This is a genomic window from Streptomyces sp. NPDC051214 (genome assembly GCF_040682375.1).
Taxonomy (GTDB): Bacteria; Actinomycetota; Actinomycetes; order Streptomycetales; family Streptomycetaceae; genus Streptomyces.
Genome location: NZ_JBFBAT010000001.1, coordinates 1 through 113,731, shown reverse-complemented (window position 1 = coordinate 113,731; position 113,731 = coordinate 1). Strand labels below are relative to the sequence as shown.

99 protein-coding genes and 3 pseudogenes (1 of these 102 cut by a window edge) are annotated in these 113,731 nt (G+C 70.3%); 60 read left to right on the top strand and 42 right to left on the bottom strand.

The annotated features are described in order from the left end of the window. From AB0M70_RS00510 to AB0M70_RS00495, 4 genes are all read right to left on the bottom strand, one after another. Positions 1-314 carry the beginning of an STM4015 family protein gene (locus AB0M70_RS00510; RefSeq protein ID WP_365814788.1) on the bottom strand. Its footprint begins 625 nt before the window's first position, so the window shows 314 of its 939 coding nt (coding positions 1-314); it begins with the start codon at positions 312-314; its stop codon lies beyond the left edge, outside the window. 44 nt (positions 315-358) lie between these two features. Beyond that, positions 359-1,540 (bottom strand): serine hydrolase domain-containing protein, encoded by a 1,182-nt coding sequence (locus tag AB0M70_RS00505; RefSeq protein WP_365814786.1) that lies wholly within the window; start codon positions 1,538-1,540, stop codon positions 359-361. A 136-nt stretch (positions 1,541-1,676) separates the two neighbouring features. After that, positions 1,677-2,192 carry a lytic polysaccharide monooxygenase auxiliary activity family 9 protein gene (locus tag AB0M70_RS00500; RefSeq protein WP_365814784.1) on the bottom strand — a complete coding sequence of 172 codons (516 nt, stop codon included), beginning with the start codon at positions 2,190-2,192 and terminating at the stop codon, positions 1,677-1,679. Positions 2,193-2,400: 208 nt separating this feature from the next. Beyond that, positions 2,401-2,748 (bottom strand): DoxX family protein, encoded by a 348-nt coding sequence (locus AB0M70_RS00495; RefSeq protein ID WP_365814782.1) that lies wholly within the window; start codon positions 2,746-2,748, stop codon positions 2,401-2,403. A 256-nt stretch (positions 2,749-3,004) separates the two neighbouring features. Between AB0M70_RS00495 and AB0M70_RS00490 the strand changes: the two genes are divergently transcribed. Then, positions 3,005-3,928: an NADP-dependent oxidoreductase gene (locus AB0M70_RS00490; protein WP_365814780.1), complete on the top strand. Its 924-nt coding sequence runs from the start codon at positions 3,005-3,007 to the stop codon at positions 3,926-3,928. A gap of 97 nt (positions 3,929-4,025) precedes the next feature. Continuing rightward, positions 4,026-4,964 (top strand): AraC family transcriptional regulator, encoded by a 939-nt coding sequence (locus AB0M70_RS00485; RefSeq protein ID WP_365814778.1) that lies wholly within the window; start codon positions 4,026-4,028, stop codon positions 4,962-4,964. A gap of 49 nt (positions 4,965-5,013) precedes the next feature. Here AB0M70_RS00485 and AB0M70_RS00480 read toward each other — a convergent pair whose 3' ends face one another. Together AB0M70_RS00480 and AB0M70_RS00475 are read right to left on the bottom strand one after the other, a co-directional pair. After that, positions 5,014-5,490 (bottom strand): carboxymuconolactone decarboxylase family protein, encoded by a 477-nt coding sequence (locus AB0M70_RS00480; RefSeq protein WP_365814775.1) that lies wholly within the window; start codon positions 5,488-5,490, stop codon positions 5,014-5,016. Positions 5,491-5,574: 84 nt separating this feature from the next. Continuing rightward, positions 5,575-6,327 carry a sulfite exporter TauE/SafE family protein gene (locus tag AB0M70_RS00475; protein WP_365814773.1) on the bottom strand — a complete coding sequence of 251 codons (753 nt, stop codon included), beginning with the start codon at positions 6,325-6,327 and terminating at the stop codon, positions 5,575-5,577. Between the two features lie 230 nt (positions 6,328-6,557). Here AB0M70_RS00475 and AB0M70_RS00470 point away from each other — a divergent pair, with 230 nt between their 5' ends. Both AB0M70_RS00470 and AB0M70_RS00465 read left to right on the top strand, forming a co-directional pair. Continuing rightward, on the top strand, positions 6,558-7,502 hold the full coding sequence (locus AB0M70_RS00470) for a LysR family transcriptional regulator (protein ID WP_365814771.1): 945 nt from the start codon (positions 6,558-6,560) through the stop codon (positions 7,500-7,502). 63 nt (positions 7,503-7,565) lie between these two features. Next, the gene (locus tag AB0M70_RS00465) at positions 7,566-8,528 is read left to right on the top strand and encodes an ankyrin repeat domain-containing protein (protein ID WP_365814769.1); all 963 of its coding nucleotides are present in this window, start codon (positions 7,566-7,568) and stop codon (positions 8,526-8,528) included. A 24-nt stretch (positions 8,529-8,552) separates the two neighbouring features. Here the strand turns inward: AB0M70_RS00465 and AB0M70_RS00460 are convergent, their stop codons facing one another. Continuing rightward, on the bottom strand, positions 8,553-9,662 hold the full coding sequence (locus tag AB0M70_RS00460) for a substrate-binding domain-containing protein (RefSeq protein ID WP_365814767.1): 1,110 nt from the start codon (positions 9,660-9,662) through the stop codon (positions 8,553-8,555). A gap of 649 nt (positions 9,663-10,311) precedes the next feature. Between AB0M70_RS00460 and AB0M70_RS00455 the strand changes: the two genes are divergently transcribed. The 6 genes from AB0M70_RS00455 to AB0M70_RS00430 all read left to right on the top strand — a co-directional run bounded on the left by AB0M70_RS00455 (position 10,312) and on the right by AB0M70_RS00430 (position 15,823). Further along, a complete protein-coding gene (locus AB0M70_RS00455) occupies positions 10,312-10,515 on the top strand; it encodes a cold-shock protein (RefSeq protein WP_100598391.1) in 204 nt (67 codons plus the stop codon). A 165-nt stretch (positions 10,516-10,680) separates the two neighbouring features. Continuing rightward, positions 10,681-12,210, top strand: coding sequence for a DEAD/DEAH box helicase (locus tag AB0M70_RS00450; RefSeq protein WP_365814763.1), 1,530 nt, complete (start codon positions 10,681-10,683; stop codon positions 12,208-12,210). A 93-nt stretch (positions 12,211-12,303) separates the two neighbouring features. Then, positions 12,304-12,882 carry a TetR/AcrR family transcriptional regulator gene (locus tag AB0M70_RS00445; RefSeq protein ID WP_365814761.1) on the top strand — a complete coding sequence of 193 codons (579 nt, stop codon included), beginning with the start codon at positions 12,304-12,306 and terminating at the stop codon, positions 12,880-12,882. Positions 12,883-13,015: 133 nt separating this feature from the next. Next, the gene (locus AB0M70_RS00440; RefSeq protein ID WP_365814759.1) at positions 13,016-13,798 is read left to right on the top strand and encodes an oxidoreductase; all 783 of its coding nucleotides are present in this window, start codon (positions 13,016-13,018) and stop codon (positions 13,796-13,798) included. A 98-nt stretch (positions 13,799-13,896) separates the two neighbouring features. Next, complete coding sequence (locus AB0M70_RS00435; RefSeq protein ID WP_365814757.1) at positions 13,897-14,469, top strand: WHG domain-containing protein; 573 nt, start codon at positions 13,897-13,899, stop codon at positions 14,467-14,469. Positions 14,470-14,626: 157 nt separating this feature from the next. After that, positions 14,627-15,823 (top strand): GDSL-type esterase/lipase family protein, encoded by a 1,197-nt coding sequence (locus tag AB0M70_RS00430; RefSeq protein ID WP_365814755.1) that lies wholly within the window; start codon positions 14,627-14,629, stop codon positions 15,821-15,823. A 45-nt stretch (positions 15,824-15,868) separates the two neighbouring features. Here AB0M70_RS00430 and AB0M70_RS00425 read toward each other — a convergent pair whose 3' ends face one another. Next, positions 15,869-16,645 (bottom strand): ankyrin repeat domain-containing protein, encoded by a 777-nt coding sequence (locus AB0M70_RS00425; protein ID WP_365814753.1) that lies wholly within the window; start codon positions 16,643-16,645, stop codon positions 15,869-15,871. A 492-nt stretch (positions 16,646-17,137) separates the two neighbouring features. On the opposite strand from AB0M70_RS00425, the gene AB0M70_RS00420 reads away from it, so the two are divergent. Both AB0M70_RS00420 and AB0M70_RS00415 read left to right on the top strand, forming a co-directional pair. Beyond that, positions 17,138-17,335: a hypothetical protein gene (locus AB0M70_RS00420; RefSeq protein ID WP_365814751.1), complete on the top strand. Its 198-nt coding sequence runs from the start codon at positions 17,138-17,140 to the stop codon at positions 17,333-17,335. 784 nt (positions 17,336-18,119) lie between these two features. Further along, positions 18,120-18,281 (top strand): annotated as a pseudogene (locus tag AB0M70_RS00415) (MerR family transcriptional regulator); the annotation flags it as partial. 3 nt (positions 18,282-18,284) lie between these two features. Here AB0M70_RS00415 and AB0M70_RS00410 read toward each other — a convergent pair. Further along, positions 18,285-19,112 (bottom strand): sigma factor-like helix-turn-helix DNA-binding protein, encoded by an 828-nt coding sequence (locus AB0M70_RS00410; RefSeq protein WP_365814749.1) that lies wholly within the window; start codon positions 19,110-19,112, stop codon positions 18,285-18,287. A gap of 415 nt (positions 19,113-19,527) precedes the next feature. Between AB0M70_RS00410 and AB0M70_RS00405 the strand changes: the two genes are divergently transcribed. Both AB0M70_RS00405 and AB0M70_RS00400 read left to right on the top strand, forming a co-directional pair. Beyond that, the gene (locus tag AB0M70_RS00405) at positions 19,528-21,606 is read left to right on the top strand and encodes a SpoIIE family protein phosphatase (protein WP_365814746.1); all 2,079 of its coding nucleotides are present in this window, start codon (positions 19,528-19,530) and stop codon (positions 21,604-21,606) included. A gap of 353 nt (positions 21,607-21,959) precedes the next feature. Then, complete coding sequence (locus tag AB0M70_RS00400) at positions 21,960-22,799, top strand: endonuclease/exonuclease/phosphatase family protein (RefSeq protein WP_365816217.1); 840 nt, start codon at positions 21,960-21,962, stop codon at positions 22,797-22,799. On the opposite strand, the gene AB0M70_RS00395 is transcribed toward AB0M70_RS00400, so the two are convergent. From AB0M70_RS00395 to AB0M70_RS00380, 4 genes are all read right to left on the bottom strand, one after another. Continuing rightward, positions 22,747-23,805 carry a DMT family transporter gene (locus AB0M70_RS00395; RefSeq protein WP_365814744.1) on the bottom strand — a complete coding sequence of 353 codons (1,059 nt, stop codon included), beginning with the start codon at positions 23,803-23,805 and terminating at the stop codon, positions 22,747-22,749. The genes AB0M70_RS00400 and AB0M70_RS00395 overlap by 53 nt on opposite strands. Before the next feature lie 116 nt (positions 23,806-23,921). After that, positions 23,922-26,417: an excinuclease ABC subunit UvrA gene (gene uvrA / locus AB0M70_RS00390; protein ID WP_365814742.1), complete on the bottom strand. Its 2,496-nt coding sequence runs from the start codon at positions 26,415-26,417 to the stop codon at positions 23,922-23,924. Positions 26,418-26,497: 80 nt separating this feature from the next. Further along, entirely contained in the window at positions 26,498-26,992 is a 495-nt protein-coding gene (locus AB0M70_RS00385; RefSeq protein ID WP_365814740.1) for a hemerythrin domain-containing protein, read from the bottom strand. A 170-nt stretch (positions 26,993-27,162) separates the two neighbouring features. Beyond that, a complete protein-coding gene (locus AB0M70_RS00380; protein ID WP_365814738.1) occupies positions 27,163-27,651 on the bottom strand; it encodes an ATP-binding protein in 489 nt (162 codons plus the stop codon). A gap of 350 nt (positions 27,652-28,001) precedes the next feature. On the opposite strand from AB0M70_RS00380, the gene AB0M70_RS00375 reads away from it, so the two are divergent. Genes AB0M70_RS00375 through AB0M70_RS00365 form a run of 3 tightly spaced genes read left to right on the top strand, consistent with a single transcriptional unit; the run spans position 28,002 to position 30,462 of the window. Beyond that, positions 28,002-28,808: an alpha/beta hydrolase gene (locus AB0M70_RS00375; RefSeq protein ID WP_365814736.1), complete on the top strand. Its 807-nt coding sequence runs from the start codon at positions 28,002-28,004 to the stop codon at positions 28,806-28,808. A 2-nt stretch (positions 28,809-28,810) separates the two neighbouring features. Further along, complete coding sequence (locus AB0M70_RS00370; RefSeq protein WP_365814734.1) at positions 28,811-30,094, top strand: SpoIIE family protein phosphatase; 1,284 nt, start codon at positions 28,811-28,813, stop codon at positions 30,092-30,094. Continuing rightward, a complete protein-coding gene (locus tag AB0M70_RS00365; protein WP_365814732.1) occupies positions 30,091-30,462 on the top strand; it encodes an STAS domain-containing protein in 372 nt (123 codons plus the stop codon). Before AB0M70_RS00370 ends, AB0M70_RS00365 begins: the two co-directional genes overlap by 4 nt. On the opposite strand, the gene AB0M70_RS00360 is transcribed toward AB0M70_RS00365, so the two are convergent. Both AB0M70_RS00360 and AB0M70_RS00355 read right to left on the bottom strand, forming a co-directional pair. After that, on the bottom strand, positions 30,456-30,923 hold the full coding sequence (locus AB0M70_RS00360; protein ID WP_365814730.1) for a peroxiredoxin: 468 nt from the start codon (positions 30,921-30,923) through the stop codon (positions 30,456-30,458). The genes AB0M70_RS00365 and AB0M70_RS00360 overlap by 7 nt on opposite strands. Before the next feature lie 267 nt (positions 30,924-31,190). Then, a complete protein-coding gene (locus tag AB0M70_RS00355; RefSeq protein ID WP_365814728.1) occupies positions 31,191-32,033 on the bottom strand; it encodes a SigB/SigF/SigG family RNA polymerase sigma factor in 843 nt (280 codons plus the stop codon). Between the two features lie 349 nt (positions 32,034-32,382). Here AB0M70_RS00355 and fdh point away from each other — a divergent pair, with 349 nt between their 5' ends. From fdh to nrfD, 3 genes are read left to right on the top strand one after another with little or no spacing between them, the layout of a single operon-like run. Continuing rightward, entirely contained in the window at positions 32,383-35,631 is a 3,249-nt protein-coding gene (fdh, locus tag AB0M70_RS00350; RefSeq protein ID WP_365814726.1) for a formate dehydrogenase, read from the top strand. Beyond that, positions 35,628-36,545 carry a 4Fe-4S dicluster domain-containing protein gene (locus AB0M70_RS00345; RefSeq protein WP_365814724.1) on the top strand — a complete coding sequence of 306 codons (918 nt, stop codon included), beginning with the start codon at positions 35,628-35,630 and terminating at the stop codon, positions 36,543-36,545. The genes fdh and AB0M70_RS00345 overlap by 4 nt, the downstream gene beginning before the upstream one ends. Beyond that, complete coding sequence (nrfD, locus tag AB0M70_RS00340) at positions 36,542-37,486, top strand: NrfD/PsrC family molybdoenzyme membrane anchor subunit (protein WP_365814722.1); 945 nt, start codon at positions 36,542-36,544, stop codon at positions 37,484-37,486. Before AB0M70_RS00345 ends, nrfD begins: the two co-directional genes overlap by 4 nt. A 38-nt stretch (positions 37,487-37,524) precedes the next feature. On the opposite strand, the gene AB0M70_RS00335 is transcribed toward nrfD, so the two are convergent. Then, positions 37,525-37,764, bottom strand: a complete 240-nt coding sequence (locus tag AB0M70_RS00335; protein WP_365814720.1) for a DUF5133 domain-containing protein — start codon at positions 37,762-37,764, stop codon at positions 37,525-37,527. A 246-nt stretch (positions 37,765-38,010) separates the two neighbouring features. Continuing rightward, on the bottom strand, positions 38,011-38,871 hold the full coding sequence (locus tag AB0M70_RS00330; protein ID WP_365816215.1) for an RNA polymerase sigma factor SigF: 861 nt from the start codon (positions 38,869-38,871) through the stop codon (positions 38,011-38,013). 355 nt (positions 38,872-39,226) lie between these two features. Here AB0M70_RS00330 and AB0M70_RS00325 point away from each other — a divergent pair, with 355 nt between their 5' ends. Continuing rightward, on the top strand, positions 39,227-40,393 hold the full coding sequence (locus AB0M70_RS00325; protein ID WP_365814718.1) for a PP2C family protein-serine/threonine phosphatase: 1,167 nt from the start codon (positions 39,227-39,229) through the stop codon (positions 40,391-40,393). A 40-nt stretch (positions 40,394-40,433) separates the two neighbouring features. On the opposite strand, the gene AB0M70_RS00320 is transcribed toward AB0M70_RS00325, so the two are convergent. After that, positions 40,434-40,931 carry a MarR family transcriptional regulator gene (locus AB0M70_RS00320; protein ID WP_365814716.1) on the bottom strand — a complete coding sequence of 166 codons (498 nt, stop codon included), beginning with the start codon at positions 40,929-40,931 and terminating at the stop codon, positions 40,434-40,436. 227 nt (positions 40,932-41,158) lie between these two features. Next, on the bottom strand, positions 41,159-42,466 hold the full coding sequence (locus AB0M70_RS00315; RefSeq protein WP_365814714.1) for a histidine kinase: 1,308 nt from the start codon (positions 42,464-42,466) through the stop codon (positions 41,159-41,161). Positions 42,467-42,771: 305 nt separating this feature from the next. Between AB0M70_RS00315 and AB0M70_RS00310 the strand changes: the two genes are divergently transcribed. Continuing rightward, the gene (locus AB0M70_RS00310; protein ID WP_365814712.1) at positions 42,772-43,173 is read left to right on the top strand and encodes a hypothetical protein; all 402 of its coding nucleotides are present in this window, start codon (positions 42,772-42,774) and stop codon (positions 43,171-43,173) included. 6 nt (positions 43,174-43,179) lie between these two features. Here the strand turns inward: AB0M70_RS00310 and AB0M70_RS00305 are convergent, their stop codons facing one another. Together AB0M70_RS00305 and AB0M70_RS00300 are read right to left on the bottom strand one after the other, a co-directional pair. Continuing rightward, complete coding sequence (locus AB0M70_RS00305) at positions 43,180-44,796, bottom strand: VWA domain-containing protein (RefSeq protein WP_365814710.1); 1,617 nt, start codon at positions 44,794-44,796, stop codon at positions 43,180-43,182. Between the two features lie 16 nt (positions 44,797-44,812). Continuing rightward, complete coding sequence (locus AB0M70_RS00300; RefSeq protein WP_365814708.1) at positions 44,813-46,012, bottom strand: AAA family ATPase; 1,200 nt, start codon at positions 46,010-46,012, stop codon at positions 44,813-44,815. 216 nt (positions 46,013-46,228) lie between these two features. On the opposite strand from AB0M70_RS00300, the gene AB0M70_RS00295 reads away from it, so the two are divergent. The 3 genes from AB0M70_RS00295 to AB0M70_RS00285 are packed head-to-tail and all read left to right on the top strand — an operon-like array spanning position 46,229 to position 49,556. Next, the gene (locus AB0M70_RS00295; RefSeq protein ID WP_365814706.1) at positions 46,229-48,640 is read left to right on the top strand and encodes a phosphoketolase family protein; all 2,412 of its coding nucleotides are present in this window, start codon (positions 46,229-46,231) and stop codon (positions 48,638-48,640) included. Positions 48,641-48,665: 25 nt separating this feature from the next. After that, positions 48,666-48,884, top strand: a complete 219-nt coding sequence (locus AB0M70_RS00290) for a hypothetical protein (RefSeq protein ID WP_365814704.1) — start codon at positions 48,666-48,668, stop codon at positions 48,882-48,884. A 54-nt stretch (positions 48,885-48,938) separates the two neighbouring features. After that, a complete protein-coding gene (locus AB0M70_RS00285) occupies positions 48,939-49,556 on the top strand; it encodes a TOPRIM nucleotidyl transferase/hydrolase domain-containing protein (protein ID WP_365814702.1) in 618 nt (205 codons plus the stop codon). Positions 49,557-49,562: 6 nt separating this feature from the next. Here the strand turns inward: AB0M70_RS00285 and AB0M70_RS00280 are convergent, their stop codons facing one another. Further along, a complete protein-coding gene (locus AB0M70_RS00280) occupies positions 49,563-49,805 on the bottom strand; it encodes a DUF6411 family protein (RefSeq protein WP_363206976.1) in 243 nt (80 codons plus the stop codon). Between the two features lie 170 nt (positions 49,806-49,975). Here AB0M70_RS00280 and AB0M70_RS00275 point away from each other — a divergent pair, with 170 nt between their 5' ends. Then, positions 49,976-51,199 (top strand): phospholipase D-like domain-containing protein, encoded by a 1,224-nt coding sequence (locus AB0M70_RS00275; RefSeq protein ID WP_365814700.1) that lies wholly within the window; start codon positions 49,976-49,978, stop codon positions 51,197-51,199. Between the two features lie 70 nt (positions 51,200-51,269). Here AB0M70_RS00275 and AB0M70_RS00270 read toward each other — a convergent pair whose 3' ends face one another. Both AB0M70_RS00270 and AB0M70_RS00265 read right to left on the bottom strand, forming a co-directional pair. Continuing rightward, on the bottom strand, positions 51,270-51,878 hold the full coding sequence (locus AB0M70_RS00270; RefSeq protein ID WP_365814698.1) for a hypothetical protein: 609 nt from the start codon (positions 51,876-51,878) through the stop codon (positions 51,270-51,272). A gap of 92 nt (positions 51,879-51,970) precedes the next feature. Further along, the gene (locus AB0M70_RS00265; protein ID WP_365814696.1) at positions 51,971-53,047 is read right to left on the bottom strand and encodes a methyltransferase; all 1,077 of its coding nucleotides are present in this window, start codon (positions 53,045-53,047) and stop codon (positions 51,971-51,973) included. Positions 53,048-53,247: 200 nt separating this feature from the next. On the opposite strand from AB0M70_RS00265, the gene AB0M70_RS00260 reads away from it, so the two are divergent. The 5 genes from AB0M70_RS00260 (at position 53,248) to AB0M70_RS00240 (ending at position 58,792) form a co-directional block, all read left to right on the top strand. Beyond that, on the top strand, positions 53,248-54,240 hold the full coding sequence (locus AB0M70_RS00260; protein WP_365814694.1) for a DJ-1/PfpI family protein: 993 nt from the start codon (positions 53,248-53,250) through the stop codon (positions 54,238-54,240). Positions 54,241-54,322: 82 nt separating this feature from the next. Then, positions 54,323-54,952, top strand: coding sequence for a cysteine hydrolase family protein (locus tag AB0M70_RS00255; RefSeq protein WP_365814692.1), 630 nt, complete (start codon positions 54,323-54,325; stop codon positions 54,950-54,952). 350 nt (positions 54,953-55,302) lie between these two features. Next, positions 55,303-55,713 (top strand): VOC family protein, encoded by a 411-nt coding sequence (locus AB0M70_RS00250; protein WP_365814690.1) that lies wholly within the window; start codon positions 55,303-55,305, stop codon positions 55,711-55,713. A 180-nt stretch (positions 55,714-55,893) separates the two neighbouring features. Beyond that, complete coding sequence (locus AB0M70_RS00245) at positions 55,894-58,296, top strand: excinuclease ABC subunit UvrA (RefSeq protein WP_365814688.1); 2,403 nt, start codon at positions 55,894-55,896, stop codon at positions 58,294-58,296. Between the two features lie 286 nt (positions 58,297-58,582). Further along, positions 58,583-58,792, top strand: coding sequence for a hypothetical protein (locus tag AB0M70_RS00240; protein WP_365814686.1), 210 nt, complete (start codon positions 58,583-58,585; stop codon positions 58,790-58,792). Between the two features lie 54 nt (positions 58,793-58,846). On the opposite strand, the gene AB0M70_RS00235 is transcribed toward AB0M70_RS00240, so the two are convergent. Further along, positions 58,847-59,137 carry a hypothetical protein gene (locus AB0M70_RS00235; protein WP_365814684.1) on the bottom strand — a complete coding sequence of 97 codons (291 nt, stop codon included), beginning with the start codon at positions 59,135-59,137 and terminating at the stop codon, positions 58,847-58,849. 288 nt (positions 59,138-59,425) lie between these two features. Between AB0M70_RS00235 and AB0M70_RS00230 the strand changes: the two genes are divergently transcribed. The 5 genes from AB0M70_RS00230 to AB0M70_RS00210 all read left to right on the top strand — a co-directional run bounded on the left by AB0M70_RS00230 (position 59,426) and on the right by AB0M70_RS00210 (position 68,172). Beyond that, complete coding sequence (locus tag AB0M70_RS00230) at positions 59,426-60,955, top strand: alpha/beta hydrolase (protein WP_365814682.1); 1,530 nt, start codon at positions 59,426-59,428, stop codon at positions 60,953-60,955. A gap of 264 nt (positions 60,956-61,219) precedes the next feature. Next, positions 61,220-62,383 (top strand): ATP-grasp domain-containing protein, encoded by a 1,164-nt coding sequence (locus AB0M70_RS00225; RefSeq protein ID WP_365814680.1) that lies wholly within the window; start codon positions 61,220-61,222, stop codon positions 62,381-62,383. Between the two features lie 101 nt (positions 62,384-62,484). Beyond that, positions 62,485-65,223: a non-ribosomal peptide synthetase gene (locus tag AB0M70_RS00220; RefSeq protein ID WP_365814678.1), complete on the top strand. Its 2,739-nt coding sequence runs from the start codon at positions 62,485-62,487 to the stop codon at positions 65,221-65,223. A gap of 14 nt (positions 65,224-65,237) precedes the next feature. Continuing rightward, positions 65,238-66,200, top strand: a complete 963-nt coding sequence (locus AB0M70_RS00215) for an NAD(P)-dependent oxidoreductase (protein WP_365814676.1) — start codon at positions 65,238-65,240, stop codon at positions 66,198-66,200. A gap of 1 nt (position 66,201) precedes the next feature. Beyond that, positions 66,202-68,172: an aminotransferase class I/II-fold pyridoxal phosphate-dependent enzyme gene (locus AB0M70_RS00210; RefSeq protein ID WP_365814674.1), complete on the top strand. Its 1,971-nt coding sequence runs from the start codon at positions 66,202-66,204 to the stop codon at positions 68,170-68,172. Positions 68,173-68,178: 6 nt separating this feature from the next. Here AB0M70_RS00210 and AB0M70_RS00205 read toward each other — a convergent pair whose 3' ends face one another. Continuing rightward, positions 68,179-68,628 carry a hypothetical protein gene (locus AB0M70_RS00205; RefSeq protein ID WP_365814672.1) on the bottom strand — a complete coding sequence of 150 codons (450 nt, stop codon included), beginning with the start codon at positions 68,626-68,628 and terminating at the stop codon, positions 68,179-68,181. A gap of 92 nt (positions 68,629-68,720) precedes the next feature. Between AB0M70_RS00205 and AB0M70_RS00200 the strand changes: the two genes are divergently transcribed. The 3 genes and pseudogenes from AB0M70_RS00200 (at position 68,721) to AB0M70_RS00190 (ending at position 73,069) form a co-directional block, all read left to right on the top strand. Next, positions 68,721-70,502, top strand: a complete 1,782-nt coding sequence (locus AB0M70_RS00200; RefSeq protein WP_365814671.1) for a carbamoyltransferase C-terminal domain-containing protein — start codon at positions 68,721-68,723, stop codon at positions 70,500-70,502. Between the two features lie 164 nt (positions 70,503-70,666). Beyond that, positions 70,667-72,145, top strand: a complete 1,479-nt coding sequence (locus AB0M70_RS00195; RefSeq protein ID WP_365814669.1) for an esterase — start codon at positions 70,667-70,669, stop codon at positions 72,143-72,145. Positions 72,146-72,255: 110 nt separating this feature from the next. Continuing rightward, positions 72,256-73,069: pseudogene (locus AB0M70_RS00190) on the top strand (SDR family oxidoreductase). Between the two features lie 30 nt (positions 73,070-73,099). Here the strand turns inward: AB0M70_RS00190 and AB0M70_RS00185 are convergent. Then, on the bottom strand, positions 73,100-74,224 hold the full coding sequence (locus AB0M70_RS00185) for a hypothetical protein (RefSeq protein ID WP_365814667.1): 1,125 nt from the start codon (positions 74,222-74,224) through the stop codon (positions 73,100-73,102). A gap of 201 nt (positions 74,225-74,425) precedes the next feature. Here AB0M70_RS00185 and AB0M70_RS00180 point away from each other — a divergent pair, with 201 nt between their 5' ends. Beyond that, positions 74,426-74,611 (top strand): hypothetical protein, encoded by a 186-nt coding sequence (locus tag AB0M70_RS00180; RefSeq protein ID WP_365814666.1) that lies wholly within the window; start codon positions 74,426-74,428, stop codon positions 74,609-74,611. Next, the gene (locus AB0M70_RS00175; protein WP_365814664.1) at positions 74,608-75,447 is read left to right on the top strand and encodes an aldo/keto reductase; all 840 of its coding nucleotides are present in this window, start codon (positions 74,608-74,610) and stop codon (positions 75,445-75,447) included. Before AB0M70_RS00180 ends, AB0M70_RS00175 begins: the two co-directional genes overlap by 4 nt. Positions 75,448-75,468: 21 nt before the next feature. Here the strand turns inward: AB0M70_RS00175 and AB0M70_RS00170 are convergent, their stop codons facing one another. Next, on the bottom strand, positions 75,469-76,008 hold the full coding sequence (locus AB0M70_RS00170) for a GNAT family N-acetyltransferase (RefSeq protein ID WP_365816213.1): 540 nt from the start codon (positions 76,006-76,008) through the stop codon (positions 75,469-75,471). A 77-nt stretch (positions 76,009-76,085) separates the two neighbouring features. Beyond that, complete coding sequence (locus AB0M70_RS00165; protein WP_365814662.1) at positions 76,086-77,405, bottom strand: aminotransferase class I/II-fold pyridoxal phosphate-dependent enzyme; 1,320 nt, start codon at positions 77,403-77,405, stop codon at positions 76,086-76,088. A 142-nt stretch (positions 77,406-77,547) separates the two neighbouring features. Here AB0M70_RS00165 and AB0M70_RS00160 point away from each other — a divergent pair, with 142 nt between their 5' ends. Continuing rightward, positions 77,548-78,750, top strand: a complete 1,203-nt coding sequence (locus AB0M70_RS00160; RefSeq protein ID WP_365814660.1) for an MFS transporter — start codon at positions 77,548-77,550, stop codon at positions 78,748-78,750. A 115-nt stretch (positions 78,751-78,865) separates the two neighbouring features. Here AB0M70_RS00160 and AB0M70_RS00155 read toward each other — a convergent pair whose 3' ends face one another. The 4 genes from AB0M70_RS00155 to AB0M70_RS00140 all read right to left on the bottom strand — a co-directional run bounded on the left by AB0M70_RS00155 (position 78,866) and on the right by AB0M70_RS00140 (position 83,180). After that, complete coding sequence (locus AB0M70_RS00155) at positions 78,866-79,933, bottom strand: YncE family protein (protein ID WP_365814658.1); 1,068 nt, start codon at positions 79,931-79,933, stop codon at positions 78,866-78,868. Between the two features lie 246 nt (positions 79,934-80,179). After that, the gene (locus AB0M70_RS00150; protein WP_365814656.1) at positions 80,180-81,124 is read right to left on the bottom strand and encodes an aldo/keto reductase; all 945 of its coding nucleotides are present in this window, start codon (positions 81,122-81,124) and stop codon (positions 80,180-80,182) included. Between the two features lie 45 nt (positions 81,125-81,169). Further along, on the bottom strand, positions 81,170-82,111 hold the full coding sequence (locus tag AB0M70_RS00145) for an adenosine kinase (RefSeq protein ID WP_365814654.1): 942 nt from the start codon (positions 82,109-82,111) through the stop codon (positions 81,170-81,172). A gap of 40 nt (positions 82,112-82,151) precedes the next feature. Beyond that, positions 82,152-83,180, bottom strand: coding sequence for a LacI family DNA-binding transcriptional regulator (locus AB0M70_RS00140; RefSeq protein ID WP_365814652.1), 1,029 nt, complete (start codon positions 83,178-83,180; stop codon positions 82,152-82,154). A gap of 335 nt (positions 83,181-83,515) precedes the next feature. Between AB0M70_RS00140 and AB0M70_RS00135 the strand changes: the two genes are divergently transcribed. The 7 genes and pseudogenes from AB0M70_RS00135 (at position 83,516) to pulA (ending at position 94,198) form a co-directional block, all read left to right on the top strand. After that, entirely contained in the window at positions 83,516-84,787 is a 1,272-nt protein-coding gene (locus AB0M70_RS00135) for an extracellular solute-binding protein (RefSeq protein WP_365814650.1), read from the top strand. After that, entirely contained in the window at positions 84,788-85,807 is a 1,020-nt protein-coding gene (locus AB0M70_RS00130; protein WP_365814648.1) for a sugar ABC transporter permease, read from the top strand. 5 nt (positions 85,808-85,812) lie between these two features. After that, positions 85,813-86,709, top strand: a complete 897-nt coding sequence (locus AB0M70_RS00125; RefSeq protein WP_365816211.1) for a carbohydrate ABC transporter permease — start codon at positions 85,813-85,815, stop codon at positions 86,707-86,709. A 61-nt stretch (positions 86,710-86,770) separates the two neighbouring features. Then, the gene (locus tag AB0M70_RS00120) at positions 86,771-88,420 is read left to right on the top strand and encodes a glycoside hydrolase family 13 protein (RefSeq protein ID WP_365814646.1); all 1,650 of its coding nucleotides are present in this window, start codon (positions 86,771-86,773) and stop codon (positions 88,418-88,420) included. Next, complete coding sequence (locus tag AB0M70_RS00115; RefSeq protein ID WP_365814644.1) at positions 88,417-89,484, top strand: LacI family DNA-binding transcriptional regulator; 1,068 nt, start codon at positions 88,417-88,419, stop codon at positions 89,482-89,484. Before AB0M70_RS00120 ends, AB0M70_RS00115 begins: the two co-directional genes overlap by 4 nt. A gap of 395 nt (positions 89,485-89,879) precedes the next feature. Then, a pseudogene (locus AB0M70_RS00110) lies at positions 89,880-91,301 on the top strand (alpha-amylase family protein); the annotation flags it as partial. Positions 91,302-91,492: 191 nt separating this feature from the next. Beyond that, entirely contained in the window at positions 91,493-94,198 is a 2,706-nt protein-coding gene (pulA, locus tag AB0M70_RS00105) for a pullulanase-type alpha-1,6-glucosidase (RefSeq protein ID WP_365814642.1), read from the top strand. A gap of 37 nt (positions 94,199-94,235) precedes the next feature. Here pulA and AB0M70_RS00100 read toward each other — a convergent pair whose 3' ends face one another. Continuing rightward, the gene (locus AB0M70_RS00100; RefSeq protein WP_365814640.1) at positions 94,236-95,159 is read right to left on the bottom strand and encodes an MBL fold metallo-hydrolase; all 924 of its coding nucleotides are present in this window, start codon (positions 95,157-95,159) and stop codon (positions 94,236-94,238) included. 187 nt (positions 95,160-95,346) lie between these two features. Here AB0M70_RS00100 and AB0M70_RS00095 point away from each other — a divergent pair, with 187 nt between their 5' ends. The 6 genes from AB0M70_RS00095 to AB0M70_RS00070 all read left to right on the top strand — a co-directional run bounded on the left by AB0M70_RS00095 (position 95,347) and on the right by AB0M70_RS00070 (position 99,785). Continuing rightward, the gene (locus tag AB0M70_RS00095; RefSeq protein WP_365816209.1) at positions 95,347-95,556 is read left to right on the top strand and encodes a hypothetical protein; all 210 of its coding nucleotides are present in this window, start codon (positions 95,347-95,349) and stop codon (positions 95,554-95,556) included. After that, positions 95,543-96,943, top strand: a complete 1,401-nt coding sequence (locus AB0M70_RS00090) for an amidase (protein ID WP_365814638.1) — start codon at positions 95,543-95,545, stop codon at positions 96,941-96,943. The genes AB0M70_RS00095 and AB0M70_RS00090 overlap by 14 nt, the downstream gene beginning before the upstream one ends. A gap of 54 nt (positions 96,944-96,997) precedes the next feature. Then, positions 96,998-97,558, top strand: a complete 561-nt coding sequence (locus tag AB0M70_RS00085; protein ID WP_365814636.1) for a TetR/AcrR family transcriptional regulator — start codon at positions 96,998-97,000, stop codon at positions 97,556-97,558. A gap of 225 nt (positions 97,559-97,783) precedes the next feature. Then, positions 97,784-98,665: an MEDS domain-containing protein gene (locus tag AB0M70_RS00080; protein ID WP_365814634.1), complete on the top strand. Its 882-nt coding sequence runs from the start codon at positions 97,784-97,786 to the stop codon at positions 98,663-98,665. Then, positions 98,665-99,096, top strand: coding sequence for an ATP-binding protein (locus AB0M70_RS00075; RefSeq protein ID WP_365814632.1), 432 nt, complete (start codon positions 98,665-98,667; stop codon positions 99,094-99,096). Before AB0M70_RS00080 ends, AB0M70_RS00075 begins: the two co-directional genes overlap by 1 nt. A gap of 173 nt (positions 99,097-99,269) precedes the next feature. Then, positions 99,270-99,785: a GNAT family N-acetyltransferase gene (locus AB0M70_RS00070; RefSeq protein ID WP_365814630.1), complete on the top strand. Its 516-nt coding sequence runs from the start codon at positions 99,270-99,272 to the stop codon at positions 99,783-99,785. 3 nt (positions 99,786-99,788) lie between these two features. On the opposite strand, the gene AB0M70_RS00065 is transcribed toward AB0M70_RS00070, so the two are convergent. Further along, positions 99,789-100,460: a class I SAM-dependent methyltransferase gene (locus AB0M70_RS00065; RefSeq protein ID WP_365814628.1), complete on the bottom strand. Its 672-nt coding sequence runs from the start codon at positions 100,458-100,460 to the stop codon at positions 99,789-99,791. Positions 100,461-100,549: 89 nt separating this feature from the next. Here AB0M70_RS00065 and AB0M70_RS00060 point away from each other — a divergent pair, with 89 nt between their 5' ends. Then, entirely contained in the window at positions 100,550-101,170 is a 621-nt protein-coding gene (locus tag AB0M70_RS00060) for a helix-turn-helix domain-containing protein (RefSeq protein ID WP_365814626.1), read from the top strand. A 19-nt stretch (positions 101,171-101,189) separates the two neighbouring features. On the opposite strand, the gene AB0M70_RS00055 is transcribed toward AB0M70_RS00060, so the two are convergent. After that, entirely contained in the window at positions 101,190-103,247 is a 2,058-nt protein-coding gene (locus AB0M70_RS00055) for a phosphocholine-specific phospholipase C (RefSeq protein WP_365814624.1), read from the bottom strand. A 101-nt stretch (positions 103,248-103,348) separates the two neighbouring features. Between AB0M70_RS00055 and AB0M70_RS00050 the strand changes: the two genes are divergently transcribed. Together AB0M70_RS00050 and AB0M70_RS00045 are read left to right on the top strand one after the other, a co-directional pair. Then, entirely contained in the window at positions 103,349-104,518 is a 1,170-nt protein-coding gene (locus tag AB0M70_RS00050; RefSeq protein ID WP_365814622.1) for a damage-control phosphatase ARMT1 family protein, read from the top strand. A 302-nt stretch (positions 104,519-104,820) separates the two neighbouring features. Then, positions 104,821-106,509 (top strand): ATP-binding cassette domain-containing protein, encoded by a 1,689-nt coding sequence (locus tag AB0M70_RS00045; RefSeq protein WP_365814620.1) that lies wholly within the window; start codon positions 104,821-104,823, stop codon positions 106,507-106,509. 31 nt (positions 106,510-106,540) lie between these two features. Here the strand turns inward: AB0M70_RS00045 and AB0M70_RS00040 are convergent, their stop codons facing one another. The 4 genes from AB0M70_RS00040 to AB0M70_RS00025 form a co-directional block, all read right to left on the bottom strand. After that, on the bottom strand, positions 106,541-106,963 hold the full coding sequence (locus AB0M70_RS00040) for an RDD family protein (protein ID WP_365814618.1): 423 nt from the start codon (positions 106,961-106,963) through the stop codon (positions 106,541-106,543). Between the two features lie 227 nt (positions 106,964-107,190). Next, positions 107,191-107,751 (bottom strand): DoxX family protein, encoded by a 561-nt coding sequence (locus AB0M70_RS00035; protein ID WP_365814616.1) that lies wholly within the window; start codon positions 107,749-107,751, stop codon positions 107,191-107,193. An 82-nt stretch (positions 107,752-107,833) separates the two neighbouring features. Then, a complete protein-coding gene (locus tag AB0M70_RS00030; protein ID WP_365814614.1) occupies positions 107,834-108,250 on the bottom strand; it encodes a hypothetical protein in 417 nt (138 codons plus the stop codon). A 123-nt stretch (positions 108,251-108,373) separates the two neighbouring features. After that, positions 108,374-109,930, bottom strand: coding sequence for an alpha/beta hydrolase (locus AB0M70_RS00025; RefSeq protein ID WP_365814612.1), 1,557 nt, complete (start codon positions 109,928-109,930; stop codon positions 108,374-108,376). 289 nt (positions 109,931-110,219) lie between these two features. On the opposite strand from AB0M70_RS00025, the gene AB0M70_RS00020 reads away from it, so the two are divergent. Beyond that, positions 110,220-111,488, top strand: a complete 1,269-nt coding sequence (locus tag AB0M70_RS00020) for an aminotransferase class I/II-fold pyridoxal phosphate-dependent enzyme (RefSeq protein WP_365814610.1) — start codon at positions 110,220-110,222, stop codon at positions 111,486-111,488. A 121-nt stretch (positions 111,489-111,609) separates the two neighbouring features. Beyond that, complete coding sequence (locus tag AB0M70_RS00015; protein WP_365814607.1) at positions 111,610-112,551, top strand: hypothetical protein; 942 nt, start codon at positions 111,610-111,612, stop codon at positions 112,549-112,551. Between the two features lie 4 nt (positions 112,552-112,555). On the opposite strand, the gene AB0M70_RS00010 is transcribed toward AB0M70_RS00015, so the two are convergent. Both AB0M70_RS00010 and AB0M70_RS00005 read right to left on the bottom strand, forming a co-directional pair. Then, positions 112,556-113,119, bottom strand: a complete 564-nt coding sequence (locus tag AB0M70_RS00010) for a GNAT family N-acetyltransferase (RefSeq protein ID WP_365814605.1) — start codon at positions 113,117-113,119, stop codon at positions 112,556-112,558. A gap of 72 nt (positions 113,120-113,191) precedes the next feature. Then, on the bottom strand, positions 113,192-113,605 hold the full coding sequence (locus AB0M70_RS00005; RefSeq protein WP_365814603.1) for a cupin domain-containing protein: 414 nt from the start codon (positions 113,603-113,605) through the stop codon (positions 113,192-113,194). Positions 113,606-113,731 lie beyond the last annotated feature (126 nt).

Here is a 113,731-nt window from a genome sequence, read left to right as displayed (position 1 = left end):
CCCAGGAACAGGGCCCGCAGCGCCGGCATCCGCTCACTCGCGCCGACCAGCGCGGCGATCACCTCGCCCGGTCCGTGCTCGTCGGCGTCGCTCCACGCGCCCACGATGATCGCCCGCACCCGTGCGATGTCGACGGCCTCGGTGAACCGTGCGCAGGCGGCCTCCCACGGCTCTTCGCTGTCGTACGCGTCGACGGCGATGCGCCAGGCCACGGAGTCGGCCGGTGGCAGTTCGGCCGGCAACTCCTCGTCGAACCGCGGGAATTCCCGGATGGGCAGGCCGTGCCAGTGCCGCTGGTTGTCTCCGATGGTCATGTCCACCCGCCCCCAAAGCCGTCGGCCGGTGCGCTCGATTTCTATCAAACGCCAGTGACAGCCGCGTACCGCCAAAAGTCCCGCATCAGCTCCGGGAAGCTGGGGCCGCCCATCTGCAGTTGGCTGAACATGAGCGTGACCGTACCGGTGGACGGGATGATGTGGGCCGCCGTGCCCGTGCCGCCGACCCAGCCGTAGCGACCCGGCACGCTCCACGGTTCGACGGGCTCGATGTCCACGGAACCGCCGAAGCCCCAGCCCATCCCTTCCAGGAAGAGTCCGGCGGACTCCCGCTCGGCCGTCGTCAGTTGATTGGTCGTCATCTGGCGGACCGAATCCCGCGTGAGGAGCTGACGCCCGCCCGCCGACCCCTCGGCGAGCAGCATTCGCCCGAAGGCGAGCCAGTCGTCGACGGTCGAGACCAGGCCGCCCGCGCCGGACGGGAACGGAGGCAGGCTGCTCCACTGGCCGTCGGGGGCGTCGAGCAGTTCGAGGCCGCTGCGGGGGTCGCGTTCGGGCCCGGCCTCGGACCCGGCCGCGTAGTAGCTGGTGAACCGGTCGAGCTTGCCAGGCGGCACCGCGAACGCGGTGTCCGTCATCCCCAGCGGCTCGAACAGCCGCTCCGCCAGGAACTCGGGGAGCGGCATCCCGGTGACCCGGGAGATCAGCACGCCCTGAAGATCGGAGCTGAGGTTGTAGAGCCAGCCGTCGCCGGGCTGGTGCAGGAGTGGGATACGGGACAGCGCGGCCATCCACGCGTCCGGCGCGGGGACGGCCTGCGGCTGCGGAGGCCCTTGCTTCAGCTCGCTGAAGAGCGGGGCGAGCGCGGGCAGCGAGAAGTCGGACGGGAAGCCGTATCCCGTACGGGAGGCGAGCAGGTGGAAGACCGTGATGGGCCGGACCGCCGGGACCACGTCGTCCACCGGTGAGTCCGGAGCGCGGACGACGCTCGGCGACGCCAGCTCGGGGAGCCATTCGCGGACGGGAGCGTCCAGTGCGATCCGGCCCTCCTCGACCAGCATCATGACGGCCGCGGCAACGATGGGTTTGGTCAGCGACGCGACGCGGAAGATCGAGTCCCTGGCCATCGGGGCGGTGCCCTCGACGTCGACGGACCCGACGGCCGCGACCTCCTCGCCCCGGTCACCGCGGGCCACCAGGCCCACCGCTCCCACCACGGAGCTGTTGCTGACGTGCGTCTCCAGAGTCTTGCGCAGATCGGCCATGCGTCCACCCTCTCAGGCGGGGCCTGATCCGCGGCGTCACCGCGCGAGAACCCGGCCTGCCGGGCCTCGGCGTGAGAACGCCGACGGCCCGGCAGACCGGGGCGGGTGGTGTGGGGGAGCCACCCGCGTGGGGGGATCAGCCCCTGATGTTCACGTCGATGCAGGCGTAGAAGGCGTTGGTGGTGTCGGCGATGTTCCACACCGCCAGCACCTTCTGCTTGCCGCTGAGCCCGCCGAAGTCGACCTTGTGCGTGACGGTCTCGCCCGGCTGGGCGCCCCCGTCGTCGACCTCGGCGATCTTGTTGCCGCCGACGAAGTACTGCCAGGTGCTGGTGCTATGACGTGCCGTCAGCTGCCAGCTGAACTCCTGGGACGAGCCGACGTCGGTGGCCTTCCAGCCCTTGCTGTCGTCGTCCAGTTCGGCGAACCGCGCGTTGCCGCCGCTGCACGTCGTCTGCCCCTTGGGGCCTTCGACGCTCTGCGGTTCATGGGTGATGTCTCCACAGGACACGGTGCCTGCCGCGCACTGTGCCTGACGGCTCGGGGGCGAGGAGACGTAGCCGTGCGCACTGGCCGGAGTGACGGAGGCCAGGACGAGCACGGGCGCGAATCCCGCGCCCAGAGCGGCTGCCAGCTTCTGCTTCTTGTTCATCTCTGTTCCCTCTGAGCGGGGGGGGGAGGAGGGGCGAGAGACAACCGGGCGCCTCGGTCGACTCATTGGCCTAGACCATAGTGGTTGTCAGGGCTCAGTCAACCCTTCAAGTACTCCTGGAGCGCTCCCGAAGTGCTCCAGGAGTACTCCAGGAGTACTCCTGGGGTGTTTTTGAAGTGCTCCTCGTGGTGCGGGAGTTGTTGACGGATCAGGCGGCGAAGCCCAGCGCCAGGGCGCCGACCACCGGCGCCGCGTACAACAGGGGGAAGGGGATGTGCGCGTACCAGCGGGCCCTGACCACGGTGACGACTGCGCCGGCGAAGTACAGCGCGAGGCCGATCCCCGCCGCGACGCCAATGGCCGGCACGAGCAGTCCGACCAGCAGGCCTGCCGCCCCCGCGGCCTTGGCGGCGCCGAGCCAGGGCAGCCACGAGAAGGGGACGCCGTAGTCGGCCATGGGCTCCACGACCCACTTGGCGCGAAGGAAGACCGAGACGGCCGAGAAACCCACCATGACGGCGGCAAGGACGGTGACGACAACGAAGGCGGTGGACATCAGAAGTGCTCCCATCGGGCGGTGCCCGGCCGGACTTGCCCCGGCCTGGCGACTTGAGTGCGTCACTGCTCTGACGGACCGCGACGCGGGAATGTGACCGGCGAACGGCGCTCGCCGTGTGACGTGGAACACGCATGGTCGAAGGTGCGACAAGGGAAGACGCTGAGACATGTAGCCGAGACAGGAAGCCATTCTGCGGCTCATTCGATCTCCCTAGGGTTGGGGCATCAACCGCACCGAACCCAGGAGATCCACCATGCGCGCAGTCATCCAGAAGTCCATCGGCGGCCCCGAGGTCCTCGAAGTCGTCGAGACCGAACGGCCGAAGCCGGCGGCCGGCGAAGTCCTCGTCAAGGTCCACGCCAGTGCCGTCAACCCCGTGGACATCGCCGTCAGGACCGGCGCCCTTCCGCTGCTCGGCGAGCCGCCGTTCGGCGTGGGATGGGACATCTCCGGCGTGGTCGAAGAGGCGGGCCCCGGTGCCGGGTTCGCGGTGGGCGACGAGGTGTACGGCATGCCGCACTTCCCCCGCGCCGCCACCGCGTACGCCGATTACGTCACCGCTCCGGCCGGTCAGCTGGCCCGCAAGCCCGCCTCGCTCGACCACGTGCACACCGCCGCCGTGCCTCTCGCGGCGCTTACCGCCTGGCAGGGCCTGGTGCGCGCGGCGGACGTCAAGGAAGGGGACCGGGTCCTGATCCAGCGGGCCGCCGGCGGCGTCGGCCATTTCGCGGTACAGATCGCGAAGGCGCGGGGCGCCCACGTGATCGCGATAGCCAGCGAGGGACGGCACGACTTCGTGCGCGGCCTCGGCGCCGACGAGATCATCGACTACCGGACGACCGACTTCACCGAGGTCGTCAAGGATGTGGACGTCCTCCTCGACTCGACGGCCCAGGGCGACCTCTCGCTCGGCGTGGTCCGCCCCGGCGGCGTACTCATCAGCATCCTGGAGCACGGCGACACGGAGCTCGCCGCACGCGTCGAAGCCGCCGGGCGGCGCTTCGCCGGGGTCCTGGTCGAACCGGACGCCGCCGGGCTCGAAGCGCTCACCGCACTGATCGACACGGGCCGGGTCCGTCCCTATGTAGAGGAGACGTTCCCGCTGGAGGAGGCCGGCAAGGCACACGAACTGGTCGCCGCGGGACACGTACAGGGCAAGATTGTCCTGACGGTCTGAACAGAGCGGTCCGCAGGTGCGGTCCACATGGTCGGTCCGCAGGGGCGGTCCGCCAGGGGCCGGCCGCGACGGGCGGCATCAGGAAGGGCGAGGCCGGATGGACATCCTCACCGAGGCACTGGCCTCGATGCGCACGGGGCACCCGGCGTCCGTGCGGACCAACGGCCGCGCCCCCTGGGGCCTGCGCCTGCCCCCGGTGGCGGGCGCCGGCTTCCATGTGGTGCTGTACTGGACGTGCTGGCTGGTCCCCCTGCCCGAGGCGTCCCCGCACCTGGAGCCGGTCCAGCTGAACCCCGGGGACGTGATCTTCCTGCGGGACGGGCGGGGCCACATCCTCGCCGACGACCCCTCCAGCCCGGCGGAGGAGTACAAGGCCGCGCAGTATCACGGGGGTTCGCCCATCGGCTCGGTCACGCTCGGCGGTGAGGGAGCCGCGACCAGCCTGCTCTGCGGCAACTACCACCTGGACCAGGGGCGTCCGCACCCCCTGGTGCGCCAGCTGCCCGAGGTGATCATCCTGCCGACGCGGCACGGCCGCCATCCGGAGCTCAGCGCCGCCGTCCAGCTCCTCGGCTCCGAGCTGGAGAACCCGCGGATCGGCTCCGACGGCATCGTGCCCACCCTGATCGACTCGCTGCTCCTCTACATCCTGCGGGCCTGGCTCGACGATCAGCCCGCGACCGCCACGCAGGGCTGGGCGGCGGCCCTGGGCGACTCGGCGGTGGCGCCCGCCCTGTCGGCCATGCACGACGATCCCGCGGCCTCGTGGACGGTCGAGTCCCTCGCGGCGCGCGCCGGTCTGTCCCGCGCCGCGTTCGCCCGGCGGTTCGCCGCGCTGGTCGGCGAACCGCCGATGGCCTATCTGACCCGCTGGCGCATGACGACCGCCGCCCGCATGCTGCGGGAGTCCGACGCCCCGCTGACGACGGTCGCGGCCCGCACCGGATACGGCTCGGAGTTCGCCTTCGCCAAGGCCTTCAAGCGGGAGTACGGCCTGGCGCCGGGCGGATACCGGCGCCAGAACAGGGCGGCGTAGGCGGCGATCGGTCCAGCACGACCGATCAACCGCTGACCACGCAGCCCGCTCAGCCGAATTGGCCGGGCCGGTAGCCCCCGGCGGGCTGCCGGACGATGAGGTTGAAGCGGTTGGCCGCGTTGATGAGGGCGATGAGCGACACCAGGGCGGCCAGTTGCTCCTCGTCGTAGTGCTTGGCGGCGTTCGCCCACACCTCGTCCGGGACCCCGCCCGCCGTGTCGGCGATACGGGTGCCCTCCTCGGTCAGTTCCAGGGCGGCGCGCTCGGCCTCGGTGAACACCGTGGCCTCCCGCCAGGCGGCGACCAGGTTGATGCGCACCTGGGTCTCCCCGGCGTGCGCGGCGTCCTTGCTGTGCATGTCGGTGCAGAATCCGCAGCCGTTGATCTGGCTCGCCCGGAGCATCACCAGGTCCTGGGTCGCGGACGGCAGCGCAGACTCCGAGAAGATGGCTTTGCTCGCCGTTCCGAGGTGCTTCAGGGCCTTGCTCGCGAGGGGGCTGTCGAAGAGGTTCAAGCGGGCTTCCATGGTGAACTCCTTGCCGTGACGGGCGGTTTCACCTCCTACACGTGGCAGCCCGGCCCCTTTCGACGGTAGCGGTTGTGACGGTGCTCACACGGCGACGGCGACGGCAGCCGTCACCCCGACGGCCACGATGAGCCCGCGCAGCACGGCGGGCGAAAGGCGTCGGCCCACGCGCGCACCGATCAGGCCGCCCAGGGTCGAGCCGACGGCGATCACACCGGCCACCGTCCAGTCGACACTCGTCACCGCGATGAAGATGACCGCGGCGACGCCGTTCACGAGGGACGCGAGGACGTTCTTCACGGCGTTCAGGCGCTGCAGGTCATCACGGAGGAAGGACCCGAACAGGCCCATGAGCAGGACCCCTTGGGCCGCCCCGAAGTACCCGCCGTAGACGCCGGTGAGCATGACACCGGCCCACATCGGGGCGCCGCCGTCCTTGCGGCCGCTACCGCCACGGGCGGCGAGCCACTTCTGGAGGCGGGGCTGCAACAGCACAAGGCCGCAGGCGATCAGGATCAGGACCGGCACCGCGGAGCGGAACGTGTCGGCGGACAGCTTGAGGAGCAGGACCGCGCCCGTGACCCCGCCCAGGAGCGATGCGATGCCGAGCTTGATGAGGCGTGAGCGCTGGCCCTTGAGCTCGGCGCGGTATCCGTACGCCGCGCTGATCACGCCCGGTACGAGACCGATGGTGTTCGAGACGTTGGCGAGCACCGGCGGGTAACCGAAGGCGAGCAGGGTGGGGAAGGTGATCAACGTGCCGGAGCCGACGACCGCGTTGATGCCGCCTGCCGCGACGGCCGCGGCCGCTATGGCCACTGTTTCGAGCGCCTGCATGGATCGCCCTCCCCGGGACGGTCGGCGTACCGGAGTGCGGGCAGCCCGGGACGGAGAAGTCTGGTGCTGAGCCGGTGGGTCGGCACCCGGCCCGGTCCGCCTGCCCTCCGGATGGCGTGCGAACCGGGCCGGGTTGCCGCCCTGGGCCCGGAAAGATCGTCCCGCCCGCCTGACACCCAAGTCAATCCTCGGATTTCCTTGCAGACCCCCAAGCTGTAGCTTCACCCTCCATGACTCTTGACGACCTGCGCGTCTTCGTCGCCGTCTGCCGAACGGGCAGCCTCAGCGCCGTCGCCCGCGATCTGTCCTGTACGCAGCCCGCGGTCAGCCAGCACATCAAGCGCCTGGAGCGAGAGCTCGGGCTCAGCCTCCTCGAACGCCATCCGCGCGGTGTCGTCCCCACGCCGGCCGGACAGCTCCTGCAGAACGCGGCGGCCGGCGGCCTGGGGGACATCGACCACGCGTTGCGCCGACTGAACGACCTGGTGCACGGCGAGGCCGGATCGGTGCGGATCACCACCGGCGCCACCACGGTGCGGCACTTCATGTCCGACGCGATCGTCGCCTTCCGCCGGCGTCATCCTCAGGTGAGCCTGGAGTTCCAGACGGCGCACTCCAGCCGCAGCTGCTTCGACGCCCTCATCGCGGGCGGCCTGGACCTGGCCTGGATCACCATCGGCGCACCGGTGAAGGGCATCGAGCAGCGTCCCGTCATCGAACTGCCCTGGGTGCTGGCCGTCCACCGCGACGACCCCCTCGCCGCCAAGTCGCGGATCACCACCGCCGACCTGGCCGCCATCCGGCTCATCGGGCTCCCGGAGAGCACGACCTCCCGCGCGCGCCTGGACGCCTGGTTCACCGAGCGCGGCATCAGCCCCGCCTCCGACACCAGCGTCGCCGACTGGGACACCGCCCTGCTGCTCGCCGAACTGGGCCTGGGACACGCGATCGTCCCCGACCTGCCGGGCTGGCGCGGCCCCGGCCACCCCGACCTGCGTCTGATCCCTGCCCCGGAGCTGCCCACCCTGTGGACCGGTTGGGCGGTACGCCGCTGGGATGCGCTGTCTCCCTTGGCCAAGACCTTCGCCGAGACGGTGAGCCACAACTGCCCGGGCGCACGTATCCCTCAGCAGACGACGCAGGAGCCGGAGACGATTGTCAGTGGCCGTCTGTAGCGTTCAGTGAGTGGCCGGTGACAATGCGGTCGGACGGTGCGGCCACCATGAAGGGGGAGAGTCATGGCTGTTGTCGAGAGTGACGGCTGGGCGGGTCTGAGCCGGGAGGGCTGGCGGGACCACGCGCTGGTACGCGATCGGCTGGAGCGCGGAGCCGATCCGAACGTGTGGGGCGACAGCCGACCTCTGCACAGGGCGGCCGAGTTCGGCTCACCGGAGGTGGTCGCCGAACTGGCCCGCCGTGTGGACGACGTGGACGCCGAGTCGGAGGGCCGCACCGCACTGTGGCTCGCGGTCCTGGCCGACCGCGCGGACAACGCCCGTGTCCTGGCCGCCGCCGGGGCCGACCCGTGGCGCATCGTGCTGGCGGACTGGTCCCCGGGGCGGCTCAGTCTGGCGGGCCCGGTCCCTGACCTCTTCATGGTCCCGTCCTGCGAGCGCGGCCTGACCCCGGCCGAGTCCGCCGCCGCGACGGAGGGCAGACGGCTGACCGCGGCGCTGGGAGACCTCGACCACGACGGCACGGGCCTCGCGTGCGTGGCCGGGATCGACGCGGCCGAGGCCGCGCGCCGACTCGGGGCCGAGCCCTACGAGGACCCCGAGCTCGACGTGCTCCTGGAGGACCCCTTGTCGTACGACATGGACGAGTCCCTGCAGATCATCGGCGCCACCGATGTACCGGGCGGCTGCGTCATCACCCAGCCCTGGGGCTACGCACCGCAGATGCCCGGGGTGCAGACCCTGCTCTCCGCGGGCACCGTCTGCTACGGCCTCTATGCCAACCCCAAGAGCGGCAACCAGGGCAGCATTGCCCGCGACGGCGTCATGGAGGGCTGGGACCTGCACCCAGGGGGAGGCCCCGACGAGGACGACTCCTCGGAGGAGGTTCTCGCCGCCTACCTCTACCACCACAACGCCGTCGCCTACTCCTGTGCCTTCGTGGGCCTGCGGCCGGCCGACGCCCGCGCCGTCACCGGCCCGCCCGACCGCTGGCTCAAGCTGCCCCGGAGCGGCTACCGGCACTGAGCGACCGACCGCCCCAACAGCGGTCTAGCCCTTGAGACCGATCGTCGCGCACGCCGCCTTGAACTCGGCCGTGCAGATGTCGCCGGTCTTGTAGATGCCGTCCTTGATGACCGTGGACTTGATGGTGTCCCGGGTGAGGGGACGGACGGAGACCAGAAGGGAGGGGATGTTCTTCGTGGTGGCGTTCTCGGACCTGTCCCCGGCCAGTGCGTCGTACTCGACCATGCGGCCCTGGGCGATGCGGACCGCCATCTCCGCTGCGCCGACGGCCTCTTCGGGGTAGGGCTTGTAGACGCTCATGTACTGCTCGCCCGTGACGATGCGCTGCACGGCCGGCAGTTCGGCGTCCTGGCCGGTGACCGGCGGCAGGTCGGTGATGCCCGCGGCCTTGAGGGCCTTGATGGCACCGCCCGCCATGCCGTCGTTGGCGGAGTAGACGGCGGCGATGTTGTCCTTGCCGATGGCGGTGATGGCGTCGGTCATGTGCGTACCGGCCGTCTGCGGTTTCCAGCCATCGGTGTCATACGACTTGGCGATGACCACCTGGTTCTGGAGCTGGGAGAGCGCGCCCTCCTTGAACACGGCGGCGTTCGGGTCGGTCGGCGCGCCGTTGATCATGACGACCTTGCTGTTCTTGCGGTTGCCGCCGCCGAGCGCCTTGAGGATCGCCTGCCCCTGGACCTGTCCGACCAGTTCGTTGTCGAAGGCCACGTAACCGGAGACGGGCCCCTCGGCGAGCCGGTCGTAGGCGATGACGGGGATGTCCGCTTCCTTCGCCTTCTTGACCGACGGCGCGAGCTTCTTCGCGTCCACCGCGCTCACCAGGATCGCGTCGACCTTGTCGGCGACCATCTGGTCGAGCTGGTCGTTCTGCTTGGCCGCGTCACCCTTGGCGTTGGCGTAGACGAGCTTGCCCTTGCCGTTGGTGAGCTTCTTGACCTGCTTCTCGATGATGGGGTGGTCGAACTTCTCGTAGCGAGCCGTCTCCGCCTCGGGCAGGAGTAGACCGACGGTGACCGCGTCACCCTTCCTCTCGGTCCGTGACTTCCCGTCGTCGGAGCCCAACAGGCTGCCGCAGGCGGCCAGCGAGAGTGCCAGGGCGCTCACAGATACGGCGACGGTGGCTTCACGCATACGGGTTTTCATTCGCCCACTTCCTCGATCGGACCGCTTCGTTGTGGTCCGAGATGGCTGAAAGCCAACCCCGGAGTGTTCCCGGCGTCAAGGAGTCAATGCATAACGAGATTGCAATGGAATGTGCGTTTCAGTATTGAACTGTCCAGCATTTACACGTGACAGCAGGAGTGTCCGCCAACTGCGACGGTGCCGTGTGGGGCGTGTGGAGGTGGGGTGGAGGCTGCATGACTTGGAGGACGGCCTCGGTGGCGCTCGTGGGGGCGGCCGGGAACGAAGCGGACCATTCGGGCTCGTCCGGTTCGCCGGCGCTCCGGTGGCTGACCCGCCCGTGATCGCCGCCCGACACGCCCGTGCCGACGACGCTCGAACCGGGGGGGCGGCCGCCAGTTTCCGCAATGTGACGCGGGCTCTGGGCCGGACGGGCGAAATAAGTAGAGCTTGCCCGTGCCGCGAAGCTGATCTCGTGCTACTGTTGATCGTAGTTGCAGTTGTGGTTCCCATAAGACTTCAAGTGCCTTTGGTGGACAATTCCACCGGGCACTTTTGTATTTCCGGGAGAAGTTTTCCCGGACGGGGCAATCAACGTGGCGACGCCGGGGTTCGCACAGTGCGGGTCCCGGAGCTTGCCCCGAAGGAGATATTTAGTATGGCTACTGGCACCGTGAAGTGGTTCAACTCGGAAAAGGGCTTCGGCTTCATCGAGCAGGAGGGTGGCGGCCCCGACGTCTTCGCCCACTACTCGAACATCGCCACCCAGGGCTTCCGTGAGCTTCAGGAAGGCCAGAAGGTGAACTTCGACGTCACTCAGGGCCAGAAGGGCCCGCAGGCGGAGAACATCGTTCCTGCCTGACGCTTGAAGCGTTAAGACGACGCTGGTGTCCGCGCCTCACGGCGCGGGCGCCAGCTCGTTGCTGTTTACAGAAGGTTTAGTCTTTTTTCGGCTCGTGCTTGCAATTCGTTCGGTTGAAATCCACCGAGAATTCCTCGATGCGTGCCCTATCGAGGAAGGTTCTCCATGAACCGTTCAGCACGCTCGAACGACCGATATTCCAACCCCCGCAACAGCGGCGGCCCTCGCGGTGGCAACCCCCGTAAGGGTGGCGGCGCACGCCCCGGAAACCGTTCCGGCGGCCAGGGACGCCGACCCTCCGCACCCCAGGGTGAATTCGCCCTGCCGGTCACCATTACCCCCGGCCTCCCGGCGGCGGAGACCTTCGCCGAACTCGACATGCCGGCCCCGCTCCTCAAGACGCTCACCGGCCTCGGCGTGACCGAGCCGTTCCCGATCCAGGCGGCCACGCTGCCGAACGCCCTCGCGGGCCGGGACGTGCTGGGCCGTGGACGCACCGGCTCCGGCAAGACCCTCGCCTTCGGGCTCCCGCTCCTCGTGCGCACCGCAGGCCGGCGCGCCGAGTCGAAGCAGCCGCTCGCCCTGGTCCTCGTTCCCACCCGGGAGCTGGCCCAGCAGGTCACCGAGGCGCTCACTCCGTACGCCCGGTCGCTGAAGCTGCGTATCGCCACGGTGGTCGGCGGCATGTCGATCGGCAGGCAGGCCGGAGCCCTGCGGTCCGGCGCCGAGGTCGTCGTCGCCACGCCGGGACGCCTCAAGGACCTCATCGAGCGCAAGGACTGCCGCCTGGACCGGGTGAGCATCACCGTTCTCGACGAGGCCGACCAGATGGCCGACATGGGCTTCATGCCCCAGGTCACCGAACTGCTCGACCAGGTGCGCCCCGACGGCCAGCGGATGCTGTTCTCCGCCACGCTCGACCGCAACGTCGACCTGCTGGTGCGCAGTTACCTGCACGACCCGGTGGTCCACTCCGTCGACCCGTCCAAGGGCGCGGTCACCACGATGGAGCACCACGAACTGCACGTGCACGGCACCGACAAGATGGCGACCGCCACCGAGATCGCGGCCCGCGACGGCCGGGTGATCATGTTCCTCGACACCAAGCACGCCGTCGACCAGTTCACCAAGCACCTGATGGGCAGCGGCGTACGGGCCGCCGCGCTGCACGGCGGCAAGTCGCAGCCCCAGCGCACCCGTACTCTCGCCCAGTTCAAGACCGGCGCGGTGACGGTCCTGGTGGCCACCAACGTCGCGGCCCGCGGCATCCACGTCGACAACCTCGACCTGGTCGTGAACGTCGACCCGCCCATCGACCACAAGGACTACCTCCACCGCGGCGGCCGTACGGCACGCGCCGGTGAGTCCGGCAGCGTCGTCACCCTCGTGACGCCCAACCAGCGCCGCGACATGAGCCGTCTGATGTCCGCCGCCGGAATCCGGCCGCAGATCACCCAAGTACGCTCCGGCGAGGCCGAGTTGAGCCGCATCACCGGGGCGAAGGCACCCTCCGGAGTGCCCGTCGCGGGCAGTGCGCCCGCCGAGCGCCCCAAGCAGCGCGGCGGCGCCCCCTTCCGGGGCATGGGCACGCGTCCGGGGCAGCCCGGCCGCTCCGGCGGCGGCTCCCGCCGGTCCGCCGAATCCCGCGAGATGGCCGAGGCCCGGAAGGCTGCGCGCGTGCGTCGGGCTGCCTGAGGTCGTAGGTCGTAGGTCGTAGGTCGTACCTATGGTGCTGCGTCTGAAGACGTTTCTTGACCTCTAGGTCAAGAAACGTCTAGGCTTCTTGTCATGGGAAGGCCGAAGCAGTTCGATCCGGACGCCGCCGTCGAGCGGGCCATGGACGTGTTCTGGCGCAAGGGATATGCCGCCACGACGCCCCAGGACCTGGTGGACGCGCTCGGCATCGGCAAGGGCAGTCTCTACAACACCTTCGGCAGCAAGCACGCCCTCTTCGAGCGGGCGCTGCGCCGCTATCGCGACAGTCAGGCCGCGGCTCTCGTCGAGATGCTCGAGGAGTCGGGGCCCGTGAGGGAGCGGTTGCGTGCGGCGCTGTGGCTGCTCGTCGAGTTGGACCTCGCCGATCCGGACCGGCGCGGCTGTATGGCGGTGAACGCCGCCGCCGAGCTGGCCGGGACGGACGAGGTGGCGACCGAACTGGTCCGGCGCATGTTCGACCGCACCGAAGAGGCCTTTACCTCGCTGGCGGAGAAGGGGCAGCGGGCGGGCGAGATCGACCCCGGTCGTGACGCTCGCGCCATCGGAAGCCTGCTGGTGACCACGGTCGTCGGCCTGCGGTTGATGGCGCGGGTCGTGGAGGGTCCGGAGCGCCTCACCAGGGTGATCGACGCGACGATCGACTCTCTCTGATCCGGCCCAACGCCCCCGATCTCTGATCGCGAACCGATCTGAGCTGATCTCTGAACCACACTGCACCTCGATTACGCGTACTCACATTTTGTACCTGTAGTTCAAAAAAAGTGATCTGAAGGAGCTGGAAAGCATGGAGCTCGACCTCAACGGCAAGACCGCCGTCGTCACCGGTGCCAGCCGCGGCATCGGCCTCGCCACCGTCAGGGCGCTGATCCACGAGGGCGTCCGCGTGGTGGGCGCGGCCCGCACCATCACCCCCGCACTCAAGGAATCGGGAGCCTTCGCCGTGTCGGCCGACCTCAGCACTTCGGAGGGGGTGGCCGTGCTCATGGACGGTGCCTTCGCCGAGCTGGGGGGCATCGACCTCCTGGTGAACAACGTCGGCGCCGGTGACGCCGTGAAGCCCGTCGGCTTTCTCGACACCGACGACGCGCAGTGGCACGGCGTCTTCGACCTCAATCTGCTCAGCGCGGTCCGCGTCAGCCGCGCCGCGCTGCCGAGCCTGATCGAGCGTGGCGGTGCGATCGTCAACGTCTCCTCCATCAACTCCCGCCTCCCCGCGGCCGGCCCCGTCGCCTACAGCGCCGCCAAGGCGGCGCTCACCTCCCTGGGCAAGTCGCTGGCCGAGGAGTTCGGGCCGCGAGGCGTGCGGGTCAACACCGTCTCGCCCGGCGCGGTGCGCACCGCCATCTGGGAGGACCCCGACGGCTTCGGGGGCGAGATCGCGGCCGGTGCCGGAGTCGAGCACGCGGCGTTCCTCGCGCAGATCCCGACGGCGTTCGGCATCACCAGTGGGCGGATCACCGAGCCCGAGGAGGTGGCTTCACTGATTACGTTCCTGCTCTCGGGCGTGGCGGGCAATGTCACCGGAGCGGACTACGTGATCGACGGGGGGACGGTCAAGGCGGTCTGACGGTGTCTGGCGTGCTCGGTGCTCCCTTCAAGGCTTACCGATTTGCCTAAAGGTATTAGGTAGATGCAGAATCGGTTAAGGCGAAGGAAGGGAAGGCGATGGTTCGCGCAGGACTGACCGCGGAGCGCTTGGCGCAGGCCGGGGCTGAGCTGGCCGACGAGGTCGGCTTCGAGCAGGTGACCGTCTCGGCGCTCGCCAGGCGCTTCGACGTCAAGGTCGCGAGTCTCTACTCGCATCTGAAGAATTCGCAGGACCTCAAGACGCGTATCGCCCTCCTCTCGTTGGAGGAACTCGCCGACCGGTGCGCCGCCGCGCTGGCCGGGCGAGCCGGGAAGGACGCGCTGACCGCGTTCGCGGATGTCTACCGCGACTACGCGCGGGAGCACCCCGGGCGCTATGACGCGGCCCGACTGAGGCTCGACCCGGAGACGGCGGCCGCCAGTGCGGGTGTCAGGCACGCGCAGATGACGCGGGCGATCCTGCGCGGCTACGACCTGACGGAAACCGACCAGACCCACGCGGTCCGGATGCTGGGCAGCGTCTTCCACGGCTACGTCAGCCTGGAGATGGCGGGGGGCTTCAGCCACAGCCGGCCCGACTCGCAGGAGTCGTGGGAGCGCATCTTGGATGCTCTCGACGCGCTGCTGCGGAACTGGCCCGGGCCTGACTAGGGTCCGTGACCTGACCTGACCTGACCTGACCTGACCTGACCTGACCTGACCTGACCTGACCTGACCCGGGCCCGTGACTTGACCGGCCCGTGCGGTCGATTGGTGCCAGCCCGGCCCAGCCCACCCAGACACGACGAAGAACAAGCGGAGGCCGACCATGGACACCGAGCACGACGACTGGATCACCACACCCATCACCGCGGACCTCCTGCGCGGCGCCCTCGACCTTGAGCGCACCGAGCACGGGGTCCTGCCGCACCGGCTGCCCGCATGGGCCCGCGCCCAGTGCGCCGACGGGCAGCTCGCCATGGCCGAGTCCCAGCCCTCCGGCGTACGCCTTGCTTTCCGTACCCGCGCCACCGTCATCGAACTGGACACGCTGCCCACCAAGCGCGAGTACGTGGGTGTCCCGCCTCGCCCGAAGGGCCAGTACGACCTGCTTGTCGACGGCCGCCTGGCGGATCAGGCCTCCGTGAGCGGCGGCAACATCCTGATCATCGACATGACGAACGGGAAGACCGAGACCCGGCTTGGTTCGGCCGGCACCATCCGCTACGCCGAACTGGCGGACCGCGCCAAGGACATCGAGATCTGGCTGCCGCACAACGAGACCACCGAACTCGTCGAGCTGCGCACCGACGCACCGGTCGAGCCCGCACCGGACCGGGGCCGCAAGGTGTGGCTGCACCACGGCAGTTCGATCAGCCATGGCTCCGACGCGGCGAGCCCCACCGCCATCTGGCCCGCCGTGGCGGCTTCCCTCGGCGGTGCCGAGCTGATCAACCTCGGCCTGGCGGGCAGCGCGCTTCTCGACCCGTTCACCGCGCGCACCCTGCGGGACACCCCCGCCGACCTGATCAGCGTCAAGATCGGCATCAATGTGGTCAACGCCGATCTGATGCGCCTGCGCGCCTTCGGTCCGGCTGTCCACGGCTTCCTCGACACCATTCGTGAGGGTCACCCCGACACGCCGCTGCTGGTCGTCTCGTCCGTCCTGTGTCCCATCCACGAGGACACGCCCGGCCCGAGCGCGCCGGACTTCAGCGGTCTCAGCGAGGGACGGCTGACGTTCAGCGCCATGGGTGATCCGGATGAGCGTGCCAGTGGGAAGCTGACACTGCGCGTCATCCGCGAGGAGCTGGCCCGGATCGTGGAGCAGCGGTCGGCCGACGACCCCAACCTGCACTACCTCGACGGCCGGAAGCTGTACGGGGAGGCCGACGCGGCCGAGCTGCCGCTGCCGGACCAGCTGCATCCGGACGCGGCCACGCACCGTCGTATGGGCGAACGCTTCGCCGAGCTGGCCTTCACGGCCGACGGCGCCTTCGGGGCCTCGGCGGGCCGAGAGGCCTGACCGGATTCGGGCGGTGTCACCCGGCGCACCGCCGGGGCAGGGGGTTCACCCGAGGTCCGCGCGCGCCTTGGCTCCCTGGGTGAGCAGCCACTGGACGACGTCATCGGCCCCCTGGGCGCGGGCGATGTCCAGGGGTGTCATGTCGTCGTAGCCGATCCAGTTCACCTCCGCCCCCTTGAGCAACAGGAGCTTCGCGGTGGGCAGTTGGCCGCCATGGCAGGCGCCCCAGAAGGCACTGGTGATCGCGGACTCGGTGGGGGCGGGGGAGTCCGGGGCAGCGAGGAAGGCCTCCACCTGGTCGAGCAGGCCGAGGGTGGCGGCGTCCTGCAGGTCGGCGCGGGCCCCGTGCTCCAGAAGCCTGCGGGCCGCCCGCCACTGGCCGAAGCCGCGCGCGTCGGCGAGCGGGGCGCCGCCGCCGATGACGGCGCCGGATGCCTCGATGTCTGCGCCGGCGGCGATGAGGGCGTCCAGCGCGGTGATGTCGTCGTTGCTGGCGGCCCAGTGCAGGGGCGTCTCGGTGTGCGCGCCGACGAAGCGGGCGTCGGGATCGGCGCCCGCGGCGACGAGGGTGGCGATGACCTCCGCGGTGTGGGGGCGGTGGCCGGGCCAATCGGTGGCGATGTGCAACAGACTCCGCCGACCCGCTGCGGGGCCGTCCTGACTGATCCGACTGGTGGCCAGAGCGGGATGGTCGGCCAAGAGCCGATGCAGCGCCGGAACGTCACCCTTCTGGATCGCCTCGGTCACCGAGACGGCAAGCGGATCAAGGGAGTTGAGGACGGGCTCGGTGGGCTCCGTGGGCTTGCTGTGCTCGCTGGGCATGATGAGAAGGGCCTCCCGTTAGAAACTGCTCGGTCACGCCGGACCAGTCTGGCTCAGACCCATGCACACACCCCTCACGTTCAAGGCGTGCCGCCGTCCACGCACGCATCGTCACCGGCTTTCGCACCATGCTCATCGCGATCGTCGCCGGAGCAGTCGCAGCAGCCGGGCTGTACTACACGCGCGAGAAGCATCGCCTGGAACGTGTGCAGTTCCACGAAAATCGACGGAGCCAACCTGGGTGATGCGCACTTCTCCTCGGAGCAAGTCCCGGCCGGCATGCCCGAGTTCGCTCGGGTCATCACCGACCCTGAGGCCGGCACCAACGCTGCTTCCCACGAAGAGCGGTCCCGAGGGTAGAGAGCGTGATCCGGCACGCGGCAAGCGGACACGGGCGCGGCGGCCTGTTCATGGTGTCTGCGGGTACGCGAACCCCACAGTCGTGGTGGCGGCACGAGACCCATCGACGCCACGAATACGGAAGGAACCCCCATGATCGCTCTCCCCAGTCCCAGGCGCCTCACCGCTCTGACCGCCGTTTCGACGGCCGCGATCGGCGGTACCACAGCAGCCACGATCGGCGCGGGAGCGCCCGACGCCGTGACCCTCGCAGCCGCCGTCGCCGCCTTCGGAGTCGCCGCAGTCGTAGGCGCTGTCCGCCTCGGAGCCAAGTCGGCCCCCGCGGCCTGAAGGCGCCGCGCACCCCTTGCTCCGACCCTGAACGACATCGACTACCTGTCTGTCCGACACGCGGAAATCTATGTCGGCCGGAGTAGACATTGGGGATCGGTGTGGTTATGGTTTCTCTCGTAGCCGAGATCGAGCAAGGCCCGGCAGACACGAACTGCCGGGCAGCAGTACAGGCAGTACGAGCACTACCAGCAGTTCGCAGGACGGTGCGGTGGTGGAGTTTCGAAGCCAGAGCGGTTGCAGGACGGCGACGGGGCTGACGACCGGACCGGGTGGCCCGCAGTGATCAGGGGCCGCCATGAGCGGTATCGCAGGTTGCAGGAAACGCAGTGTCGGTCAGTGGTCCCTCGGTAAAGGCGTCGGCTGCGGGCGCGCGTACCGGGAAGTTCGGCAGTGGGGTTCTAAGCCAGAGCAGATGCAGGAGGGGCGACGGGGCTGGCTGCCGAAGAGTGGCGCTACGACAGGCACAAGCAGTACGCAGTAGGGCAATACGCAGTAACAGCAGTGTGCAGTTCCCGCTCAGAAAGATCAGAGGGATAGAACGGAGGAGCACGGCGCCATCAGGATCGCCCGGACGGCATTTTGAGTCCGGGTACCGCAGGACATCGATAGTGAGGTGGTCTTCGGTCAAGCAACCGCGATCCCCGTACCCCCGGCGGCAGTTCGGTCGGGCCTACGGAAACAGAAGGCCGACGCAGTATCAGGGTCGGCAGATGGTGTAGCAGTTCCTTCGGGGCCCGGGTGCAGATATGGCACCCGGGCCCCTCCACGCGTCCCGGCGTTCCGCCGCTATTCGCGCTATCAACTGCGCGTCGCCGCACGGGCCCGTGAACTCGTCGACCAAGGCACGCCCATAGAGGCCGCCTGCCGCATCGTCATTCTCGAGGAGCAACTGGAAGAGGCCCAGCGCCTCAACGCCCAGTACCGCGAGGCCGCCGCGGACTAACCGTCACGGCGTGGTCGCGATGGTGTAAGCGACTAGGGCGATGAGGACCGCCACCGCTGTATAGACGGTGCGCGTGAGCATGCGGATCCGGCGTTCGCTGTCCTCGCGTACAGAAACCGGGTGACTCACGGTGCTGCCCGACATGCTTTCGAGGAACACGGCGAGCGAGTCGCGCGTGGCGTCCCACGGCTCGGCGGAGCGCAGTTCGTGGAGAGCCGCCCGCGCGTGCAGCAGTCTGTTGCGGGTGGCGGCTGTACCGGCCTCGGTCTCGGCGGCCGCTTCGGACACGCTCAGGCCCAGCCCGTCGCACAGTACGAGCGCGCGGCGCTGCCGGGGAGGGAGTTCGCGTATCGCGCGCAGCAGCGGGTCGACCGGGGCGGGGGAGGGGCGGCGGAACAGTCTGCGGAAGCGGTGCCAAGGTGACAGGGCGTAGGCGTGCGTCTGGATGCGCAGCCACCCCACCGGGTCGGTGTCCCGGGCGACTTCGGGCCAGTGGTCCCACGCCCGGTGGAACGCGTGTTCCGCGGACTCGAAGGCCAGCCGGAGGCTCCCCGTGAGGACGTGTGCCTGGCGGATCAATCCAGGGGCGGCGTAGACGTACAGAGCGTCGAATGCGTCTTCTGGAGTGAGAGCGGCAGCCGTCACGGGTTCCGCGCGAGCAGCCGCGGCCACGGGTTCCGCGTCGAGGGCGCGCAGCAGCATGATGCGGCTCCGTGCCGACGGCTCGGCGCGTGCGGTGCGGGGGTGGGCGGCCGGAGGGCTCTCGTGAGGTGACTCTCGTGAGGTGTCGAGGCCCTCGACTTGTGCAGCGATCTCTCGTCTCCTTGCCATGCCGTCGCTCCAACACCGCCCGCCCTGACGGAGTTTCGCCCAGGCGTACCGGAAATGACGTTCGAGCAAAGGGCAGTTGCCGATCGCCGTGCGGACACACACGATCCGGCGGCTGCGCCACGGCTCGACGCTCGGGTCATGTCGACCGTACCGGCTCTGGATCACATGCGGTTTCTCGGCCTCCCCGGGCGAACTGGCGCGGCATCTTTGGCGGGTTCTGGCATATGCCCCTGGGGGCTCAGTAGGCCTCTGGCCAGGCCTTATGGGTTATGAAATATGCCGGGGGTGCCGCCCGTATCCGCTCCGGCATCAGCCGCAACAGCCCTGCCGGGTCGTGCTGCGGTCAGGCGCGGGTGAGCATGGAAGGGCCGTGTCCCGGCGATGGGCAGGGCGCGCGAGGCGGGAGGCGTTCGTCATGCGCGACAGCGAAGCGGAATCCACCGCCGACGGCCTCGGTGCCACCGTGCCGCCGGGCGGGCTCATGGACCTGCTGGGCGTCTGCGCGGTTGTCCTGGACCACTCGGGGCGCATCGTGCTGTGGAGCCCGCAGGCCGAAGAGGTTTTCGGCTACACGGCCAAGGAGGCGCTGGGACGCTACGCCGCGCACCTGCTCGTCGACCAGCGGCACCGCGACATGGCGGCCGGACTGTTCGCCGAGGTGATGTCCACCGGGACGAGTTGGGCGGGGGCCTTCCCGGTCCGCCACAAGGACGGCGTCAACCGACTCGTGGAGTTCCGCAACATGCGGCTGCTCGACGAAGGCGGGGAGGTCTACGCACTCGGTATCGCGGCCGGGCGGCAGGTGCTCCACCGTATGGAGACGGGCCTGGCGCTGTGCGAGAAGCTGGTGTCCCAGTCGCCCATGGGGGTAGCGCTGCTCGATCACGAACTGCGCTATCTCCTGGTCAACCCCGCACTGGAACGGATCAACGGACTGTCTGCGGCCGACCACATCGGCCGGCACCCCCGAGACATCCTCACCTTCCTCGACGTCGAGACGATCGAGTCCTGCCTGCGCGAGGTTCTCGCCACCGGGACACCGGTCATCGACCGCTACGTCGTGGGCCGCACCCCCGCCGACCCGGACCACGACCACGCCTGGTCGGTGTCGTACTACCGCCTGGAGGGAGCCCACGGGCAGGTGATGGGGGTGGCCAACTCGGTGGTGGACATCACCGAACGCCACCGTGCCGAGGCCGAGGCGGAGCGGGGACGCCGCAGACTCGCCCTGCTCGCCACCGCCGCCGCGAGCGTGGGCACGACGCTGGAGGTGGAGCGGACCGCCCAGGAACTGGCCGACGTGATGGTGCCCGACCTGGCCGACAGCGCGGCGGTGGACATCCTCGACTCCGCTCTCGAGCTGCGGCACGGCGCCGATCGCGACGGACCGCGCCGGTTCAGGGCGCTGGGCCTGGCGAGGGCCTATCCCTCCGAGGCGGCCCTGGCCGCCGACCAGCTCGGCGACCTGGCCTCGTACCGCGCGGACCGTCTGATCACGCGTTGCGTCCGCACCGGCCGGCCCGTCCTCGTGCCGGACGTCAGCGCGGCGGACCTGGAACACATCGCCCGCGACCCGGACGCCGCGCGGCTCCTGGCCCGCTCCGGCGTCCACTCCTATCTCGCGGTGCCGCTCACCGCCCACCAGGAGGTCCTGGGAGCCGTGGACCTGGTGCGCGCCCGCAACACGGAACCGTTCGACGACGACGATGTCCTGCTGGCCGGAGAACTCGCCCACCGGGCCGCCATCGCCATCGACAACGCCCGCTGGCACCAGAGCATCCGCCTCACCGCGGAAACCCTCCAGCGCAGCCTCCTGCCCGGCCCTCCGCCACCGCTGCACGGCCTTGACATCGCCTCCCGCTACCAGCCGGCCCAGATCTCGTGCGCGGTGGGCGGCGACTGGTACGACGTCATCCCCCTGGACGGCGACCGCACCGCACTGGTCGTGGGCGACGTCATGGGCCACGGCATCGACGCCGCCGCGACGATGGGCCGCCTGCGCACCGCCACCCAGGCCTTCGCCGACCTGGCCATGCCCCCCGACGAAGTGCTGCGCCACCTCGACACGACCACCGCCAGACTGGAAACCCACATCGCGACCTGCGTCTACGCCGTCTACGACCCGCACCGTCACACCTGCCACATCGCCAACGCCGGCCACATGCCCCCCGTACTGATCCCCCATGGCGGCCCCCCGCGCCTGCTGACACTGCCCGAGGGCACCCCCCTCGGGGTCGGGCACGCGCAGTACCGCACCATCGAGCTGGAGCTGCGGCCCGGCGACCGCCTCGTCCTCTACACCGACGGCCTGGTCGAGACCCGCCACCACACCATCGACGAACGCCTGGACGAGCTCCTTCGCCTCCTCGGCCACAGCGGCCCCCTACAGGCCACCTGCACCCACCTCCTGGAGGCCCTGCGCGACGGGGACACCACCGACGACATCGCGCTCCTCATCGCACAGGCCAGGACGGAGGATGTCAGGCGCGTCTAGGCGGACAGAGGATCGTCGTGTCCAGCGGGCCCATGGTGACGACCGACTCGGAGACCCCGGAGGTCCAGACGGTGTCGCAGACCGTGCAGGTGAAACGGTTGGAGAGGCCGTCCGTGTGACGGCCGCAGCTCGGGCACTGTTCCGTCGTGTAGTACGTGTCCGCCATGGCTGTGCACCCGTCACTAGGCTTTCGTCCGATCAAGTCGCCGGGGTCCCGCTGCGCGTCCTGAACACTCACGAGACAGAACGCTTACAAGGAGATGTACCGGATGATGCCCCACTCGTGAAGCGCCTCTCCCTTAACCTCGTGCGTGGAGAGGACGGATGCGCTGTGCATCCACACCGAGGAGGCGATGGTGCGCGCAAGGTCCACGAGGTTGCTCGCGGGCGCCATGACCCTGGCCTGCCTGGCGCTCATCGGCCCCAGCGCACCGAGCGACGCCCTCTTCGGCGGATCGCGGCCCGTCGAGGCCGTCCGGGACGTCGTGCCGAACCGGGTCATGACGTGGAACATCTGCAATCCCTGCGAGGAGAGCGATGTGGACCGGGCCGCGGAGATCGCCTCGTACGCGCCCCAGGTCATCGGTCTGCAGGAGGCGTGCGTGGGTGACGTCCAACGGATCCGGGACTACCTGGAGTACCTGCACGGGCTGGTCTACCACGTCGAGTACGGCTCGGTCCTGAGCAGTTGGGGCCGCTGTGGGGGAGTGCCCTGGAGCCCGGGAGGCTTCGGGCAGGCGGTCCTCTCGGCGGCGCCGATGACCGACCGCGTGAACGTGGAGTACCCCGACGGCGGCTCCGAGGACCGCGGATACATGGCGGTCACCACGACGGTGGGCGGGCGGTCCGTGCGGGTCTTCAACACCCACCTCGCCCAGCGGCAGCAGGAAGAGGTCCGGGCGGACCAGGTCGGTGTCCTGGCCACCGCCGTCGCCCGGCACGATCGCGCCATCGTGCTCGGCGACTTCAACGCCGTGCCGGAGGCTCCCGAACTCTCCCGGATATGGGACCTGGCGGCGGACACGGACGAGCAGTGCCGTCCCTCGTCCGCCGGCACCTGCAAGCCGACCACCGACTGGCTCAGCAAGTTCGACTACGTCTTCCTGCGAGGCATCGCACCGCTGAGGCACCGCGTGCACCTCACCTCGTACTCGGATCACAATCTGCTGCAGACCGATGTGGACCCGGGCTGACCGGTGCGCCGAGGCGGCCGTCCGCTTGCTCCGCGTCCGCGGTGCGCACCACGCTGCCCGAAGTGACGACCCGGCCCGTCCGCGTGCCCGTCAGCGCGGCGAGGGCCACCGCCGCCAGGGCCAGCGCGACGCCCGCGACGGTGGCCGCCGTGACGTGTGTGTCGCCGTGCGGCAGCAGCAGATCCAGGGCCAGTGAACCGACCAACTGGCCGGTGATCGTGCACAGTCCGAGGAGCAGGACGCCGAGTCTCTGCACCGTGGCGACCGCGATGGTGATGAAGGAGATGCCGACCAGGCCGCCCAGATAGACGTAGGGCTCGGTCGGCAGGCGGGACGGCACCCCGACGGCCACGGCGTGCACCAGGAAGATCGTGCTCAGCGCGGCGGTTCCGGCGACGAAGTTGAAGAACGTCCCCGTGTACGCGGACCCGGCGGCGTTCTTCACGTGTCCGTTGACCGCCTGCTGCCAGCTCACGCACACGCCCGCGACCAGGGGCAGCACCAGCATCAAGTAGGGGAAACCGCCGCCCAGTTTGTCCGCCATCGACAGGCCCACGGCCGCGAGCACGAGCACCGCGCCGACGACCCTGCGCCGTGTGGGCCGCTGGGGTCCGGCGGGGCCGAGCCCCATCCGGTCGAAGAGCAGGCCCCCGGTGACCTGGCCCGCGACGATGGCGACCGTGAACAGTGCGACCCCGAGCGCTCCGACGGTCAGCCCCTGCGCGAGCAGGAAGGCAGCTCCTCCGAAGCCGCCGAGCACCTGCCACCACCTGAGCCGCCTGTCGCGTACGTCCGCGAGCACCCGGCCGACCCCGCGGCGCGGCCCGCGCAGGACGAGGAGCCCCAGGGTCAGTACGAGGCATCCCGAGCCGAACGAGATCACCGCGGCTGCGAAACCGTCGCCGCCGAGCCCGGCGGCGAGCTCACCGGTGATGCGCGCTTGCAGGGATATCAGGGTGCCGGAGAAGACGGCGAGGAGCAGCCAGGGGGCTGCGGCGGCGGGCATGGGCGTACGACCTCTGGGTGGGTTCGAATGATCACTCCTTTCTAACCGATCGGTCCGTCGTCGGGCCGGGCGGGCCGGATGACGAGACGCCCGAGGACCGTCCGCGGCGGCCCCGCTCAGGAGCGCCGCAAGCGCGGCGCGAGATAGGGGGCGGTGGCGCTGCGACGTGACCGGGCGACCTTGGCGGGAGTGCCGGTCGCCACGACCCGGCCGCCCGCGTCGCCGCCGCCCGGACCGAGGTCGATGACCCAGTCGGCGGTGGCGATCGTGTCGAGGTCGTGCTCGACCAGGACGACCGTGTTGTCGGCGTCGACGAGCCGGTGCAGCTGGCGGAGCAGCAGGGCGATGTCCGCGGGGTGCAGGCCCGCGGTCGGCTCGTCGAGGAGGTAGAGCGCGTGACCGCGGCGGGCTCGCTGGAGCTCGGTGGCGAGCTTGATGCGCTGGGCCTCCCCGCCGCTGAGCTCCGTCGCAGGCTGGCCGAGCCGCAGATATCCCAGGCCCACCTCACGCAGCGTTTCGAGGCTTCGGAAGGCGGCGGGCACATCGGCGAGGAACGTGGCGGCGTCGTCGACGGACAGCGCGAGCACGTCCGCGATGTGCTTGCCCCGGTAGGTCACTTCCAGGGTCTCGGCGTTGTATCGCGCGCCGTGGCACGTCGGGCACGGGGCGTAGGTCCCCGGCAGGAACAGCAGCTCGACCGTGACGAACCCTTCGCCCTGACACGTCTCGCACCGCCCCTCGGCCACGTTGAAGGAGAAGCGGCCGGGCGAGTAGCCGCGCTCCCGGGCCTCGTCCGTCGCCGCGTACAGCTTGCGCACGGCATCGAACATGCCGGTGTACGTCGCCAGGTTGGAGCGGGGGGTGCGGCCGATGGGCCGCTGGTCGACGCGGACGAGACGGTCGAAGGATTCGACGCCCTCCGCGTCCCGTACGTCGACTTCCAGCGCCGCCTCGTCCGACGTACCGTGCTCCGCGTGGTCCTCGTCCTCTTCGGGTGCGAGCCCGAGGTGGCCGCGCACGACCTCGGCGAGCACCTGTGTGACCAGCGTCGACTTCCCGGAACCCGAGACGCCGGTGACCGCCGTCAGCACGCCGAGCGGCACGTCCACGGACACGTCCCGCAGGTTGTGCCGGGACACCCCGCGAAGCCGCAGCCAACCCTGCGGCTTGCGGGGGCGATGGGCCACCGGCTCGGCGCGTTTGAACAAATAGCTGCTGGTGGCCGACTCCTCGACCTTCTCGAGACCGGCGACCGGACCGCTGTAGAGCACGCGTCCGCCCGCCTCGCCGGCGCCGGGACCGATGTCGACGACCCAGTCCGCCCGCCGTACGACGTCCATGTCGTGCTCCACGACGAACAGTGAGTTGCCCGCGGCCTTCAGCCGGTCAAGGACGTCGAGCAGGGGCTCCGCGTCGGCGGGGTGCAGCCCCGCGGACGGCTCGTCGAGGACGTAGACGACGCCGAACAGCCCCGAGCGCAGCTGGGTGGCGATCCGCAGGCGCTGCGCCTCGCCGGGGGAGAGGGTCGTCGAGCGGCGGCCGAGGCTGAGGTAGCCGAGCCCGAGGCCGAGCAGCACCTCGACGCGTGCGACCACGTCGGCGCAGATCCGTACGGCGACCTCGGTGCTCTCCCCGGACCCGGCGGACGAGGTCGCGGCCGAGGCCTCCGGAAGTTCCGCGACGGGCCGCAGCAGGTCCGCGACCTCGGCGAGCGGCATCGCGTTGACCTCGGCGATGGAATGGCCCGCGAAGGTGACCGCGAGCGCCTCGGGCCGCAAGCCGCTGCCCTCGCACGCGGGGCAGGGCACACCTTGGACGAACCGCATGGCGCGGTCGCGCATCCGCTCGCTCTTGGAGTCGGCGAGGACATGCATGACGTGCTTGCGGGCGCTCCAGAATTTGCCGTAGTAGCCGTAGTCGATGCGCCCCGGCTCGGGCTCGATGAGCACGGACGGCTGCTCGTCGGTGTAGAGCAGCCACTCCCTGTCCTTCTTCTTGAGCCTGCGCCACGGCCTGTCGATGTCGATGCCGAGGGCGCTGACGATGCTGCGCAGATTGGCGCCCTGCCAGGCGCCCGGCCAGGCCGCGATGGCGCCGTCCCGGATGCTCAGCGAGGGGTCCGGGACGAGCAGCTGCTCGGTGACGTCGTGCACGACGCCGAGCCCGTGACACTCGGGGCAGGCGCCGGCCGTGGTGTTGGGCGAGAACGCCTCAGCCTCCAGCCGTTCGGCGCCCGGTGGATAGGTCCCGGCCCGGGAGTAGAGGATGCGCAGCAGGTTGGACAGCGTGGTGAGCGTGCCGACCGTGGACCGCGAGCTGGGCGCCCCGCGGCGCTGCTGGAGCGCCACGGCGGGCGGCAGTCCGGTGATCTCCTGCACGTGCGGCGCGCCGACCTGCTGCAGCAGTCGGCGGGCGTAGGGCGCGACGGACTCGAAGTACCGGCGCTGGGCCTCGGCGTAGAGCGTGCCGAAGGCGAGCGAGGACTTGCCCGAGCCGGAGACGCCGGTGAAGGCGACCATCGCGTCCCGGGGAATGTCCACGTCCACGTTGTGCAGGTTGTGCTCGTTGGCTCCCCGGACACGCACGCAATGGTCGGCCGCGTTTTCTTCCATGGAGTGTTCTTTAACCGTTCGGGCCGCGATGGCTGGCCGCCACGCGAATGAAACAGCTCCGGGCGAAGGCCCTCAGAAGGTCAGTCCTTCACGATGCGGCGGACATTGTCGATGCTGCCGCAGTCCGCCTTGAGGTGTTTGTCGCGTTCCTTGGTGAAGGCGGTTCCCAACTCCTCGCGGCGTTCCATGGCCACGTTCTCGCGTGCGCCGTTGAGGATCGTGCGCTCCTCCTCGTCGGTGTGGTGGGTCACCGCCTCGACGAGCTTCTCCAGCTTCTCGTCCCAGTCGTCGGAGCCGACGTCGTCCACCTCGAGGAGGGCGAGGAGCGCCTCGTTGCCCTCCTCGTGCTCTTCGACGCCGTGTTCGACCTCTTCGTTGTCGATGTTGCGGTAGCGCCTGAGGGCGGGGTAGACCTCGGCCTCCTCCGCGAGCGCGTGCGCGATGAGCAGGTCGGCGAACTTCTTGAGGGCCTGTGCCCGTTCGGCCTCCACGCTGCGCATGGCGCGGAACAGTTCTTCCATCCGACGGTGATCGTCGAGGATCAGCTCCACGACGTCCGTTGCCTTGTCCGGCATGGGGTCTCCTTCCAGGCAGGGGAGAGCGCGCTCAGCTACGTTTCGATACGTTTCGTACAGATACCTAGCGCGCTCGCCGTTCCACGAGGTGCCTCATGTACCCGGCCGTCGCGTGTGTCACTCCTGCGGCCTACGAAGGGCGAGAGCTCCGGCCTCGCGCCGTGGGCCGATCAGTGGGCGCTGTGGTGAATGCCTGCGCCACGGACACCGGTGGCCGGCTCCCCGGTCAGGGCGATGTGGGCGGTGACGCGCTTGCCCGCCGGTTCGAGCTGGACGTGGAAGTCCTGGGCGACGGCCTTGACGATCTCCAGGCCGTGCCCGCCGATTCTGTGCGGGTCCTCGGAGCGTGCGACGGGGCGCGTACGGGCGCTGTCGTGCACGGTCACGGCCACCGCGTCGTCCACGATGCGCAGCTCCATCAGCATCGGTCCGGGGGCGTATTTACGGGCGTTGGTCACCAGTTCGCTGACCACCAGTTGGGTCAGGTCCATCGCGCGGGCGGAGATGACGACCTCTTGGTCCGCCTGGGCGCGGGTGAGGAAGTCGAGGGCGAGGTGGCGTGCTTCCGCGATGGAGGAGTCCCCGTCGTTCAACGGCACGGCGACCGCCATGGGCTGCGCTGCCGTCGACCCCTTGCCGCCACTGCCGACTGTCTCCATTTCCTCTCCACCTTCGTCCCGCGTCCCCGTTTCCTGCTCACCTACCCTGCTGGACGCGTCACATTCTGCTCAGTCCAGGATCGATGATCTGTTCGAGCATCCGGGCTCCGCGCCGCATCAGCGAGTGCAGTCGAGAACATGGTGACAGACACACGGCGGGGACACCCCGCGCTTTGTGTGCGTACCCGTCACAAGCGGAATGACGTGCGGACGCGCGGCGCATGCGTGCGGCGCGGGCCTCGTGGGGCGATGCGCCGGCTGGCGCGGTGGTGGTACAGGGCGTGACCAGGCACGGGCCGTACGGCGTCTTCGATGAAGCAGACGGCGGGGATTCTGCGACGATGTGGCCCATGGCGGCAGCGAGCAGGAATCATGTGACGGTCACCGGCCGGGCCGGAGGGCCGGTGGTGATGCTGGCGCACGGGTTCGGATGCGACCAGAACATGTGGCGGCTCGTGGTGCCGCTCCTGGAGCGCGATCACACCGTGGTCCTCTTCGACCACGTCGGAGCCGGACGCTCCGATCTGTCGGCGTGGAGCGAGGAACGCTATTCCTCGCTCGAGGGCTATGTGGAAGACGTGCTGGAGATCTGCCGTGAGCTGGCGCTCGGCCCGGTGACGTTCGTGGGCCACTCGGTGAGCGCGATGATGGGTGTCCTTGCCGCCGCGCGGGAGCCGGAGGCGTTCGCCGGTCTGGTGCTGCTCGCCCCGTCGCCGTCCTTCATCGACGATCCGGCCCAGGGGTATCGCGGCGGCTTCAGCGCCGAGGACATCGACGAACTCCTCGGCTCGCTGGACGCGAACTATCTGGGCTGGTCGGGCGCCATGGCTCCGGTGATCATGGGCAATCCCGAGCGGCCGGAACTGGGCGAGGAACTGACCAACAGCTTCTGCCGCACCGACCCGGACATCGCCCGCGTCTTCGCCCGCGTCACGTTCCTCTCCGACAACCGCGAGGACCTCGCCAAGGTCGGCGTGCCCACGCTGGTCGCGCAGTGCTCCCATGACGCGATCGCGCCCCCGGAGGTCGGCGTCTTCGTCCACGACCGGATCCCCGGCAGCCGTCTCGTCACCCTGAACGCGACCGGCCACTGCCCCCAGCTCGCCGCACCGGAGGAGACGGCCGCCGCGATCATCGATTTCGTCGGAGGCGCGTGATGATGAGCAGGACGAGTGACGGCGGGGGCGGCGAGCCCTCGGAGCCCGAGGAACATCCCGATGAGCAGCCCGCGGGTGACTCCGCGGCGTTCTCGGCTCTGCTGGAGGACAGCGTCGAGGATCTGTACGAGCACGCGCCGTGCGGGTACCTCTCCACGCTCCTCGACGGCACCATCGCCAAGATCAACTCGACGCTGCTCGACTGGCTCGGATACGCCCGCGACGACCTGGTGGGGCGCAAGACGTTCTCCGACCTGCTGACGGTGGGCGGCCGGCTCTACCACGAGACGCACTTCGGGCCCCTGCTGCAGATGCAGGGCGAGATCAGCGGTGTCGCCCTGGAACTCAGGACGGCCGACGGCAGCCGCCTGCCCGTCCTGGTGACCTCCACGGTCAAGACCGGCAGCGACGGGCAGCCGCTGCTCATCCGCACCACCGTCTTCGACGCACGCGACCGCCGCTCGTACGAGACCGAACTGCTGCGTGCCAGGCAGGAAGCGGAACGCGAGCGCGAGGAACTCAAACGACTCAACGCCGTCCTCCAGCAGACCCTGTTGCCCCCGGCGCTGGTGAGCGTGCCGGGTCTTGAGGTGGCCGCGCACTACCACATCGCCTCCACGGACATGGTCGGCGGCGACTTCTACGACCTGTTCCCGCTCGCGGCCGGGACGTGGGGACTGTTCCTGGGGGATGTGTGCGGCAAGGGCGCCGCCGCCGCGGCCATCACCTCCCTGGCCCGCTACACCCTGCGTGCCGCCGCCGTCTACGACCCCGATCCGGCCGCGGTCCTCGCCAACCTCAACACCGTCCTCAACCACGAGTACAACGGCGAGGACCCCCGCTTCTGCACGGTCATCTTCGGACTGCTCACCCCCGATCCCGACGGGGGCGGCTTCCGCGTCACCCTGGCCAGCGGCGGTCACCCCCCGGCCCTGCTCATGCGCGGGGACGGGAGCGCCGACCCGCTGCCCACCCCCGGCGGTCAGCTCGTCGGGGTCCTGCCCGACGCGCACATCGCCACCACGACCATCTGCCTCGCGGCGGGCGACACCCTGCTGCTGTACACCGACGGCCTCACCGAAGCCCACACCGCTTCGAACGGCGACGACGACCGCTACGGGGACGAAGCCCTCCTCGGCTTCACCCAGGCGCTGGCACCGACGACCGCCCCGGCCACCGTCGCCGCGATCCGCGACCTGCTCGACACCTTCGGCTCCGGCGTCGAGGACGACACCGCCGTCCTGGCCATCAGCGTGCCCCTGCCGACCGGCGAAGAGCAGCGGTGACCCGGCTCGCCGTCCGCACCCGGACCACCGCCGCGGGGCCCGTCGTCGAACTGACGGGGGAACTCGACCACGAGAGCTGCTCCCAGCTCCGCGCGGTCCTGCCCGGACTGTCCCTACAACCGGGCCAACAGCTCGTCATCGACCTGGCGGGCATCACTCTCTGCGATTCGAGCGGCATCAGCGCACTGATCGCCGCCCGCAACCATGCCCTCGCCGTCGGCGCTGCCATCGCCCTGGCAGCGGTGCCGGGGCGCATCAGCCGCATCCTCGCCCTGGTGGGCCTGAGCCAGATCTTCCCCACGTATCCCACGGCGCACGCGGCGCAAGCGGCCTGGCCGCCTTCCGTCGAGCCGAGACGGACCTACTGACCGGCGGCGGAGCGTAGCGCCGCCAGTGCCCGGTCCGCGTGGGCGCTCATCCTGAACTCGCTGCGGACCACCTCGATCACGCGGCGGTCGGTGCCGATGACGAAGGTGGTCCGCTTGGTCGGCAGGGGGCCGAAGCCGCGTGCCACGCCGAACCGGCCGCGTACGACGCCCTCCGGGTCGGACAGCAGCGGGAACCCGAAGCTGTGCCGCCCCGCGAACTCGCTCTGGCGCTCCACCGCGTCCGAGCTGATCCCCACCGGCCTGGCGCCCACCGCCGCGAACTCCGCCGCCAAATCCCGGAAGTGGCAGGCCTGGGCCGTGCAGCCGGGAGTCATGGCCGCCGGGTAGAAGAACACCACGACCGGGCCTTCGGCAAGGAGTGACGCGAGGGACGTGGGCGTGCCCGTCTCGTCGGGCAGGGTGAAGTCCTCGACGAGCGAGCCGACTTGCACACGGGTCATCGCCGGACTCCTCGGCCGATGCGGAGAAGCTCGGGCGAGGAGTGGAGCTCAGGGCGAGGTGGCGACACGGACACGGGGTCTCCAGACGGCTCGGCATCACAGGCAGCGTGGCTCGCGATACTACTCGCCGGTAAGGAGGTGTGCGCTCGGCCGGGTTGGACGCGGACGGCCTCGGACGGGCGGGGCAGCGGTTGTTGCGGAGTCCCTGGGGCGGCCCTGGCGCCCCAGGGACTCGGCGCGGGCAGCGCGTGGTTCACGCGCCCGCGGTCACGCGGCCTGAGCGTGCCCGGCGCCGTCCTCTCCACGGACGGCTTCCGCGCGCACACGGGCGCAGCTGGTGGTGATGAGACGGGAGACGTGCATCTGGGAGATGCCGAGCTCCTCGGCGATCCTGCTCTGCGTCATGTCCTCGAAGAAGCGCAGGTACAAGATGGTCCGTTCACGCTCCGGCAGCCGGCGCAGACCCGTCTTGGCGGCCTCCCGGTCGGTGATGCAGTCGTAGGCGGGATCGGTGGACCCCAGGGTGTCGGCCAGGCTGAAGCCGTCGGGGTCGAAGGACATCTCGGCGTCCAGCGACAGGGCGCTGTAACTCGTCATGGCCTCCATCCCCTCACGGACCTCGCCCTCGGACAGCCCCGCCTGCGCGGCGACGTCCGCCGAACTGGGCTCGGTGTCGCTGCCCGGCCGGTCCATGAGGTCGCGGCGCGCGACCCGGACCTTGTTGCGCAGCTCCTGGACGCGCCGGGGCACCCGTACGTCCCACATACGGTCGCGGAAGTGCCTGCGCAGCTCACCGGTGATGGTGGGCACGGCATAGCTCTCGAAGGCGCCGCGCTCCGGCTCGTACCGGTTGACCGCCTTGATCAGGCCCATCGCGGCGACCTGCCGCAGATCGTCGAGGTTCTCGCCCTTGTTGCGGAAGCGGCTGGCCAGCCGGTGCGCCATCGGCAGCCAGGCCGTCACGATCTCCTCGCAGAGCAGGTCGTACTCGGGTCCGCCGTCGAGACGGGCGAGCCGCGCGAAGGCCGCCGCGGTGTCGGGAGCGTCCTCGTGGATGCGCCGGGGGCCTTGGGGACGGCGGGCGGCGGGTGCGTTGAGATCGGTAAGCATCGGGAATCGCTCCTAAGCGGTGGGCGGGCAGGTGACCGCGGAGGAACGGAGTGGTCCGGAGCCGGACATCCGACGGGAGAAGACATACCGCTCCCCGCGAATGCGCCTCCGGTCCGAAGCACGAAGTCCGCCTGCCCCTGGACTCGGAGGGGAAACAAAACGCAGTTGAGGGCATGCGCACACAACCGTCGGCGACGGGCCCTCGGGCAGGTATCGACCGGCCGTTCACGGGTACCTGGACGCACGCACCGGCAAGTCGCCCGGCTCGCCGCCCCGGCCGTACTGGGCGAGCCTGGAGCAGGTGCCCGTCGCCGGACGCGGGCGCCACGGACGCAGGGAAGGACGTGCCATGGGCGTGCGCAGGCGGATCAGCCGATGGCCTGTCTACCGGCAGTTGTCCGAGAAGGACCCGCTGGGCCGCGGGCGGGCCGCGATGTCCGGGCACACGGAACACATTCGGCCGCGCACCGACACCGCTGATCGGGTCGTCTCCTCGGTGTGTCCGTACTGTGCGGTCGGCTGCGGGCAGGAGATCTACGTCAAGGACGAGCAGGTGGTCCAGATCGAGGGCGACCCGAACTCGCCCGTCAGCCGCGGCAGGTTGTGCCCCAAGGGCTCGGCGACGCTCCAGCTCACCACCGGGGACGCCCGACGGCACCAGGTCCTCCACCGTCGCCCGTACGCCAAGGACTGGGAACCGCTCGACCTCGACACGGCCATGGACATGGTGGCCGAACGGGTGATCGAGACACGGCGCGCCACCTGGGAGTGGGAGAACGAGCAAGGCCTGCGCACCGCCCGGACCATGGGCATCGCAAGCCTCGGCGGAGCGACCCTGGACAACGAGGAGAACTACCTCATCAAGAAGCTCCTCACGGGGCTCGGCGTGGTGCAGGTGGAGAACCAGGCCCGCGTCTGCCACAGCTCCACGGTCGCGGGCCTCGGCACCTCGTTCGGCCGAGGCGGCGCGACCACGTTCATGCAGGACCTCCAGCACGCCGACTGCATCGTCATCCAGGGTTCCAACTTCGCCGAGGCGCACCCCGTGGGCTTCCAGTGGGTGATGGAGGCCAAGGCGCGCGGCGCCCGCGTCATCCACGTCGATCCGCGCTACACCCGCACCAGCGCCCTCGCCGATCTGCACGTACCGATCAGGGCGGGCAGCGACATCGCCTTCCTCGGCGGGATCATCAACCACGTCCTGACCGAGGAGAAGGACTTCAGGGAGTACGTCCTCGCCTACACCAACGCCGCCACGCTCGTCGGCGAGGACTTCCGCGACACCGAGGACCTGGACGGCGTCTTCTCCGGCCTCGACGAGGAATCGCGCCACTACGACCCGTCCAGCTGGCAGTACGAGGGCGTCGAGGTGCAGGCGCCCGCCGGTGACGTCGACGTGCAGTACGAGAAGCGCGTACGCGAATCAGGTGAACCCGAGACGCACGGATCGGGAGGGGCGCAGACGGGCGGCGAGGCGCCCCGCGACGAGACCCTGACCCATCCGCGCTGCGTCTACCAGATCCTCAAGCGGCACTACGCCCGCTACACGCCCGAGGTGGTCGAGGAGAGCTGCGGTGTGCCGCGCGAGACCTTCCTGCGGGTCTGCGACGCCCTCACCGAGAACTCCGGCCGTGAACGGACCAGCGCGTTCGCCTACGCGGTGGGCTGGACCCAGCACTCGGTCGGCTCGCAGTACATCCGGGCCGCCAGCGTCCTGCAACTGCTCCTCGGCAACATCGGCCGCCCCGGAGGCGGCATCCAGGCGCTGCGCGGACACGCCTCCATCCAGGGGTCGAGCGACATCCCCACCCTCTACAACCTGCTGCCCGGTTACCTTCCGATGCCGCACGCCCACGAGCGCCAGACCCTCGACGCGTTCATCGACGCCAGCCGTACGGACAAGGGCTTCTGGGCCGACATGCGCGCCTACTTCGTGAGCCTGCTGAAGTCCTACTACGGCGACGCGGCCACCGCCGAGAACGACTTCTGTTTCGACCATCTGCCGCGCCTGACCGGCTCGCACTCCACGTACGAGACGGTCATGGCGCAGCTCGACGGCGTCTGCAAGGGCTACTTCCTGATGGGCGAGAACCCCGCGGTGGGCTCCGCCAACACCCGCTTGCAGCGCCTCGGCATGGCCAACCTGGAATGGCTCGTCGTCCGCGACTTCTCGCTGATCGAGTCCGCCACCTGGTGGCAGGACGGCCCCGAGATCGAGACGGGAGAGATGCGCACCGAGGACATCGGCACCGAGGTGTTCTTCTTTCCCGCCGCCGCGCACACCGAGAAGTCCGGTTCGTTCACCAACACCAACCGCTGGGTGCAGTGGCACCACGCGGCGGTCGAGCCGCGCGGCGACGCGCGCAGCGACCTGTGGTTCATGTACCACCTGGGCCGGCGCATCAAGGCGAAACTGGCCGGGTCCAGCGACCCGATGGACCAGCCCGTGCACGACCTGACCTGGGACTACCCGGTGGAGGGGCCGCAGGAGGAGCCGGTGGCCGCCACGGTGCTCGCCGAGATCAACGGCCAAGGCGCCGACGGTGCCCCGCTGTCGGCGTACACGGAGCTGAAGGACGATGGTTCGACGCGGTGCGGCTGCTGGATCTACTGCGGGGTGTACGCGGACGGCGTCAACCAGGCCGCCCGCCGCAAGCCCGGCAAGGAGCAGGACTGGGTCGCCGCCGAGTGGGCCTGGGCGTGGCCCGCCAACCGCCGCATCCTCTACAACCGGGCATCGGCCGCCCCTGACGGCACACCGTGGAGCGACCGCAAGGCCTATGTCTGGTGGGACGGGACCGACGGCAGGTGGAAGGGGCACGATGTCCCGGACTTCGTGCCGGACCGCGCCCCGGACCACGTACCGCCCAAGGGCGCGACCGGGGTCGACGCGCTGCGCGGCGACGACGCCTTCATCATGCAGGCCGACGGCAAGGGCTGGCTGTACGCACCGGCGGGTCTCGAGGACGGCCCGCTGCCCACCCACTACGAACCGCAGGACTCGCCGTTCCCCAACGCGCTCTATCCCTCCACTCCGCGTTCTCCGGTACGGCAGTTGCTGTCGCGGGAAGGCAATCGCTACCACCCGAGCGGGGACGAGCCCGGCAGCGACGTCTTCCCCTACATCGTCACCACCCACCGGCTCACCGAACACTTCACGGCCGGCGGCATGAGCCGCTGGTCGCCCTACCTCTCTGAACTGCAGCCCGAGTTCTTCTGCGAGGTCTCGCCGCAGCTCGCCGCGGAGTGCGGCCTCGAACACGCCGGATGGGCCACCATCATCACGGCCCGCAACGCGATCGAGGCGAGGGTCATGGTGACCGCACGGATCAAGCCCCTCACCGTGCACGGGCGCACGGTCCATCAGATCGGCCTGCCCTTCCACTGGGGCCCCAACGGCGTGGCGACCGGGGACGCGGCCAACGAACTGGTGGCCATCGCCCTTGACCCCAACGCCCACATCCAGGAGGACAAGGCCCTCACCGCGGACATCCGGCCGGGGCGCCGCCCGCGCGGGCCCGACCTGCCCGAGCTGGTCGGCGAGTACCGCAGGCGGGCCGGCATCACCGCGACCACGGGTACGGAGGCCAGGAAATGACGGAGCGCCACCTGCTGAGCGGGCCGGAACCCGACCCGGCGCGCGATGCCGGCCATCCCGAGCCGCCCCCGCGGGTCGGGTTCTTCACCGACACCTCGGTGTGCATCGGCTGCAAGGCCTGCGAGGTGGCCTGCAAGGAGTGGAACGCGCTCCCGGAGGACGGGCTCTCCCTGACCGGGATGAGTTACGACAACACCCAGGGCCTCGGCGCGTCCACCTGGCGTCACGTGGCCTTCATCGAACAGACGGCGCCCGAGCCGCAGGGGCGTACGCAGCTTCCGCTCGCGGACGGCGGCGGCGGGGACGGTGCGGCGCCGGGCATGGGAGAGACCCGCTGGCTGATGTCGTCCGACGTGTGCAAGCACTGCACGCACGCGGCGTGCCTGGACGTCTGCCCGACCGGCTCCCTCTTCCGCACAGAGTTCGGCACGGTCGTCGTCCAGGACGACATCTGCAACGGCTGCGGCTACTGCGTGCCCGCCTGCCCGTACGGCGTCATCGAACAACGCCCCTCGGACGGCCGGGCGTTCAAGTGCACTATGTGTTACGACCGGCTCGGCGCCGGACAGGAGCCCGCCTGCGCCAAGGCCTGCCCCACCGAGTCCATCCAGTTCGGGCCGCTGGACGAGCTGCGCGAGCGGGCCGCGCTGCGCGTCGACCAACTGCACGAGGCGGGCGTGACCGGCGCCCATCTGTACGGGGACGACCCGGACGACGGAGTCGGCGGCGACGGCGCCTTCTTCCTGCTGCTCGACAAGCCCGAGGTGTACGGGCTGCCGCCTGACCCCGTGGTGACCACCAGGGACCTTCCCGCCATGTGGAAACACGCGGGCGCGGCCGCGGCCTCTCTGCTCGGCGGCTTCGCCCTGTCCTTCGCCTTGCCCGCCCTGGCACGAAGGAGGGGGGTCCGATGAGCCGCCGCCGTGGAGGCCGAGGCCGTCGGGGCGGCCGGGGTGAGCAACTCATGGTGCCGGAGGCCGAGTTCGCCTCGTACTACGGAAGGCCGGTCATCAAGGCGCCGTCCTGGTCCGCCACGGACATCGCCGGATACTTCTTCCTCGGCGGCCTCGCGGGCGGTGGCTCCGTGCTGGCGGCCGGGGCGCAGTTGACCGGGCGGGGGAGCACGGCCACCGCGATGAAGGTGTCGTCGCTGGGGGCCGTGTCGCTGGCGGCGGCCGCGCTCATCCACGATCTGGGAGTGCCGAGCCGCTTCCCGAACATGCTGCGGGTGTTCAAGCCGACCTCGCCGATGAGCGTGGGGTCCTGGCTCCTTGCCGCGTACGGGCCGGCCGCGGGGGCGGCGGCCCTCTGCGCGACCACCGGGCGCCTGCCCAGGACCGGCGCGGTGGCGACCGGCGCGGCCGCCGTGCTCGGCCCGGTCGTGGCGGCGTACACCGCTGTGCTGGCCGCCGACACCGCGGTGCCCGCCTGGCACGGAGCGCACCGCGAACTGCCCTACGTCTTCACCGCCTCCGCCACGGCCGCCGCGTCGGGCATGGCCCTGGTGACCGGCCCCCTGAAGGAGTCGGCCCCGGCCCGCTGTGCCGCGGCGCTGGCCGCGGCGGCTGACGTGGCGACGGTGCGGGCGGCCGAGGAACGGCTCGGCATGGTCGCCGAGACCTACCGGCAGGGCCGTGCGGGGCAGTTGATGAGGTGCGCCCGGTGGCTCACTGTGGCGGGGGCTGCCGGGGCGCTGGTGGTGGGCGGTCGCAGCCGCGCGGGAGCCGTGGCCAGCGGTGTGGCCCTGCTCGCCGGTTCGGCCTGCACGCGCTTCGGGATCTTCGCGGCCGGTGTCGCCTCGGCGCAGGACCCCAAGTACACGGTGGTCCCGCAGCGGTCGGGCCAGGCCGGGTGACGGGGGTGCCGCCGGGTGGGCGGCACCCCTTGGATGCGTCAGAGAAGGACTTCGCCCGAGAGGAGGGAGTCGTCGGTGGGGCGGGCGCCGGGCAGTTGATGGCTGGCGGCCACCAGGGCGGCGTCGATGTCGCTGGTGCCGGTGGCCAGGCACAGGCTGTAGGCGACGTCTTGGTACTCCTGGCGACTCTCGGGGCTTCCCTGGTCGGCCCGCAGCACGGCCAGGGCCTTGTAACGTTCCACCAGATCCGCCAGGACCACGGGGTGTGCCAGCAGCATGAGCATCCTCTCTCGGGGCGCGGTGCGTCCATCGCTTCGCCCGTGTGCCCGTGGAAGATCGGATCAATCTGACTCCGAGTGAGGCGAGGCTCACGTCCCGGAGTGTTCTGCCGACGCACCTGTGTGAGGGAGCAGCAAGGGCCCCGGAGCGCTGATGGCGCCCCGAGGCCCGCAGGTGGTGCCGTGTCGGTAGGGGTATGAGGGGTATGAGGGGTGTGGGGGAAAGAACGCCGGTCGGCGGTGACGTCAGGCCAGCATGCCCCTGCGGAGCTTGTTGAGGGTGCCGGTCAGCAGGCGGGAGATGTGCATCTGGGAGACGCCGAGTTCGGAGCCGATCTGCGACTGCGTCATCTCCTGGCCGAAGCGCAGTTCGAGGATGCGGCGCTCCCGGTCGTCGAGCCCTTCGAGGAGCGGTGCCAGGGTGTGCAGATTCTCCACGGCTTCCATGGCCGGGTCGGGTCCGCCCATCACATCGGCCAGCGTGCGCGTCGGCGTGGCCGCGCCCTCACCGCCGTCGGTGGGCGCCTCCAGGGAGCCCGCGGTGTAGCCGTTCGAGGCGACGAGGCCGTCGATGACCTCTTGTTCGGTCAGGTCCAGGTACTCGGCGAGCTCCTTGACGGTGGGGTCGTGGTCAAGATGCGCGGCGAGTTCCTCCTTGGCCTTGGCGAGCTCCACACGCAACTCCTGGAGGCGGCGCGGCACATGCACGGCCCAGGTGGTGTCGCGGAAGAACCGCTTGATCTCGCCGAGGATGTACGGCACGGCGAACGTGGCGAACTCGACCTCACGGCTGAGGTCGAACCGGTCGATCGCCTTGATCAGGCCGATGGTGCCGACCTGGATGATCTCTTCCATGTCGCCGTTGCCGCGGTTGCGGAACCGGCGGGCCGCGAACTGCACCAGCGTCAGGTTCATCTCGATAAGGGTGTTGCGTGCGTACTGGTACTCGTGCGTGCCTTCCTCCAAGGTCTGCAGCCGGTCGAAGAACATCTTCGACAGCGCCCGGGCATCCTTGGGGGCGACCTTGTCCGTGTCCTCGATCCACGGCAGATCACCCTCGATGGCTGACGCCTCGGCCGAGGCATGCGTATCGAGCGTGGCCGGCATCTCGTCCGCAGATGCGGTCTCGGCAGCCTGTTCAGAGATCAGTGACATGTCTCTACCTCCCCTGGTCTACGAAGCTTCCTCGTACCGCCCCTGCCCCGGCTTAAGGCAGGCATGTGCGTTGACCCAAATTTTCTTGCTGTGGGGAAATAGTTGTCTGCGTGCATCGTACGATGTGAGGGGTTGCCCGGCTTCAGCCTGGCATACGCCCAAACCTGGCAGCCCCGGCCACCGGAGTGACTCTTCGGGCGGGCCGTGTTGCACTGTGTGCATGTCCCCAAACGCCGAAGGCCGACGGAGCGGGGACGCTGTCGGCCGGGCCCTCAATTCGGCGTGGCTAAACGAGAAGCAGGATCACGTGGACAGATTCGCTGCCGTCGAGCGGGCGCTGCGCAACGCGGCACCCCATTTGCTGCTCGATGTCGTGACGGGGGCGTTGCGCGAGGAGTACGGCGCCGAGAGGGTGGAACTCCGACTCGCCGACTACGGCTTGACCACCCTCCAGATGGTGGAGGAAGTGCCCTACACCACCGAGCCGGTGTCGATCCATGACAGTCCGCAGGGCAGGGCCTTCGGCGCCCAGGAGCCTCGCGTCGAGTCGAAGGGCGGCGAGGGCGAGGCGACGATACATCTGCCGGTGACGGTCCGGGGGGACCGCATGGGCGTCCTGACGGTCACCCTTCCCGAGACACGCTTCGAACTGGCGCACCTGCCGGAGATCCAGCGCGTGTGCGAGGCGCTGGGCCACGAGATCCTGGTCGCCGAACGCGACACCGATCTCTACCTCCTCGCGCGCAGGGCCGTCCGCCTCACGCTCGCCGCCGAGATGCAGTGGCATCTGCTGCCCGGCCACTCGGTGTCGCGTCCGGAGTTCCAGCTGGGCGCCCACCTCGAGCCGGCGTACGCGATCTTCGGCGACAACTTCGACTGGTCGGTCTCCTCGCAGCACCTGACGCTCACCGTGACCAACGGAATGGGCCAGGGGATGGAGGCGGCGCTCCTCACCAACCTCGTGGTGAGCGCGCTGCGCAATGCCCGCCGCGCGGGACTCGACCTCGCAGGCCAGGCCAGCCTCGCCGACCAGGCCGTATACGCGCAGTACCGCGGCGAGCTGCACGCCTCCGTCCTGCTGCTGCGCTTCGACCTCGCCACCGGCGAGGCGGAGGTCGTCGACGCCGGATCGCCCCGCATGTGGAGGTACCGGGACCGGACGGTCGATTCCGTGGACTTCGAGGCGCAGCTTCCCCTCGGCATGTTCGAGGAGACGGCCTATGTGGCGCAGCGTCTGCGGCTGGAACCGGGTGACCGCATCCTGGTGAGCAGCGACGGGGTCTACGAGAGCGTCTCGAAGGCGGGGGAGCGGTACGGGGAGCGGGCGCTGGCGCGGTCCCTGTCGGCGCACCGCCTGCTGCCCGCGGCGCAGGTGCCGCAGGCGGTGCTGCGTGATCTCGGGGAGTACCGGGGCACGCTGCCCCTGGAGGACGACGCTCTCGTGGTCTGCCTCGACTGGTTCGGACGGCAGTAGGGGTCGAGGAAGAGCCGGCCTGAGCGCTCAGCGGTGTGGTCTAACCGACCGAGCGCCAGGTTCTGGCTCCCTCGTCGTCCTTGTCGGATGCTGTCGCCACCTCACGAAAGCCCCTGAGTCCTTCGAGCAGGGCGCGGCGCGCCTTGGGCGGCATGGCCTCGATGGTGGCCATCAGGATGCTCTCGCGCCGCTTGCGCAGGTCGGCGAGGTAGGCCCTGCCGTGGCCGGTGAGGCGCAGCTCCAGCTCCCGTCTGCTGACCGGACTGGGCGTGCGCTCGATCAGTCCCGTGGCCTGCAGGCGGTCGCACAGGCGGCTCACCGAGGGGGGAGCCGATCCAAGGGCCTCGGCGAGCATCCGCAGGTTGATGCCCTCCTCGCGGTCCAGTGCGTACAGCACGCGCAACTGGGACGGAGACACGGGTCCGGTCGGGACGGCCTCACGTCCCTGTTCCCACATGACTTCGAGCAGCTCGATGAACTCCGAACCCGCATGAGCCGCATCCCGGGACCAGTGATCGGGTTCGGGACTCAGACCCATGTCCATGACACTCCGATCGGCGTTGTCTCACTTGTACATGTTGCCACCGGGGCACGTTCCACACCCCGGAACCGAATAGGCCTACAAGGACACGCAGGTCGCGGAGCTTCTCTCGGGCGTGGGAGCACCGGATCGCATCTCGGCGCGGGCGGTTGTGCGACGAAGCATAGTGGAAACCGGTCCCGGCTTCGCTGTCGAGGGGCAGGCGTACGGGGAAAGCGCTCAGGTCACCCGCCGAGGGGGAGCAGGGCGCGGACCGCGAAGCCCGCACCGTCGCTGCTCGGCTCGGCGGTGAGGGTGCCGCCCACGTTGCGGGCGCGTTCACGCATTCCCGTCAGGCCGAATCCGGCTGTCGCGCCGGTGGTGCCGGCCGGCGTGCGTTGCGGGTCGCTGTCGTTGAGGACGACGATCCGGAGCGCCTCGCGGTCCGCGGTGTGTTCGACGGTCACCCATACATGGACGCCGTGTCCCGCATGCCGGACGGCGTTGGTCAGCGCCTCCTGGACGATGCGGTACGTGGCGGCTTCCACGGCCGCGGGCACCGGCTCGGCGGGGGTGGCGGCCTGGGGCAGCGCCGCGTCCCGCACGTCGAGCACGACGTGGGCGCCGGTCGTCCGTGCCGTGCGCACCAGGTCCGCAAGCCCCGCGATGTGGGGCAGCCGCGGCCGGTCGAGGGTTTGCGTGGTGGTTCCCCCGGCGGTTCCGCCTGCCGGGTCGGGGTGGGCGGGGTCGCCCGTACGCAGCGTCCCGAGGGTGGTCCGGAGCTCACCGCGTGCGCTGCGGCAGGTCTCGGCGATGCCCTCCAGCGCCTCGGCGACGGACACGTGATCGAGTCGGGCGGGGTCCTCGGTGAGCAGATGCGCCGCCACCGAGGTCTGCACACCGATCAGCGTGATGCTCTGGGCCAGCAGGTCGTGCAGGTCGCGGGCGACCCGCAGGCGTTCCTCGGCGACCCGCCGGGCGGCCTCCTCCTCGCGGGTGTGTTCGGCGTGTTCGGCGCGGTCGATGAGGGCGTCGACGTAGCGGCGGTGGATGCGCAGGGCCTCGCCGATCAACGCGACGGCGACCAGCCAGCCGGCGTCCCCCAGCATGCCGGGCACGGCGTGTGCCTGTCCCCACGCGAGCGCGGCGGCGGTCATGAGCAGCAACGCGCCGCTGAGGGTGAGCAGCGTCCGGATCGGGGGGCCGGCCATGGCGAGGTGGAACAGCACGACGACCCCCACCGGGAGCGCCGCGGTGTGCGTGTAGTCGAGGAGGTGGTACGGGGCGTTGAGCAGGAGGACGCTGATGGCCGCGATCCACACCGCGCGCCTGCGCAGGAGCAGCGTCAGCGGCATGGCGGTCAACAGGACCCAGCCCCACAGATCGGGGGCTCGCCCGTTCTGGGTGGCGGGCAGCACGGCGAGGAGAGTCTGGAGGATCAGCAACGAGACGACCACCGCCACGTCCCGCGCGGCGGCGTGGGGTACCGCGGTCCGCCGGGGCAGGAGCGTGTGCGCGATGGCCTTGGCGATCGGATCCTCGATGGTGCTCACGACACCATCCTGGATGACGTCCCTGTTCCCCGAAGCAACTCCCTTGCCGCATGGCGTGATTCGGCGCCCCGTCGACGCCTCTTCTCACGACTGGTGGCCCGGTGTTTTCGGCGCCCGGCATCAACATCGCGTAAAGACTGCCGGGTTACGGCAATGCGTGGGAGCCGCCCCTACGGCCAGGATGACGAAGGCAGGAACGGGGGGCGAGGTCCCGGTGCCGGATCGTGGAGACAAGATCCGGCACCGGGACCCGAGCCGGTGCGCGAGCGCTGCTGCGTGTGCGCTGGTGCGAAGGGGGCGAAGCGATGGGGGAGTTTCTGCGGGCCGTGGCCGGCTTTCCGGGCATCCTCTTCAGTGCCGCACTTCCTGTCGTCCTGTGCTTCTGGCTGCTCGTGGCGTTCGGTGGCGCCGACGCCGAGAGCTTCGACTCCGACGCGGATGCCCGCGCGGTGGGCCTCGGCGGTGTGCCGGTCGCCGTGGCGGCTTCCTCGGTGACCGTGGTGGGCTGGGTCACCAGTCTCGTCGGGTCGGTCCTGATCGGCCGGACCGCTCTCACCGGCCTTGCGCACGCCGCGGCCGACGTCGCCCTGCTCCTCCTCTCCCTCTTGATCGCCTGGCACGTGACACGCCACCTCGTGCGCCCGCTGGCCAAGGGGCGTCGTGCGAAGGAGCGGGCGTCGACGCTCGGTGACACCGCCCGCGGGTGAGGTCGGTCAGATCACGCGGAACAGATCGGCGGCCGCGTGGACGTCGGTGAGGTCCTCGACGCAGCGGAGGTTGTCGCACAGGGCATCGAGGACCGAGCCGGCCTCGGCGGCGGGCGGGGCGCCGACCGCCACGCCGAAGACGCGGAAACCGAGCCGGTGTCTGGCGCTGTTCCAGCCGCGCATCCACTCCTCGGTGACGCCGCATTCGTCGTCGGTGAGCATCACGATGTCGCCGCGCGAACGGGCGGCGGCGTCGAACTCCTCCTCCAGCAGTCCGACGGCCGCCGACAGCGGCCTCTGGTAGCTGGTCCCGCCGCCGAGGAAGGTCTCCGCGAAGTCGAGCACGCGGGCGATGTCGGCACCCTCCGAGGCCGGGAAGCGGAACACCTGGAGCTTGTCGGCGGCGGCGAACAGGATGCCGACGAAGTCCCGTCCGGCGTGGCGGGCCTGATCGAGGAGGGCCAGGGCGCACCCCTTGGCCCACGCCTCCCGGGTGACCCCGCCCGGCCCCTCCACATACATGGAGTGCGAGGTGTCCACGCACGCGATGACGGCGCCCTTGCCGGTGCTCTGCTCGCCCTGGCTGTCGTAGAGCATCAGTTCCCCGGCGGCGTAGCGCGCGGCGAACACCGCCCGTAGCTCGGGCAGGCCCAGGTTGGCGAGCTCGGAGGGGATCACGCGGGAGAGGTCGTCGCCGAGGGTGACGCCGATCAGTTCGCCGGTGGCGTTCTCCACCTTGCGGGCGCGCTCGCCGTCGGCCATCTGCCGGAAGCGGCCGATGAGTTCGGCCCACTGTGCGAGGCGGCTGGTGCGCAGCCGCTCGGCGAGCCGGGCCCGCTGCTCGAACGGCAGCCGCTCAAGATGGCCGGGGCCGACGCCCCAGGCCCGCATCAGGGCGGCCTCGTCCCGCACGGTGCGGGCGGCCCGCGCCGCGGCGCCCCGCGTGGCGGCACGGACACCGGGAGCCGCCGCCCCGAGAGCCTGCTCCGCGCTCCGGGACGCCTTTCGCGCCGCCGCTTCGGCGGACTCGGCCGCTGTGATCGCCAGCCGGAGGGCGTTCGCGGCAGGGGCGGGCACGGTGCCTTCCTCGTCGGATGCGTCCGCGGCCTGCTGGAGGGCCTTGCCCACGGCGGCCGCCGCCTGCCCGGCGTTCTGCTCGGCCCGGTGCGCCTGCTCGACCCGCTCCTGCGCCTCGCGGGAGCGGTCGAGGAGTCGGCGCAGCGCGGGGGCCTGGGCGAGTACGGCCATGGCGGCGGCGTAAGGGTCCCCGGCCGTCTCCCGGTGCAGTTCGGTGAACTCCGGCGACTCCATCAGGGAGCCGATGACCTGGTGGTTGACCAGCCGCGACGGTGCCATCAACGCGCGCTCGCGAAGACGCGGTCCTGCCTGGTACGCGGCCAGGAACACATCGGTCAGAAGATCGGTGGCGTAGGCGTGGCGCCGGAGCAGCTCGTCGGTGAGCTCGCGCAGTCCGGCCGACTGCTCAAGGGTGTCGCGCCACGCGATCTGTTCGAACCGGTCCGCGACCACGGCCGCGGTGTGCCGCTCGGGGCCGGACGCCGCGCCGAGCCACCTCCCGGCTTGGTGCGTCAGCTCTTCGAGCCCGCTCGGCGTCTCGTCCATGCGTCCGCCCCCGGTGTCAGAGCTGTGCCTGCACCATGCTCGCGTCCACGCCGAGTGCCTCGGTGAGAACGCGGGCGCGGACGGCGCGCTGGCGGCCGGTGATCCGGTCGATGGCCGAGGTGGAACGGCCCGCTGCCGCCGCCTCCGCGCGCAGCGTCTCCAGACGTTTCCCCGCCATCGCGAGCTTGTTGTGGGCCTTCTTGATGACCCAGTCGCTCAGCGCCTCGCGGGACTGCCCGGCCATCGCGTCCAGCTGGGTCTCTATCTCCTCGATGGCGTCGGCCAGGTCGAGCGCCTCCTTAGCGTCAGGGTTGACCAGTTGCAGCACCTCGCGCTCGACGGTCGGGCGCTCGGCGGGGGAGTCCCACAGCACATGGGTCAGGACCGACAGGTCGCTCTCGGCCACCGCCGTGCGGTCGTCGAGATACGCGGACGCCTGGAGCAGCCCCACCGCCTGCCGCCAGCGGCGGTCGGAGGCGACGAGTTCCTTGCGGCGCAGGGCGGCCCGCAGCGTGCACACCGCGTCCACGATCACGTCCGGGACGTCCACGGCGGGGACGGCTTCGGCCACCGCGTGCTGCAACGCGCCCAGGCCGACCGTGGTCCGATGCGGCGCCGCGGGGCGGCCGACGGCGGAGCGCACCAGTGCGGCGAAGTTCGAGGGATCCGCGAGGTATCCGACCTCGATCCGCACCAGGAGCCGGTCGTAGATCGCGGCGGAGTCCTCCCCGGCGGGCAGTTCGTTGCTCGCCGTGATGGCCCCGATCAGCGGGCAGCGGATCGGCTCGCCGCCGCTCTCGGGGTGGTAGATCCGCTCGTTGAGGAAGCCGAGCGTCTCGTTCAGGGCCGCCGTGGAGCACTTGAAGATCTCGTCGATGAACGCCACATGCGCGGTCGTGGCACGGCCCTCGTAGACCTGGCGGTACTCGCCCCTGGCCAGCGCGGCGACATCGACGGGACCGAACATCCTGGTCGGCGCGGTGAACTTCGACAGCAGGATCTCCCAGTACGACGCTCCGTCGACCCTGCCCGTGAGCTCGCGGGCCATCTCGGACTTCGCGGTGCCGGGCGGGCCGAGGATCAGCGAGTGCTGTCCGGCGAGCAGCGTCACCACCAGCGTCCGCACCACGTCGGCGCGCTCGTAGAAACGGTCCGACAGCTCGTCACTGATCGCCCGCAGCCTCTTGGCGGTGTCCCGCGCTTCCGGTGCCCCCACCAGTTCACTCCTTGCCTGTACCCCGCCGGGCTCGCTCCCCCCGTACGGCCCCTTCGCTCTCCCGTACGGCCCCTTCGCCCGAGCACGATAGCTGTGTAGATCTCTCCCCGTGGGAACCCGGGGGCGCCGGCCATGCGTCCGGCCGACTCCGGGAGGCGTGTGATCCTGCGCGCCGTTACGTTGAGCGTGGCCGGTCATCTATCGGAAGGAACAGCCATGGGCGACCCCGCGGTGCACCCGGCCTCACCCGCCGAACCACCCTCCGACGCCGAACTGCAGGCGCTGGCACGGTACTGGAGGGCGGCGAACTACCTCTCGGTGGGCCAGATCTATCTGATGGACAACGCCCTCCTGCGCCGCCCCCTCGCCGTCGAGGACATCAAGCCACGCCTCCTCGGCCACTTCGGCACCTCACCGGGGCTCAACCTCGTTCACGTGCACCTCAACCGGGTCATCAAGGCGCGGAACCTGGACACCGTCTGCGTCTGGGGCCCCGGACACGGCGGGCCCGCCGTCCTGGCCAACTCCTGGCTCGACGGCACGTACACCGAGACCTACCCCGACATCACCCGCGACGAAGAGGGGATGACCCGCCTCTTCCGTCAGTTCTCCTTCCCCGGCGGAGTGCCGAGCCATGTCGCCCCCGAGACGCCCGGCTCCATCCACGAGGGCGGCGAGCTCGGCTACTCCCTCTCGCACGCCTACGGAGCCGCCTTCGACAACCCGGACCTGCTGTCGGTGTGCGTCATCGGCGACGGAGAGTCCGAGACCGGACCGCTGGCCGCCTCCTGGCACTCCAACACCTTCCTGGACCCGGTGCACGACGGCGCGGTGCTGCCCGTCCTGCACCTGAACGGCTACAAGATCGCCAACCCGACGATCCCGGCCCGGCTGCCCCAGGAACAGCTCGACGACCTGATGCGCGGATACGGGTACGAGCCCGTGCACGTCACCGGCGACGACCCCATGGCGGTCCACCGGGACTTCGCCGTCGCCCTCGACCGCTGCCTGGACCGCATCGCGGCGATCCAGCGCGAGGCCAGGGCCGCCGGCGACACCGAGCGCGCCAAGGATGCCCCCGCACCCCGCTGGCCCATGATCGTGCTCCGTACCCCGAAGGGCTGGACCGGCCCCAAGACGGTGGACGGCAAGCCGGTGGAGGGCACGTGGCGCGCGCACCAGGTGCCGCTCTCCAACGTCAGGGAGAGCGCCGAGCACCGCCGGCAACTGGAGGAGTGGCTGCGCTCCTACCGCCCCGAGGAACTGTTCGACGCCCAGGGGCGCCCGGCGGCCGGGCTCCTCGACATCGCCCCGACGGGCAAGCTGCGCCTGGGCGCCAACCCGCACGCCAACGGCGGGCTGCTGCTGCGCTCGCTGCCGCTGAAGCCGCTCGAGGAGTTCGCGGTCGACGTGGACAAGCCGGGCGTCACCCTGAACGAGCCGACGCGGGTACTCGGCGGCTACCTGCGCCAAGTGATGGCCGACACCGCCGACCGGCGCGACTTCCGGCTCGTCGGCCCGGACGAGACGGCGTCCAACCGGCTCGACGACGTCTACGGGGCCTCCGGAAAGGCCTGGCAGGAAGAGATTCACGACGTCGACGAACACCTCACCCGGCACGGACGGGTGATGGAGATCCTCTCCGAGCACACCTGCCAAGGCTGGCTCGAGGGCTACCTCCTGACGGGGCGTCACGGACTGTTCTCCTGCTACGAGGCGTTCGTGCACATCGTCGACTCGATGGTCAACCAGCACATCAAATGGCTGCGCACCACCCGCGAGTTGCCCTGGCGCGCACCGATCGCCTCGCTCAACTACCTGCTGACCTCCCACGTGTGGCGCCAGGACCACAACGGCTTCTCGCACCAGGACCCGGGCTTCATCGGCCACGTCCTCAACAAGAGCCCGGAGGCCGTACGGGTCTACCTGCCCCCGGACACCAACACGCTGCTGTCCACCGCAGAGCACTGCCTCGCCTCACGTGACTACGTGAACGTGGTCGTGGCCGGCAAGCAGCCCGGCTTCGACTGGCTGAGCCTCGACGACGCACGGGCCCACTGCGCGCGGGGTGCCGGGGTGTGGACCTGGGCCGGCACGGAGGCCCCCGACCAGGAGCCCGATGTCGTCCTTGCCTGCGCCGGGGATGTGCCCACCCTGGAGGTGCTCGCCGCCGCGAGTCTGCTGCGCAGCCACCTGCCGGAGCTCGCGGTGCGCGTGGTCAACGTGGTGGACATCGCGCGGCTGATGCCGGAGGGCGAGCATCCGCACGGCATGCCGGACGCGGAGTTCGACGCGCTGTTCACCCGCGACAAGCCGGTCATCTTCGGCTTCCACGGCTACCCGTGGCTGGTGCACCGCCTGGCCTACCGGCGTGCGGTCCACCCGCACCTGCACGTCCGCGGCTACAAGGAGCGCGGCACGACCACCACGCCCTTCGACATGGTCGTCGCCAACGACCTGGACCGCTTCCGCCTGGTGATGGACGTCGTCGACCGGGTGCCCGGCCTCGGCGTCCGTGCGGTCGAGGTGCGCCAGCGGATGAATGACGCGCGGTCGCGTCACCACGCCTACGTACGGGCGCACGGCGTGGATCTGCCGGAGGTACGGGACTGGTCCTGGCAGGACTGACGATTCGCCCCTCGGCTGCTGGAGGATGGGTTCGGTCGGCACCGGCGGTCCGGTGCACTGTTCCGCGCTGGGGAGTTGGCAGCAGGAGACGGGGGAGGCGGCAGGCAGCGACGGCTTGGGCGGCCACATCCTCGAAGACACCACGCGGGCGGTCGCCGGCGACATGGCCGCCGAGGGCCGTGCCATGTCCTATTGCGACGACGCGGGCTACGAGACCTTGATGAAGGCGGGACAGGCAAGCTGATCCAGCCGTCGAATATCGCGTGCCGTGGCGTCGACGACGGTGCAGACTCGCCCCATGGCGGACATGGGGGCGTTCCGGGACGCGGTCACCGACTGGGCGGCCGGCGGGCCCGGTGAGGCGGCGCGCGAGTTGGCCGTGCGGGTCGGGGTGCGGACGGCGGTGCTGCTCGAAGGGCCGAGTGACCGCGAGGCCGTCGACGCTCTGGCCGCGCGGCGCGGCCGGGACCTGGCCGCCGAAGGGGTGTGCGTCGTCGCGATGGGCGGCGCGATGAGCATCGGCCGCTACACCGAACTCCTCGGGCCGCCCGGTCTCGACCTGCGGCTGGCAGGACTGTGCGATGTGGGCGAACGGCGCTTCTACGACCGCGGTCTCGAGCGGGCCCGCGCGCCGCGCCAGGGCTTCTTCGTCTGTGTGTCGGACCTGGAGGACGAACTCATCCGCGCGCTGGGCACGGCGAGGGTCGAGGAGATCGTCCGGGACGAGGGCGACCTGCGGGCCTGGCAGACCTTCTCGCGCCAGCCGGCGCAGCACGACCGCCCCCGCGCACAGCAGTTGCGGCGCTTCCTCGGAACGAAGAAGGGCCGCAAGATCCGCTACGGCCGCCTCCTCGTCGAGGCCCTCGACGAGGAGCTGACACCGGCCCCGCTCGACGATCTCCTCGCGAGCTTGTGAGCCGGGTCAGAAGGGCATGCGGCCGCGGGTCCGTCGGCCGGCCGAGCCACTGCGGCCCACGGCCTTGGAACTGCTGCGGAACGGCTTGCTGAAGATCCGGCCGAGGATGCCGGGGGCCTTGCTCCCGGCGCGTGAACCGGCTCCCAGAGTGCGCTGGGTACCGCGCTCGGGGTGCCGGGAAAGACGCGGCACGAAGAACGCGAGAACGGCCAGAACGATACAGACAGCGACTATGCCGACAATGATCACGAAAGGCTCCCTGTGTCGAGGCGTGAGTGCCGTGTGCCCCGCCGGGCGAGGTGTATGCGCGGGGGCCCGACCGCCCCGGCGGGGCGACCGGTACAGTCGGCTCGCCGCTCAGCCCGTGCCGGACCGGGCGCGGCCTGATGACTCCCCTCTCGTACCGGCCAGGTGACACCATGACCAGTACGCAGGAACCGCCCGAGCTGACCCCGGACACGCGGGACACGGCAGGCGCGCCGTCCATGGAGGACCGCGTCACGCGGATACGACGGCGCCTCGAGCGGCTCATAGGCATCGCGGCGACCGAGGGCAACTCGCTCACGCCCCTGCGCAACGGCGACGAGATCTTCGCGGCCATGCTCGCCGGGATCCGCCGGGCCGAGCACACCGTGGACATGATGACCTTCGTGTACTGGAAGGGTGACATCGCTCACGAGTTCGCCGAGGCGCTCGCGGAGCGGGCTCGTGCCGGGGTGCGGGTGCGGTTGCTCCTGGACGGGTTCGGCAGCCGGCTGATCGAGAGCGAGCAGCTCGAGGCGATGGACCGGGCGGGGGTGCAGGTGGCGTGGTTCCGCAAGCCGCTGTACCTCTCCCCGCTCAAGCAGAATCACCGTTGTCACCGCAAGGTTCTCGTCGTTGACGAGGAGAGCGCGTTCACGGGCGGGGTGGGCATCGCGCAGGAGTGGTGCGGCAACGCGCGCAACGAGAACGAGTGGCGCGACACCCATGTCGAGGTCCGCGGGCCCGCGGTGGACGGCATCGCCGCGGCGTTCGCGCAGAACTGGGCGGAGAGCCACGAAGAACTCTTCGACGAGCGCGACCGGTTCATCGAGCAGCGCCCGCAGGGCGACGCCATCGTGCAGGTGGTGCGCGGCTCGGCCAGCCTGGGCTGGCAGGACATGCAGACCCTGATCAGGGTGATGGTGGAGTCGGCCGAGGAGCGCATCCGGCTGTCCACCGCGTACTTCTCCCCGGACGCGTACTTCATCGAGCTGCTGTGTGCGGCCGCGCGGCGCGGCGTCGAGGTGGAGATCCTGCTGCCGGGGCCGCACACCGACAAGAGGGTCAGCCACCTCGCCGGCCAGCACTATTACGAGGACCTCACCGCGTGCGGGGTGAAGATCTTCCAGTACCAGCCGACGATGATGCACGCCAAGATCATCACGGTTGACGGCGTCGCCTCACTCATCGGTTCGACGAACTTCAACCGGCGCTCCCTCGATCATGACGAGGAAGTCATGCTCGCGGTCCTCGACCCGCAGTTCACCGCGACGCTCGACGAGCACTTCGACGACGACGTGACGGTCAGCGACCTGATCCGGCCGGGCCGCTGGAAGAGACGCTCGGTGCTGCAACGGGCCCGCGAATTGTCCGTACGCCCGATCCGCCGCTTCCTCTGACGGGGTCGAGCCCGATCTGAGGGCGAAGCTGATCCGGGGCGCCGGGCTTTCGCGGGCCCGCCGCTCCAGGTCAGCCGGTGATGGCTCCGGTGTACTCCGGGAAGTCCAGGTTCGCGGCGTCGCTGCTGCGCTGCACGGTGACGATGATCTTCTTGCCGTACTTCGTCTCCAGCACGTTGTCGTTGGTCTTCGTCGCGGACACGCCCGGGGCCAGGCGCCCTTCGAGCGGTTCGCCGCCCTTCTCGAACGCGGTCTGCGAGGCCTCGCCGCCCTTCGTGGCGCCCTCGACGATGAGGGAGAGATCGTCGAGGGCGACGGCGGACTTGCCGGAGTTCGTCAGCTTCAGCCGCACGCGGAAGTCGGTGTTGCCGGGCTCGGCGGACTCCATCAACTCGGCGTCGTGGTCCGTGAACACCTTCGCCTCGGTGACGGACACCTTCAGGCCGTCGGGCCACGTGTAGGACTCGCCGAACTTCAGGCCCGTCGCCTTCTCCTCGGCTCCGTCCGCCTCGGCGTCCGCGCCCTCGTCGGAGCAGTGCTTCGTCCAGTCGGCCTGACTGATGTTCTCGTCGGCGCAGTCGACCTTCTTGGCGGCCGGGCCCTTCGAGTCGGCCTTGTCGCCGTCCCCGCCATCGCTGCCGCCGCACGCGGCCAGAGCGGCCAGCAGCGTGGCGGCCACGGCCGCAGTAGCGCGAACGCGCATATGTCCCCCCAAAGTTGTGACAGGCGGAACACGGTAGATCACCTGCGGTTGAATCGTGGAGTACGTGATCAGGTCGTGACGCGTGTCGCGGTCGCCTCGAGGAGACAGAACGGTTCCGCCCGCGTCAGCGGGGTCACCGAGGTGAGGGTCAGATCCGCCCTGCGGCACAGCTCCTCGAAGTCGGGGCGCGTCCGTTCCCTGCCGCCCACGTTGACCATCATGTTGAGGTCGGTGAGATACGTGAGCCCGGCGGTTTCCGCGTCGACGACCTCGGGCAGGACCGGCTCCACGATCAGCACGCGTCCCGACGGCGGCAGCACCTCGCGGCAGTGGCGCAGGATCGCGACCGCCTGCTCGTCCGGCCAGTCGTGCAGGATGCTCTTGATCAGGAAGGCGTCCGCGCCCTCGGGGACCGAGCGGAAGAAGTCCCCGGCCACCAAGGAGCAACGCTTCGTGAGCCCTTGGAGCTCCAGCGTCGCCGGAGCCTGGGCCAGGCCCTCCTGTGTGTCGTAGATGACGCCGGTCAGGGAGGGGTGTGCGCGGAGCACCGCGCTCAGCAGGGTGCCGTCTCCGCCGCCGACATCGGTCACGGTGGTGAAGCGGCCGAAGTCGTAGGCGTGCGGCAGGACGGCGGCGGTGGCCCTGACGGCCTGGCTCATGGCCGCGTTGAACTCCGCGGACAGCTCGGGGGACTCCTTGAGGTGGGCGAAGAAGTCCCTCCCGAAGATCGCGTCGAACGCGACGTCGCCGGTCCGGACGCTGTCGTCCAGGTGCTCCCAGGCACGCAGCATCGTCGGCTCGGTGAACATCCGTACGAGCGAGGTGATCGAGTCGGGGTGCCCGGGATCCAGCGTGGCGCCCGCGGGGGTCACCGAGAACGAGCCCGCGGTGTGTTCGCGCAGCAGCCCGAGGCTCGCCAGGGCGCGCAGCAGCCTGGTCATGGGCTGGGCGCGCGCCCCGGCCTCGGCGGCCACCTCGGCCGCCGTCCGCTCCTTGTCGCCGATCAGCTCCATCACCCGCAGCCGGACGGCAGCGCGGACGGTCTGCGCGGCCAGACTTCCGAACACGAGCCGGGCGACCAGCTCCCGGGCACCCTCGTCCCGGACGCCCGTGGTGTCGTTCGTCGTGGTGTCGTCGTACGTCATCGTTGCTTCCCTTCGACTGATGCTGAAGCCCCTCGGTCGTGCGCCCTCAGACTTGCCGAAGCGGGAAGCGGCGTATTGGACGAATGTTCCCTCCGGCGCACGACCGGAAGTGATGTCCGGATGCGATGTACGAATGCGATGTCCGGATGTGACAGAGAACCGTCATTGCGGCCATCGGCCGGCGCCCTGAGGATGGGGGCATGCCCACTCCGCACCGTGTCGTCATCGCGGTCTTCCCCGATGTCGACCTCCTCGACGTCACCGGACCGGCCGAGGTCTTCGCCCTGGCCGGCCGGGAGACCGCGGGCCGCGCCGGCTACCAGGTCCGCCTCGCGGGACCGGTCGCCGGTGAGGTCCGTACGTCGGCCGGGGTACGGCTGCTGGCCGACCTGAGCTTCGACGAGGTCCGCGGGCAGGTCGACACCCTCCTGGTGCCCGGCGCGGTCGACATGACCGACAACGGCCCGGTCGCCCGCATCGACGCGGACGTCGTGGACTGGGTGAAGGCGACCGCTCCGCAGGCCCGCCGGGTGGCTTCGGTGTGCGTGGGCGCGCACGTGCTCGCCGCGGCCGGTCTCCTCGACGGAAAGACGGCGACGACCCACTGGTCGACGGCCGCCCAGCTCGCCGCCGAGCACCCTTCCGTCGTCGTCGACCCCGACCCCATCTTCGTGCGCACCGACCGGGGCCGGCTGTGGACCGGGGCCGGGATCAGTGCCTGCCTGGATCTCGCCCTGGCGCTCGTGGCCGAGGACCAGGGCGAGGACGTGGCCCTGTCGGTGGCCCGGCAACTGGTCATGTACCTCAAGCGCCAGGGCGGTCAGAGCCAGTTCTCCGTCCCCCTCAGCCGCCCCGCGTCCGCCCGACGTGACATCGACGAACTGCGGCTGTGGATCGCCGAGCACCTCGACGCGGATCTGTCGGCGGCGGCACTGGCGGCCCGGATGTGCCTGAGCGAACGGCACTTCGCCCGGGTGTTCAAGCAGGAGACGGGCACCAGCCCGGCGGACTACGTGGAAGCCGCCCGCGTCGAGGTGGCGCGCCGCCTCCTGGAGACCACCGACAGACCGCTCGACCACATCGCGACCGCCGCCGGGCTCGGCTCGGTGGAGACGCTGCACCGCGCGTTCAACCGGCAGCTCGCCACCACCCCGGCGGCCTACCGCCGCCGCTTCCGCATCCAGCCCACCTGACCCCACCACCCCGCAGGCACACCAACACACCGGCGAGTCCCGTGGCTTCGCCATGCCTGTTTCACGAAAGGTTCCTCACCTCATGAGCACGACCACGAACCAGCCCTCCACCACCCTGCGCGCCGTCATCGGCCTCGACGACCAGCCGCCCCGGCTGAGCGAATCCGCACTGATCCTGATCGACTTCCAGAACACCTACCGCACCGGCGTCATGGCCCTGCACGGCGCCGACGAGGCCCTGGCGGCAGGGGCCCGCCTCCTGGAGCGTGCCCGTGCCGCGGGCACCCCGGTCGTCCACATCCTCAACGACGGGGGCGAAGGCACTCCCTACGACATCCGCGCGCACATCGGGGCCATCTGCGACGAGGTCGCCCCGGTGGAGGGCGAGGCCGTCGTGGTCAAGCAGTTCCCCAACTCCTTCCACGCCACCGATCTCGAGAAGACGCTGACCGACCTGGGCATCGCCCCGGGCAGCGGCAAGGACCTGGTCCTGGCCGGCTTCATGACCCACATGTGCGTCAACTACACCGCCCAGGGCGCCTTCAACCTCGGCTACCGCCCCACCGTCGTCGCCGAAGCCACCGCCACCCGCGCGCTGACCGCCCCGGACGGCACCGTCCTGCCCGCGGCCGCGCTGCAGAGTGCCGCGCTGACCACCATCACCGACCTGTTCGGCACCGTCGTGCCCACCGTCGAGGCGCTCCCCGCCTGAGTGCGGGGCCTGTGGGGCGCGGGCTGACTCACGGGGTGCACATCGTGTCGTAGGACACGTCATTACCCGGCGTCGTCCTGGGTAGGGAGTGCGTGATCGCCTGGGCTCGCGCCCGGGAAGCAACACCGGAACCACGGAGGTACCCATGTCCTCGAAGCGACGTCGCAAGAAGAAGGCCCGCCGCAAGAACGGCGCGAACCACGGCAGCCGCCCCCAGTCCTGACGACGGGCGCGGCGATCGGGGGCGGCACCATCCGGTGCCGCCCCCGAAGCATGTCCACACCGGACCGGTCCGGACCGGTCAGGATTCGAGAAGCGCCGGCCCCCGGGCCGCGCCTAGCGTGAACTCCATGGACGTCACCATTCACGCGAGCTTCCTCCCGCACAACGACCCGGACGCCTCCCTGGTCTTCTACCGCGACTGCCTGGGCTTCGAGGTCCGCCACGACGTCGGATACGACGGGATGCGCTGGATCACCGTCGGTCCCGCGGACCAGCCCGGCACCTCCATCGTCCTGCAGCCCCCGGCCGCAGACCCCGGCATCACCGACGCCGAGCGCCGCACCATCGACGAGATGATGGCCAAGGGGACCTACGCCGGCATCCTCCTGTCCACCGCCGATCTGGAAGGCACCTTCGCCCGGCTGCGCGCCGAGAACGCCGAGATCGTCCAGGAGCCGACCGACCAGCCCTACGGCGTACGCGACTGCGCGGTGCGTGACCCCGCGGGCAACATGCTCCGCATCCAGGAGCAGCGCTGAGGGCGACGGCCCCGTGATCGCGCGGCCCCGATCTGGCGCCGCAAGCGGAAGGGCAGCGACCCGTTGCCGCGATCACGCCGACGAAGTAGAACCTGACGTAGTGCTCGACGAAGATCGGATCGAGCCAGGCGACAACGACGGAGCCCGCGCGAGCGGCTCCGCCCGACAGATGGAGAGACCATGAGCCCGGCCAAGAGAAAGACCACGCAGTCGCCTGCGCTCCACGCCGCCGACAGCCACGACTTGATCCGTGTGCACGGCGCGCGTGTGAACAACCTCAAGGACGTCAGCATCGAGCTCCCCAAGCGACGCCTGACGGTCTTCACCGGCGTCTCCGGGTCGGGCAAGAGCTCACTGGTGTTCAGCACGATCGCCGCGGAGTCCCAGCGGATGATCAACGAGACGTACAGCGCCTTCGTGCAGGGCTTCATGCCGACGCCGGCGCGCCCCGAGGTCGACGTACTCGACGGACTCACGACCGCGATCATCGTCGACCAGCAGCGGATGGGCGCCGACCCCCGCTCCACGGTCGGCACCGCCACCGACGCCAACGCGATGCTGCGGATCCTCTTCAGCCGGCTCGGCAAGCCGCAGATCGGCCCGCCCAGCGCGTACTCGTTCAACACCGCGTCGGTCCGGGCGAGCGGCGGAATCACCGTCGAACGCGGTGACGCCAAGACCAAGACCGTGAAGGCGACCTTCAACCGCACCGGCGGCATGTGCACGCGCTGCGAGGGCCGGGGCAGCGTCTCCGACATCGACCTCACCCAGCTCTACGACGACACCAAGTCGCTCGCCGAGGGCGCGTTCACCATCCCCGGCTGGAAGTCCGACAGCCAGTGGACCGTGCAGGTCTACGCCCAGTCCGGCTTCGTCGACCCGGACAAGCCGATCCGCAAGTACACCAAGAAGGAACTGCGGGACTTCCTCTACGGGGAACCGGTCAAGGTCAAGGTCAACGGCGTCAACCTCACCTACGAGGGGCTGATCCCCAAGATCCAGAAGTCGTTCCTCTCCAAGGACAAGGAGGGGATGCAGCCGCACATCCGGGCCTTCGTGGAGCGCGCGGTCACCTTCACCACCTGTCCCGAGTGCGACGGCACCCGTCTCAGCGAGGGCGCCCGGTCCTCGAAAATCAAGCGCATCAGCATCGCCGACGCCTGCGCCATGGAGATCCGCGACCTCGCCGAGTGGGTCCGCGGTCTCAAGGAGCCGTCCGTGGCGCCGCTGCTCACCGCGCTGCAGCAGACCCTCGACTCGTTCGTGGAGATCGGCCTCGGCTACCTCTCGCTCGACCGGCCCGCGGGCACGCTGTCGGGTGGCGAGGCCCAGCGCGTCAAGATGATCCGCCACCTCGGCTCCTCGCTCACCGACGTCACGTACGTCTTCGACGAGCCCACCATCGGCCTGCACCCCCACGACATCGAGCGGATGAACAAGCTGCTCCTTCGGCTGCGGGACAAGGGCAACACGGTGCTCGTCGTCGAGCACAAGCCCGAGGCCATCGCGATCGCCGACCACGTCGTCGACCTCGGGCCCGGCGCCGGTACGGCGGGCGGAGCCGTCTGCTTCGAGGGCACCGTCGACGGGCTGCGGGCCAGCGACACCGTCACCGGCCGCCACCTCGACGACCGCGCCGCGCTCAAGGAGTCGGTGCGCGAGCCCACCGGCACGCTGGAGATCCGCGGCGCCACCCGCCACAACCTGCAGGGCGTCGACGTCGACATCCCGCTCGGGGTGCTGTGCGTGGTCACCGGCGTGGCGGGCTCCGGAAAGAGCTCCCTGATCCATGGCTCCGTTCCCGCGTCCGCGGGGGTGATCTCGGTCGACCAGGCGCCGATCAAGGGCTCGCGGCGCAGCAACCCGGCGACGTACACCGGGCTCCTGGAGCCGATCCGCAAGGCGTTCGCCAAGGCCAACGGCGTGAAGCCGGCGCTGTTCAGCGCCAACTCCGAGGGCGCCTGCCCCACCTGCAACGGCGCGGGCGTCATCTACACCGACCTGGGGATCATGGCCAGTGTCGAGACCCCCTGCGAGGACTGCGAGGGGAAGCGGTTCCAGCCCGCGGTCCTCGAATACACCTTCGGTGGCCGCGACATCAGCGAGGTGCTCGCGATGTCCGTGGCCGAGGCGGAGGAGTTCTTCGGGGCGGGCGAGGCGCGCACCCCGGCCGCACACAAGATCCTGGAGCGGCTCTCCGACGTGGGGCTCGGCTACCTCAGCCTCGGCCAGCCGCTCACCACGCTGTCCGGCGGCGAGCGCCAGCGGCTCAAGCTGGCGACCCACATGGCGGAGAAGAGCGGCGGCCAGCAGATCTTCGTGCTCGACGAGCCGACGACCGGCCTGCACCTCGCCGACGTGGAGCAGCTGCTCGGGCTGCTGGACCGTCTCGTCGCCTCGGGGAAGTCGGTGATCGTGGTCGAGCACCACCAGGCGGTCATGGCGCACGCCGACTGGATCATCGACCTCGGCCCCGGCGCGGGACATGACGGCGGCAGGATCGTCTTCGAGGGCACGCCCGCGGATCTCGTCGCGGAGCGCTCCACGCTCACCGGCGAACACCTCGCGGCCTACGTCGGCTGAGCACCAGGCCGGGCGGAGAGTATGGACCGAGGAGCCGGCGCGCGGCCGACTCGCACCGATCTGTCACTCAAACGTGTGTCGCACTTTCAAGAGCGACACTGACGCCGAAGGTCGGCGTTGAATGGGTGCGAGCACCAATTCGAAGACCGCGCCCAGACGATCCATGGAGTCAGGAATCTGCCTCCGACGCTCCATGAAGCCCGTGGCATACGCATGCCGCGGGCTTCATGCCGGACGCAGGCGCATTCCTGAAGTGCCGGGAGCGGAAAGGATCGTTGGACTGCGCATGAGCGATGCGGGGAACGGGGTCCCTTCGCCGCGGCCGCCCCGTGCCGAGACCAGGACCGGCGGCGGCGGGGAGCCTGCTTCGCGGTCCCCGATCTATGACGCGCTGGTACGTGAGTGGCAGGCCCAGAACCGTGAGGTACCGCGTGCGCCCACCCCGCGCTCACGCTGGGAGCGCGTCGACCCGCAGGACCTCTTCCACCGGGGCTGACCGGCTGTGCTGCCGGCGGCGCCGGGGCGGGGCGCGGTGAACTGCCGCGCTCCGTCACGTGAAGGGCGTCGCCGGCTGGGCGTGGGTGCTGAGCCAGCGGCGGATGGCGAGGGCGACGGTGTCGTCGAGCGTGCTCAGCGCGTCGATGGCCTTGGCGTCGTCGGGGTGGGGAGGGATGCCGGCCGTGGTGAGCGTCGCGTGCAGGTTCAGGCGGTGTCGGTCGCGGGGCGTGAGGACGGTCGGGGCTGCCATGTCCAGGCGCTGTGCCGGGTCGGGCGGGGGCAGCAGGAGGTCGGCCTCCGCGTCCCAGTCGACGGTCGGCAGGATGGTGGCGGGTGAAGTCATGGCGGCTTCCTCACGACGTGCGGGCAATGCCTGTGCCGGTCAGGAAGCGGTGGGGTGCCCCTCCGGTTGCACCGGGCCCGGCACGACACCCGAACGCGGTAATCGCCGTGCACGGAGCCATATGAACTGCTCGCGAAGCCCGTTCAGCGCTCCTACCAACGGAGTAGACCCAAGCCCCTTACATGGCACGTGAGTTGGAGATGTTCGGGCCTTGCGGATGAGTCGCGGACCGGCGCACCAGGACAAGATCGGTCATGTCCCGCGATGTCCATCGGAAGGATCGTCCGCATGCAAAGACGACCGCTCGTACCGCTGTTGGCGGTGAGCGTGATGGCGGCTCTGGCGCCCGGCCTGGCCGCGACCCCGGCCGGCGCGAGCCCCTCGGCCCGCTCGGCGCCCGCCGCGACGGCCGAGGCCCTGCGTCCGTACACCCAGCAGAAGCTGGTCTGGAAGGAGTGTGGCGTCGACACCCCCGCCGCCCTCCGGTGCGCCACCCTGAAGGTTCCGCTGGACTACCGCGCCCCCGGCGGCAAGCAGATCGACATCGCCATATCCCGGCTCAGGACCAGCGCCCCGGGCAAGCGCCACGGCGTCCTGCTCTCCAACCCGGGCGGCCCGGGTGGCCCCGGCCTCGAGATGCCGCTCGAACTGGACCGGCATCTGCCCCAGCGGGTGAAGGACCGGTACGACCTCATCGGGTTCGACCCCCGGGGAATCGGCAGGAGCACGCCCGTCCGGTGCGGCATCAGCGCCGAGGAGAACACGCTGCTGCGTCCGCTGCGAACGTTCGACAAGAACGTCGTGTGGGCCAAGACCGTGGCCGACAAGTGCCGTTCGAAGGCGGGAAACACCCTTCGGCACATCACCACCCGCAACACCGCGCGCGACATGGACGTCCTGCGGGCGGCCCTGGGCGAGCGCAGGATCTCGTACTACGGGGTCTCCTACGGCACGGCACTCGGCGCCGTCTACATGCAGCTCTTCCCCCGGCGTGCCGACCGCTTCGTCCTCGACAGCGCCGTCGACCCCGAGCGGATGTGGCGCGAGATGTTCCGGGTCTGGAGCACGGAGGCGGAGCGGGCGTTCGCGCGGTGGACGAAGTGGACCGCCGCACACGACGCGGCCTACGGCTTGGGTGACACACCGGCCGCGGTGAGCAAGACCTTCTGGGACGTGGTCGACAGGGCCGACCGGGAGCCGATCGTCGTCGACGGGATCCCGCTCGACGGCGCCGGCGTCCGGGACCTGGTGCGGGCGGAGTTCTTCACCGTCCGCCACGCGGCCGAGCGGGTCGTGCGGCTGAAGGAGGCAGCCGGTGGCGGCATGCGGGGCGGGGACCTCGCCGAGCCGCCGGAAGAGCCCGACATCTCGGCCACCATGGCCGTGGTGTGCGGTGATGCCCCCTGGCCCGGCGACCCCGAGACGTACCGCAGGGACTCGATCCGGGACGCGGCGCGCCATCCGCTGTACGGGGACTTCGCCGCGGGCATCATGCCGTGCGCCTTCTGGGACAGGCCCGTTGAGCCCGCCACCGAGGTGAACAACAAGGTCCCGGCGCTGATCGTGCAGAACGAGTGGGACTCGCAGACCCCGCTCGTCACCGCGCGCGCCATGCACCGCCAGCTGAAGGGCTCGCGCATGGTGACGGTCGACGAGGGCGAGGGGCATGGCGTCTACTCGACGAACGCGTGCGCGGATGCCACTGCCGACACCTACCTGGCCACCGGTAAGCTCCCGGCTGCCGACGTGACTTGCCGGGCGACCCCGGGCGAGCGTCGCGCCGCGTCCTCGCTCCCTGCTCCAGGGCCCCTCGGCTGACCGCCGGACACGCGTTCTGACAACGCCCGGAGCGGGCAGCGGCGATTGCCTCCCGCTCCGGGTTATTTGCCTGTTCCAGTGGAATGGCGATGTGTGGAGCTGCGGCGGAATGATTCATTCCATGCCTATTCGACTAAAGCTTTACTTGTGAGTTAAATCACATCTCACCCAGCAAACGATCATGATTGCGCATATCCACACGGCTGTGACCCGTGTGACAGGATGCGACGAGTTGGTTGGCTAGCTTTAATTCGGGGAGAGCACATGCCGACGATGATTGTCATCGGTTACAGAGATGACCTGGACCAAGTTCTCCGGCGCAGGGGACTGGATCCCTGCTATATCGTGCAGGCGCCTTTCGGCGTTCCGAAGGGGCGACGCTTCAAGCGCGTCGCCGACATGGAGAACATTCAGGAAGTATGGCGGGCGGTGCTCTCCGCGCAGGTCGGTGAGGTGGCAGGAGTGCTCACCGTCCATGAAATGGGCGTATTCAGCGCCACCTATCTGCGGCAGCAACTCGATCTCCCCGGGAATGTCGACTCAAGGGCCGCCCTGAATTTCCGGGACAAATTTCTCCAGAAGAGCAAACTGCCTTCGCACGTGAAGCGGGCACGCTGCCGTTACGTATCGAAGGACACGTCGTTCCTGGAGCTCTCCAGGGAACTGGGCGACGTCTTCGTCATCAAGCCGGCGATCGGCGCCGGATCACTGCGTACGAGCATCGTGCGCTCTCCCGAAGAGCACGCGCGGGCCCTGGAGCAGTTCCCGGGCCAGTCGGACGTCGAGATCGTCGCCGAGTCCTTCGTCGACGCCCCCGAGGTCTACATGGACGGCATCTGGCGCAACGGCCGCCTGCAGTGGTCGTCCATGAGCAGCAACCACATCTCGCCGCTCAGCGCCGTACAGGGCGGCATCCTGTCCGCGCACATCCTGGACCGCAGACTGCATCCGGACCTGTTCCGGCAGGCCGAGCAGCTCGCCGGGGACGCCCTTGGCGGCCTCGGCGCACCGGACTGCGTGTTCCACATGGAGGCATTCGCGCGCGAAGCCGGGCTGACGTTCGGCGAGTGCGCCATCCGGCTTCCGGGTGCGCTGTCCCCGCAGGTCAATCAACTGACCTTCGGCGTCGACCTCTTCGACGTGGAAATCAGCCTCGCGCTCGGCGAGGAGCCGGCGCAGGTCCCGGACGGCCGGGTGCCCGACCGCTTTTATGGATACATTCTCCTGCGCCGCTCCGGCGACGACACATTGACCCAGCAGGATTTCGAGCGCAACTTCACCGTCGACGAAATCGCCTACCCCTTGTCGCCCGACGGGCCGATCGGCCCGTACGGCCGATACGGGCAGGCAATCGTCTCCGACCCGGACGAACTGAAGCTGCAGAAGACGATCGACGAAATCGTGCGCTTCAACGAGGTCGGCACCTGACGGAATCCGCCCAACCGCAGGCGTTTTCCAAGAAGACCTGGCACGATTCGCGTCGCATCCCCAGCCATGGTGCTTTTCCCTGATCGGAGGTCGTCATCCCTATGCCGGATCAACGTCATGCTTCGACGCTCCCGCAACTGCTCGAGTGCGCGGCTCGGGACACATCGCGAGGCATCACCTTCATCGGCGGGTCATTCCTCTCGTACGCCGAATTACGAGAATGTGCTCGCCGGATCGCCCAAGGACTGCGCGACCACGGCACCGCCCCGGGCGAGCGGGTCCTGATTTCCGCCCACGACCCCGAGAATTTCTTCCGCGCTTTCTGGGGGTGCGTCCTGGCCGGCGTCGTGCCCTGCCCGGTCGCGCCGCCCGCCGACCCCGCCCGGTGGCGCACGCAACTGGAGCATCTGCGCACGCTGTTGGCCGACCCCCTGGTGGTCCTCTCCAAGGAGTCCCAGGGCGACCTGCCCGACGTCGGGCTGCGGGCGGTGACGGTGGAGGAGCTGAGCCATGCCGCCGCCGACGACGACCAACTCCACGCGCCCGCCCCGGGCGATCTCGCCGTGCTGATGCTCACCTCCGGGTCCACCGGATCGAGCAAGGCGGTCAGGCTCACCCACGCCAACCTCCTCGCCGCGCAGGCCGGGAAGGCGGGGGCGCTCGACCTGGGGCCCGACGACACGTCGCTGAACTGGATATCGGCCGACCACATCGCCGCGATCGAGGCGAACCTGCTGCCGATGTTCAACGGAGCCGACCAGGTCATGGCGACTCCGGCCACGGTGCTCGCGGACCCCGTCGCATTCCTCAGGCTGCTCGCCGCCCACCGGGTGAGCGTGACGTTCACGCCCAACTTCCTGTTCGGGCAGATCAACCAGGCCCTCACGCAACGCCCTTTGCCGCCGGGAGAGTTGGACCTGTCACGGGTGCGGCACATCATCTCCGGCGGCGAGGCCACCGTGACCGGCACCGTCCGGGCGTTCCTCGACGGGCTCGCGCCGCACGGACTGCGCGAGGACGTGATCGTGCCCGCGTTCGGCATGACCGAGACGTGCGCGGGCAGCGTCTTCAACCGTGAGTTCGCCGCCCGGGACCTGGACACGGAATTCCCTCCGTTGGGCCGTCCCGTACGAGGCCTGCACATACGCGTCGTGGACGGCGACGGCACGGTCCTTGCCTCCACCGACGGGCCCATCACGGACGGCTCCGGCGAGGTGCAGCTGCGCGGCACGATGGTCACCGACGGCTATCACGGCAACGCGCAGGCGACCGCCCAGGCCTTCACCCCCGACGGCTGGTTCCGCACCGGGGACCTGGGCCGCCTCGACCCCGAGGGACGGCTGACGCTCGTCGGCCGGACCAAGGACTCCGTCATCGTGAACGGCGTCAACTACTACAGCCACGACCTGGAAGCGGTCCTCGACGAACTGGACGGCGTGCGGCGCGGCCAGGTCGCCGCCTTCCCGATCCGGCCCGAAGGCGCCGATTCGGAACAGCTCGCCGTCGCCTTCGTCCCCGCGGGCGACCCCACCGACGACACGGCCGTCTACCGGGCCCTGGTCGCGATCCGCAGCTCCACGGTGATGCACTGGGGCTTCAGGCCCCAGCTGATCCTGCCCGTCGCCGAGGCCGAGATCCCCCGCGGCAACCTCGGCAAGATCCAGCGGTCGCGGCTGCGAGCCGCCGTGGAGGCCGGCGACCTGGACGCCGCCAGGCGCCGCTCCGACGAGGTCAGCACCCGCTTCCTCGGCGGATACGTGGCGCCGCGGGGCGACGTCGAGATCACCCTCGCCGACGTCTACGCCCGAGTCCTGAACACCCAGAAGGTCCCGGCGACGGCCAGCTTCTTCGACCTGGGCGGCACCTCGCTCGACGTACTGCGGCTCAAGCTGGAGATACAGACCGAGTTCGGCATCGACGACGTACCGATGTCCACGCTCCTTCAGGCCCCCAGCGTGCGGGCGCTGGCCGGCCGCCTGACCGCCGCACGCGGCGCCGGCGGAGACTCCGCCTACGACCCGTTGGTGCCGCTGCAGGTCACCGGGGACGGCACGCCGCTGTTCTGCGTCCATCCGGGTCTCGGGGAGGTGCTGGTGTTCGTCAACCTCGCCAAGTACTTCACCGGCGAGCGGCCCTTCTACGCGCTGCGGGCCCGCGGATTCGGGCAGGGCGAGAGCCACTTCGCGTCGTTCGACGAGATGGTCACCACCTATGTGGAGGCGATCCGGCGGACCCAGCCGACCGGGCCCTATGCCGTGGCCGGGTACTCCTACGGCGCGGCCGTCGCCTTCGAGATCGCCAAGCGCCTCGAGGCCGACGGCGACGAGGTCAAGTTCGTGGGCGTCTTCAACCTGCCGCCGAGCATCTCCGGGCGCATGAACGAGATCACCTTCACCGACGGCGCGATCAACCTGGCACTGTTCCTCGAGCTGATCACCCCCGCCGACATCGAGGGCCTGACCGCCACCCTGCGCCCGCTGCCCGAGGCCGACCAGCTCGCCCACCTCGTCGACCACGCGCCCAAGCGGCGACTGATCGAACTCGACCTGACCGTCGAGCAGTTCACCACCTGGGTGCACCTGGCGCAGAACATGGTGCACCTGGGCCGCACCTACGAACCCTCGGGAACGGTCGGCGACGTACGCGTCTTCTACTGCACCCCGCTCAAGGGCACCAAGCAGGAGTGGCTGGACGACCAGCTGCGCCACTGGGACGACTTCACCCGCGACCCCAACCGGTACATCGAGGTCGACGGCGAGCACTACACCCTGATGAGCCCGCAGCACGTACAGACCTTCCAGGCAACCTTGCGGCACGAACTGAGCCAAGCGCTCGGCTAAGGACGGACACAGGAATGCACGGCAAGAAGATTCTCGTCACGGGTGGCACCGGGCAGGTCGCGATGCCTGTCGCCGAGGCGCTCGCAGCGGACAACGAGGTGTGGTGCCTGGGCCGGTTCGGGGACCCCGGCGCCCGCAAGGCCCTGGAGGAGATGGGCGCGCACACCTTCACCTGGGACATGGCCACCGATGAACTGACCGGCCTGCCGGACGACTTCACGCACGTACTGCACTCGGCGGTGCACCGGGGCGACGGCAAGGACTTCGCGGAGACCGCGCGCGTCAACGCCGCGGGCACCGCACGCCTGATGACCCACTGCGCCACCGCCGAGGCGTTCCTGTACGTCTCGTCGGGAGTGGTCTACAACCGGGCCGACCGCACCCATCGCTACCGCGAGGACGATGCCGTGGGCGGCGCGGTGCCCTGGCTGCCGACGTACCCGGTCGGCAAGCTCGCCGCCGAAGGAGTGGCGCGGGGCCTGGCCGAAGCGCTCGGACTGCCGACGGTGATCGCGCGGCTCAACATCGCCTACGGGCCGTACGGCCACGGCGGTGTCCCCATGATCCTGTTCCGGCAGATGCGCGCGGGACAGCCGTGCGCGGTGCCGCGGCAAGGGCAGAACCACTGCAATCTGCTGCACACCGACGACCTCGTCCGGCAGGTGCCGCTGCTGTGGGGCGCGGCGCGGACGCCCGCTCGGGTGGTGAACTGGGGTGGGGACGAGGAGGTCGGCATGACCGACCTTCTCGAGTACATGTCCGCGCTCACCGGCGTACCGCTGCGGCTGGACCGCAGCGACTACAGCCGAGAGACCGCGATCTTCGACCACGAGGTCCGCCGGGGCCTGATCGGCGACTGCTCCGTCGACTGGAAGGTGGGCATCGCCCGCACGCTGGCCGAGCTGTTCGAGGAGTACCGCGACCGCGTCGAGGCCCACGTCGGCCCGGCCGCGACGGAGCGAGGAGGGGAGCACTGACATGCGCAGGCCCACAGACACGCAGGCGCTCCAGGAAGCGCTCGGTGCCGCCCTGGGAGGCCGCGAACCGGTGGGGGCCCTGGCCCAACTGACCCGAGGGGAAGGCGCTTTCGGCTCCTTGAGCCCCGACATCCTGGAGCGCCCCACCCTGATCGGCGGCGCGGCCCTCTACCACCCGACCAGCCCCGCTCCCTCCGCCCACGCCGTCGAGGCGCTGGTGCGCCGCGCCGAGGCGTTGGACGTACGGCAGATCCTCGTGCCCAATGTGCGCCGCACCGACGACCCCCGCACGCTGCGCGCGGCCGGCTTCGTCCCCCTGGCCGCCGATCACGAGTGTGTCGTACGGCTGACGGGGGACGTGGACGAGGTGCTGCGCGCCCGTGTGGGCGGCGGGCGGCAGCGCGCCCTGCGCCGCCGCCACGAGGCGCTCTCCCGCGACCTCACCTGGGAACGCATCCGCCTGAGCGAGCTCGGCGAGACACCGTGGGCGCGCGATGCCTTCGTGGAACTGCACCGGCGGCCGGCGGAACGCAAAGGCGGTGGCCACAACCCGTACAACACCGGGGCCCTCGACGTCTTGGCGGGCGGTGCGTTGGCGGACCGCCTGGAGATGCTCGTGCGCCGCCGGGGCGACGCCGTCGTCCAGGTCGCCCTCACCGCCAGGTCCCACAACGGCCGGGGGCTCTACCACCTGACGCAGGCCACCGACCCCGACGCCCACGATGTCGCGCCGGACGATCTCCATGCCGCGGCCCTGTACGGGCTCTACCTCGACGCCAGGCGCGCGGGCCTGCACTGGGTCCACCTCGGTCCGGGCGATGCCGACGACAAGCGCGGCCTCGGAGCCGACCTGTTCGTCCCCCTCGACCATTGGCTGCGGGCGGAGGACAGCACGGCTCCGGAGACCGTGGGGGCGGAGCCGGCGCTGTCGCGCTTCGCGGCTCCGCCCGTCACGACCGTGCTGGTCCCCGGCCCGGCACGCGCCCGCAGTCAGCCGCGGTTCGACACCATCGACCTGTCGGGCAACACCAACCCGTTCCTGGGCAGCGCGGGCCAGTACCCCCATCTCGACACGGCCGAACTCGCCCGCACCTACCTGGACACGATCGCGAAACTGCCCGGCCACGAGGGCACGGACACCCTGACAGCGGACCATCTGCTGTTCTCCAGCGGTTCCGTCGACGGCGTCATGCTGCTCCTGGCGGCACTCGCCTCGCCCGGCGAGAGCGTGTGCGTCACACCGCCCACCTTTCCGCTCTACGCCCACTTCGCCCGCCTGCTGCGCCTGCCGCTGGTCGAAGTGCCCCTGCACGGGGACGACTTGTCCGAGCTCGACACGGAGCGGATTCTGGCCGCCGATCCGCGCATCACCATCCTGTGCGATCCGAACAACCCCGTGGGGACCAGGCTCGACCCGGAGCGGGTGCGGGCACTCGTCACCGGTACGCGCGGCCTTGTCGTGATCGACGAGGCGTATGTCGAGTTCAGCGAGAAGCCCTCGTACGCCGGTCTCGTCGCCGAGCACGACAACCTGATCGTGCTCAGAACGCTCTCCAAGGCGTGGGGGCTCGCCGGCGCGCGGTGCGGGATCGCCCTCGCGCACCCCGGGATCATCGAGGCGCTGCGGCGGGTGCAGGTGCCCTTCGGGTTCACCGACGCGTCCCAGGTCGCCGTCCGGGACCGGCTGACCAGCAGTCGCCGGGTGCTCGCCAGCATCCGGCACATCCGGGCCGAGCGCGACCGAATGGCCGGGATGCTGGCCGAACACCCGGCGGTGGAGCGGGTGTTCCCCTCGGAGGCCAACTTCCTGCTGGTGCGGCTGCACAAGCACGAGCGCGTCATGGAGCAGTTGCACCAGGCGGGGATCGTGGTCGCCGACGTCGGTTTCCTCATCCCTGCCACCTGCCGGATCTCCGTCGGCAACCGGCGTGCGAACGACGCGCTGCTCGCCGCGCTCTCCGCCGCGCTGTGAACCGGATCAGGCGTCGGCGGCGGTGCCGTCCGCCAACGGAAGGGGCTTGTTGGCCCCGTCCTTTATCTCGACGACAAGGAACGACAGAACTGAGTCGCCGATATTTTTCAGGTCATGGAGGTGATAACCCTCCTCGGCGAAGCTGAAATGCTGGGTCTGCCCGCGGACATACGAGATTTCCCGGCTGCTGCCGTCGCTCGCGTGTTGGCGGGCCAGACCGTCGGTGAGTGCTGTCCAGGAATAGTCAAGTACGTGCCGGTGAACCGGAATGCGTTCTCCCGGCTGGAGATGCGTTTCCCAGATGCGCGCCGATTCGGTCTCTTTCACCAGCGTCCGGCCCACGCGGCCGTTCTGCGTGTTGGTCTTGAATTCCTCGTGCAGAGGAGGGCTCCAGCGGTCAAAGCCTTCGGCGACGACTGTGCTGGTCAAAGGGGTTGCAGAAGCATTGCTGCCCACGAGCGGATCCTTTCGGTCACGGGTGTCCGGCCCCAGGTTATGACCGCCCGAATTGCAGTGGCAAGGTGCTTCGACAAGGAGGATGAAAGCCCGTGATCGTGCTCGGTTACAACGGATTCACCAGAGGTGCGGAACTCTTCGGACGTCTCTACGGGGCGACCGGTGTCGGCCGTAATCTCCTGGTGGGTCATGACGCGGCGGCTGCCCTGTCCATCGACGGCGAAGTTGTCGCCGCCGTCGAGGAGGAACAGCTGAGCCGGGTCAAGAAGACCTCCGATTTCCCGGCCGACGCGATCCGGTGGTGTCTGGAATCCGCCGGAGTCGAACTCGACCAGGTCGACGTCGTCGCCTTCCCCTGGCGCTTCTCGCCGACCGTGGCGGAGGAGATGATCGCGAAGATATGTGACTCCGACCTGCCGGTCGCGGCGAAGTTCGACTCGCTGCGGCGCACGGGCGAGCTCTACACCGGGATGCTCAGCCGCGACGCGGTGTACGGCGACTTCGTCCGGCGCACCGGCCACGCGCTGGACCCCAACAAGCTCACCCTGGTGCCGCACCACCTGGCCCACCTCATGTGCGGCGCCTACCTGGCAGGCGGGGGCGACGCGGCCTTCCTGGTGAGCGACGGGCGGGCCGAGACCCTGTCCTCCGTCATGGGCGAGCTGCGCGACGGCGTGGTCCGCCTTTTCGACGAAGCCACCGTCGACATGGCCAGCTCGCTCGGCGTGGTCTACGGAAGGATCACCCGCTATCTGGGCTTCGTGCCCAACAACGACGAGTACAAGGTCATGGGCCTGGCCGCCTACGGCCCGTCGCCCCAGCACAACCCGCTGCTCGAACACGTCGTGCGCCTGCACGAGGACGGCTCGTACACCCTCTCCGTCCCCGCGGACGTCGGGGCCTACCACGCGCTCTTCGACGAACTGTTCGGCGGTGACAGCGAGAAGCGCGAGGAGTTCGACTTCCGGGTCAAGGTCGCCGGGCTCGCCCAGCACATGGTCGAGGCCGTCACCGCCCACCAGCTGCGGAAACTGTCCGCCGCCTCCAGCCTGGACACCCTGCTCTTCGAGGGCGGACTCGCGCTCAACTGCGTGGCCAACACGAAGATGCTTCAGCGCTCGTCGTTCACCGGCATGGAGGTCAGCTTCGGTGCCAGCGACCCGGGCGTCGCCATCGGTGCGGCCGTCTACGGCGCCGGTCTGCGGAACCGGCCCGCGGACGCGGTCACGACGCCCTACCTGGGGCCCTCGTACGACGAGCGGCAGATCCTCGGCGTCCTGGGGGAGTACGCGGACCGTGTGGAGTGGCAGGAGGAGCCCGATGTCCCCGCTGCCGCCGAGAGGACGGCAGAGCTGCTGGCCGGGAAGAACGTCGTGGGCTGGTTCCAGGGCCGTGCCGAGTTCGGGCCGCGCGCCCTGGGTAACCGCAGCATCCTCGCCAACCCGGCCTTCCCTGACATCAAGGACATCATCAATCTCCGGGTCAAACACCGGGAGCCCTTCCGTCCGTTCGCGCCGGTCGTCCTCGCCTCCGAGGCACCCCGCGTCTTCGAGATGGGCAAGAAGACCGCGTCCCCGTACATGACGTTCGTGTTCCCGGTGCGCAAGGAGTACCAGGAGCGGATCCCCGGCGCCTGCCACGTGGACGGCACGGCGCGCGTCCAGACGGTCGACGACCGGCAGAATCCCGCGCTCGCCCAGCTGCTGCGCGCCTTCACGGCGAGGACGGACGTGCCCTGCCTGCTCAACACCTCGTTCAACGTGGCCGGAGAGCCCATCGTCTGTTCGCCGCGGGACGCGCTGGAGTGTTTCCTCGCCACCGAGATCGATCACCTGGTCATCGACCGGTTCGTGGTCACCAAGAAGGCCCGCTGAATGGCGGCCATGGCTTCAGAGGAACGGCACACCCCGCTTCTGAGCGGGACGTCGCGTACAACCCTTGTGCCCCATGCGGTGTCGAACAGGGCGCCGGACAAGGAACGGGCCCTTTCCGGACACCCTCGCGCCTGCCCGGCCACTTTCCTTCTCAGGAGCCGCTCGTGCGCAAGAACCGTTCGGCCGCCCTCGCCGCGGCCTCATTCCTCCTTCTCAGCGGAGCGGGCATCGTTGCCGCCCCCTCCGCCGTCGCCGGCACCCCCGGGGGTACGCACGCCGACGACCGCAACAGTGACTTCAACGGCGACGGATACGAGGACGTGCTGGTCGGAGCCCCGGGGGCGACGGTGAGCGGCCAGAAGGGCGCCGGTCTCGTCACCGCCCAGTACGGCTCCTCCAGAGGCATGAACACCACCTCCGTGGACCGGTTCAGCCAGTCGACCGCCGGTGTCGCGGGCGCCGCCGAGGCGGCCGACGGTTTCGGCACGGCCGTCGCCACCGGTGACCTGGACGCCGACGGCTTCGACGACGCGATCGTCGGCATCCCCGGCGAGGACATCGGCGACACGGCGGACGCGGGTGGGGTGGCGATTCTGTGGGGCTCGAAGGACGGCCTCAGCGGTGAGGCCAGCGACTGGCTGGAGACCCAGGAGCCCACCAAGGGCGAGCAGTTCGGCCTGAGCCTCGCCGCCGCGCACCACACCGACGAGACGCCGGGCGACATCCTCGCCGTACTGGACCGCGACGACCTGGAACTCTTCGCCTACGACGCCGCGCCGCAGGCCGACGGGCAGGCCCCGCTGCGGCGCCAGGAGACCAAGCGGCTCTCCGCGGCGGCCGAGGAGCGTGACATCACGCCGAAGTCGCTCACCACCGGCGACTACGACAACAACGGATACGCGGATCTCGTCGTGTCCGGCGTGACCGTGGGCGAGGAGCCGGGGCACGGCTGGTCCGCGTACTTCTCGGGCAACGCCGACGGCCTCAAGTACGAGCACGACCTGCACGGCGGGCCCGTCGCCGCGTCCGGTGACATCAACCACGACGGCTTCGACGACCTGGTGACCGGAGAGCCCAACTCCCCCGACGACGGGGGCGAGACGCAGACCGGTGGCCTGGTCGGCGTCCGCTACGGCGACGCGGGCGGCCTCAAGGACGAGGCCAAGTGGTGGACGCAGGACAGCGTGGACGTGCCCGGCGTCGCCGAGCGCGGCGACGGCTGGGGCGCCGATCTGTCCGTGGCGGACACGAACGGCGACGGATACGCGGATGTCGCCATCGGTGCTCCCGGCGAGGACATCGGCACGGTCGCGGATGCCGGGGCGGTCTGGGTGCTGCGTGGCTCCGAGCACGGCCTGACGGGGGTCGGAGCCAAGTCGTGGGACCAGAACTCCACGGACATCCCCGGCGCGGCCGAGAAGGGCGACAAGTGGGGCGCCCAGGTGCGCCTGACGGACCCCAACCGCGACGGTCGCTTCGGTCTGTTGGCCGCCGCACCGCGCGAGAACGCCGGTGACGGCATCGTGTGGGTCCTGTCCGCGGGCTCGGGCGGCATCACCGCGTCCGGGTCGTGGACCTACGGCGCGGAGTCGCTGGGCGCGCCGGGCACGGGCGCGGCGTTCGGCGCGGCGATCGACGAGTAAGGGCCCACGGCCCGCGAGGGCCTTCGGGCAGGTCGACCGAACGCGGTCGTGAGCGGCCTACGTATGATCACGGCCATGTGCTCACGACCGCGTTCGGAGGCTGAACAGACATGACGGAGAGCCGAGTTGTCGTCGTCACGGGTGGCGGGACGGGCATCGGTGCCGCCACCGCCCGGCAGCTGCGTGCTGCCGGGCACCGCGTCGTGGTCTCCGGACGGCGCCCCGAGCCGTTGCGCCGCGTCGCTGAGGAGACCGGTGCGCTGGCCCACCCCGCGGACACGGGCGATCCGGCGGAGGTCGCCGGGCTCGTCGCGGCGACCGTCGAGACCTACGGCCGCATCGACGGGCTCGTGCTCAACGCCGGGGTCGGGCGCAGCGGCGCGGTCGGTGATCTGTCCGACGAGGACTGGGACGCCGTGCTGCGCACCAACCTGACGGGCCCCTTCCTGCTGATGCGGGCCGCGCTTCCCCACCTCCTGGAGGCGCGCGGCTCGGTGGTCGCGGTCGCCTCGGTCGCCGCACTGCGCAACGGGGTGGCCAACGCGGCGTACGCCACGTCCAAGGCGGCGCTGCTCCAGCTGTGCCGCTCCCTCGCCGTCGACTACGGCAAGGCCGGTCTTCGCGCCAACACCGTGTGCCCCAGCTGGGTGCGCACCGAGATGGCCGACCGGCGGATGACCCGGTTCGCCGAGGAGGCGGGCCTGGGGGACGGCGGGGCCGACGCGGCGTACGAGGAAGCGACGCGGCTCGTCCCATCGGGCCGGCCGGGGCAGCCGGAGGAGGTCGCCGAGGCGATCTCCTGGCTGCTTTCGCCCGCCGCCTCCTTCGTCAACGGCGCGTCGCTGACGGTCGACGGCGGGGTGACTGACGGCCGTGGACCCCGGAACCTCCGCCTTCGACTTCAGCATCACGCCGAGGGCCTAGGAGCAGGCTCGGCGGCGGCGGGCGCTCGGGTCAGCCGAAGCGTTCCACGCGGAGCTGGGCGGGTGGGAACGGCGAGAAGGAGGTCGTGCCCACCGACCAGTGACCGCCGTCCGTGCCGGGGATCGGGGCGATGGCCTGGGGCAGGTAGGTGGACGGCGTCTCCGGTCCGCGTTCGCTGAGCCAGGCCGCGCCGTCCCAGCGCAGGTAGTGGGCGCGCTTCTGGTCCCAGAAGTCCCAGCCGCAGATCCGGTCCGGCCGCCCGGCGGCGTCCCCCGCGATACCGCTCAACAGGCCGACGGTGAACGGCGCCTGGACGTTGCTCCACTGGGCCCCGTCCCAGTGCTGCAGCGTGACGCCGGGCGGTTTGCCGGGCGGTCCGCCCACGCCGTACGCGAACCCGGTGAGCCAGATGTCGTCGTGCGCGACCGGGAGCAGTCCCGTCACCGAGGCACGGATGCCGAGCGTGCGGGGCACCACCGTCCAGGCGCCGTCCCAGCGGGCGATGATGTCGCCGTAGACCCACACCTCACCGCCGGGCGTCACATGGACGCCGGTCGGCGTGGGCGCGGCCTCGTCCGGCAGCGGCCGGCACCAGCGCCACGTCGTGCCGTCGGTGCGCATCAGGCCGGCGCGGTCACCGTGCCGGCCCGCGACCCAGAACCGGCCGTCGGGGGCAGCGGTGACGTCGGTCAGCCGTGTCCCCGGTTCGCCACGCCCGGGGAAGTCCGTCTCGCGCCAGGTGGTGCCGTCCCACGCGAGGAGCTGGTCGTGCCCGGCGGTGTCCGTGCCGATGGCCCAGGCGGCGCCGTTCGCCGAGGTGCCGTCCGGTGAGGCGGCGACCGCGCGGAGTCCGCCTCGGTACGTCAGGTGGGAGAGGTCGGTCCGTGACCAGGCGGAGCCGTTCCAGCTGAGGGCGAGCGGGGTGCCGAGGGTGCCTCCGTAGCGGCCCTGTTCGCCCACGGCCCAGGCGAGTTCGGGGCCGGCGGCGGTGACCGCGAGCAGGTGGGCCGCCTCTTGCGCGGCTGGTGCGGCGACGTGTTGCCAGGCTGCGGCCGCGGTGGCAGGGCGTGCGGCGGCAGCTCCGGCTAACGGGACGGGCAGGCTTAGTCCTGCGCCGGTGATGGTCAGTCCGCGGACAAAGACTCGTCTTCGCATGAAGGAACCCTTCTTGAGGCTTGAGGCTTGAGGCTCGAGGTTCAAGGTTTGAGGCCTTTCGGGAGGCAACACCCTGAACCGGGCGTCGTGGGCCGTCAATGCACGGGGGTGCGCAATTCGCGGCGGGATCGGCGGATCGGGCGGGAACCGATCACGCAGGCGGTTCGTCGTCGTGGTGACAGCTGCGGCGTGAGGAGGGGCATGGCCGAGGAACCGTCCGCAGGGGAGCTGCTCCTGCTCTTCCTCATGGTCGGGGGCACCGTCACTCTCGCGGGCGGGGCGGTGGTGCTGTCACTGGTCGGGCTCGTGGTCTGGGTGAACCACCGTCTGCGCAGACGGCGCCGGCTCGGCCCGGACAGATCCACGAGGGGGAGACACGACACATGACATCGAGCACCTTCCGCATCGGCGGTGAAATCCCTGTCCACCGCATGGGGTTCGGGGCGATGCGCCTCGCGACCGAGGCCGGAGCGGCCAGGAACGCCTCCATCGCGGTGGCCCGACGGGCCGTGGAGCTGGGCATCACGCTGATCGACACGGCGTTCATGTACGGGTGGGGCGCCAACGAGGAACTTCTGGTCGAAGCGCTGTATCCGTACCCCGACGACCTGCTCATCGCGACCAAGGTCGCGTTCGAGCGCCCGAGTGCGGGCGAGGAGGCGCGGCCCAACGGACGGCCGGAGTTCCTGCGTGAGCAGGTCGAGCAGGCCCTGCGCCGACTGCGCGTCGAGCGGATCGGGCTGCTCCAGATGCACCGTCTCGACCCGAAGGTGCCGCTCGCCGATCAGCTCGGCACCCTGCGGGAGTTCCAACTCGACGGCAGGATCGGGCACATCGGCCTGTCGGAGGTCACCGTCGACGAGCTGCACGAGGCGCGGCAGGTCGTCGACGTGGCGAGCGTGCAGAACCGCTACAACGTGCTGGACCGGGAGCACGAGGCCGTGCTCGACGCCTGTGACGCGGCGGGGATCGCCTTCCTGCCCTGGCGGCCGGTCCACCCGGCGGCCTCGAGCGGGGCGGTCGAGATAGCGGCCGTCGCGGCGGAACTGGACGCCACCGCGGCGCAGGTCGCCCTTGCCTGGCTGCTTGACCGTTCGCCGGTCGTGCTGCCGATTCCCGGCACCGCCTCGCTCGACCACCTGGCGGAGAACGTCGCCGCGGCCGGTCTCCGGCTGAGCGCGGAGCAGCGGGAGCGGCTCGACCGGATCACGCTTCCCGCGTAGGGCTCAGCCGGGCCGTCCGCATCAGGGGGCGGGCCGGTCGATTCGGTAGAGGTGGTGGGCGCGGTCGTCGAGGGGGTTGTCGGGTTCCAGTGACACCTCGGCGATCCGCCGCAGGCCCGCCTTCTCCAGGGCGCGCCAGGAGGCGTGATTGCCCGCGTGCACGGGGACGAGCACCGCGGTCGCCTCGGGGTGATCGCTCCAGGTGGCCTCGATGATCGCCCGGATCATGCGCGTGCCGAGTCCCCGGCCGACGTGTGAGGGCTCCCCGATCAGGTAGTCGATGCTCATGGCGCCCTCGGGAATCTCCGCCTGGCCGGCCAACTCGTCGCCGTACTCGGGGTAGTCGGCGTAGCGGCTGCGCTGGACGAGGCCGAACGGTTCACCGTCCAGCAGCATGAGCAGATCCTCCGACGGCTCCTCGCCGCGCGCCGCCGGACCGAAGTCGCGCGCCACCGCCTCGGGTGACGTCTCGTGATTCCACCAGCGTGCGACGTACGGCTGCTCGAGCCACCGCCGCAGCAGCGGGAAGTCCGGTTCGTCGAGCCGCCGCCAGCTGATCACTTGCTCGCCACCCACCGTCCGCCTCCTGTCGCCTCGTGCACTCTGTCTTGCCGTGGCCTCAACCTCCGCACGTGGCCTCAACCTCCGTACGTGGCCTCGGAGTCGTCGAGCACCGCGGCGAAGTCCGCGGCGAACCGGGCCGCGTCCCGCACCTCGAGCGTAGCCGTGGTGACCCGTACGGCGGTGGGCGTGGCGATGCGGAAGCGCGAGCCCGCCGCCACCCACCACCCGTGTGAGCGCAGGCCGTTGACCACTGCGGACTCGTCCCGCACCGGGACCCACACGTTCATCCCGCTCGCGCCGCGCGCCGCGATCCCGTGCCGCGTGAGTTCTGCGATCAGCGCCTCGCGCCGCTCGGTGTAGGCCTGTTCGGCGCGTCCGATCAGCGTCCGCGCGGCGGGATCACGCATCGTGCCCTCGACCGTCTCCTGCAGCAGATGACTGACCCATCCCGAGGTGAGCAGCATCCGGCCCTCGTGCCGGGCCAGCGTGGTCGCGTCGCACGCGAGTGCCGCCCACCGCAGGTCGACGCTCAGATGCTTGGACACGGTCCGTACCTGCGCCCACCGCTCAAGACCGCCGGAAGCCAGCGAGTGCGAGGGTGCGCCCGCGACCTCCGCGTTGTGGTCGTCCTCGATGACCAGGATGTCCGGGAAGCCGCCGAGAGCGTCGAGCAGGGCGTCGCGTCGCGCCTCCGAGAAGCAGCCGCCCATCGGGTTCTGCCCGCGGGGGCTGCACACCACCGCCCTGGCGCCGGCTCGCAGCGCGCCGGTCAGCGCGTCCGGTCTGATTCCCTCGTCGTCCACCGCGACCGGCAGCATGCGCAGGCCCAACGCCGGTACGAGATCGAGGAGATGGTGGAAGCCCGGGTCCTCGACGGCCACCGCGTCGCCCGGCTTCAACTCCGTGGACAGCAGCCGCGCCATGCAGTCCAGTGCCCCGTGCGCGAAGGTGACCCGGCTGTCGGGGACGCCGTCGCGGGCGAACCACTCACGGGACAGCTCCTCGAGTCGGGTACGGCGCGGCGAGGCGCGGTGCGAGCCGAGGACGGGGGCCACGCGCTCGGGTGGCAGCAGTACGGGCATCAGTGCGGGGTCCGGATGTCCGCCCGCCAGATCGCACACGCCGTGCGGCACTCTCGGAGGCCGGCGGGCGCCGACCGCGGGCGCCTGCGCGACCACCGTCCCGCCGCGTCCCCGCGTCACCACGATCCCGCGCTGCCGGAGCTCCTTGTAGGCCGTCGCCACGGTCCCCGCGCTGACCCCGAGGTCATCGGCCAGTCTCCGTACCGGAGGCAGGGCGTCGCCGGGGCCCAAAGCGCCTTCGGCCACGGCCTGTTCGACCGACGAGGTAATGCCCTTGGCGGTCGTGCCCTTGATCGCATATTGTGCTGCCACGTAATCAAGTATGTATCAGTACAAAAGTCGGAGTCAAGCGGGAAGTCGGGGTCACGTGGGAAGCCAAGGGGGAGTGGTGGGCATCAGTCGTCGGCGGGCCGCGCTGTACGCACGCATACCAGGGGGTCGCGACGGCCGCCGCATGCTCTGGATCGCTCTGATCAACAAGTGGGGAACCGGACTGTGGATGGGGGCGGCGGCCCTCTACTTCACCTTGGTCACCGGGCTCTCGGTCGCGGAGGTCGGCGTGCTCATGGGGGTCTCGGGCGCCGTCGGCATCGCCGGTGCGCCGCTCGCGGGTCACCTCGCCGATCGGTTCCCCGTCACGCGCGTCATCTTCGGCGCCCAACTCCAGCAGGCCATCGCCCTGTTGGCGCTGCTCACGACGGACAACTTCTCCCTGCTCCTGCTGTACTCGTCCGTGAACAGCCTCGCCGACCGCGGGGCCAACGTCCTCACCAAGCTGTACGCCGCCCGCATCGCGGGCCCCGACCGCACCAGGTACCAGGCCGTGCAGCGCACGGTGTCCAACGCGGGCTGGGCCATCGGCGGCCTAGCCGGTGCGCTCGCCCTCGCCGTCGGCACGGACCACGCCTACCAGGCCCTGCTCATCGGCAACGTGCTCAGTTTCCTCGTCGCCGCCTTGCTCACCCTGCGCTGCGCCGAACCGCCTTCCCCCTCCCGGGTGGTCACCGATTCCACGGTGTCCGAGCGTCCCGCTTCGCCGTCGAACCCCTGGCGCGACCGCCCCTACCTGCTGTTCACCGCCACCGAGGCGGCGCTCTTCCTCGACGACGCCGTGCTCCAGGTCGGCATGCCCCTGTGGATCGTGCACGCCACGGACGCACCGCACGGCCTCGCGCCGCTGCTCATGGTCCTCAACTGCGTGCTCGTCGTCTGCTGCCAGGTCCCGCTGTCACGCTTCGGGAGCACGCCGGACGCCGCCCGCGCACTTCTCGTACCGCTGGCCGCCTGCTTCGTGGTCGGCTGCGCCGCGATGACCGCGTCGGTGACGGGCGGTACCTGGCCGGCCGTCATCGCCCTGGTGGCCGCGGCGATCGCCTTCACCTTCGCGGAGATACTGCACGCCATCGCGTCCTGGGAACTCTCCATCGCGCTCGCCCCCGATGACGCCCAGGGCGCCTACCTCGGCGTACGGCCTTTCCTCGTCGGCCCAGCGCAGCGGGGGACCCCTCTTGGTCACGGCGGTGATCGCCGCGGGTCCCCTTGCCTGGCCGCTGCTCGGCGCGGGGGTGATCGCGACCGTCGCGGCGCAGCGTCACCTCGTACGCAAGAGGCTGGTGCGTGCGAGCGATCCGGTGGACGCGCCCGGCGCGGCGCATGACCGCGGTCAGCGGCTCACGTCGTAATCGGTCGCCGCGCAGGCCTACGCAAACGCCCCGCCCGCCACGATCGCGTGGCGGGCGGGGCGTCGAGTGATTCCGGGCGTGGGCGCGAGCTCAGCGGCCGATGCGGATGCGGTGCGCCTGGTCCTGGCCCTCGGGGCCGGTGCCGGACTTGTCGACCACGAACGCCGTACCGCCCGTCACCTGCACGTGGTTGGGGTTGGCGCCGGTGGCCAGGGTCTCGATGACGGCACCCTTGGCGGGGTCGACGACGGTGACGGTGCCGGGGGTCCGGTTGGCGACCAGGACCTTGCCCGAACGCCGGTCGGTGGCGACGGACAGCGCGCCCGCACCGGTCGGCACGGACTTCGTCACGGTGCCCTTTTTGAGGTCGACGACCGAGACGCCGCCCGCGGCCTGGTCGGCGGTGTAGGCGGTACGGCCGTTCTTGGAGAGCGCGATGGAGATCGGGCCGTCGCCGGTCGGGATGAGGCGCGGGCTCTGGCCCTTCGGGGTGATCTCGATGATCCGGTCGCCGTTGAGGTCGGCGGCGTAGAGGGCGCCGGTCCGCGCGTTCAGGGCGAGGCCGGTCGGGCTCGACCCCTCGACCGTGACGCGCTTCTTCTCCTTGAGGGTGCGGGTGTCGAAGGCGACGACGGTGCCGTCGCCGAAGCCGCTCGCCCACGCGGTGTTGTGCTTGGCGTCCACGACGACCTCACGGGCGTGGTTCACGCCGGGCAGCGAGGTGAGGTGCTTGCCGGTGCGCTGGTCGTAGACGGCCACGGAGTTGTCGCGGGTGTTCGTCGTCCAGACGGTGTTGTGCTCGTCGTCGACGGCGATTCCGTAGACGGCCTCGACGGCGCCGGTCGTGGCGTTGGTGACCGGAGGCGTGTAGGTGGCCTTCACCTTCAGGGTGCGCGGGTCGACCTTCAGCAGGCCGGAGTTGGTGACGGGCGGCCGGCCCACCGCGGAGGTGGCCCACAGCACGTTGTTCCGCTCGGAGTAGGCGGACTGGTAGAGCCCCTTCACGAGCGGCGCGGACTCGACGGTCGAGCCGGACGCTTTGCCGGAGGCCTTGCCGGGCTGCGCGGAGGCGGTACCGGTCAGGGCCAGCGCGCTGCCGGCGGCGAGGGCCACGGCGACTGCGGCGGTACGGCGGATGCGGCAGGTGAGTGAGGACATGCTGCGTCAATCTCCTTGACTGAGGCGCCTCCAGGAGAGGCGATCAGTCGCTAACTTAGCTTAGGCTTACCTAAGTCACATACCTCGGCTCGTGTGGCGCCCACCACATCCGAACCCCTCGACTACGGCCCCACGGGGCAAGGCCGAGGTGAAATCAGCGCCCCCGTAGATCAGTTGAGGAGAGACCGCAGGCGACAGGCCGACAACTCGGCGGCGCAGATCGTCCGACGGCTGTAGGAGGGGCGCCTAGGGAAGCGGGCCGCCCCGGGCCGTGATCCACAGGTCGTACCACTCCTCGTGGGTGAGTTCGGGTTCGCGGTGTACGGCGTCGCGGCAGGCGAGGATGCGGTCCGGGCGGCTGGAGCCGATGACGGGGGCGATCCGTGCCGGGTGCCGTTGGAGCCACCACAGGAGGATCGTCTCCGGGGTCGTCCGCTTGCGTGCGGCGAGGTCGGCGACGAGCCGTGCCGTCGGGGTCTCGCCGCCGCCGGTGAAGCGACCCCGGGCGAGGGCTCCCCAGGCCTGCAGTTGGATGCCGTTGGCGGTGCAGTACTCGAGTGTCCCGTGCGGGAAGCCGCTGTCGGCCGCGGCGGGGGTGTTGACCAGTACCCCGGCCTCCACCCAGTCGCGGCACTCCAGGCTCATCTCCAGTTGATTGGCCACCAGCGGTACATCCAGATGCGCCCGTAGGTGCGCGATCTGCGCGGCGCTCATGTTCGACACACCGAACCGGCGCACCAGGCCCTGACCGTGCAGCGAGGCGAGCGCCTTCGCGATCTCCTCCGGGCCGGTCAGCGGGTCGGGGCGGTGCAGGAGCAGTACGTCGATCACGTCGGTGCGCAGCCGGGTGAGGCTCTCCTCGACCCGCTGGACGATGGTCGGCCCGCGCAGGTCGTACAGACCTGGCCGGTCGCCGTCGGCCAGGCGGATGCCGCACTTGGTCTGCAGGACGATGCGCTCGCGCAGCCCGGACGCCCTGGCGAGCACCTCGCCGAACACCGCCTCCGACTTGCCGTGCCGGTAGATGTCGGCCTGGTCGAACACCGTGATGCCGGCCTCCAGCGCGGCGTCCACGGCGGCCTCGGCCGTGGCGATGTCCTCGGCGGTGTACGGCGTGGTGTCCCAGGAACCGCCGAGCCCCATGCATCCGTACAGCACACGACCGGTGTGCACGTCGGTCCGTGATGCCATTTCTCTTCCTCCGTGTCGCTGCGTGGTGGTGCCGGCCATCCTCGCTCAGGCCCGCGGTGGTTCGGTGGGCGGTCCGCCCGGGGGCCCGGCGGCCAGGGAGAGGAGTTGTTCCCTGGTGATGACGTCGGTGCCGGTGGCCGGGACGGTGCAGGCGTACGCTCCGGCGATCGCGCCGTAGCGGGCGCACCGCAGGGGGGATTCGCCGGCGAGGCGGCCGAAGAGGTAGGCGGAGGCGAAGGCGTCACCGGCGCCGTTGGAGTCCACCACGGGCGCCGGGGGCGTGACGGGCGGCACGTGGGACAGCTCGCCGTCGACGAGGAGGTGGGCCCCCTCGGCCCCGGCCGTCGCGACGACCGCCTCGGCCCGGCCACGGGCGGCGATCTGACGCATGGTCTTCTCCGGGTCGGTCAGCGCGGTGGCCGAGAGGAAGACGATGTCGGCCTCATAGGCGAAGGCCTCGTGGTACGGCTCGGTGCCGTCCCAGTTGTGCAGGTCGGTCGAGATGCTCACGCCGGCCGCGCGCAGCGTGGGCAGGGCGAAGGCGCAGGGATGGGTGAGGGAGACGTGGGCGTGCCTGCTCACCGCGGTGAGGGCCTCGACCGTCGCCGTGGGCAGCCGGTCCGTGCCCTGTGACCGGCTGTTGTCGTACAGCGAGAGGCGCCGTCCGTCGGGGCCGACCAGGTTCACCGCGCGCTTGGTGCCGGCGCGCTGGAGCGCCTCGGTGAAGGGGATCGCGCGCTCGCGGTGCAGCGCGCGGACCAGATCGCCCTCGTGGTCGTCGCCGATGAGGTCGATGTGATGGGTGCGCAGCCCCAGCGCCTGCACGCCCATGGCGACGAAGTCACCGGTCTGCCCGGCGCGCGTCTCGATCGCGGGGACCAGGTGACTGTCGGCGTAGGGGAGCGGCAGCTCGGGGACGTACACGATCGAGTCCACGCCTGCGCCGCCGAGCACCAGGACGTCGATCTCGGTCGTCTCAGTTGCCACAGGTGCTCCTGCTCGTCAGTGCTGGTCCTAAGGCTGGTCCCTAGGGCTGGTCCGAGCGGCCGGACGCCGTCGAGCCGCGGACCACGAGCTCCGGCATGAAGAGGAACTCGCTGTGCGGCGCGGGAGTTCCGCCGATCTCCTCGAGGAGCGTACGCACGGAGGCCTGGCCCATCGCCTGGACCGGCTGGCGGATGGTGGTCAGCGGGGGGTCGGTGAACGCGATGAGCGGCGAGTCGTCGTAGCCGACCACCGAGATGTCGTGCGGCACCCGCAAGTCCCGTTCCCGCGCGGCCCGGACGGCGCCGAGCGCCATCATGTCGCTGGCGCACACGATCGCGGTGCAGCCACGGCCGATCAGCGTGCCCGCCGCGGCCTGGCCGCCCTCCAGGGTGTAGAGGGAGTGCTCGATCAACTCCTCGGAGTCCGCCGACGACATCCCGAGGCGTTCCTGCATGCCGATCTGGAAGCCCTCGATCTTGCGCAGGACGGGCACGAAACGCTTGGGGCCCACCGCGAGCCCGATCCGGGTGTGCCCCAGTGAGGCGAGGTGGGTGACGGCGAGCCGGGCCGCGGCACGGTCGTCCGTGGAGACGAAGGGTCCCTGCACCTTGGGGGAGAAGCCGTTGACGAGGACGAAGGGCACGCCCTTGCCGCGCAGCACTTCGTAGCGCTCCATGTCGGCGGTGGTGTCGGCGTGCAGGCCCGAGACGAAGATGATTCCGGAGACGCCGCGGTCCACCAGCATGTCGGTGAGCTCGTCCTCGGTGGAGCCGCCGGGCGTCTGGGTGGCCAGGACGGGCGTGTAGCCCTGGCGGGTCAGGGCCTGGGCGATGACCTGGGCGAGGGCCGGGAAGATCGGGTTGTCCAGCTCGGGCGTGATCAGGCCGATCAGTCCTGCGCTGCTGCGCTGCCGCAGCCGCGAGGGACGTTCGAAGCCGAGCATGTCCAGGGCGGCCAGGACGGATTCGCGGGTCGCCGCCGCCACACCGGGCTTGCCGTTGAGGACGCGGCTGACGGTGGCTTCGCTCACCCCCGCCTGCGCTGCGATGTCGACGAGCCGTGCGGTCATGCGGGGACTGTACCGGTGATCTGCCGGATTGCACACCGCTTGTGAAAGCTTGCAGAAAGTTCCGGTTCTGCAAGGAGCTTGCGGGCCATTCGGGGTCAAGTAGGGGCGACCGATGCCACCTCAGGGGCCTGTCAAGCGCAGCAAGAGCAACCGTAAGGACACACAGCGGTAACGATCAGCAGTCCTTGCAGAAATTTCCCGCAAGGTCTTTCGGGCGCTTTTCAATCCTGTTACGTTCCCTGGCAACCCGGCGCCGCGTCGAGTGCGGCTCGTAGGAGGCAGCTCTGTTGGGGGTTTCGCCTCCCCTTGTTCCGGGATCAGTTGAAGGAGTTCACATGCGGCGTGGCATAGCGTCCACCGCACTGGTCGCGACCCTGGCCCTGACAGTGGCAGCGTGCGGTGGCGATGACGGTGACAGCGGCAACAAGGGTTCGGGCAAGCTGTCCGGAACCGTCACTTTCTGGGACACCTCGAACGACGCCGAGAAGGGGACCTACGAGAAGCTCGCCAAGGGCTTCGAGAAGCTCCACCCGGACGTCAAGGTCAACTATGTGAGCGTCGCGTTCGGCGAGGCCAACGCCAAGTTCAAGAACGCCGCGGGCGGCAACTCCGGCGCCCCCGACGTGATGCGCACCGAGGTCGCCTGGGTCGCCGACTTCGCCAACCTGGGCTACCTCGCCCCGCTGGAGGGCACCCCCGCCCTCGACAAGGCGGACGACTACCTCCCGCAGGCCGCGGCAAGCACCAAGTTCAAGGGCAAGACCTACGCCGCCCCGCAGACGATCGACACCCTGGCGCTCTTCTACAACAAGAAGATGCTCAAGGAGGCCGGCGTCGAGGCCCCCAAGACCTTCGACGAGGTGAAGTCCGCCGCCAAGAAGATCAAGTCGAAGTCCGGCAAGACCGGCCTCTACCTGCGCGGCGACGACCCGTACTACTACCTCCCGTACCTCTACGGCGAGGGCGGCGACCTCCTCGACACCAAGAGCAAGAAGATCACCGTCGACGACCCCGAGGGCGCGGCGGCCTTCAAGGTCATGAAGGACCTGGTCGACTCCAAGGCCGCCACCACCGACGCGAGCGACGGCTACAACAACCAGCTCAACGCCTTCAAGGACGGCGACGTCGCGATGGCCCTCGACGGACCGTGGTCCATCGAGGGAGCCCTGCAGGGCAAGTCGTTCAAGGGCGACAAGGCCAACCTCGGCATCGCCCCGGTGCCCGGCGGCAGCGACCGCCAGGCCTCCCCGCAGGGCGGCTGGAACCTCGCGGCCTACGCGGGCTCCAAGAACCTCGACGCGAGCTACGAGTTCATCAAGTACATGAGCTCGGCCAAGGTGCAGCAGCAGACCACCGAGAAGCTGAGCCTGCTGCCCACCCGTACCTCGGTGTACGACGTGCAGTCCGTCAAGGACAACCAGATGGTGCAGTTCTTCAAGCCGGCCGTGGACAAGTCCGTGGAGCGGCCGTGGATCCCGCAGGCCAACGCCCTGTTCGAGCCGATCCGGCTGCAGATGGAGAAGGTGCTCAGCGGCAAGACCTCGCCCGAGAACGGCGCGAAGGGTGTCGGCGACGCCTACCGCAAGCTCCTGAAGGACTACAAGTAAATGGCTGTTGACAGCAGCCAGTCTCTGGCCAAGGCCGCGGACGCCCAGGGCGCCCGCGGCCGCGGCCGGCGGACCGGCGACACCGGCAAGACCCCCGGACGGCTGCGCAGGTCGCTGTCCACGCACTGGTACGCCTGGGCCATGGTCGCCCCCGTGGTGGCCGTCATCGGCGTGATCATCGGGTACCCGCTGGTGCGGGGCCTGTACCTGTCGACGACCGACGCCAACGAGGCGAACGTCGAGCGCACCATCGGCATGAACCACATCCCGGCGACCTACAAGTCCGTCGGCCTGGACAACTACACCGCCGTCCTCTCCGACGGCGTCTTCTGGGACCGGCTGACCTGGACCATCATCTGGACCGTCTCCTGTGTCGCGATCTCCTTCACGCTCGGCCTGGTCCTCGCGAACATGCTCAACCGCAAGCTGGCGGGGCGCTCCCTCTACCGGATGGCGCTGATCCTGCCCTGGGCGGTGCCGGCCTTCGTCTCCGTCTTCACCTGGCGGCTGCTGTTCAACGAGAAGAACGGCATCCTCAACAAGATCCTCGCCGGTGGCGGCATCGACGCGATCCCGTGGCTCAACGACCCCACATGGGCCAAGCTCTCGGTGATCACGGTCAACGTCTGGCTCGGCGTCCCGTTCATGCTGGTCGCCATGCTCGGTGGACTCCAGTCCATCCCCGGTGAGCTCTACGAGGCCGCGGAGATGGACGGCGCGAACGCCTGGCAGCGCTTCAGGCACATCACCCTGCCGGGCCTGCGGACCGTCAGCAGCACCGTCATCCTGATCAGCGGCATCTGGACCTTCAACATGTTCCCGGTGATCTTCCTGCTGACCCGGGGCGGTCCGGGAGACGCCACCGAGATCCTGGTGACGTACGCCTACCGGCTCTCGTTCGTCGTGAGTCCGCGCGACTTCGCGGGATCCGCGGCCTGGGGCGTCATCATTCTGCTGCTCCTTTCGCTTTTCGCGGTCGTCTACCGCCGCGCGCTCCGCAAGCAGGGAGAAGTGTGGTGACCACCATGACCGACGAGAAGACCTCGGCGACCGGCGGGAAGACCCCGCCCCCGGCCCGGCCCAAGAAGGTCAGGGAGCGCGGCGAGCGCGGCCCGCTGGCCTCGGTCGGCCTCCACCTGGGCCTCCTGATCGCCTCCGCCACCGCGATCCTGCCGCCGCTGTGGCTGCTCATCACCTCGTTCAAGCCGACCAGCGAGGCGTTCTCCACCGACCTGGTCAAGGACTTCACGCTCCGCAACTACGACCACGTCGTCAACGACACCGAGTTCCTGAGCTGGCTCGCCAACTCCCTGCTCGTCGTCGGCCTCACCACGGTGATCGGCGTCTTCATCTCGGCGACCACCGGCTACGCCGTCAGCCGCTTCAAGTTCCCCGGCATGCGGCCACTGATGTGGATGCTGCTGATCACCCAGATGTTCCCTGTCGCGGTGCTCATCGTGCCGCTCTACAACCTCCTGGCGAACCTGGGCCTGCTCAACCAGCCCATCGGCCTCGTCGTCACCTATCTGACGATCGCCGTGCCCTTCTGCGCCTGGATGATGAAGGGGTACTTCGACACCATCCCGGTGGAGATCGACGAGGCCGGACGCGTGGACGGACTCAATCCGTTCGGCACGTTCTGGCGGCTCATCGTGCCCCTTGCCAAGCCCGGTCTGGCCGTCACCGGCTTCTACAGCTTCATCACCGGCTGGGCCGAGGTCGCCTACGCCTCCGCCTTCATGACCGGCGAGGAGAACCTCACCCTGGCGGGCGGCCTGCAGACCTTCGTCAACCAGTACACCAGCGACTGGGGCTCGCTGACGGCCGCGGCGGTGATCGTCGCCGTACCCGCCGCTGTGATCTTCGGCTTCGTACAGCGCCACCTCGTCTCCGGCCTCACGGCCGGCGCGACGAAGTCCTGACGCGCAGCCCTGCTACCGCGCACACCCCCCTCGCACTCGACCTCTCGATCTCAGGGAAGACATGACCCAGCATCTCGCTGCCCCTGCAGCCCCCGCCTCCGGCACCCACACGGACTGGTGGCGTGGCGCGGTGATCTACCAGGTCTACCCGCGCAGCTTCGCCGACGGCAACGGTGACGGAATGGGTGACCTGGACGGCATCCGTGCCCGCCTTCCCTACCTCAGGGACCTCGGCGTCGACGCCGTCTGGCTCAGCCCCTTCTACTCCTCGCCGCAGGCCGACGCCGGTTACGACGTCGCCGACTACCGCGCGATCGACCCGATGTTCGGCAGCCTCCTGGACGCCGACGCCCTGCTGCGGGACGCCCACGGCCTGGGCCTGCGCGTCATCGTCGACCTGGTGCCCAACCACTCCTCCGACCGGCACGACTGGTTCCAGCGCGCCCTGCGCGAGGGCCCCGGCTCCCCGTTGCGCGAGCGCTACCACTTCCGGCCGGGCAAGGGCGAGAACGGCGAACTCCCGCCCAACGACTGGGAGTCCGTCTTCGGCGGCCCCGCCTGGACGCGGACACCGGACGGCGAGTGGTACCTCCACCTGTTCGCCCCCGAGCAGCCCGACTTCAACTGGGAACACCCCGCCGTCCACGACGAGTTCCGCTCGATCCTGCGCTTCTGGCTCGACATGGGCGTCGACGGCTTCCGCGTGGACGTCGCCCACGGCCTGGTCAAGGCCGAGGGGCTGCCCGACATCGGCCGCAGCGACCAGCTCAAGCTGCTGGGCAACGATGTCATGCCGTTCTTCGACCAGGACGGCGTGCACGAGATCTACCGCAGCTGGCGCAAGGTCCTGACGGAGTACGCGGGCGAGCGCATTCTCGTCGCAGAGGCCTGGACCCCGACCGTCGAGCGTGCCGCCGCCTACGTGCGCCCGGACGAGATGCACCAGGCCTTCAACTTCCAGTACCTGGGCACCCACTGGGACGCCGCGGAGCTGCGCGAGGTCATCGACGTGTCGCTGGCCGCGATGCGCCCCGTCGGCGCCCCGGCCACCTGGGTGCTCTCCAACCACGACGTCACCCGCCACGCCACGCGGTTCGCCAACCCGCCGGGGCTCGGCACGCAGCTGAGCACCGCGGGCGACCGCGAGCTCGGCCTGCGCCGTGCCCGCGCCGCCTCGCTCCTGATGCTGGCGCTGCCCGGCTCCGCGTACGTCTACCAGGGCGAGGAACTGGGCCTGCCGGACGTCACCGAGCTGCCGGACGAGGTGCGCCAGGACCCCTCCTTCCTCCGCGCGAACGGCCAGGACGGGTTCCGCGACGGCTGCCGGGTGCCCATCCCGTGGACCATCGACGGCTCCAGCCACGGCTTCGGTGCGGGCGGCAGCTGGCTGCCGCAGCCCGAGGGATGGGGCGAGCTCAGCGTCGAGGCGCAGACCGGCGACCCCGCGTCCACGCTGGAGCTGTACCGCAGGGCGCTCGCCGTGCGCCGGGAGCTGCCGGGCCTGGGCGCCGGCGACTCGGTGGAGTGGCTCGATGCCCCCGAGGGTGTCCTCGCCTTCAGGCGTGAGGGCTTCGTGTGCACGGCCAACACCACCGGTGAAGCGGTGCGGATCCCGGCCCCCGGCCGGATCCTGCTGTCCAACGCCGAGGTGGAGACGGCGGACGGCAAGGTCGAGCTGCCCGCCGACACCACCGTCTGGTGGGCGGTGTGACCCTTTCCCTGCCGCGGTCCGCCGACCGGGGAGACGGGGGAGACCGGGGCGTCCCGCGGCTCGCGGACATCGCGGCCCAGTCCGGTGTCAGCGAGGCCACCGCGAGCCGGGTGCTCAACGGCAGGCCGGGGGTGGCCGCCGGCACCCGGCGCCGGGTGCTCGCCGCCCTGGACGTCCTTGGCTACGAGCGGCCGATGCGGCTCAAGCGGCACAGCGCCGGTCTGGTCGGTCTGGTCATCCCCGAGCTCAGCAACCCGATCTTCCCCGCCTTCGCGCAGGTCGTCGAACAGGTCCTGTCCGGGCACGGCTACACGCCGATGCTGTGCACCCAGATGCCGGACGGGGCCAGCGAGGACGAGCTGGTCGAGCAACTGGAGGAGCGCCGGGTCAGCGGCATCGTCTTCCTGTCCGGGCTGCACGCCGACACCACGGCCGACCCCACCCGGTACCTCGAACTGCACGCCCGCGGCGTGCCGTTCGTCCTGATCAACGGCTACAACGAGCACATCCCGGTGTCCTTCGTCTCGCCCGACGACCGCGCGGCCGCGCGGATGGCGGTGCGTCACCTCGTCGACCTGGGCCACCGGCGGATCGGGCTCGCCATCGGCCCGACCCGCTACGTCCCCTCGCTGCGCAAGGCGGAGGGGTTCACGGCGGCACTGCACGCGCTGCTCGGCCTGGAGCAGGGGGAGGCCGAACAGCGCGTGCAGCGCACGCTGTTCACGGTCGAGGGCGGGCACGCGGCGGCCGGCGCCCTGCTCGACCAGGGGTGCACGGCGATCGTCTGCGGCAGCGACATGATGGCGCTCGGTGCGGTCAGGGCGGCGCGTGAGCGCGGCCTGTCGGTGCCCGGCGACGTCTCCGTCGTCGGCTTCGACGACTCGCCCCTGATCGCCTTCACGGACCCGCCGCTCACCACGGTGCGCCAGCCGGTGCAGGCGATGGCGAGCGCCGCGGTGGGCGCGCTGCTCGAGGAGCTGCACGGAAACCCCGTACAGCACACGGAGTTCGTCTTCCAGCCCGAGCTCGTGGTGCGTGGCTCGACGGCGCAGGCGAAGCGCTGAGAGGGAGGCCCCCGGCGCCGGCCCCGGTCGGGGCAGCGGGGTGATGACGTGGCGCCGGGGCCTCTCCGTCCCACGACTCCGGTCCGGACGGCCGGGCGCGTGGGGCCCGTTGCCGGATCCCCCGGCCGTCCGGACCGGAGTCGTGGTTGAACGTAGCACCGTCGCAATGTCTTGCGAAAGGTTTTGCGGGCCGTGAACTCCCGGGATCGCGCATCTGACGCCAGAGTGTGCGCCGAGGGTTGACCGGGGTTCTTGAGGGTCGTACGGTCTCGACCGAAAACGGCGTTGAAATGTTTCTGCAACATCCTTCAACGGCCTTACGGGCACGGCGCGTTGCCGGACAAGGTCACCTCACTCAGGCAAAAGGTCACACCTCACTCATGCAGGAGGCCCTCATGGCTGGCCGGAAGTCCAGAGTCCGCAGACCCGTCAGCAGACCCGTCCGCAGACCCCTCGCCGCCGCTCTCGCCCTGGTCGCGGGAGTTGCCGGCAGCATCGTCGCCGGAGCCCCGCAGGCGCAGGCCGCGCCGCCCGGCGGCAAGGACGTCACCGCCGTGCTCTTCGAGTGGAAGTTCACCTCGGTGGCCAAGGCGTGCACCCAGCAGCTCGGCCCCGACGGCTACGGCTATGTCCAGGTCTCCCCGCCCCAGGAGCGCATCCAGGGCGAAGCGTGGTGGGCCGCCTACCAGCCCGTCAGCTACAAGATCGGCACCAGGCTCGGCGACCGGACCGCGTTCCAGAACATGGTCAACACCTGCCACAAGGCCGGGGTGAAGGTCGTCGTCGACGCGGTGATCAACCACATGACGAACGCCAACGGAACCGGCTCGGCGGGATCGTCCTTCACCAAGTACGACTACCCGGGCACGTATTCGGGCGCCGACATGGACAACTGCCGCTCGGACATCAGCAACTACCAGGACCGCTGGAACGTCCAGAACTGCGAACTGGGCGGCCTCGCCGACCTCGACACCGGCGAGGACTACGTCCGGGGGCGGGTCGCGGCCTACCTGAACGACCTGCTGTCCCTGGGCGTCGACGGCTTCCGCGTCGACGCGGCCAAGCACATACCCGTGGACGACCTGAAGAACATCAAGTCCCGGCTCAGCAACCCGGGCGTCTACCTGAAGCAGGAGACGATCTTCCGAGCGGGCGAGGCGGTCTCCCCGAGCGAGTACACCGCCACCGGCGACGCCCAGGAGTTCCGCTACGGCTGGGACCTGAAGCGGGTCTTCAACGACGAGAAGCTCGCCTACCTGAAGAACTTCGGCGAGGGCTGGGGCTACATGCCCGGCGGCTCGGCCGCCGTCTTCGTCGCCAACCACGACACCGAACGCCACGGCCAGACCCTCAACTACAAGGACGGCGCCAACTACACCCTCGCGCACGTCTTCATGCTGGCCCTGCCCTACGGCGCACCGGACGTGCACTCCGGCTACGAGTTCACCAGCAACGACGCCGGATCACCCAACGGCGGCCAGGTGAAGGCCTGCTACAGCGACGGCTGGAAGTGCCAGCACGCCTGGCCCGAGATCAAGAGCATGGTCAAGTTCCGCAACACCGCCCGCGGGACCGGCATGACCAACTGGTGGGACAACGGCAACGACGCCATCGCGTTCGGCCGCGGCGACAAGGCCTACGTGGTCATCAACCACGAGGGTTCCTCGGTCGCCCGGACCTTCCAGACGTCCCTCGCCGCGGGCAGCTACTGCGACGTCCAGAGCGGCAGGAGCGTCACCGTCAACGGCTCGGGCCAGTTCACGGCCTCCGTCGCGCCGAACACCGCGCTCGCCCTGCACACCGGGGCCAGGAGCTGCTGAGCTCCGCACCGCGCGGCTGACCGGCCTGCTGCACGGGCCGCCCGGCATTCGCTTCCCCGCCCGCCGGGCGGCCCACCCCCGACGCGGGGCTCTGCCCCGGACCCCGCTCCTGGAACGCCGGAGGGGCTGATATGTGCCCCCGGCGCGCTCACCATCCGCACTCCGTAACGCACAAGGAGAAGTTCCCCTTGACCGGCTCCCCCCGCCGCACCCTCGTCACCACGGCCCTCGCCCTGCTCGCCGCGGTCGCGCCCCTGACGCCCTCGGCCACCGCGGCACCCCGGACGTCGGCCGCCGCCGACGCACCCGCCGCGCTCGACTTGTCCGCCTCCCGGGCCCAGTGGATCGACAAGAACACCCTCGCCTGGGAGGTCCAGGGCGATGCCGCCTCCCAGGAGCTGGTGTACGCCCGCGACGGGAAGCTCGCCGTCAAGGACGGCGAACTCACCGGCGAGGGACGGCGGATCCGCCTCACCCCGGCCGAGGGCGGCCTCACCGACGCCCAGCGCAAGAAGTACCCGCACCTGAAGAGCTACGCCGCCTTCACCGTCGACCCGCGCGACCGCGACCGCGTCCGCCACGCCCTCACCGGCCAGCTCGTCGCCACCCGCGCCGGCGCCGACGGCACCCTGCTGACCGCCACCGGCGTCCAGACCCAGGGCATCCTCGACGACCTTTACGGCGCCGCCGCCACCAAGGCCGCCCTCGGCCCGCAGTTCCGCGACGGACGCCCCACGCTCGCCCTGTGGGCGCCCACCGCCCAGTCCGTGAGCCTCGAACTCGACGGCAAGCGCGTGGCGATGCGGCGCGACGACGCCGGCGGCGTGTGGTCCGTCGCCGGCGCCAGGAGCTGGGCGGGCAAGCAGTACCGGTACGTCGTGAAGGTGTGGGCGCCCAGCGTCCAGAAGGTGGTCACCAACAAGGTCACCGACCCCTACTCCACGGCGCTCACGGCCGACTCGACGCGCAGCATCGCCGTCGACCTCGACGACCCGAAGCTCGCCCCCAAGGGCTGGGAGCAGCTGAAGAAGCCGAAGGCGACCCCGCTGCGCGGCGCGCAGATCCAGGAGCTGCACATCCGTGACTTCTCCGTCGAGGACAAGACGGCGCGCCACCCCGGCACATACCTGGCCTTCACGGACACGAAGTCCGACGGCGTGAAGCATCTGCGCGAGCTGGCCAAGGCCGGCACCTCCTACGTCCATCTGCTGCCCGCCTTCGACATCGGGACCATTCCCGAGCGCGAGGCCGACCAGGCCACGCCCGACTGCGACCTGACGGCCCCCGCCCCGGACTCCGAGGAGCAGCAGGCCTGCGTCGCCAAGACCGCCGCCAAGGACGCCTACAACTGGGGCTACGACCCGCTGCACTACACCGTTCCGGAGGGCAGCTACGCGAGCGACCCCGACGGGACCCGGCGCACGGTCGAGTTCCGGCAGATGGTCCAGGGCCTCAACGGCTCCGGCCTGCGGACCGTGATGGACGTCGTCTACAACCACACCGCCGCGAGCGGCCAGGCCGACAAGTCGGTCCTCGACAAGATCGTGCCGGGTTACTACCAGCGGCTGATGGCGGACGGCACGGTCGCCACCTCCACCTGCTGTGCCAACACCGCGCCCGAGAACGCCATGATGGGCAAGCTCGTCGTCGACTCGCTGGTCACCTGGGCCAAGGAGTACAAGGTCGACGGCTTCCGCTTCGACCTGATGGGCCACCACCCCAAGGCCAACATCCTGGCCGTCCGCAAGGCCCTCGACGCACTGACCCTCAAGAAGGACGGCGTCGACGGGAAGAAGATCGTCCTCTACGGAGAGGGCTGGAACTTCGGCGAGATCGCCGACGACGCCCGCTTCGTCCAGGCCACCCAGAAGAACATGGCCGGCACGGGCATCGCCACCTTCTCCGACCGCGGCCGCGACGCGCTGCGCGGCGGCGGCCCCTTCGACGAGGACCCCGGCGTCCAGGGCTTCGCCAGCGGCCTGTTCACCGACCCCAACGCCTCCAAGGCGAACGGCACACCCGCCGAGCAGAAGGCCCGACTCCTGCACTACCAGGACCTGCTCAAGGTGGCCCTCACCGGCAATCTGTCCGCGTACACCTTCACGGACTCCTCCGGCCGCAGGGTCAAGGGCTCCGAGGTCGACTACAACGGCGCGCCGGCCGGATACGCGGACGCCCCCGGCGACGCCCTGTCCTACTCCGACGCGCACGACAACGAATCCCTCTACGACGCCCTCGCCTTCAAGCTGCCCGCGGACACCACGGCCGCCGAGCGCTCCCGCATGCAGGTGCTCGCGATGGCGACCTCGACCCTGGCCCAGGGCCCTTCCCTGTCCCAGGCCGGCAGCGACCTGCTGCGCTCGAAGTCCCTGGACCGCAACTCCTACGACAGCGGCGACTGGTTCAACGCCCTGCACTGGAACTGCGAGGACGGCAACGGCTTCGGACGCGGCCTGCCCCCGGCCGCCGACAACAAGGACAAGTGGGCCTACGGAAAGCCCCTGTTGACGTCCGCGAACCTGACCCCGGGCTGCGCCGAGATCAACGGGACATCGGCGGCCTACCAGGACCTGGTGAAGCTGCGCGCGACCGAGCCCGCGTTCTCCCTGAAGACGACCGACCAGATCCAGTCCCGGCTCTCGTTCCCGCTCTCGGGCACATCCGCCGAGACCCCCGGCGTCATCACCATGGAGCTCGGGAACCTCGTGGTCGTCTTCAACGCGACCCCCCAGGCACAGGAGCAGCGGGTGGCGGGCCTTGAGGGCACCGCGTACGGGCTGCACCCCATCCAGGCGCGGGGCGCCGACCCGGTGGTCAAGTCGGCCTCGTACGCGCGCGGTTCAGGAACGTTCAGCGTCCCCGCCCGCACGGTCGCCGTCTTCGAACGGGGCTGACCCGAGGCCCTGACACGGTAGTCCGCTACCCGCCCCTCTAGGAGGCAGGCACGAGCCGGTAGGAGTCGCCGTCGGCGATCACGTGGCCTGCTGTGGGGGGCGGGAAGTGGCTGCCCAGCAGGAGAGTTGAGGTGCCGGAGAGTTCGTGCAGGAGCTCGTGGCGGGTGCGGGCCGCCGCCTCGGGGTCGATGTCCACGCAGCTGCCCAGGTCGGGGTGGATCAGCTGGACGGGGTGGTGGATGCAGTCGCCGGTGATGAGCGCGCTCTCGCCGTGGCTGCGTAGCTCCACCGCGACCTGGCCCGGTGTGTGGCCCGGGGTGGGGCGCAGGCGCACACCCCGGGCGATGTCGGTGCCCCCGGAGGGGACGTCGACGAGGTCGAGCAGGCCGGCCTCCTTGATGGGGTGCACGGAGTCGCGGAACATCTGGCGTCGGGGCTCGTCCATGTCGACACCGGCCCAGTGGTCCCATTCGGAGCGGGCCGTGAGGTAGCGGGCGTTGGGGAAGGTGGGCACCCAACTGGCGCCGTCGGCGCGGGTGTTCCAGCCGACGTGGTCGGTGTGCAGATGGGTGAGGACGACGAGATCGACCGTTTCGGGGGCGAAGCCGGCCTGCGTCAGGCGCGTGAGGTAGTCGCTGTCCAGGTTGTCCCACGCGGGGTTGGCCCGCTGCTTGCCGTTGCCGATGCCGGTGTCCACGAGCACGCGCAGCCCGTCGGCCTCGACCGCGAAGCTGTGGCTCGCCAGGCGCAGGACGCGTTGTGCGTCCGCGAAGTCGGGTTGCAGCCAGGAGGATCGGGCGACGACCTCCGGGGTTGCTCCAGGCAGCAGCCACGGGCCTGTCTGTGAGGGGAGTTGGACCTCGTCGATGCGGTGCACGGTGAGGTCCCCGACCGTCCAGGCCGGGGCGCTGGGAGAAGGGGAGGGGCCGGGGGTGGCGTGGTGTGCGGATGTCGTGGCCATGCGGTGATCCATCCTTCGGTCGGCCGGGTGACGGTGCCATCCCAGATCTAAAAGCAACTGGTTTGCGTTAACGCAGCGTAGGCCCTATCGTCGCGTTAAAGCAAACCGTTAGCTTTTGAGCTGCGTCCGGGGCGGGCCGTCGCCCGGCGCGGCGCCACGAGCCGAGAGGCCGCACGTGAACACCGTCCTGAACACCGCCGCACTCACCTCCCAGGAGGCCGCCCGGGGCGCGCTCCGATCGGGACTGCCCCTGGCCAGCGACCGTCACGAGGTGGTGGCGGCGACCGCCACGCACATCCAGTCCGTCATCGCCACGCTGCGCGAACTGGACTTCGGCGACACACCGCCCGCGATCTCCTACACGGCAGGGCAGGAGGGCACCGATGCAGCCGTATGAGCTGTCCCTGGCGGATGCCGCCCGCGCCATGGCCGCGAAAGAGCTCTCCCCGGTGGAGCTCACCGACTCCGTCCTCGACCGCATCGGCACCGTGGAGGGACGCCTCCAGGCGTACGTCGGTGTCGCGGCGGACTCCGCGCGGGCGGCGGCGGCCCGGGCCGAGCGCGAGATCACCCAGGGGGAGTCGCGCGGTCCGCTGCACGGCATCCCCATGGGCCTGAAGGACCTGTTCGACGCCAAGGGCGTGCCCACCACGGCGAGTTCGCGGGTCAGGGCGGGTCACGTGGCCCCGCGTGACAGTGCCGTCGCCGCGCGTCTGTCCGACGCCGGTGCGGTGCTCCTGGGAAAGACCCACACCCACGAGTTCGCCTACGGGCTGACCACCCCGCAGACGCACAACGCCTGGGACCACTCCCGCGTCGCGGGCGGATCGAGCGGGGGCTCGGCCGTCGCCGTCGCGGCGGGGGAGGCCACCTTCGCGCTGGGCACCGACACCGGCGGATCGATCCGCGTGCCCGCGGCGCTGAACGGCGTGGTCGGTCTCAAGCCGACCTACGACCTGATCTCCCGTCAGGGGGTGACATCCCTGTCCTGGTCCCTGGACCACGTGGGCCCCCTCACCCGCACGGTGCGGGACGCGGCGCTCGTGCTCGGCGCCTTGACGGGGCGGGACGGGTACGACCCCGCTGCTCCGGGAGTCGAGGATTCCCCGGCAGGTGACCTGACGGGGCTGCGGGTGGGAGTGCCCCGCAACCACTACTTCGAGCGGATCAGCCCGGAGGTCGAGGAAAGCGTGCGCCGGGCCATCGGCCAACTCCAGGAACTCGGGGCCGAGCTCGTCGAGGTCGAGATCCCCCTGGCGCGCTACCTCCAGGCCACCCAGTGGGGCCTGATGGTCCCCGAGGCGACCGCGAACCACGAGCGGACCGTTCGCTCGGTGCCTGATCTCTACACGGCGGAGGTCCGCGTGCTCCTGGAGGCGGGCGAACTCGTGTCCGCCGGTGACTACCTCAGGGCCCAGCGCGCGCGGGCGCTGATGCGCGAGGCCTGGGCAGAGATGCTCGGCCGCGTCGACGTGATCGCAGCCCCGGCCGTGCCGATGACGGCCGCCAAGGCCGGTCAGGAGAGCGTGGAGTGGGCGGACGGCACGGCCGAGGCCGTCTCCGATGCCTACGTCCGTCTCTCCGCACCCGCCAACATCACGGGCGTACCGGCGCTGACGCTGCCCGTGGGCCAGGACCGCGCGGGCCTGCCGATCGGCATGCAGCTGATGGGGCGCCCGCATGACGAGGCGACCGTACTGCGGGTCGGGCACGCCTATGAGGTGTCTGCCTCCGGTGCCGGAAGCGGTGTGGGGGCGGGGCGCCTGGCCCCCATCGCGGCGTGAGCCGTGGCCCCAGCTAGAAGCAACGAATTCGCGTTAAGGCGTTAGGGTGGAGCCATGAGTCCCAAGCCCATGGTGCGGCCCGGAGGGCGCAGCGCCCGGGTCCAGGAGTCGGTCCACGCGGCGGTCCGCGAGCTGCAGTCCGAGCTGGGGCGCGAGGCGCTGACCGTCCCCCTGGTCGCGGCGCGCGCCGGGGTGACCCCGTCGACGGTCTACCGCCGGTGGGGCGACCTCCAGGAACTCCTGTCCGACGTCGCGGTGGAGCACCTGCGCCCCGAGGCGCTCCCGGCCGACCTCGGCACCCTGCGCGCGGACCTCGGCGCGTGGGCAGAGCAGTTCCTCGACGAGATGGCCTCCCCGCCCGGGCGCGCGTACATCAGAGACGCCCTCCTCGGAGACCCGGAGGGGAGCAACGCCGGTCAGTGCTCCGCCTATGCCGCCGAGCAGATCGACGTCGTCCTGGCGCGCGCGGCGGAGAGGGGCGAGGCCGCCCCGGACACGGAGCGGGTCATCGACCAGGTCGTGGCACCGATGATGTACCGCATCCTCTTCCGCCCCAGCCAACTGGACGCCGCCTACGCGCGCGCACTCGTCGACCGGGCCCTCGCGGCATCCTGAGCCCGCTTTCGGCGGTGTCAACAGCAGGCAGAAACATGACGGCATCCGGCGATCAAAACCGGCGTCCAAGGGATCGTCCGGGCGCACTCCCGATCGTCAAGGGAGTTCACGTCGTCAGGTAACTGTCGCCATCAGCGGGAATATGCCGCCGTGAGGTACAGACCGCTACGGTGTGGCCCCGCAGTTGTTCCCGTCGGGTCGTCGTCTCGGCCCCGGAGGTGAGAGATGGCGGATGCCGCTTCGGCGTCGTTCGGAACAATCCCGGTCCAGCATCTCAGGGCGGGAGATCATGCTTTCGTCAGCTACGACGACGACGATGCGGGCCGCGACGTGGTGTCTGCCTTCGCGTGGGCGGGGCTGGTCAAGCGCGAGAAGGTGATGGTCTTCGCCGCTCCGCACATGGAGGACGAGCAGGTGTGGGGCCGCATCGACGCCCCGGGCGCCCTGCTGGGACCCGCCCGTGACCACGGGCAGTTGGTGCTCAGCAGCATGCGCGCCCTCATCCACCCCCAGGACGAGTTCACTCCCCGCCGGCAGTGGGAGCGCATCACGGAGGAGACCGACCGGGCCTTGGCCGAGGGCTACAGCGGGCTGCGCACCTATATCGACATGCACTGGGTGGGGCATCTGGGCGCCGATGTCGAGGTGATGATGCACCGCGAATCACACGCCCAGCATCTGTTCACCGACCGCCCCTATACCGAGATCTGCGCCTACGACCGCCGCTGGTTCGCCCCTGACGTCCTGACCGCGATGCACGAGGCGCACCCCTGCCGGCTGCTGCCCCGCCTGGGCGCTCTGCACACGGAACAGACGGACGGACGCGTGCGGTTGGTCGGCGAGGCGGACCTCGCCACCCGGGAGGAGTTCATCGCCGCCGTGCGCCAGGGGCTCAGGTGCGGCGTGGATTCCTGCGGGCTGCTCGTCGTGGACCTGACCGGACTCGTGTTCCTCGGCGTCGCCTGCGCCGTGGACCTGCTGCGCCTGGTCCTGGAACACCCGCACGGCCCGGTCCAGGTCACCTGTCCGCCGACAACGGCCCGCATACTGCGCCGAGCAGGCGCCGACCAGGTGCCCCACATGGCGATCAGCGAGGTGGACCGCTGATGACGAGCACGTCGGACCCACGCGAGGTCCCCCCCGTCACCCTCCTGGAATCACACTTCACCCAGGACGACCTGCCCCGGCTGCGCATGCTCGTGGACCAGTACGCCGACCACCAGGGACTGACCGAGCCGCGGCGCAGCGATTTCATCGTGGCCCTGGACGCGGTGGCGTGCAACGCGGTCGAGCACGCGGGCGGCGGCGGCACGCTGATCCTGCAACGCAGCAACGGCCATCTGGCCTGCCACATCCACGACGTGGGCCCCGGCTTCAGCGCCGACGTGATCCCCGATCTGGCTCCCGGCCTGGACGGCCGACCGGGCGGCCGCGGCCTGTGGCTCGCGGGCCTCCTGACCGACGAGCTCACGATCTCGGCGGGCCCCTCCGGCAGCAAGGTGACACTGACCGTGCGCCTGCCCGACCACGCATATTGAGAGGACAGGGGATCAGCTCCTGCCCTACAGTCGACCGACGCGCGAACGACGCGACCCCTGCGACAAGGGAGGTTGATGAATATGGCCCGCCAGACGATTCATCAGCATGCCCTTGTCCGGGCCGCCTGAAGTTGTCGAGCGGCCCGGTCGTCTGAAACGACCAGGAGTATCGCGTGTCTTCTTCTTTCGCCTCGTCCTCGTTCTCGACGTCCGGTACGGACGTGACCACCGAGCGCCTCGTGCTGCGGCCCTGGCCCGCGGACGAGATCACCGCCGTCCTCGGCGACCGCCGCCTGGCGCACTGGGCGGAGGACTTCCCCGCCGAGGAGGGCCGGGTCATCGCCGGTTTCCTCGCGGACCGGCCGGACGCACTGGGCCCGTACGGGCAACGTCAGGTCATCGAGCGGGCGACCGGCCTGGTGGTCGGAGCCATCGGGCTGTTCTGGCCGCCGAGCGACGGCGCTCTTGAGATCGGGTACGGCATCGTGGCCTCGCGCCGCGGCCGGGGCTACGCCTCCGAGGCCACCGAGGCCCTCACGGCGTACGCCCTGACCTCGCCGGACGTGCACACCGTGTACGCCGACGTGGAACTGTCCAACCCGGCCTCGGTCCGCGTGCTGGAGAAGGCCGGGCTGCGGCGCTGGAGCGCGGACGCCACCACGGCGCGCTTCGGCACATCGGCGGGGTGACCGTCACCCGTCGGACCGGCGCCGTCGCAGCTTGACGGTGTAGTTCGTCCGCGTGGAGGGCTCTCCCTCGGGGCCCGTCAGGGCGTGCTCGTGGGTGTCGCAGACGAGTACGTCCCATTGCCCGGCCGGCAGGTCGAGTGAGGCCAGGACCTTCTGGGGGCTGGGGAAGTCCACACCCGCGGGTGCTGCGGTCTCCCAGGCGGGAAAGCCCATGTGGCCGACGATCAGGAGGGTGCCGCCCTCGGTGACGGCCGCGGCGGCGTCGCGCAGGATCTGCTCGCGCGGCATCTCGTGCAGGGAGTGCAGGAACTGGGCGGAGACCAGGTCGTATCCGCCGGCCGGGAAGGAGACGCCCAGGTCGTGGTGGAGCCAGTCGACGCGGTCGGCGACCTGGGCCCGCTCCGCGTGCTCGGCGGCACGGCCGAGGGCGACGCGGGAGATGTCGGTGGCGGTGACGCGCCAGCCCTGGCGTGCGAGCCAGATCGCGTCGCCGCCCTCTCCGCAGCCCAGGTCCAGGGCGCTGCCCGGGGCCAGCCCCTCGGTCTCGCGGACGAGAGCGGCGTTGGGCTCGCCGCTCCACAGGCGGCCGCTCTGGGTGTAGCGCTCGTCCCAGAACGCCGCGGCCGAATCCGCGGCGGGTGGGGTGTCGGTGGGGGCGGTGGTGTGGTCGCTCATGCGGGGCTCCTTCTGCTCTGCTCTGCGGCAACCCTGCGTGCGGCGAGGGCGGCTTGACAAAGTTATTTGCCGTCCCGGCAAATGAAGGGATGAGCGACGACTCCCCACTCACGGATGTGCTGACCGCTGTCGGGCCGCGGCTGCGGGCGCTGCGGAAGGCGCGGGGTGCGACCCTGGCCCGGCTGAGCGAGGAGACGGGGATTTCCCTGAGCACGCTCTCGCGCCTCGAGTCCGGGCAGCGGGAGCCCACCCTGAAGCTTCTGCTGCCGCTTGCCAAGGCGTACGGCGTACCGCTCGACGAGCTGGTCGGCGCGCCGCAGACGGGCGACCCGCGCATCCACCCGCGGCCGTTCACGCGCCACGGCAACACGTGGGTCCCCCTCACCCGCCACCTCGGCGGAATGCATGCCTACAAGCAGGTCATGCCCGTCCCCAAGAACGGCACCCGGCAGGCCACTCGCCCCGAGCAGGGCATGCACGAGGGCTACGAATGGCTCTACGTCCTGTCCGGGCGGCTGCTGCTCGCCCTGGGTGAGCACGACCTGGTGCTCACCGCGGGCGAGGCCGCCGAGTTCGACACCCGCACCCCGCACGGCTTCGCCAACGCCGGTGACATTCCCGTGGAGTTCCTCGCCCTGTACGGGGCGCAGGGCGAGCGCATGCACCTGCGCGTCAGGCCGGGCGGCGACGAGGAGACCGGCGGGGTCTAGCGCGCCGCCCGGGGCGCGGTCAGCCGGTGCGGAGCGCGGGGTCGCTGGTGCCGGGCTTGCCCGTCTCGACGTGCCCGGCGAACCTGCGCAGGTAGGCGCTGTCGCTGTCGGACCGGACGCGCAGGTCGTACCAGCGCTTGCTGTGGGTGAGGTCGACCGAGCGGGTCTGCCGGCCGCCCGCCGGGACGGTGAGTTCGGTGCTCTTTCCGCCGTAGGCGTTGGTGATGGTCAGGCGGCAGGCGGCCGTGGCCGGGTTGGTGACGGTGAGCTTCACGCGTCCGGTGTCCTGGTCGTGGCGGCAGGTGACTTCCGGGCTCGGGGTGGCGGCGGTGCCCTCGTACGTCCGCAGGTAGCCGTTGGGGCCGTGCACACTCAGCTCGTACGCGCCGTCGGAAGGGCCCGTGCTCCAGGTGTCGGAGATCTTCTTGCCGGCCGCGGCGGTGTAGGTCCAGGGCCCGTCGTCGCGGTTGCCCGAGGTGACGAGGAAGCAGGCGCCGGTCTCGTCGCCCGGTGCGAAGGTGAGCTCGACGGTGCCGTCGGAGGGCTTCACGGCCGCGGTGACCAGCGGCGTGTAGGGCAGGGGCCGGGTGGGCCGCGCGCCCTTCTCCTGCTTGGGCAGGGCGGGGGAAGCGGGCGGCGAGGGGGTGTAGTTGTCGTGCCGTTCCCGGTCCGGCGGCTCATAGCCGTCGGTGCTCGGCAGGTCCGCGCGCCCGGTGTGCTTGAGGCCGAAGTCGAAGGCCGAGGTGAGGTCGCCGCAGATGGCCCGGCGCCAGGGGGAGATGTGCGGTTCGTGGACGCCGAAGCGGCGTTCCATGAACTGGATGACGGAGGTGTGGTCGAAGACCTCGGAGCAGACGTAGCCGCCGGTGGACCACGGGGAGACGACCAGGGTGGGGACCCGCATGCCGAGCCCGTAGGGGCCCGCGCTGTACTCGCTGTCGCCGGGGAAATGGTCGAGCTCGGTGTCGACGGTGGAAGCGCCCCAGGAGGAGTCGGCCGGAGGGTAGGGCGGCGGCACGTGGTCGAAGTAGCCGTCGTTCTCGTCGTAGGTGATGAACAGGGCGGTCCTGCTCCATACCTCGGGGTCGGACGTCAGTGTGTCCAGGACCTGCGAGATGTACCAGGCGCCGTAATTCGCGGGCCAGTTGGGGTGCTCGCTGAATGCTTCCGGAGCCGCGATCCACGATATCTCCGGGAGATTCCCGGACTTGACGTCCGCGCGGAGGTCGTCGAGGAGGTGGCCGCTCTTCTTGACGTTCGTGCCCTGCCGCGCCTTTTCGTAAAGGGGGTCACCGGGTTTCGAGTTCCGGTACTTGTTGAAGAACATCAGCGAGTTGTCGCCGTAGTTCCCCCGGTAGGCGTCCTCCAGGACACCCCACAGCCCGTCCTCGGTGAGTCCGTCGCCGGTGTCCTGATAGATCTTCCAGGACACCCCGGCCTTCTCCAGGCGCTCGGGATACGTGGTCCAGTCGTATCCGACCTCCTCGTTGCCGAGGACCGGTCCGCCGCCCTTGCCGTCATTTCCCGTGTGACCGGAGTAGAGGTAATAGCGGTTGGGGTCGGTCGCGCCGATGAACGAGGAGTGGTAGGCGTCGCAGACCGTGAAGGCGTCGGCCAGCGCGTAGTGGAACGGTATGTCGTTCCTGGTCAGGTGGGCCATCGTGCCGGAGGTCTTGGCCGCGATCCAGTCGTCGTACTTGCCCTTGTTCCACGCCTGATGGCCGGTTTCCCAGTCATGGTTCAGCCCGGCGATGAACTGCATTCCCAGGTCGTCGGCCTCGGGATGGTAGGGCAGGACTTCCTCGCCGCCACCGGACTGGTGCCATACGGGCTTTCCGCTCTCCAGGATCATCGGGCGGGGGTCGCCGAATCCCCGGACGCCGCCCAGCGTGCCGAAGTAGTGGTCGAAGGAGCGGTTCTCCTGCATGAGGACCACGATGTGCTCGACGTCGTCGATCGACCCCTCCCGGCGGGAGGCGGGGATGTCGACGGCGCGCATGATGCTGGCGGACAGGGCCGCGACGCCGGCGGTGCCACCCGCTGCCTGGAGGAAGCGCCGACGGTTGAATGCGGGCATGAAGCAGAACCTCTGAAACGTGGGGGATAGAGGGCGGGTCACCGTAGACCGGCTTGCCCACAAGCCGTCAAATAGTGAGAAGAAAAAGTGAAGGAGCAGCTATGCCGGACGCAGCCGAAGCCCCCGTCATCCTCAGTGACGTACCCGGCTCCTTTCCCAGGAGCGTGCTCGCCGAGCGGCACCCCGCGCTCATCAAGAAGGTGCGCGACGCCTTCCCCTACGGGCCGCCGCAGCATCGCGCCCTCGACGCGCTCCTCACCCAGGCCACGCAGGGCGTGATCGAGCCGCCGGACCCCGAGGCGCACGACCGACACCTGTGGGAGGAATGGGGGCGCGCGTACGTCGGCATGTCCTGGTTCGACGTGCCCTTCCTGTGGTCCGAGAGCTACTTCTACCGCCAACTCCTCGCGGCGGTCGGGTACTTCGGGGACGGACCCTGGCAGGGCATCGACCCCTTCCGTCCGTTCAAGCAGGCGGAACTCCACACCGGTGAGGCCGACGAGGAACTGGCCGCGCTCGACCGGCTGGCCCCGCGGCCCCTGGATGAGCAGCGTCAGGCCCTGCTGCTCGGCTCGCTGTGGGGCAACCGCGCCGACCTGGGCTTCGCCGTGGGCGGCGGCGGTCCCGGGAGCGCCGACTCACGCCTCGTCGCCGACGACTCCGGGCTGCTGTGGTCCCTGCTGCCCGAGGGCGGCGCGGCCACGCTGTGCCTGGTCGCGGACAACGCGGGACGCGAGCTGCTGCCCGATCTCATCCTCGTCGACCACCTCCTGCGCCATCGGCGCGCCGAGCGGGTCGTGCTGCACGTCAAGCCCTACCCGTACTACGTCTCGGACGCCATGACCGCCGACGTCATCGACTGCCTGCGCCGCCTGACCGGCGCTCGGGGCGCCGCGGCAGAGGTGGGCGACCGCCTGTGGTCGGCCATGGGCACCGGCCGGCTCACCGTCCGCAGCCACGTCTTCTCCTGTGCCCCGCTGCCGTACGAGCGGATGCCCGACGACCTGCGCCAGGAGTTCGCCGAGGCCGACGTGACCGTCATGAAGGGCGACCTGAACTACCGGCGCCTGGTCGGCGACCGGCTCTGGCCCGCCACCACACCCTTCGAGGAACCCACCGCGTACTTCCCCGGGCCGGTGGCGGCCCTGCGGACGCTGAAGTCCGACGTGATCGTCGGACTCGACGAGCGGACCGAGGCGGAGCTGAACGCGGCACACGGCCAGGGCTGGCGCACCAGCGGCACCCACGCCCTCATCCAGGCGCGGCGGTGATCTAAAAGCTTTGCCATTCCCTCGCGCGGTCGTTTATCGTTTCCAGTGTCCTGTTGTCTCCGATAGAGGTGGACGTTGCGCATCTGAGGTTCGCGATCATCGCGCCGTACGGCCTTCGCCGTACGCCCGTCACGCCGCAGTCGGCCCTGCCGTCCTGCCCGTGACCCCGCGTGGATGCGACCTCGGTGCATGAGCCGTCCCTCTGTCTGCCGGACCGCCGCACCCCTTTTTCTCCCGGCTGGTCGCCGCGTGGTGCTCGCATACGACGCCCCCTGCCCGCGCCTGCGACTGCGAGATCCATCATGTCCGTACCCACCACCCCCAGCGTCTCTCTGACGTGCTCCGCCCTGTCGTTCCAGTGGCCGGACGGCACAAGCGTCTTCGACGGCCTGTCGGTCAGCGTCGGCCGGGGCCGCACCGGACTCGTCGGCACCAACGGCACCGGCAAATCGACCCTGTTGCGCCTGCTGGCCGGTCAACTGCGCCCGTCCCAGGGGTCGGTGACCGTCGGCGGCAGCCTCGCCTACCTGCCGCAGAACATCACCCTCGACACGAGCCTGCGCGTCGACCAGGCCCTGGGCATCGCCGAGCGGCGTGCCGCCCTGCGCGCCATCGAATCCGGAGACGTGCGCGAGGAGCACTTCGAGACGATCGGCGACGACTGGGACGTCGAGGAGCGGGCCCTGGCCCAGTTGGGGACCCTGGGCCTCGGCGCCATCGGACTCGACCGGACCGTGGGTGAGATGTCCGGCGGGGAGACCGTGCTCCTGCGCCTGGCGGCGCTGCTCCTGGAGCGCCCGGACGTGCTCCTGCTCGACGAACCGACCAACAATCTCGACCTGTTCGCGCGCCGCAGGCTCTACGAAGCGGTCGACTCCTGGCGCTCCGGCATCCTGGTCGTGGTCAGCCACGACCTCGACCTGCTCGAACGCGTGGACCGCATCGCGGAACTGCGCGCCGGTTCGGTGAGCTGGTACGGCGGCGGCTGGTCCGCCTACGAGGAGGCGCTGGCCACCGAGCAGGAAGCGGCGGGGCGGATGCTGCGGGCCGCCGAGGCCGACGTACGCCGCCAGAAGCGCGAACTGGAGGAGACCCAGGTCAAGGTGGCCCGCCGCCAGCGGCACAGCAAGAAGATGGACGCCCAGCGGCGCGCCCCGCGCATCGTGGCGGGGGAGAAGAAGCGCTCCGCGCAGGAGTCGGGGGACAAGCTCCGGGGCTTGCACGAGGAGCGGCTCAACGAGGCGCGCGAGCGGCGCGAGGAGGCCGCCGACGCGATCCGCAACGACGCCGAGATCCGCGTCAGCCTCCCGTACACCGCCGTCCCGGCGGGCCGCACGGTACTGAGCGTGCGCGAACTGCGCCCCCGCTTCGGCAAGTTGAAGGAAGGCAGCCTGCATGTGCAGGGGCCCGAGCGGATCGCTCTGGTGGGGCGCAACGGCGCCGGCAAGACGACGCTGCTGCGCACCCTCACCGGAGAACTGGCCCCCCTGTCGGGCGAGGTCAGGACTTCGGTGCCGCTGCGGTTCTTGCCGCAGCGCCTGGACGTCCTGGACGACGGTCTGAGTGTCGCGGCGAACGTCGCCCGCCTGGCTCCCGGCCTCACCGACAACCACATCCGCTCCCAGCTGGCGCGCTTCCTCTTCAAGGGGGCCCGCGCCGAACAGTTGGCCGGCACCCTCTCGGGCGGCGAGCGGTTCCGCGCCGCGCTCGCGGCGATGATGCTCGCCGCGCCGGCCCCTCAGCTCCTGATGCTTGACGAGCCGACCAACAACCTGGACCTGGCCAGCGTGCGCCAGCTGACCGGCGCCCTGGAGTCGTACGAGGGTGCGCTCCTGATCGCCAGCCATGACCTGGCGTTCCTGGAGTCGGTCGGCGTCACCCGTTGGGTGCTGGTCGCGGAGGAACTGGTGGAGACCACCGCGGAGGAGGTACGCGACCTTCTGGCGGCGCCGGGCCAGGGGGAGGCGGGGGAAGTGTCGGTGTCGGCGTAGGCCAGGGAAGAGGATCAGCGGGCGGCGTGGATCATGAACGAACGGTCCGACGCCGCACGCGTATTCCCACCGCGTCCTGCTGCTCCACGTCGCTGTCCGTCGCCACGTGCAGAGGGACGAAGACGATCATCCAGTAGAAGCCGAACAGCCAGCGGCCGGTGAGCCGGACGAGGCCGGGGCGGTGGCCGTCGGAGGCGCGTACGACACGCAGCCCCGTGATCAGCTTCCCGAGACTGGCCCTGGCCGCCTGCGTGAGCAGGACGTGGTTGACGAGGGACACTCCGACGGCCACGCCGAGCGCGAGACCCCACACCGCGGGCGACTGCGGCCGCAGTTCGACCACCCCGTCGCTCACCTTCACTCCGGCCGCCGCGCCGGCCGTGATGCCACACACCAGGGCGAGAAGCGCGTCGATCACGGCTGCCGTGGCTCTGCGCGCCTGCGAGGGGAGCACGACACGGGCAGGGGAGTGAGGATGAGTGGGGCTGTGCTGCTGGTCGACCACGGCTCTGTTTCCGGTCTCTTCCCTGTCCAGTGTCCGAACGGGCCGGCAACTGCCCCCGCCTGGCCCGCACGCTACTTTCCGAGACCGCGCGACTGTTGAGCGGGGTGCTCCCTTGGACCCCACCGGTCCGGGCCGCAGGCCCGTCCCGGCGGGGACGGTACGGGACTTCTTCCTGGTCAGTCGTGCAGGGCCACCAGGACTACCGCGGCCGAGACGGCGCCGAGGGCCACCGCGGCGATGCCGTGGGAGAGGCGGTGGGTGCGCGGGACCGGCAGGACGTGGTCGACGGCGAACCTGCCGGGGCCGGCGAGGGCCAGGCTCACGGCAGCGGTGAGCAGGACCAGGTCGTACTCGATGCCGGACGGGTTGAAGAAGCCGTTGCCCCACTTCATGGCGATGGCGTTGAGCATGATGCCGACGATGCCCGCCCCGGCGAGCGGGGTGAGCAGCCCGATGGCCAGACCGAGGCCGCAGAGCGTCTCCGTCAGACCCGCGACCGTGGCCATGGCCTTGGGGGCGGAGTAGCCGTCGCTCGCGAAGAAGCCCGCGGTGCTGTCGAGGCCCGCGCCGTTGAACCAGCCGAAGAGCTTCTGGCTGCCGTGCACGGCCATGGTCAGACCGACCGCGCAGCGCAGCAGGAGCAGGCCGATGTCACCGCCGTACTGCGCGGAGGCGAGCGGGGAGTTGGAGCCGCCCGGGGCGGCGGTGTAGGTGCGGGTGGAAGCGGAAAGGGGCATGCGGATCTCTCCTGGTGTCGATGAAGGCGATGTGGTGCTGCCGACCGGTCCTGTCGGCGGGGTGCGGGCGGAGAGATCCCGTCTACGTTCTGATGACCTGGGTTCTGTAGAGGTCGACGGACGTCGCGTCCGGGGGAGATGCGCCGGGCAGCGCGGGGGCCTGGTCCGGCGGCTCGTACGGCGCGGCGGCCGCCTCGAAGGCCGGCGAACTGGTCCGCTCGGGAGCGGGCAACGCCCCGCGCGGCGCCCTGTTCTCGCCCTCGTGACAGCCACGGCCACCGTCGCGGGACCGGTCACGGGCGCTGTCACGGCTGTCGGCCACGCGCTCGGCGTACGGGCCGAAGGGGCCGGTGGCCGCACCGCGGTCCTCGGTGACGGCGGCGGCCGTGGTGCCCGACGGTCCGTCGATGCCGAGCAAGGGGACGAGGAAGAGGAAGGCCATGGCGAACAGGGCCGTGCGCACCGCACCGCCCTGGGGTCGCATCTCCCGTGTGGCCATGTCCGAGTGATGGTAGGGCAGAGTCGGCGGCGGGCACAGGAGGGAAATGAGGCACCTGCCGCGAACAGTGCGGTGCCCGCCGCCGAACGGTCAGCCTCTTGCGGTACTTCGGGGCTCCCGCCTCTACCGTCGGGCGCAGTTGATGTCGTGAGCGGGCAGGACGCCGGTGCGCAGGTAGTCGTTGACCGCGCGGTCGGCGCAGGGGACGGGGCGAAGGCCTTCGAGCCCGCGGCCGTAGACGCCGTGGGAGCGGATGTCCGCGCTGATCAGGCGCGAGCCGGCCAGCTTGCGGTGCAGGGCCAGGGCCCCGTCATAAGGGGTGTTGTTGTCGCGCCGGGCCTGCAGCATCAGTACGGGTACGTCGTTGGCGATGGCCGTGCCCGGTTCGCGTGGCGCGGCCGGCCAGAACGCACACGGGGCGATCATGCCGTTGACATAGGGGCCGAAGACGGGCTGGGTGCTGCGGCTGCGCTCGCTGTTGCGCCAGTACGTCTCCGGGTCGTCGGGCCAGCCGCCCGCAGGCCAGCCGCCGTCGCCGCACATGAAGAGCGCGCCGCCCACCATGCTGTCCGCCAGGTCGGGCGAGGCGAGAAGCTCCAGCCACGCGGCGAGCTCGGGGCCCGGCTCGATGGGCTTGCCCGCCGCGGCGTCGACCAGGTCCCGCACGATCGCGGCCAGCGTCGGATCGTTCTCCTCGTGCTGAATGGGCTGCTTCACCAGCAGCCGCAGGATGGGCGCGTTGAGGCGGTGCCCGTCGACGTCGACCGGCCGGCGCTCGGCCTGTGCGAGGAGCCGTTCGACGCGCGTCCGCACGTGAGAGGCCGTGCGGCCGAGCCCGTACGTGTCGTGGCGGCGGGCGGTCCAGGCGGCCCAGTCGTCCAGCGCTTCCTCGGCCGGTTCGCCGGAGCTCTGGAACAGTTCGTACTGGCTGGCCGCCGGGTCCGTCGAGGAGTCGATGACCATGCGGTCGGTGCGGCGGGGGAACATCTGGGTGTAGACGGCGCCCAGGTCGGCGCCGTAGGAGATGCCGTAGTACGACAGCTTCCGCTCGCCGAGGGCTGCCCTGATGACGTCCATGTCCCGGGCCACGTTCCGGGTGGAGGCGTGTGGCAGCAGCTCCGCGTTGTCCCCGTGCTCCTGGCAACGCCGGGCCGTGTCCCGCGCGCCCCGCACCGACGCGTCGAAGTCCGCGCGGGGTGAGGTCGAGGGCCCGGGAGGGGTCGGCGGACCGGCCGGTGCACAGGCGAGGGGGGAACTTTCGCCGAGGAACCTCGGGTCGAACCCGATGAGGTCGTAGCCGTCCGCCACCCCCTTCAGCGCGGGCCGCAACGCGAGGGTGCCGGCGATCCCGCTGCCACCGGGCCCACCAGGATTGGACAACAGGATGCCGCGACGCTGCGAGGAGGCCTTGGCCTTGATGCGCGAGACGGCGATCTGGAGGGTGCGCCCGCCGGGAGCGGCGTAGTCGAGGGGGACGGTCACCTCGGCGCACTGTGCCCCGGCGGCGTTCAGCTCCTCCTGCGCCTTCGAGCACGGCCCCCAGCTGAGCCGCTGCTGGTGGTGGGCGGAGAGGGGGCGGGTTCGGGTTCCAGGGGAAGACTCCGCCACCGAAGGCACCGCTCCGGCAAGCAACCCGGCCAGGCCGAGACCGACCGTGAGTAAGGGGGTGAGGCCGCGCATCGTGCTCCTAGAGATCAATCGGCACAAGAAACAGGGACGGGGCCGACGCTATGAGCACGCAGGACGGCAGAACATCTGGTCACCCGGCCGATGCCTGCGGGGGTTAGCCCCCGCCCCGCGCTCAACCCCCCGCGCGCAGCCCGGCCCGCACCCCCGGAGAGTGACCCGCGCCACCTGGCTGGGCACGGGCGGGCCATTGCTTTGTATCCTCGGCGGGCAGTGCCGATGCCCCCGGCGCGCGCCCGTGCAGCTCACAGACCGGGCAGCGCCGACAACGTAAGGACACATGATGACCACCGAGCTGAGCCCCGACGCCGTGACCGGGCTCCTTGAGCGGGCCCGCCAGGACTACCAGGACCTCGCAGGACGCGGGCTCTCGCTCGACCTCACGCGCGGCAAGCCGTCGCCGGAGCAGCTCGACCTCTCCGAGGACCTGCTGAGCCTGCCGGGCGGCCGGCACACCTCCGCCGACGGCACGGACGTACGCAACTACGGCGGTCTGCAGGGTCTAGTCGAGCTCCGGGAGATCTTCGCCGACGTGCTCCAGGTCCCGGCGGGCCAGCTCCTCGCGCTCGGCAACTCCAGCCTCGAGCTGATGCACGACTGCCTGGTGCACGCGCTGCTGAGCGTGGTGCCCGGTGCCGAGTCGCGCTGGGTGGACCAGGAGCGGATTGCCTTCCTGTGCCCGACCCCGGGTTACGACCGGCACTTCGCCCTCTGTGAGCGGTTCGGGATCGACATGATCCCCGTGCCGATGACCGCCGAGGGCCCGGACATGGACGTCGTGGAGCGGCTCGTCGCCGAGGACCCGTCGGTCAAGGGCATCTGGTGCGTCCCGAAGTACAGCAACCCCGACGGTGTCTGCTACAGCGACGAGACCGTCGCCCGGCTCGCCTCGATGCAGGCCGCCGCGCCCGACTTCCGCATCTTCTGGGACAACGCGTACGCCGCCCACCACCTCACCGCGGAGCCCGTCGAGATCGCCGACCTGCTCGCCGCCGCCGCGGCTGCGGGCAACGCGGACCGTGTCTTCGTCTTCGGCTCCACCTCGAAGATCACCGCGGCGGGCGCGGGCGTCGCCTTCTTCGGTTCGTCGCCCGCGAACCTGAAGTGGCTGCTCGCCAACAACGCCAAGCGCTCGATCGGCCCGGACAAGATCAACCAGCTGCGGCACGTCATGTTCCTGCGGGACGCCGACGGGGTGCGCGCCCACATGGAGCGCCAGCGCGCCCTGCTCCAGCCGAAGTTCGAGGCCGTTGCCCGGATCCTCGAGGCCGAGCTCGGCGGGACCAGTCTCGCCCGCTGGACCGACCCCAAGGGCGGCTACTTCGTCACGCTCGAAGTGACCGACGGCTGCGCCAAGGAGGTCGTACGCCGTGCCGCAGAGGCGGGCATCGTGCTGACCCCGGCCGGCGCCACCCACCCGTACGGCGACGACCCGCGTGACGCCACCATCCGCATCGCGCCGAGCTACCCGAGCCTGGCGGAGCTGGAGCAGGCCATCGCCGGCCTCGCCGTGTGCGTACGCCTCGTCGGTTACGAGCGCCAGGTCGCCTAGCTCCGAAGGCGCCCAGTTCCGCGGACCGCCCGTCGCCGGTCCTCGGCCCTGATCACGCCCGTCCGGTTCCGGCCAGTAAACTGCGCGCGCTCAGAAGCGTCGCAGGAGGCAAGGGGGAACCGTGGCACACGGGGGACATCAGGGCTGGGGCCCGGCAAACGGCCATCCGCAGGGCGGGGGCCCCTCTCCGTACGACCCGCGAGGAGGCGGCGGCCCGAATCCGTACGGGCCGCCGCAACCCGGCCCGTACCCGCCCCCGCAGCCGTATCCGTACCCGTTCCCGCCGCAGCCCGTCCGGCGGCGGCGATCCGGGTGCGCGCTCTTCTTCGTCTCGCCGCTCATCCCGTTCATCCGCTCGGCCCGCCGCCGCGCCGAGGCGATCTTCAACCAGCCCGGCGCCGGTCACGTCGCGGATCCGCTCGTGTCGAAGGTGCAGCTGGGGCGCGCGATCGTCGGTGCGGCCGCCAGCTTCGGCCTGATCTACGCCTACGGCGCGGACGACGGCTGGAGCGGCGTCGCCAACGACGGCGTCGTGAAGCTGATCCTCGCCCCGCTGCTGCTGATCTTCACCGGTCCGCTGGTCATCCTCGGCTTCATCCGCTACGCGCCCGCCGAGCAGCGGCGTGTGCTCCGCTCCCGGCTGCGCGCGCCGCTCAAGGCCGTGGGCTGGTACGTCGGCATCCTGGTGGGGGTCGCACTCGTCCTTGCGGGCAGCGCCCTGGTGCTCAAGCAGAACCACGGCACGCTCGTGAACGGTCTCATCGCGCTCGCGCTGCTCATCGGTCTCGTCTGGCTGCTGCCGTTCCTGCTCTTCGCCTCCGCGTACGCCGCCCGCTATGCCTTCAACACGTCCAACGTGCACGCCGCGCTGCCGGCCGCGCTCACCGTCGTACTCGTCTGGGAGCTGATGCTCTTCAGCGTCGCGCTCGACGGCGGCCTGCCGCACGGACCGCCGGCCGCGCAGTGGTGCGCGGTACTCGGCGGCCCGGTGACCGTGACCGCGGTGGCCCTGTGGGAACTGCGCCGCATGCGCACCCGTTACGGAGTGCGCATCCGCCCTTGAGGAGCTAGCGGCCGGCCGGGTGGAGGATCATCTCGCGCTCCCTCTTGGAGGGATCGCCCTTCATCGGGACGGTCGCCCCCGAGGGCACGAATCCGTACCGACGGTAGAACCGCTCGGCCCGCGCGTTGTCCTCGTGCACGTACAGGCGCACCCGCGCCACGTCCGGCACGGACCATGCCCACCCGACCGCCGTCGTGAAGAGCGCGTCGATCACTCCGCTTCCGCGGTGCTCGGGGCGTACGAAGACTCCGATGACGTGCGCCTGGCGCTGCTCGATCGCCCCGCCGAACACATCCTCGGTGTCCGCGTCCTCGATGAGCACGGTCACCGTGCCGCTCCAGGTGCCGTCCCCGGCCTCGGCCACGAACTGGCGCAGCCGCGTCCCGTCGGCCGCGCCCTCGGCCCGCTTCTGCCAAAAGGAGTCCGGTTCGGCGGCGGCCTGTTCATACGTGTCGAGAAAGGCGATCGGAGCCATGGGGTCCTCGAGCGCGCGGAGCCGCAACTCCTTGACCTTGGCCCACTCGTCGGCGCGTATCGGACGGACGGTGTCAGCGGAAACCTGATTCATGTCGCCGCACCTTACGCGACCTCGCTCGCGGCGACCTCTCTATTCTCGCAGGTCACCGCTCCGCGGGCGCTGCTAGCGGTTGGAGTTGCGAGGGCCGCCGTACTGCTCTTCGGTGACGGGTTCCGCCCACTGGGTCTCGGGGGTGTCGTCGCCGGTGCCCTCCCACATGGCGATGTGTTCCATGAACCGGTCGGGGGCGGCGCCGTGCCAGTGCTCCTCGTCGGGCGGGCAGCTGACCGTCTCACCGGGGTGAGCTTCGAGGACGGTGCCGTCGCGGGTGCCGATCAGGGCGACGCCGGAGACCACGTGCAGGGTCTGGCCCACGGCGTGGGTGTGCCAGTTGGTGCGGGCGCCGGGGGAGAAGCGGACGAGGTTCGCGCGCATCCTCGACGGTTCCTGACCGGCGACGATGACGTCCCACCAGGCGTCTCCGGTGAACCATTCGGCCGGTGCCTTGCTGGTGGACTGGGACTTGGTGAATTCCATGGGACTTCCTGTCGGTTCGATGGCGTCGTCGGGGGGGTGCCTCTATGTCGTTCGTCAAGGCACCCCTGTCGGGTTTGGGGTGGTTCGGTATTGCTGGGGTCACGCGGCGAGCTCGACGCTTCTCGG

Coding starts and splice junctions, on each gene's coding strand:
- AB0M70_RS00505 (WP_365814786.1), bottom strand. CDS start 1,540: ATGGCCGATCTGCGCAAGACTCTGGAGACGCACGTCAGCAACAGCTCC.
- AB0M70_RS00500 (WP_365814784.1), bottom strand. CDS start 2,192: ATGAACAAGAAGCAGAAGCTGGCAGCCGCTCTGGGCGCGGGATTCGCG.
- AB0M70_RS00495 (WP_365814782.1), bottom strand. CDS start 2,748: ATGTCCACCGCCTTCGTTGTCGTCACCGTCCTTGCCGCCGTCATGGTG.
- AB0M70_RS00490 (WP_365814780.1), top strand. CDS start 3,005: ATGCGCGCAGTCATCCAGAAGTCCATCGGCGGCCCCGAGGTCCTCGAA.
- AB0M70_RS00485 (WP_365814778.1), top strand. CDS start 4,026: ATGGACATCCTCACCGAGGCACTGGCCTCGATGCGCACGGGGCACCCG.
- AB0M70_RS00480 (WP_365814775.1), bottom strand. CDS start 5,490: ATGGAAGCCCGCTTGAACCTCTTCGACAGCCCCCTCGCGAGCAAGGCC.
- AB0M70_RS00475 (WP_365814773.1), bottom strand. CDS start 6,327: ATGCAGGCGCTCGAAACAGTGGCCATAGCGGCCGCGGCCGTCGCGGCA.
- AB0M70_RS00470 (WP_365814771.1), top strand. CDS start 6,558: ATGACTCTTGACGACCTGCGCGTCTTCGTCGCCGTCTGCCGAACGGGC.
- AB0M70_RS00465 (WP_365814769.1), top strand. CDS start 7,566: ATGGCTGTTGTCGAGAGTGACGGCTGGGCGGGTCTGAGCCGGGAGGGC.
- AB0M70_RS00460 (WP_365814767.1), bottom strand. CDS start 9,662: ATGCGTGAAGCCACCGTCGCCGTATCTGTGAGCGCCCTGGCACTCTCG.
- AB0M70_RS00455 (WP_100598391.1), top strand. CDS start 10,312: ATGGCTACTGGCACCGTGAAGTGGTTCAACTCGGAAAAGGGCTTCGGC.
- AB0M70_RS00450 (WP_365814763.1), top strand. CDS start 10,681: ATGAACCGTTCAGCACGCTCGAACGACCGATATTCCAACCCCCGCAAC.
- AB0M70_RS00445 (WP_365814761.1), top strand. CDS start 12,304: ATGGGAAGGCCGAAGCAGTTCGATCCGGACGCCGCCGTCGAGCGGGCC.
- AB0M70_RS00440 (WP_365814759.1), top strand. CDS start 13,016: ATGGAGCTCGACCTCAACGGCAAGACCGCCGTCGTCACCGGTGCCAGC.
- AB0M70_RS00435 (WP_365814757.1), top strand. CDS start 13,897: ATGGTTCGCGCAGGACTGACCGCGGAGCGCTTGGCGCAGGCCGGGGCT.
- AB0M70_RS00430 (WP_365814755.1), top strand. CDS start 14,627: ATGGACACCGAGCACGACGACTGGATCACCACACCCATCACCGCGGAC.
- AB0M70_RS00425 (WP_365814753.1), bottom strand. CDS start 16,645: ATGCCCAGCGAGCACAGCAAGCCCACGGAGCCCACCGAGCCCGTCCTC.
- AB0M70_RS00420 (WP_365814751.1), top strand. CDS start 17,138: ATGATCGCTCTCCCCAGTCCCAGGCGCCTCACCGCTCTGACCGCCGTT.
- AB0M70_RS00410 (WP_365814749.1), bottom strand. CDS start 19,112: ATGGCAAGGAGACGAGAGATCGCTGCACAAGTCGAGGGCCTCGACACC.
- AB0M70_RS00405 (WP_365814746.1), top strand. CDS start 19,528: ATGCGCGACAGCGAAGCGGAATCCACCGCCGACGGCCTCGGTGCCACC.
- AB0M70_RS00400 (WP_365816217.1), top strand. CDS start 21,960: ATGGTGCGCGCAAGGTCCACGAGGTTGCTCGCGGGCGCCATGACCCTG.
- AB0M70_RS00395 (WP_365814744.1), bottom strand. CDS start 23,805: ATGCCCGCCGCCGCAGCCCCCTGGCTGCTCCTCGCCGTCTTCTCCGGC.
- uvrA (WP_365814742.1), bottom strand. CDS start 26,417: ATGGAAGAAAACGCGGCCGACCATTGCGTGCGTGTCCGGGGAGCCAAC.
- AB0M70_RS00385 (WP_365814740.1), bottom strand. CDS start 26,992: ATGCCGGACAAGGCAACGGACGTCGTGGAGCTGATCCTCGACGATCAC.
- AB0M70_RS00380 (WP_365814738.1), bottom strand. CDS start 27,651: ATGGAGACAGTCGGCAGTGGCGGCAAGGGGTCGACGGCAGCGCAGCCC.
- AB0M70_RS00375 (WP_365814736.1), top strand. CDS start 28,002: ATGGCGGCAGCGAGCAGGAATCATGTGACGGTCACCGGCCGGGCCGGA.
- AB0M70_RS00370 (WP_365814734.1), top strand. CDS start 28,811: ATGAGCAGGACGAGTGACGGCGGGGGCGGCGAGCCCTCGGAGCCCGAG.
- AB0M70_RS00360 (WP_365814730.1), bottom strand. CDS start 30,923: ATGACCCGTGTGCAAGTCGGCTCGCTCGTCGAGGACTTCACCCTGCCC.
- AB0M70_RS00355 (WP_365814728.1), bottom strand. CDS start 32,033: ATGCTTACCGATCTCAACGCACCCGCCGCCCGCCGTCCCCAAGGCCCC.
- fdh (WP_365814726.1), top strand. CDS start 32,383: ATGGGCGTGCGCAGGCGGATCAGCCGATGGCCTGTCTACCGGCAGTTG.
- AB0M70_RS00345 (WP_365814724.1), top strand. CDS start 35,628: ATGACGGAGCGCCACCTGCTGAGCGGGCCGGAACCCGACCCGGCGCGC.
- nrfD (WP_365814722.1), top strand. CDS start 36,542: ATGAGCCGCCGCCGTGGAGGCCGAGGCCGTCGGGGCGGCCGGGGTGAG.
- AB0M70_RS00335 (WP_365814720.1), bottom strand. CDS start 37,764: ATGCTGCTGGCACACCCCGTGGTCCTGGCGGATCTGGTGGAACGTTAC.
- AB0M70_RS00330 (WP_365816215.1), bottom strand. CDS start 38,871: ATGCCGGCCACGCTCGATACGCATGCCTCGGCCGAGGCGTCAGCCATC.
- AB0M70_RS00320 (WP_365814716.1), bottom strand. CDS start 40,931: ATGGGTCTGAGTCCCGAACCCGATCACTGGTCCCGGGATGCGGCTCAT.
- AB0M70_RS00310 (WP_365814712.1), top strand. CDS start 42,772: ATGGGGGAGTTTCTGCGGGCCGTGGCCGGCTTTCCGGGCATCCTCTTC.
- AB0M70_RS00305 (WP_365814710.1), bottom strand. CDS start 44,796: ATGGACGAGACGCCGAGCGGGCTCGAAGAGCTGACGCACCAAGCCGGG.
- AB0M70_RS00295 (WP_365814706.1), top strand. CDS start 46,229: ATGGGCGACCCCGCGGTGCACCCGGCCTCACCCGCCGAACCACCCTCC.
- AB0M70_RS00290 (WP_365814704.1), top strand. CDS start 48,666: ATGGGTTCGGTCGGCACCGGCGGTCCGGTGCACTGTTCCGCGCTGGGG.
- AB0M70_RS00285 (WP_365814702.1), top strand. CDS start 48,939: ATGGCGGACATGGGGGCGTTCCGGGACGCGGTCACCGACTGGGCGGCC.
- AB0M70_RS00275 (WP_365814700.1), top strand. CDS start 49,976: ATGACCAGTACGCAGGAACCGCCCGAGCTGACCCCGGACACGCGGGAC.
- AB0M70_RS00265 (WP_365814696.1), bottom strand. CDS start 53,047: ATGACGTACGACGACACCACGACGAACGACACCACGGGCGTCCGGGAC.
- AB0M70_RS00260 (WP_365814694.1), top strand. CDS start 53,248: ATGCCCACTCCGCACCGTGTCGTCATCGCGGTCTTCCCCGATGTCGAC.
- AB0M70_RS00255 (WP_365814692.1), top strand. CDS start 54,323: ATGAGCACGACCACGAACCAGCCCTCCACCACCCTGCGCGCCGTCATC.
- AB0M70_RS00250 (WP_365814690.1), top strand. CDS start 55,303: ATGGACGTCACCATTCACGCGAGCTTCCTCCCGCACAACGACCCGGAC.
- AB0M70_RS00245 (WP_365814688.1), top strand. CDS start 55,894: ATGAGCCCGGCCAAGAGAAAGACCACGCAGTCGCCTGCGCTCCACGCC.
- AB0M70_RS00240 (WP_365814686.1), top strand. CDS start 58,583: ATGAGCGATGCGGGGAACGGGGTCCCTTCGCCGCGGCCGCCCCGTGCC.
- AB0M70_RS00235 (WP_365814684.1), bottom strand. CDS start 59,137: ATGACTTCACCCGCCACCATCCTGCCGACCGTCGACTGGGACGCGGAG.
- AB0M70_RS00230 (WP_365814682.1), top strand. CDS start 59,426: ATGCAAAGACGACCGCTCGTACCGCTGTTGGCGGTGAGCGTGATGGCG.
- AB0M70_RS00225 (WP_365814680.1), top strand. CDS start 61,220: ATGCCGACGATGATTGTCATCGGTTACAGAGATGACCTGGACCAAGTT.
- AB0M70_RS00220 (WP_365814678.1), top strand. CDS start 62,485: ATGCCGGATCAACGTCATGCTTCGACGCTCCCGCAACTGCTCGAGTGC.
- AB0M70_RS00215 (WP_365814676.1), top strand. CDS start 65,238: ATGCACGGCAAGAAGATTCTCGTCACGGGTGGCACCGGGCAGGTCGCG.
- AB0M70_RS00210 (WP_365814674.1), top strand. CDS start 66,202: ATGCGCAGGCCCACAGACACGCAGGCGCTCCAGGAAGCGCTCGGTGCC.
- AB0M70_RS00185 (WP_365814667.1), bottom strand. CDS start 74,224: ATGCGAAGACGAGTCTTTGTCCGCGGACTGACCATCACCGGCGCAGGA.
- AB0M70_RS00180 (WP_365814666.1), top strand. CDS start 74,426: ATGGCCGAGGAACCGTCCGCAGGGGAGCTGCTCCTGCTCTTCCTCATG.
- AB0M70_RS00175 (WP_365814664.1), top strand. CDS start 74,608: ATGACATCGAGCACCTTCCGCATCGGCGGTGAAATCCCTGTCCACCGC.
- AB0M70_RS00160 (WP_365814660.1), top strand. CDS start 77,548: ATGCTCTGGATCGCTCTGATCAACAAGTGGGGAACCGGACTGTGGATG.
- AB0M70_RS00155 (WP_365814658.1), bottom strand. CDS start 79,933: ATGTCCTCACTCACCTGCCGCATCCGCCGTACCGCCGCAGTCGCCGTG.
- AB0M70_RS00150 (WP_365814656.1), bottom strand. CDS start 81,124: ATGGCATCACGGACCGACGTGCACACCGGTCGTGTGCTGTACGGATGC.
- AB0M70_RS00140 (WP_365814652.1), bottom strand. CDS start 83,180: ATGACCGCACGGCTCGTCGACATCGCAGCGCAGGCGGGGGTGAGCGAA.
- AB0M70_RS00135 (WP_365814650.1), top strand. CDS start 83,516: ATGCGGCGTGGCATAGCGTCCACCGCACTGGTCGCGACCCTGGCCCTG.
- AB0M70_RS00130 (WP_365814648.1), top strand. CDS start 84,788: ATGGCTGTTGACAGCAGCCAGTCTCTGGCCAAGGCCGCGGACGCCCAG.
- AB0M70_RS00125 (WP_365816211.1), top strand. CDS start 85,813: ATGACCGACGAGAAGACCTCGGCGACCGGCGGGAAGACCCCGCCCCCG.
- AB0M70_RS00120 (WP_365814646.1), top strand. CDS start 86,771: ATGACCCAGCATCTCGCTGCCCCTGCAGCCCCCGCCTCCGGCACCCAC.
- AB0M70_RS00100 (WP_365814640.1), bottom strand. CDS start 95,159: ATGGCCACGACATCCGCACACCACGCCACCCCCGGCCCCTCCCCTTCT.
- AB0M70_RS00090 (WP_365814638.1), top strand. CDS start 95,543: ATGCAGCCGTATGAGCTGTCCCTGGCGGATGCCGCCCGCGCCATGGCC.
- AB0M70_RS00085 (WP_365814636.1), top strand. CDS start 96,998: ATGAGTCCCAAGCCCATGGTGCGGCCCGGAGGGCGCAGCGCCCGGGTC.
- AB0M70_RS00080 (WP_365814634.1), top strand. CDS start 97,784: ATGGCGGATGCCGCTTCGGCGTCGTTCGGAACAATCCCGGTCCAGCAT.
- AB0M70_RS00075 (WP_365814632.1), top strand. CDS start 98,665: ATGACGAGCACGTCGGACCCACGCGAGGTCCCCCCCGTCACCCTCCTG.
- AB0M70_RS00065 (WP_365814628.1), bottom strand. CDS start 100,460: ATGAGCGACCACACCACCGCCCCCACCGACACCCCACCCGCCGCGGAT.
- AB0M70_RS00060 (WP_365814626.1), top strand. CDS start 100,550: ATGAGCGACGACTCCCCACTCACGGATGTGCTGACCGCTGTCGGGCCG.
- AB0M70_RS00055 (WP_365814624.1), bottom strand. CDS start 103,247: ATGCCCGCATTCAACCGTCGGCGCTTCCTCCAGGCAGCGGGTGGCACC.
- AB0M70_RS00050 (WP_365814622.1), top strand. CDS start 103,349: ATGCCGGACGCAGCCGAAGCCCCCGTCATCCTCAGTGACGTACCCGGC.
- AB0M70_RS00045 (WP_365814620.1), top strand. CDS start 104,821: ATGTCCGTACCCACCACCCCCAGCGTCTCTCTGACGTGCTCCGCCCTG.
- AB0M70_RS00035 (WP_365814616.1), bottom strand. CDS start 107,751: ATGCCCCTTTCCGCTTCCACCCGCACCTACACCGCCGCCCCGGGCGGC.
- AB0M70_RS00030 (WP_365814614.1), bottom strand. CDS start 108,250: ATGGCCACACGGGAGATGCGACCCCAGGGCGGTGCGGTGCGCACGGCC.
- AB0M70_RS00025 (WP_365814612.1), bottom strand. CDS start 109,930: ATGCGCGGCCTCACCCCCTTACTCACGGTCGGTCTCGGCCTGGCCGGG.
- AB0M70_RS00020 (WP_365814610.1), top strand. CDS start 110,220: ATGACCACCGAGCTGAGCCCCGACGCCGTGACCGGGCTCCTTGAGCGG.
- AB0M70_RS00010 (WP_365814605.1), bottom strand. CDS start 113,119: ATGAATCAGGTTTCCGCTGACACCGTCCGTCCGATACGCGCCGACGAG.
- AB0M70_RS00005 (WP_365814603.1), bottom strand. CDS start 113,605: ATGGAATTCACCAAGTCCCAGTCCACCAGCAAGGCACCGGCCGAATGG.